113 protein-coding genes and 1 pseudogene (1 of these 114 running past the window's edge) are annotated in these 115,343 nt (G+C 33.5%); 64 read left to right on the forward strand and 50 right to left on the reverse strand.

Features of this window, described 5'->3' with window-relative positions:
* The 3 genes from ACN0QX_RS03610 to ACN0QX_RS03620 form a co-directional block, all read left to right on the forward strand.
* On the forward strand, window positions 1-232 hold a 232-nt coding region (locus tag ACN0QX_RS03610; RefSeq protein WP_417195581.1), incomplete at its 5' end, for a hypothetical protein.
* A gap of 369 nt (window positions 233-601) precedes the next feature.
* Complete coding sequence (locus tag ACN0QX_RS03615; RefSeq protein ID WP_417195582.1) at window positions 602-847, forward strand: type II toxin-antitoxin system HicA family toxin; 246 nt, start codon at window positions 602-604, stop codon at window positions 845-847.
* A gap of 2 nt (window positions 848-849) precedes the next feature.
* Window positions 850-1,230, forward strand: coding sequence for a type II toxin-antitoxin system HicB family antitoxin (locus tag ACN0QX_RS03620; protein WP_248399666.1), 381 nt, complete (start codon window positions 850-852; stop codon window positions 1,228-1,230).
* A 641-nt stretch (window positions 1,231-1,871) separates the two neighbouring features.
* On the opposite strand, the gene ACN0QX_RS03625 is transcribed toward ACN0QX_RS03620, so the two are convergent.
* The 3 genes from ACN0QX_RS03625 to ACN0QX_RS03635 all read right to left on the reverse strand — a co-directional run bounded on the left by ACN0QX_RS03625 (window position 1,872) and on the right by ACN0QX_RS03635 (window position 5,739).
* Window positions 1,872-2,921, reverse strand: coding sequence for an NAD(P)-dependent alcohol dehydrogenase (locus ACN0QX_RS03625; protein WP_417195583.1), 1,050 nt, complete (start codon window positions 2,919-2,921; stop codon window positions 1,872-1,874).
* A gap of 87 nt (window positions 2,922-3,008) precedes the next feature.
* Window positions 3,009-4,109 carry an alkene reductase gene (locus tag ACN0QX_RS03630; protein ID WP_417195584.1) on the reverse strand — a complete coding sequence of 367 codons (1,101 nt, stop codon included), beginning with the start codon at window positions 4,107-4,109 and terminating at the stop codon, window positions 3,009-3,011.
* 319 nt (window positions 4,110-4,428) lie between these two features.
* Window positions 4,429-5,739 (reverse strand): DEAD/DEAH box helicase, encoded by a 1,311-nt coding sequence (locus tag ACN0QX_RS03635; protein WP_417195585.1) that lies wholly within the window; start codon window positions 5,737-5,739, stop codon window positions 4,429-4,431.
* Window positions 5,740-6,032: 293 nt separating this feature from the next.
* Between ACN0QX_RS03635 and ACN0QX_RS03640 the strand changes: the two genes are divergently transcribed.
* On the forward strand, window positions 6,033-6,938 hold the full coding sequence (locus ACN0QX_RS03640) for a M23 family metallopeptidase (RefSeq protein WP_248399674.1): 906 nt from the start codon (window positions 6,033-6,035) through the stop codon (window positions 6,936-6,938).
* Window positions 6,939-7,007: 69 nt separating this feature from the next.
* Here the strand turns inward: ACN0QX_RS03640 and ACN0QX_RS03645 are convergent, their stop codons facing one another.
* From ACN0QX_RS03645 to ACN0QX_RS03670, 6 genes are all read right to left on the reverse strand, one after another.
* Entirely contained in the window at window positions 7,008-7,523 is a 516-nt protein-coding gene (locus ACN0QX_RS03645) for a hypothetical protein (RefSeq protein WP_417195586.1), read from the reverse strand.
* Between the two features lie 194 nt (window positions 7,524-7,717).
* Complete coding sequence (locus tag ACN0QX_RS03650; RefSeq protein WP_417195587.1) at window positions 7,718-9,352, reverse strand: transcriptional regulator; 1,635 nt, start codon at window positions 9,350-9,352, stop codon at window positions 7,718-7,720.
* A 200-nt stretch (window positions 9,353-9,552) separates the two neighbouring features.
* Window positions 9,553-10,581, reverse strand: a complete 1,029-nt coding sequence (gene arsB / locus ACN0QX_RS03655; protein ID WP_417195588.1) for an ACR3 family arsenite efflux transporter — start codon at window positions 10,579-10,581, stop codon at window positions 9,553-9,555.
* Window positions 10,574-11,191: a protein-tyrosine-phosphatase gene (locus tag ACN0QX_RS03660; RefSeq protein ID WP_417195589.1), complete on the reverse strand. Its 618-nt coding sequence runs from the start codon at window positions 11,189-11,191 to the stop codon at window positions 10,574-10,576. Before ACN0QX_RS03660 ends, arsB begins: the two co-directional genes overlap by 8 nt.
* A gap of 19 nt (window positions 11,192-11,210) precedes the next feature.
* Entirely contained in the window at window positions 11,211-11,678 is a 468-nt protein-coding gene (locus ACN0QX_RS03665) for a DUF6428 family protein (RefSeq protein WP_417195590.1), read from the reverse strand.
* Between the two features lie 114 nt (window positions 11,679-11,792).
* Window positions 11,793-12,125, reverse strand: coding sequence for an ArsR/SmtB family transcription factor (locus ACN0QX_RS03670; protein ID WP_376859628.1), 333 nt, complete (start codon window positions 12,123-12,125; stop codon window positions 11,793-11,795).
* Window positions 12,126-12,281: 156 nt separating this feature from the next.
* Between ACN0QX_RS03670 and ACN0QX_RS03675 the strand changes: the two genes are divergently transcribed.
* The 11 genes from ACN0QX_RS03675 (at window position 12,282) to ACN0QX_RS03725 (ending at window position 22,742) form a co-directional block, all read left to right on the forward strand.
* On the forward strand, window positions 12,282-14,585 hold the full coding sequence (locus ACN0QX_RS03675; protein WP_417195591.1) for a DNA topoisomerase 3: 2,304 nt from the start codon (window positions 12,282-12,284) through the stop codon (window positions 14,583-14,585).
* An 88-nt stretch (window positions 14,586-14,673) separates the two neighbouring features.
* A complete protein-coding gene (locus ACN0QX_RS03680; RefSeq protein WP_248399687.1) occupies window positions 14,674-14,841 on the forward strand; it encodes a hypothetical protein in 168 nt (55 codons plus the stop codon).
* A gap of 74 nt (window positions 14,842-14,915) precedes the next feature.
* Window positions 14,916-15,530, forward strand: a complete 615-nt coding sequence (locus ACN0QX_RS03685) for a TetR/AcrR family transcriptional regulator (RefSeq protein WP_376859624.1) — start codon at window positions 14,916-14,918, stop codon at window positions 15,528-15,530.
* Window positions 15,531-15,534: 4 nt separating this feature from the next.
* Window positions 15,535-16,788, forward strand: a complete 1,254-nt coding sequence (locus ACN0QX_RS03690; protein WP_417195592.1) for a TolC family protein — start codon at window positions 15,535-15,537, stop codon at window positions 16,786-16,788.
* Window positions 16,789-16,790: 2 nt separating this feature from the next.
* Window positions 16,791-17,699, forward strand: coding sequence for an HlyD family secretion protein (locus tag ACN0QX_RS03695; RefSeq protein WP_417195593.1), 909 nt, complete (start codon window positions 16,791-16,793; stop codon window positions 17,697-17,699).
* A 12-nt stretch (window positions 17,700-17,711) separates the two neighbouring features.
* Window positions 17,712-18,200: a hypothetical protein gene (locus ACN0QX_RS03700; RefSeq protein ID WP_417195594.1), complete on the forward strand. Its 489-nt coding sequence runs from the start codon at window positions 17,712-17,714 to the stop codon at window positions 18,198-18,200.
* Between the two features lie 21 nt (window positions 18,201-18,221).
* Window positions 18,222-18,680 carry an OsmC family protein gene (locus ACN0QX_RS03705; protein WP_248399697.1) on the forward strand — a complete coding sequence of 153 codons (459 nt, stop codon included), beginning with the start codon at window positions 18,222-18,224 and terminating at the stop codon, window positions 18,678-18,680.
* A 6-nt stretch (window positions 18,681-18,686) separates the two neighbouring features.
* Window positions 18,687-19,589: an ABC transporter ATP-binding protein gene (locus tag ACN0QX_RS03710; protein ID WP_417195595.1), complete on the forward strand. Its 903-nt coding sequence runs from the start codon at window positions 18,687-18,689 to the stop codon at window positions 19,587-19,589.
* A gap of 105 nt (window positions 19,590-19,694) precedes the next feature.
* Window positions 19,695-20,423, forward strand: a complete 729-nt coding sequence (locus ACN0QX_RS03715) for an ABC transporter ATP-binding protein (RefSeq protein WP_417195596.1) — start codon at window positions 19,695-19,697, stop codon at window positions 20,421-20,423.
* A complete protein-coding gene (locus ACN0QX_RS03720) occupies window positions 20,420-21,526 on the forward strand; it encodes an ABC transporter permease (protein WP_417195597.1) in 1,107 nt (368 codons plus the stop codon). Before ACN0QX_RS03715 ends, ACN0QX_RS03720 begins: the two co-directional genes overlap by 4 nt.
* Before the next feature lie 94 nt (window positions 21,527-21,620).
* A complete protein-coding gene (locus ACN0QX_RS03725; protein WP_417195598.1) occupies window positions 21,621-22,742 on the forward strand; it encodes an ABC transporter permease in 1,122 nt (373 codons plus the stop codon).
* On the opposite strand, the gene ACN0QX_RS03730 is transcribed toward ACN0QX_RS03725, so the two are convergent.
* The 4 genes from ACN0QX_RS03730 to ACN0QX_RS03745 all read right to left on the reverse strand — a co-directional run bounded on the left by ACN0QX_RS03730 (window position 22,739) and on the right by ACN0QX_RS03745 (window position 26,775).
* Complete coding sequence (locus ACN0QX_RS03730; protein ID WP_417195599.1) at window positions 22,739-23,740, reverse strand: metal-dependent hydrolase; 1,002 nt, start codon at window positions 23,738-23,740, stop codon at window positions 22,739-22,741. The genes ACN0QX_RS03725 and ACN0QX_RS03730 overlap by 4 nt on opposite strands.
* A 37-nt stretch (window positions 23,741-23,777) precedes the next feature.
* Window positions 23,778-24,983: a porin gene (locus tag ACN0QX_RS03735; RefSeq protein WP_417195600.1), complete on the reverse strand. Its 1,206-nt coding sequence runs from the start codon at window positions 24,981-24,983 to the stop codon at window positions 23,778-23,780.
* A 56-nt stretch (window positions 24,984-25,039) separates the two neighbouring features.
* A complete protein-coding gene (locus ACN0QX_RS03740) occupies window positions 25,040-25,498 on the reverse strand; it encodes a cold-shock protein (protein WP_248399719.1) in 459 nt (152 codons plus the stop codon).
* Window positions 25,499-25,656: 158 nt separating this feature from the next.
* Entirely contained in the window at window positions 25,657-26,775 is a 1,119-nt protein-coding gene (locus ACN0QX_RS03745; RefSeq protein ID WP_417195601.1) for a DEAD/DEAH box helicase, read from the reverse strand.
* Between the two features lie 121 nt (window positions 26,776-26,896).
* On the opposite strand from ACN0QX_RS03745, the gene rlmF reads away from it, so the two are divergent.
* Window positions 26,897-27,751, forward strand: a complete 855-nt coding sequence (rlmF, locus tag ACN0QX_RS03750; protein ID WP_248399723.1) for a 23S rRNA (adenine(1618)-N(6))-methyltransferase RlmF — start codon at window positions 26,897-26,899, stop codon at window positions 27,749-27,751.
* Here rlmF and ACN0QX_RS03755 read toward each other — a convergent pair.
* From ACN0QX_RS03755 to ACN0QX_RS03770, 4 genes and pseudogenes are all read right to left on the reverse strand, one after another.
* On the reverse strand, window positions 27,748-28,968 hold the full coding sequence (locus ACN0QX_RS03755) for a class I SAM-dependent rRNA methyltransferase (protein WP_417195602.1): 1,221 nt from the start codon (window positions 28,966-28,968) through the stop codon (window positions 27,748-27,750). The genes rlmF and ACN0QX_RS03755 overlap by 4 nt on opposite strands.
* A gap of 90 nt (window positions 28,969-29,058) precedes the next feature.
* Window positions 29,059-30,600 carry a M16 family metallopeptidase gene (locus ACN0QX_RS03760; protein WP_417195683.1) on the reverse strand — a complete coding sequence of 514 codons (1,542 nt, stop codon included), beginning with the start codon at window positions 30,598-30,600 and terminating at the stop codon, window positions 29,059-29,061.
* 198 nt (window positions 30,601-30,798) lie between these two features.
* A pseudogene (locus ACN0QX_RS03765) lies at window positions 30,799-31,887 on the reverse strand (M16 family metallopeptidase); the annotation flags it as partial.
* Between the two features lie 115 nt (window positions 31,888-32,002).
* A complete protein-coding gene (locus ACN0QX_RS03770) occupies window positions 32,003-33,349 on the reverse strand; it encodes a T9SS type A sorting domain-containing protein (protein ID WP_417195603.1) in 1,347 nt (448 codons plus the stop codon).
* Between the two features lie 208 nt (window positions 33,350-33,557).
* On the opposite strand from ACN0QX_RS03770, the gene ACN0QX_RS03775 reads away from it, so the two are divergent.
* The 4 genes from ACN0QX_RS03775 (at window position 33,558) to ACN0QX_RS03790 (ending at window position 36,915) form a co-directional block, all read left to right on the forward strand.
* Complete coding sequence (locus ACN0QX_RS03775; protein ID WP_248399740.1) at window positions 33,558-33,836, forward strand: DUF3817 domain-containing protein; 279 nt, start codon at window positions 33,558-33,560, stop codon at window positions 33,834-33,836.
* Window positions 33,837-33,841: 5 nt separating this feature from the next.
* A complete protein-coding gene (locus ACN0QX_RS03780) occupies window positions 33,842-35,089 on the forward strand; it encodes a mechanosensitive ion channel family protein (protein ID WP_248399742.1) in 1,248 nt (415 codons plus the stop codon).
* Window positions 35,090-35,185: 96 nt separating this feature from the next.
* On the forward strand, window positions 35,186-36,022 hold the full coding sequence (locus ACN0QX_RS03785; RefSeq protein WP_248400617.1) for an OmpA/MotB family protein: 837 nt from the start codon (window positions 35,186-35,188) through the stop codon (window positions 36,020-36,022).
* 80 nt (window positions 36,023-36,102) lie between these two features.
* Complete coding sequence (locus ACN0QX_RS03790) at window positions 36,103-36,915, forward strand: DUF1853 family protein (protein ID WP_417195604.1); 813 nt, start codon at window positions 36,103-36,105, stop codon at window positions 36,913-36,915.
* Between the two features lie 5 nt (window positions 36,916-36,920).
* On the opposite strand, the gene ACN0QX_RS03795 is transcribed toward ACN0QX_RS03790, so the two are convergent.
* Complete coding sequence (locus ACN0QX_RS03795) at window positions 36,921-38,480, reverse strand: DEAD/DEAH box helicase (RefSeq protein ID WP_248399746.1); 1,560 nt, start codon at window positions 38,478-38,480, stop codon at window positions 36,921-36,923.
* Window positions 38,481-38,620: 140 nt separating this feature from the next.
* On the opposite strand from ACN0QX_RS03795, the gene ACN0QX_RS03800 reads away from it, so the two are divergent.
* On the forward strand, window positions 38,621-39,202 hold the full coding sequence (locus tag ACN0QX_RS03800) for a pseudouridine synthase (RefSeq protein ID WP_417195605.1): 582 nt from the start codon (window positions 38,621-38,623) through the stop codon (window positions 39,200-39,202).
* 2 nt (window positions 39,203-39,204) lie between these two features.
* On the opposite strand, the gene ACN0QX_RS03805 is transcribed toward ACN0QX_RS03800, so the two are convergent.
* Entirely contained in the window at window positions 39,205-39,894 is a 690-nt protein-coding gene (locus ACN0QX_RS03805; RefSeq protein WP_417195606.1) for a hypothetical protein, read from the reverse strand.
* 838 nt (window positions 39,895-40,732) lie between these two features.
* Here ACN0QX_RS03805 and ACN0QX_RS03810 point away from each other — a divergent pair.
* On the forward strand, window positions 40,733-41,287 hold the full coding sequence (locus tag ACN0QX_RS03810; protein ID WP_248399752.1) for an ExbD/TolR family protein: 555 nt from the start codon (window positions 40,733-40,735) through the stop codon (window positions 41,285-41,287).
* A 2-nt stretch (window positions 41,288-41,289) separates the two neighbouring features.
* On the opposite strand, the gene ACN0QX_RS03815 is transcribed toward ACN0QX_RS03810, so the two are convergent.
* Window positions 41,290-41,715: a 3D domain-containing protein gene (locus ACN0QX_RS03815; RefSeq protein ID WP_248399754.1), complete on the reverse strand. Its 426-nt coding sequence runs from the start codon at window positions 41,713-41,715 to the stop codon at window positions 41,290-41,292.
* 95 nt (window positions 41,716-41,810) lie between these two features.
* Between ACN0QX_RS03815 and ACN0QX_RS03820 the strand changes: the two genes are divergently transcribed.
* Window positions 41,811-43,151 carry a dipeptidase gene (locus ACN0QX_RS03820; protein WP_417195607.1) on the forward strand — a complete coding sequence of 447 codons (1,341 nt, stop codon included), beginning with the start codon at window positions 41,811-41,813 and terminating at the stop codon, window positions 43,149-43,151.
* Between the two features lie 89 nt (window positions 43,152-43,240).
* On the opposite strand, the gene ACN0QX_RS03825 is transcribed toward ACN0QX_RS03820, so the two are convergent.
* Complete coding sequence (locus tag ACN0QX_RS03825; RefSeq protein WP_417195608.1) at window positions 43,241-45,247, reverse strand: alpha-ketoacid dehydrogenase subunit alpha/beta; 2,007 nt, start codon at window positions 45,245-45,247, stop codon at window positions 43,241-43,243.
* Window positions 45,248-45,373: 126 nt separating this feature from the next.
* On the opposite strand from ACN0QX_RS03825, the gene ACN0QX_RS03830 reads away from it, so the two are divergent.
* The 6 genes from ACN0QX_RS03830 to ACN0QX_RS03855 all read left to right on the forward strand — a co-directional run bounded on the left by ACN0QX_RS03830 (window position 45,374) and on the right by ACN0QX_RS03855 (window position 50,447).
* The gene (locus ACN0QX_RS03830) at window positions 45,374-46,324 is read left to right on the forward strand and encodes an isopenicillin N synthase family dioxygenase (protein WP_417195609.1); all 951 of its coding nucleotides are present in this window, start codon (window positions 45,374-45,376) and stop codon (window positions 46,322-46,324) included.
* Window positions 46,325-46,326: 2 nt separating this feature from the next.
* Window positions 46,327-46,656: a translation initiation factor gene (locus tag ACN0QX_RS03835; protein WP_248399777.1), complete on the forward strand. Its 330-nt coding sequence runs from the start codon at window positions 46,327-46,329 to the stop codon at window positions 46,654-46,656.
* Window positions 46,656-47,582 (forward strand): DUF1835 domain-containing protein, encoded by a 927-nt coding sequence (locus tag ACN0QX_RS03840; protein ID WP_417195610.1) that lies wholly within the window; start codon window positions 46,656-46,658, stop codon window positions 47,580-47,582. The genes ACN0QX_RS03835 and ACN0QX_RS03840 overlap by 1 nt, the downstream gene beginning before the upstream one ends.
* Window positions 47,583-47,585: 3 nt before the next feature.
* Window positions 47,586-48,458, forward strand: a complete 873-nt coding sequence (locus ACN0QX_RS03845) for a nucleoside phosphorylase (protein WP_248399781.1) — start codon at window positions 47,586-47,588, stop codon at window positions 48,456-48,458.
* A complete protein-coding gene (locus tag ACN0QX_RS03850) occupies window positions 48,455-49,312 on the forward strand; it encodes a substrate-binding domain-containing protein (RefSeq protein ID WP_417195611.1) in 858 nt (285 codons plus the stop codon). Before ACN0QX_RS03845 ends, ACN0QX_RS03850 begins: the two co-directional genes overlap by 4 nt.
* Window positions 49,313-49,847: 535 nt before the next feature.
* On the forward strand, window positions 49,848-50,447 hold the full coding sequence (locus ACN0QX_RS03855) for a hypothetical protein (protein WP_417195612.1): 600 nt from the start codon (window positions 49,848-49,850) through the stop codon (window positions 50,445-50,447).
* On the opposite strand, the gene ACN0QX_RS03860 is transcribed toward ACN0QX_RS03855, so the two are convergent.
* Window positions 50,448-51,113 (reverse strand): uracil-DNA glycosylase, encoded by a 666-nt coding sequence (locus ACN0QX_RS03860; protein ID WP_417195613.1) that lies wholly within the window; start codon window positions 51,111-51,113, stop codon window positions 50,448-50,450.
* Between the two features lie 65 nt (window positions 51,114-51,178).
* Between ACN0QX_RS03860 and ACN0QX_RS03865 the strand changes: the two genes are divergently transcribed.
* The gene (locus ACN0QX_RS03865) at window positions 51,179-52,672 is read left to right on the forward strand and encodes a YfcC family protein (RefSeq protein ID WP_376859569.1); all 1,494 of its coding nucleotides are present in this window, start codon (window positions 51,179-51,181) and stop codon (window positions 52,670-52,672) included.
* Between the two features lie 12 nt (window positions 52,673-52,684).
* On the opposite strand, the gene ACN0QX_RS03870 is transcribed toward ACN0QX_RS03865, so the two are convergent.
* Window positions 52,685-53,650 carry an alpha/beta fold hydrolase gene (locus tag ACN0QX_RS03870; protein ID WP_417195614.1) on the reverse strand — a complete coding sequence of 322 codons (966 nt, stop codon included), beginning with the start codon at window positions 53,648-53,650 and terminating at the stop codon, window positions 52,685-52,687.
* Between the two features lie 136 nt (window positions 53,651-53,786).
* On the opposite strand from ACN0QX_RS03870, the gene ACN0QX_RS03875 reads away from it, so the two are divergent.
* From ACN0QX_RS03875 to ACN0QX_RS03910, 8 genes are all read left to right on the forward strand, one after another.
* Entirely contained in the window at window positions 53,787-55,958 is a 2,172-nt protein-coding gene (locus tag ACN0QX_RS03875) for an endonuclease MutS2 (RefSeq protein WP_417195615.1), read from the forward strand.
* A 66-nt stretch (window positions 55,959-56,024) separates the two neighbouring features.
* A complete protein-coding gene (locus tag ACN0QX_RS03880; protein ID WP_417195616.1) occupies window positions 56,025-56,444 on the forward strand; it encodes a thiol-disulfide oxidoreductase DCC family protein in 420 nt (139 codons plus the stop codon).
* A 77-nt stretch (window positions 56,445-56,521) separates the two neighbouring features.
* The gene (locus ACN0QX_RS03885) at window positions 56,522-56,794 is read left to right on the forward strand and encodes a hypothetical protein (protein WP_417195617.1); all 273 of its coding nucleotides are present in this window, start codon (window positions 56,522-56,524) and stop codon (window positions 56,792-56,794) included.
* Window positions 56,795-56,840: 46 nt separating this feature from the next.
* Window positions 56,841-57,224: a hypothetical protein gene (locus ACN0QX_RS03890; protein ID WP_417195618.1), complete on the forward strand. Its 384-nt coding sequence runs from the start codon at window positions 56,841-56,843 to the stop codon at window positions 57,222-57,224.
* A 28-nt stretch (window positions 57,225-57,252) separates the two neighbouring features.
* Window positions 57,253-57,924, forward strand: a complete 672-nt coding sequence (locus tag ACN0QX_RS03895) for a hypothetical protein (protein WP_417195619.1) — start codon at window positions 57,253-57,255, stop codon at window positions 57,922-57,924.
* A 137-nt stretch (window positions 57,925-58,061) separates the two neighbouring features.
* Entirely contained in the window at window positions 58,062-58,973 is a 912-nt protein-coding gene (locus ACN0QX_RS03900) for an EamA family transporter (RefSeq protein ID WP_417195620.1), read from the forward strand.
* Between the two features lie 335 nt (window positions 58,974-59,308).
* On the forward strand, window positions 59,309-60,085 hold the full coding sequence (locus ACN0QX_RS03905; RefSeq protein WP_417195621.1) for a TIGR02757 family protein: 777 nt from the start codon (window positions 59,309-59,311) through the stop codon (window positions 60,083-60,085).
* Between the two features lie 46 nt (window positions 60,086-60,131).
* The gene (locus ACN0QX_RS03910; RefSeq protein WP_417195622.1) at window positions 60,132-61,616 is read left to right on the forward strand and encodes a S10 family peptidase; all 1,485 of its coding nucleotides are present in this window, start codon (window positions 60,132-60,134) and stop codon (window positions 61,614-61,616) included.
* An 87-nt stretch (window positions 61,617-61,703) separates the two neighbouring features.
* Here the strand turns inward: ACN0QX_RS03910 and ACN0QX_RS03915 are convergent, their stop codons facing one another.
* Window positions 61,704-63,596, reverse strand: coding sequence for a peptidase M61 (locus ACN0QX_RS03915; protein WP_417195623.1), 1,893 nt, complete (start codon window positions 63,594-63,596; stop codon window positions 61,704-61,706).
* A gap of 102 nt (window positions 63,597-63,698) precedes the next feature.
* Here ACN0QX_RS03915 and ACN0QX_RS03920 point away from each other — a divergent pair, with 102 nt between their 5' ends.
* From ACN0QX_RS03920 to ACN0QX_RS03940, 5 genes are all read left to right on the forward strand, one after another.
* Entirely contained in the window at window positions 63,699-64,706 is a 1,008-nt protein-coding gene (locus ACN0QX_RS03920) for a glycosyltransferase family 2 protein (protein ID WP_248399810.1), read from the forward strand.
* 71 nt (window positions 64,707-64,777) lie between these two features.
* The gene (locus ACN0QX_RS03925) at window positions 64,778-66,703 is read left to right on the forward strand and encodes a BatA domain-containing protein (protein ID WP_417195624.1); all 1,926 of its coding nucleotides are present in this window, start codon (window positions 64,778-64,780) and stop codon (window positions 66,701-66,703) included.
* Window positions 66,700-67,953, forward strand: coding sequence for a dihydroorotase (locus tag ACN0QX_RS03930; protein ID WP_417195625.1), 1,254 nt, complete (start codon window positions 66,700-66,702; stop codon window positions 67,951-67,953). Before ACN0QX_RS03925 ends, ACN0QX_RS03930 begins: the two co-directional genes overlap by 4 nt.
* Window positions 67,953-68,279 carry a DUF4870 domain-containing protein gene (locus ACN0QX_RS03935; RefSeq protein ID WP_066247726.1) on the forward strand — a complete coding sequence of 109 codons (327 nt, stop codon included), beginning with the start codon at window positions 67,953-67,955 and terminating at the stop codon, window positions 68,277-68,279. The genes ACN0QX_RS03930 and ACN0QX_RS03935 overlap by 1 nt, the downstream gene beginning before the upstream one ends.
* Before the next feature lie 12 nt (window positions 68,280-68,291).
* Window positions 68,292-68,933 carry an alpha/beta hydrolase gene (locus ACN0QX_RS03940; RefSeq protein ID WP_417195626.1) on the forward strand — a complete coding sequence of 214 codons (642 nt, stop codon included), beginning with the start codon at window positions 68,292-68,294 and terminating at the stop codon, window positions 68,931-68,933.
* Here ACN0QX_RS03940 and ACN0QX_RS03945 read toward each other — a convergent pair.
* Together ACN0QX_RS03945 and ACN0QX_RS03950 are read right to left on the reverse strand one after the other, a co-directional pair.
* Window positions 68,916-69,431 (reverse strand): hydrolase, encoded by a 516-nt coding sequence (locus tag ACN0QX_RS03945; RefSeq protein WP_248399826.1) that lies wholly within the window; start codon window positions 69,429-69,431, stop codon window positions 68,916-68,918. The two genes, ACN0QX_RS03940 and ACN0QX_RS03945, sit on opposite strands and share 18 nt — an antisense overlap.
* Entirely contained in the window at window positions 69,431-70,192 is a 762-nt protein-coding gene (locus ACN0QX_RS03950) for an MBL fold metallo-hydrolase (protein WP_248399828.1), read from the reverse strand. Before ACN0QX_RS03950 ends, ACN0QX_RS03945 begins: the two co-directional genes overlap by 1 nt.
* Window positions 70,193-70,283: 91 nt before the next feature.
* Between ACN0QX_RS03950 and ACN0QX_RS03955 the strand changes: the two genes are divergently transcribed.
* Together ACN0QX_RS03955 and ACN0QX_RS03960 are read left to right on the forward strand one after the other, a co-directional pair.
* Window positions 70,284-71,744 (forward strand): TonB-dependent receptor, encoded by a 1,461-nt coding sequence (locus ACN0QX_RS03955; RefSeq protein ID WP_248399830.1) that lies wholly within the window; start codon window positions 70,284-70,286, stop codon window positions 71,742-71,744.
* A gap of 12 nt (window positions 71,745-71,756) precedes the next feature.
* Complete coding sequence (locus ACN0QX_RS03960) at window positions 71,757-72,296, forward strand: thioredoxin family protein (protein WP_417195627.1); 540 nt, start codon at window positions 71,757-71,759, stop codon at window positions 72,294-72,296.
* An 82-nt stretch (window positions 72,297-72,378) separates the two neighbouring features.
* On the opposite strand, the gene bcp is transcribed toward ACN0QX_RS03960, so the two are convergent.
* Window positions 72,379-72,831 carry a thioredoxin-dependent thiol peroxidase gene (gene bcp / locus ACN0QX_RS03965; protein WP_248399834.1) on the reverse strand — a complete coding sequence of 151 codons (453 nt, stop codon included), beginning with the start codon at window positions 72,829-72,831 and terminating at the stop codon, window positions 72,379-72,381.
* A 41-nt stretch (window positions 72,832-72,872) separates the two neighbouring features.
* On the opposite strand from bcp, the gene ACN0QX_RS03970 reads away from it, so the two are divergent.
* On the forward strand, window positions 72,873-73,532 hold the full coding sequence (locus ACN0QX_RS03970; RefSeq protein WP_248399836.1) for an endonuclease III domain-containing protein: 660 nt from the start codon (window positions 72,873-72,875) through the stop codon (window positions 73,530-73,532).
* Window positions 73,533-73,618: 86 nt separating this feature from the next.
* Here the strand turns inward: ACN0QX_RS03970 and ACN0QX_RS03975 are convergent, their stop codons facing one another.
* Window positions 73,619-73,765 (reverse strand): hypothetical protein, encoded by a 147-nt coding sequence (locus tag ACN0QX_RS03975; RefSeq protein WP_248399839.1) that lies wholly within the window; start codon window positions 73,763-73,765, stop codon window positions 73,619-73,621.
* A 59-nt stretch (window positions 73,766-73,824) separates the two neighbouring features.
* Window positions 73,825-74,409 carry an RNA polymerase sigma factor gene (locus ACN0QX_RS03980; protein ID WP_248399841.1) on the reverse strand — a complete coding sequence of 195 codons (585 nt, stop codon included), beginning with the start codon at window positions 74,407-74,409 and terminating at the stop codon, window positions 73,825-73,827.
* A 237-nt stretch (window positions 74,410-74,646) separates the two neighbouring features.
* On the opposite strand from ACN0QX_RS03980, the gene uvrA reads away from it, so the two are divergent.
* Window positions 74,647-77,433 carry an excinuclease ABC subunit UvrA gene (gene uvrA / locus ACN0QX_RS03985; protein WP_417195628.1) on the forward strand — a complete coding sequence of 929 codons (2,787 nt, stop codon included), beginning with the start codon at window positions 74,647-74,649 and terminating at the stop codon, window positions 77,431-77,433.
* On the opposite strand, the gene ACN0QX_RS03990 is transcribed toward uvrA, so the two are convergent.
* The gene (locus ACN0QX_RS03990; RefSeq protein WP_417195629.1) at window positions 77,430-78,494 is read right to left on the reverse strand and encodes a DUF3667 domain-containing protein; all 1,065 of its coding nucleotides are present in this window, start codon (window positions 78,492-78,494) and stop codon (window positions 77,430-77,432) included. The two genes, uvrA and ACN0QX_RS03990, sit on opposite strands and share 4 nt — an antisense overlap.
* Before the next feature lie 168 nt (window positions 78,495-78,662).
* On the opposite strand from ACN0QX_RS03990, the gene ACN0QX_RS03995 reads away from it, so the two are divergent.
* Both ACN0QX_RS03995 and ACN0QX_RS04000 read left to right on the forward strand, forming a co-directional pair.
* Window positions 78,663-79,379 (forward strand): hypothetical protein, encoded by a 717-nt coding sequence (locus tag ACN0QX_RS03995; RefSeq protein WP_248399847.1) that lies wholly within the window; start codon window positions 78,663-78,665, stop codon window positions 79,377-79,379.
* Between the two features lie 246 nt (window positions 79,380-79,625).
* Window positions 79,626-80,738 (forward strand): hypothetical protein, encoded by a 1,113-nt coding sequence (locus ACN0QX_RS04000; RefSeq protein ID WP_417195630.1) that lies wholly within the window; start codon window positions 79,626-79,628, stop codon window positions 80,736-80,738.
* A 49-nt stretch (window positions 80,739-80,787) separates the two neighbouring features.
* Here ACN0QX_RS04000 and ACN0QX_RS04005 read toward each other — a convergent pair whose 3' ends face one another.
* The 4 genes from ACN0QX_RS04005 to ACN0QX_RS04020 are packed head-to-tail and all read right to left on the reverse strand — an operon-like array spanning window position 80,788 to window position 86,262.
* Entirely contained in the window at window positions 80,788-82,266 is a 1,479-nt protein-coding gene (locus ACN0QX_RS04005; RefSeq protein ID WP_417195631.1) for a lipopolysaccharide biosynthesis protein, read from the reverse strand.
* A complete protein-coding gene (locus ACN0QX_RS04010) occupies window positions 82,267-83,571 on the reverse strand; it encodes a glycosyltransferase family 4 protein (protein ID WP_417195632.1) in 1,305 nt (434 codons plus the stop codon). It abuts the gene before it with no gap.
* Window positions 83,546-85,957 carry a YfhO family protein gene (locus ACN0QX_RS04015; protein ID WP_417195633.1) on the reverse strand — a complete coding sequence of 804 codons (2,412 nt, stop codon included), beginning with the start codon at window positions 85,955-85,957 and terminating at the stop codon, window positions 83,546-83,548. The genes ACN0QX_RS04010 and ACN0QX_RS04015 overlap by 26 nt, the downstream gene beginning before the upstream one ends.
* Before the next feature lie 29 nt (window positions 85,958-85,986).
* Entirely contained in the window at window positions 85,987-86,262 is a 276-nt protein-coding gene (locus ACN0QX_RS04020) for a DUF4834 family protein (RefSeq protein ID WP_248399865.1), read from the reverse strand.
* A 102-nt stretch (window positions 86,263-86,364) separates the two neighbouring features.
* On the opposite strand from ACN0QX_RS04020, the gene ACN0QX_RS04025 reads away from it, so the two are divergent.
* Both ACN0QX_RS04025 and ACN0QX_RS04030 read left to right on the forward strand, forming a co-directional pair.
* A complete protein-coding gene (locus ACN0QX_RS04025; RefSeq protein WP_417195634.1) occupies window positions 86,365-87,354 on the forward strand; it encodes a transporter in 990 nt (329 codons plus the stop codon).
* 14 nt (window positions 87,355-87,368) lie between these two features.
* Window positions 87,369-88,487, forward strand: a complete 1,119-nt coding sequence (locus ACN0QX_RS04030) for a GTP cyclohydrolase (RefSeq protein WP_417195635.1) — start codon at window positions 87,369-87,371, stop codon at window positions 88,485-88,487.
* A gap of 56 nt (window positions 88,488-88,543) precedes the next feature.
* Here ACN0QX_RS04030 and ACN0QX_RS04035 read toward each other — a convergent pair whose 3' ends face one another.
* From ACN0QX_RS04035 to ACN0QX_RS04045, 3 genes are all read right to left on the reverse strand, one after another.
* Window positions 88,544-89,803 (reverse strand): aminotransferase class I/II-fold pyridoxal phosphate-dependent enzyme, encoded by a 1,260-nt coding sequence (locus tag ACN0QX_RS04035; RefSeq protein WP_248399879.1) that lies wholly within the window; start codon window positions 89,801-89,803, stop codon window positions 88,544-88,546.
* 145 nt (window positions 89,804-89,948) lie between these two features.
* A complete protein-coding gene (locus tag ACN0QX_RS04040) occupies window positions 89,949-90,986 on the reverse strand; it encodes a PLP-dependent cysteine synthase family protein (protein WP_417195636.1) in 1,038 nt (345 codons plus the stop codon).
* Window positions 90,987-91,061: 75 nt separating this feature from the next.
* Complete coding sequence (locus ACN0QX_RS04045) at window positions 91,062-93,119, reverse strand: S9 family peptidase (RefSeq protein ID WP_417195637.1); 2,058 nt, start codon at window positions 93,117-93,119, stop codon at window positions 91,062-91,064.
* A gap of 74 nt (window positions 93,120-93,193) precedes the next feature.
* On the opposite strand from ACN0QX_RS04045, the gene ACN0QX_RS04050 reads away from it, so the two are divergent.
* Window positions 93,194-93,517 (forward strand): YbaB/EbfC family nucleoid-associated protein, encoded by a 324-nt coding sequence (locus tag ACN0QX_RS04050; RefSeq protein ID WP_248399885.1) that lies wholly within the window; start codon window positions 93,194-93,196, stop codon window positions 93,515-93,517.
* A 56-nt stretch (window positions 93,518-93,573) separates the two neighbouring features.
* Here the strand turns inward: ACN0QX_RS04050 and ACN0QX_RS04055 are convergent, their stop codons facing one another.
* The gene (locus ACN0QX_RS04055) at window positions 93,574-94,599 is read right to left on the reverse strand and encodes a threonine aldolase family protein (protein WP_417195638.1); all 1,026 of its coding nucleotides are present in this window, start codon (window positions 94,597-94,599) and stop codon (window positions 93,574-93,576) included.
* Between the two features lie 90 nt (window positions 94,600-94,689).
* Here ACN0QX_RS04055 and prfB point away from each other — a divergent pair.
* The 3 genes from prfB to ACN0QX_RS04070 all read left to right on the forward strand — a co-directional run bounded on the left by prfB (window position 94,690) and on the right by ACN0QX_RS04070 (window position 98,731).
* Window positions 94,690-95,800 (forward strand): peptide chain release factor 2 gene (gene prfB, locus ACN0QX_RS04060; RefSeq protein WP_417195639.1). Its coding sequence is split into 2 segments (ribosomal slippage): window positions 94,690-94,752 and window positions 94,754-95,800, totalling 1,110 coding nucleotides; the frame shifts between segments, so codons are not numbered across the junction.
* 16 nt (window positions 95,801-95,816) lie between these two features.
* A complete protein-coding gene (gene arsC, locus ACN0QX_RS04065) occupies window positions 95,817-96,158 on the forward strand; it encodes an arsenate reductase (glutaredoxin) (RefSeq protein ID WP_248399891.1) in 342 nt (113 codons plus the stop codon).
* Window positions 96,159-96,268: 110 nt separating this feature from the next.
* Window positions 96,269-98,731 (forward strand): TonB-dependent receptor domain-containing protein, encoded by a 2,463-nt coding sequence (locus ACN0QX_RS04070; protein ID WP_417195640.1) that lies wholly within the window; start codon window positions 96,269-96,271, stop codon window positions 98,729-98,731.
* 176 nt (window positions 98,732-98,907) lie between these two features.
* Here ACN0QX_RS04070 and ACN0QX_RS04075 read toward each other — a convergent pair whose 3' ends face one another.
* From ACN0QX_RS04075 to ACN0QX_RS04090, 4 genes are all read right to left on the reverse strand, one after another.
* Window positions 98,908-99,087, reverse strand: a complete 180-nt coding sequence (locus ACN0QX_RS04075; RefSeq protein WP_066256759.1) for a hypothetical protein — start codon at window positions 99,085-99,087, stop codon at window positions 98,908-98,910.
* A gap of 129 nt (window positions 99,088-99,216) precedes the next feature.
* A complete protein-coding gene (locus tag ACN0QX_RS04080) occupies window positions 99,217-99,519 on the reverse strand; it encodes a T9SS type A sorting domain-containing protein (RefSeq protein WP_417195641.1) in 303 nt (100 codons plus the stop codon).
* Window positions 99,520-99,536: 17 nt separating this feature from the next.
* The gene (locus tag ACN0QX_RS04085; protein ID WP_417195642.1) at window positions 99,537-100,229 is read right to left on the reverse strand and encodes a hypothetical protein; all 693 of its coding nucleotides are present in this window, start codon (window positions 100,227-100,229) and stop codon (window positions 99,537-99,539) included.
* Window positions 100,230-100,291: 62 nt separating this feature from the next.
* Entirely contained in the window at window positions 100,292-101,599 is a 1,308-nt protein-coding gene (locus ACN0QX_RS04090) for an APC family permease (protein ID WP_417195643.1), read from the reverse strand.
* Window positions 101,600-101,757: 158 nt separating this feature from the next.
* Between ACN0QX_RS04090 and fumC the strand changes: the two genes are divergently transcribed.
* From fumC to ACN0QX_RS04110, 4 genes are all read left to right on the forward strand, one after another.
* A complete protein-coding gene (gene fumC, locus ACN0QX_RS04095) occupies window positions 101,758-103,158 on the forward strand; it encodes a class II fumarate hydratase (protein WP_248399899.1) in 1,401 nt (466 codons plus the stop codon).
* A gap of 40 nt (window positions 103,159-103,198) precedes the next feature.
* Window positions 103,199-104,632, forward strand: a complete 1,434-nt coding sequence (locus tag ACN0QX_RS04100) for a T9SS type A sorting domain-containing protein (RefSeq protein ID WP_417195644.1) — start codon at window positions 103,199-103,201, stop codon at window positions 104,630-104,632.
* Between the two features lie 97 nt (window positions 104,633-104,729).
* The gene (gene hutI / locus ACN0QX_RS04105; RefSeq protein WP_417195645.1) at window positions 104,730-105,965 is read left to right on the forward strand and encodes an imidazolonepropionase; all 1,236 of its coding nucleotides are present in this window, start codon (window positions 104,730-104,732) and stop codon (window positions 105,963-105,965) included.
* Window positions 105,949-106,518, forward strand: coding sequence for a hypothetical protein (locus tag ACN0QX_RS04110; protein ID WP_417195646.1), 570 nt, complete (start codon window positions 105,949-105,951; stop codon window positions 106,516-106,518). The genes hutI and ACN0QX_RS04110 overlap by 17 nt, the downstream gene beginning before the upstream one ends.
* A 77-nt stretch (window positions 106,519-106,595) precedes the next feature.
* On the opposite strand, the gene ACN0QX_RS04115 is transcribed toward ACN0QX_RS04110, so the two are convergent.
* On the reverse strand, window positions 106,596-107,480 hold the full coding sequence (locus ACN0QX_RS04115; RefSeq protein ID WP_248399915.1) for a chromosome partitioning protein ParA: 885 nt from the start codon (window positions 107,478-107,480) through the stop codon (window positions 106,596-106,598).
* Between the two features lie 119 nt (window positions 107,481-107,599).
* Between ACN0QX_RS04115 and ACN0QX_RS04120 the strand changes: the two genes are divergently transcribed.
* The 4 genes from ACN0QX_RS04120 (at window position 107,600) to ACN0QX_RS04135 (ending at window position 110,285) form a co-directional block, all read left to right on the forward strand.
* On the forward strand, window positions 107,600-108,622 hold the full coding sequence (locus tag ACN0QX_RS04120; RefSeq protein ID WP_417195647.1) for a formimidoylglutamase: 1,023 nt from the start codon (window positions 107,600-107,602) through the stop codon (window positions 108,620-108,622).
* Window positions 108,609-109,076, forward strand: a complete 468-nt coding sequence (locus ACN0QX_RS04125) for a GNAT family N-acetyltransferase (protein WP_417195648.1) — start codon at window positions 108,609-108,611, stop codon at window positions 109,074-109,076. Before ACN0QX_RS04120 ends, ACN0QX_RS04125 begins: the two co-directional genes overlap by 14 nt.
* 51 nt (window positions 109,077-109,127) lie before the next feature.
* Entirely contained in the window at window positions 109,128-109,961 is an 834-nt protein-coding gene (locus tag ACN0QX_RS04130) for an MBL fold metallo-hydrolase (RefSeq protein ID WP_417195649.1), read from the forward strand.
* Between the two features lie 126 nt (window positions 109,962-110,087).
* Entirely contained in the window at window positions 110,088-110,285 is a 198-nt protein-coding gene (locus ACN0QX_RS04135) for a hypothetical protein (RefSeq protein ID WP_248399923.1), read from the forward strand.
* 263 nt (window positions 110,286-110,548) lie between these two features.
* Here the strand turns inward: ACN0QX_RS04135 and ettA are convergent, their stop codons facing one another.
* From ettA to ACN0QX_RS04170, 7 genes are all read right to left on the reverse strand, one after another.
* Entirely contained in the window at window positions 110,549-112,240 is a 1,692-nt protein-coding gene (ettA, locus tag ACN0QX_RS04140) for an energy-dependent translational throttle protein EttA (protein WP_417195650.1), read from the reverse strand.
* Window positions 112,241-112,317: 77 nt separating this feature from the next.
* Window positions 112,318-112,500 carry a CAL67264 family membrane protein gene (locus tag ACN0QX_RS04145; RefSeq protein ID WP_066256404.1) on the reverse strand — a complete coding sequence of 61 codons (183 nt, stop codon included), beginning with the start codon at window positions 112,498-112,500 and terminating at the stop codon, window positions 112,318-112,320.
* A 104-nt stretch (window positions 112,501-112,604) separates the two neighbouring features.
* Complete coding sequence (locus ACN0QX_RS04150; RefSeq protein ID WP_417195651.1) at window positions 112,605-113,321, reverse strand: pirin family protein; 717 nt, start codon at window positions 113,319-113,321, stop codon at window positions 112,605-112,607.
* 84 nt (window positions 113,322-113,405) lie between these two features.
* Window positions 113,406-113,843, reverse strand: coding sequence for a MarR family winged helix-turn-helix transcriptional regulator (locus ACN0QX_RS04155; protein ID WP_417195652.1), 438 nt, complete (start codon window positions 113,841-113,843; stop codon window positions 113,406-113,408).
* 17 nt (window positions 113,844-113,860) lie between these two features.
* A complete protein-coding gene (locus tag ACN0QX_RS04160) occupies window positions 113,861-114,157 on the reverse strand; it encodes a GNAT family N-acetyltransferase (RefSeq protein WP_248399931.1) in 297 nt (98 codons plus the stop codon).
* Window positions 114,147-114,695 (reverse strand): NADPH-dependent FMN reductase, encoded by a 549-nt coding sequence (locus ACN0QX_RS04165; protein ID WP_248399933.1) that lies wholly within the window; start codon window positions 114,693-114,695, stop codon window positions 114,147-114,149. The genes ACN0QX_RS04160 and ACN0QX_RS04165 overlap by 11 nt, the downstream gene beginning before the upstream one ends.
* 1 nt (window position 114,696) lies before the next feature.
* Entirely contained in the window at window positions 114,697-115,053 is a 357-nt protein-coding gene (locus tag ACN0QX_RS04170) for a DoxX family protein (RefSeq protein ID WP_376859477.1), read from the reverse strand.
* Between the two features lie 145 nt (window positions 115,054-115,198).
* Here ACN0QX_RS04170 and ACN0QX_RS04175 point away from each other — a divergent pair, with 145 nt between their 5' ends.
* Window positions 115,199-115,343, forward strand: partial view of an acyl-CoA carboxylase subunit beta gene (locus ACN0QX_RS04175; RefSeq protein ID WP_248399937.1) — the 5' end (the start) only. The gene runs 1,484 nt beyond the window's last position; only the first 145 of its 1,629 coding nucleotides appear in the window; it begins with the start codon at window positions 115,199-115,201; its stop codon lies off the right edge, out of view.

Consider the following 115,343-nt stretch of genomic DNA (forward strand, 5'->3'; position numbering starts at 1 on the left):
ACATAAAAGTATTGTTGAGGAAATGATACCTTTAATTAAAATTCCTATAATAAAATATTCATTTTTATTAAAATTAAATTATTATTTAAGTTTCAAAAATAATTTAAGTAATAATGATAAGCGGGATTTAAAAAATAATATACAAAGTCAATACCTTAATTTTAATAATAAAACCGATGTTGGAGATATTCAAAAGGGTATTGCATACAAATCAAAAAACAACAAAGATTAGAATTAGTTAAAAACGAATAAATCATTCCATATTGACTATTCAATTTTCGAATACTATTGCAATGTAAAATAGAACATATAAAAAACCATAAAAAACCCACTCCAGAACATCCCGAGCAGGTTTTCATAACCATCCCATCAAAAGGCAGGAACAAAACACCTCAAAAAAGAGGCTTTAACCAGTAACCGCAACCATCATGGTATTGCTTTGCGCAAGCCAATAAGTTCCGTGTTAATTTCCTGTAAAAATACCATGGAAAACCACTATTAGTATTTATAAATGCATAAAAATGATAGGAGTAAGGTGATTTTAAAAAAAATACATATATTTGTAACTAAATATTAGTTGCAACGTCTAATATAATATCAAGTGGCAAAAATTGATAAACTCATATTAAAAATTCAATCAAACCCGAAAGACTTTACTTGGGATGAATTAAAAAAGGTTTTATCACATTTTGGTTATGAAGAAATGCCACAAAAGGGAAAAACTGGAGGTTCAAGAAGAAAGTTCGTAAATAATAAAAAAGAGGTGATTAGTTTACATGAGCCACATCCAAAGAAAATAGTAAAATCTTATGTTATTAAACAAATTATAGAACATTTAAACTTGTAATTATGAGTGATTATTTAACATACAAAGGATATTTTGGAACTGTCAATTTTAATTCAGACGATGAAGTATTTTATGGAAAGATTTTTGGAATTAGTGATTTAATTAACTTTGAAGGATCGTCTGTTAAAGAATTAAAGGAGTCTTTTGAGGAGTCTTTAGATGATTATTTAGAAACATGTAAAGCGCTAAATAAAACACCAGATAAGACATTTAAGGGAAGTTTTAATGTCAGGGTAAGCATGGAATTGCATAAAAAAGCAGCTATGATTGCCAATCAGAAAAGCATTTCTTTAAATGATTTTGTAAAGAAAGCTATTGATTATGCGGTTTCTCATGATAAAGATTTGGATGAAATTACCACAATGAAAACACAAAAAATGTAATTATTACTTTAAAGATAACAACGTGCATAAGAATTTTATATTTCTTCAATTTTATGTTCATATTGGTAATCCACGAGAATCGCGTATTCCAAAATTTATGTAATGTTGTCCAGAATATAAGAATTTATAAAACATAAACTTAAACGATCAATTCTAACTTGTAATTACTTAACCACAATTAGCTTGTACATAATCATGTCCGATATAAGTCTGGCAGCCATTAATCTATGATTATCCCAGATATTGCAAAAAGCGTTATTAATTCACAAAACCACAATTAACTTGTACATAATCATTTCCGATATAAGTCTAAAGCCGTTATATCTATGATTATGTCAAATACCGCGAAAAGCGTTATTAATTCACAAAACCACAATTAACTTGTACATAATCATTTCCGATATAAGTCTAAAGACGTTATATCTATGATTATGTCAAATACCGCGAAAAGCGCTATTCCGTTAATTGTTGTATTCTGCCCTATAATTTATATTATGTAAAATAGAATATTCTAGAATTAAGGGATGCGTTTAAAACATCCCTCTATTCTTAATCTGAACTTGCCTTTATTCTTGTTACGCATTTAGTCTTTTAAGTCTAGTTTCTAAAAGTGCAACGGTCTAGATTCTCTTTTCTTATTTTTATTTCAAACTCGCCATGTCAATTACAAAACGGTATTTCACATCGTTTTTTGTCACACGCTCATAAGCTTCATTGATATTCTGCATATCAATCATTTCAATATCCGAAACAATATTATGCTCACCACAGAAATCTAACATCTCTTGGGTTTCTTTAATCCCACCAATTAAGGATCCAGCAACACGTTTCCGGCCCATAACCAGACTACCACCATTAAATTCCTTCATCGGTTCAATAGCACCAACTAAAACCATAGTCGCATCTATTTTCAATAAACTCAAATACGGATCCATAGCATGGCCAACTGGAATGGTATTCAATATAAAATCGAAACTATTGGCATGTTGCTTCATGGCGTCTTGATCTTTTGAAATCAGCACCTCATGAGCACCTAATCGCTCAGCATCATCCGCTTTATCTGGCGATGTGGTAATCATCACGACATGCGCTCCCAAAGCATTTGCGAATTTCACGCCCATATGTCCAAGGCCGCCTAAACCAATAACACCTACTTTATCACCTTTCTTTACCTTCCAATGGCGCAATGGCGACCAGGTGGTAATTCCAGCACAAAGCAATGGTGCTGCACCTTTAGGGTCAATATTTTCTGGCACACGCAGTACAAATTCTTGATTGCAAACCACAGATGTTGAATAACCTCCATAAGTTTGACCACCTAAATGTTTGTCAGGACTGTTGTAGGTGAAAGTTGCGCCTTTTTCGCAAAACTGCTCCAAATCATGCTCACAGCTGTTGCACGTTTGGCAGGAATCTACCATACAACCAACTCCAACTAATTCACCAACTTTAAAATTTTTCACATCACTCCCAACGGCTGTAACGCGACCTACAATTTCATGGCCAGGAACAACCGGATATGTGGAGCCTTTCCAATCGTTTCTAACGGTATGAATATCCGAATGGCAAACACCACTATATAATATTTCAATCTTGACATCGGTAGCTTGTAAGTCGCGACGTTCAATAGTCATTGGTTCTAAATTGGCTGTGGCACTTTTAGCTCCATAAGCTTTTACAGTTTCTTTCATAGCGTTTATATTTCTTTTAATATTATTTCTTTGTGAATGGATAAGGTACTATTCAACAGGCGAACTTTTAAAAATCGTGTATTAAACTTATGTTATTTTTTCATAATCGGTATAGCCCTTTTTATCAGTGGTATAAAATGTATCGGCATCCCATTCTGCTAATTCCAAGTTTTGCTCAAAACGCTCCACCAAATCCGGATTAGAAATAAAAGGTTTTCCAATGGCGACTAAATCCGCATCGCCTCGTTCTAAAACCGCGTTACCACTCGCCTGCTTAAAATTCGTGTTTATCATGAGTGTACCTTTGTAAATCGGTCTGTATCTTTTGGCAATTTCTGTTTCCGCACAAGGCACGTCTGAAACATCATTAAACGGTTCGGATAAATGCACATATGCTAAATCGTAGTCATTTAATTTAGTAATAATATAATCAAATGTCGGTATGGTATCTTCATTAACCGTTACGCCAAACAGATTATGAGCTGAAGGATTAAACCGGACTCCTACTCTATTTTCAGGCATAACCGATTTGATAGCGTCCAGAACTTCAAAGAAAAAACGTGCTCGATTTTCAATACTGCCACCATAATTATCGGTTCTAATATTGGATGTTGTACTAAAAAACTGATGGAATAAATACCCGTTTGATGAATGTATTTCCACGCCATCAAACCCAGCATCCATGGCATTTTTTGCTGCATTCTTGAAATCTAATATGGTTTGATCAATATCGGCTTGTGTCATTGCTTTTGGCGTTACCGTATCTTTAAAACCTGTTGGTGTAAAAGATTGCGACTTCGGGTTAATAGCCGAAGGTGCTACTGGTAAATTGCCATTATGAAAATCAGGATGCGACATCCTACCCACATGCCATAATTGTATAAATATCTTACCACCTTCATCATGAACTGCTTTGGTAACCAGCTTCCACCCTGCTACTTGCTTTTGCGTATGGATTCCAGGCGTATGTATATAACCCACCGCTTGCTCTGAAACTTGTGAGCCTTCGGAAATAATTAATCCAGCCGAAGCACGTTGCGCATAGTAAAGCGCATGCAAATCTTCTGTCGGAACTTTATCAGGATTATCAGCACGACTTCGCGTCATGGGCGCCATAACTACGCGATTTTTCAAGGTAATATCGTTGTTGAGTTGATAAGGTTGGAGTAAAGCTTGTTTCTTGGTCATAAATGTCTTTTGAAGTTAAATATGTATTGTTTTACAAAAATACGAAGCAATTCACACAAATACCGATAACAAACAGGTGAAGCTTGTTAAACTTTCCTTAAGGTTTTTATAGACATATGACGTGTTTGCACATTCAAATAACCTAAAATCTCACGATAAAATTTTAATAGACCACAATAGGAGATTATAAATATGACTTCGAAATCATCCAATATATCACGAATAAATACAATTAATTCATAGCATTAGAAAATGTCTGCCTATTTAAGTCTTAACCGTTCCGAAAGTATTCGGGACGATTTTAATTCCATTTAAAAAACTACAAAATCGTAATCCGAACCTTTTTCTTTTTCAAACGTGAATTAGTAGTTTTTTCAACAACTGCATGGGCTTTCTTTTTTGGAACAGCCACAAAAGCACAGTCTTGCTTCAATTCTATAACACCTAATTCATGTTTTTCTAAATGGCCTTGTTTAAAGAGTAAACCTGCTATATCACCTTTTGAAATCTTATCTTTTCGTCCTCCAGAAACAAAGAGTGTTACCCAGTCGGATTCCAGCTTTTTAGGATTCCCCTTTAGTTTTACAATTTGGTTGGTGTCAATAAATTCTGGTAAATATTCATCTTCCCATTGCAACACATACGCGGTTCCTTCAGCATTCATTCTGGCGGTTCGTCCATTTCTATGGGTGAATTCTTCTGCTTTTAAAGGTAATTGGTAGTGAATGATATAATTCAATTCCGGAATATCCAATCCACGAGCAGCCAAATCCGTAGCAATAATTATTTGATGGGTTCCATTTCTAAATTTAATTAAAGCACGCTCCCTATCTATTTGTTCTAAACCACCATAAAAGCAACCATGTGCAATATTCTGACTGTTTAAAAAGTCGCTGACATATTGAATGGTATCCTTATAATTACAGAATATAATTCCGGGTTTAGTGCCTATATCATAGAGTAAATCTAATAAAGTATTGCGCTTGTCTTTTAGCGGCGAAATCACCTTTTTTATTTGAATATTGGATGCTTCCGAATCTGAATAATCAATCACCAATTCATTGGTAAGCCCAACGAAACTTGGTATTTTAACTCCTTGTGTAGCCGAAGTTAACACACGTTTTTCTATGTAAGGAAGGTGTTCAATAATCTCGCTCATTTCGGCTTCAAAACCAATTTCTAACGATTTATCAAACTCATCTAACACCAAGGTTTTAATATCCTTAACTGAAAAGGTTTCTCTCCGTAAATGGTCAGCCACACGTCCTGGTGTCCCAATCAGGATGGCTGGTGTATGAGTCAGTTCAATTTTATCTTTTGAAAAGTGTCTGCCACCATAAACGGCATTGGCTTTAAAACCGGTTCCCATTTCACGGATTACTTGTTCAATTTGAATAGCCAATTCCCGTGATGGTACCAAAATTAGCAATTGCACGTTGGGACAATCCGCATCCAATTCCGCCAAAGTAGGTAATAAAAAAGCCACTGTTTTACCAGTTCCTGTTGGCGACAAAAGCACAGTGTTTTCAGCATTGGCAATGGCTAACAAAGCCTCTTCCTGCATGTCATTAAGTTTAGTAATATGCAATTTTGCTAATATGTCTTGTTGTGCTTTTATGGAATTGGCCATGGTAATCTTCTATTTAGAGCGCCAAAGATAATGACTGTTAAATTGGTTATGGAATTTAATAGAAAAGAATTAATAACAGTTTAATTATCCATCTCTCTAGATTGTGCTTGTGTTCTATTAATTTCCCTTTGAATATCAGGTGGATAGGTGTTTGGGTGAAATTATAACACGACATCTAAACTCTAACAAAATTTTATGATTTTATATTGATTTATTTTTTATTTTCGGACGTCGCAAAAATAATATTTTGCAAATTTTAACGTTAACAGGTTTTTAATAGCACAAAGTAACCTATGAAATCATTTTTTGCCCTTATTTGTTTGTGCCTAGCTTCCAATAGCTTTGGCCAAATTATAAACTCTGGAGACCCATCTCCAAACCTTCTTAATTTTGTGGCCAGTAGTCACGATTTATTAGAAACCTATGAAGTTGAAGAAGCTGAAGACGCTGTTGATATTACAACAGATTATTGGGATACGAGTAAAATTCGAGTTGATTACGGCAAGGACATCAAATTTCCTATTCATTTACAATTTAATAATTCTAATTACGCCTCTCCTATTTCTAAAAATAAAGTAATTACCTCCCGCTATGGTTGGCGGAAAGGACGTGCTCATAAAGGTATTGATATTGATTTAGTAACGGGCGATAGCCTTTTTGCCATGTTTGATGGTGTGGTTCGTTTTGCCAATTATAGTTCAGGTCATGGTCGTTCGGTTGTGGTTCGTCATTTTAATGGTTTGGAAACGGCTTATGCACATTTATCGAGCTATGGTGTAAAAGAAAATGATTCCGTTGTTGCTGGTAGTTATTTAGGAAAAGGTGGTACTTCTGGAAATGCTCGTGGTAGTCATTTACATTTAGAAGTAAGCTATCAGGGAATTCAAATTAACCCAGAATATTTATTGCAATTTAACGACTCAAACGAAGTTCTTAATAATGAAATTTGGATTACACGTGATATGACACGTCCAGAATTACACAATAGCAAGCGTAAAGGTACGATAGATGTTCCAACTACAGAATCGGAAGCAATAGCGTTGGCCAACAAGCCAAAAACTGTTTATATTGTAAAGCGCGGGGATACTTTATCTCGCATTTCTTCTAGAAATAATATGAGTTTAGCAGCTTTGTGTAAATTAAATGGGATTAATAAAAATGCGACGTTAAAAATTGGTCAGAAATTGATTGTTATTTAAGGCGAAAAATAAGAGGTGTACTTTTTAAAAAGGGATTCCACCTCCAATTATTCACCGCTAAAATCTTGATTACAAATCCAAAATAACTGTTTTTGTTTTTCTACCATTCTTAAGTACCACACGATATTTTATTTCAGTATCTACATCTTTATTGTATTGAATATTACAATACACCTCATTTAATGAATAGCCTGGATTGGCTTTAATTATTTCAGAACTCAATACAAATGGTAATTTGATGTTTTGATACTGTCCATGACACTTTAAAAGGGTTCCATTTTTATCATAGACAGCCAACAAGTTGTTTTTTCCTTCCTTAAAATTCACTGTGTATGTGGTTGCGCTTTTCGAATTATAAACGTTATGTGCCTTGATATCATAGTTAGCTACAAGATCTTGAAGCTTTAATACTTTTTTAGATATATCAAAGTCATTCATAGTGGTTAAATAATCCATATTCTTAACCATTTTAATGGTTTCAGAATGGTTTGTTGGGTTGGGTGTTGCTAAAAGCGCTAAATCATTTTGAGCAATCATTAGGTTGGTAAAGCCTAGAAATAGTAAACCAATTACATACGTTTTCATAATACTAAAGTTTTATTAGGTTATACAAATGTTGCTATTAATCAGAAACCTTTTTTTAACTGGAACTAAAGTATAAGATAAAAACGTACAGAACCAAATATGCATATAGACAGGTAATGTACAGGCAATAGACATTTGATAGACAAGCGCGTTATTCGAGTCTAAATAATTTTAATTTGTTGTTTTTGATGTGGTTACATGTTTTGAATAAAACTGTCTAAATCTTCATTTACTGAAAGATCTAATTTTTTTCGTAACCGATACCGACTGGTATTTAAAGAAGCTAGTGTAATATTTTGAAGTGTTGCTATACTTCTACTGTCCATTTTTAGACGAATTAGTGAACACAACCGTATTTCATTTTTACTCAAATTAGTAAATAGTCCGTTAAGTTTACTATAAAAGGCATCACTTAATTTATCTAGTTTTTCATAGAACTCGTGAGTGTTAGTATCAAAGGTAATCTTGTTTTGTATATCCTGTTCTAAATGCGCTAATAAGGCTTTTTTACCTTCGGAAGGCGCTTCCATTATTATTTCTAATTTATTTGCCAAATCTTGAGCCCATTCTTGGTTTTGGGTCAGATTGATAGCAAAATCAGATAGGTCACGTTGTTTAGACTCAATTTCAGATTGTAAGTTTTCATTGTTTACACGTGAAATTTCTAATTTCTGTTCGGCTAAAAGTTGTTTGTTTTTCGCATTAATTATGTGTTGGCGTCTGCGTAAGAATAAAGACAGTAATAAAATTAAAATTATGGATGATGATAAAGTTACAATCCATAGTTTAGATCTTTGACTTTGAATTTTATTCTCTTTCTCTATTCTGTCAATTTTAAAATTTAGTGCAACTCGATCTAGAGATATGGTGTTCAGCTCATCTTGCCATCTTTGATCAGCAAGTTTGGAGAGTGTAGATAAACTATCTGAAAGTTTTCGAAATCTGTTTGCAACTTCCAAAGCTTCTTTAAATTTTTCTTGTTTGGTATACAATGCTTGTTCTGCACCTAGGATTTGTAATTGCGATTGACTTTGAATATGGTTGTTAAATGATGGACCTGATAGGGTTTTAAGAAGTTTATTAAATGTTTCTTCTGCTTCATTTAGCTTTTTTAGTTTTATTTCTGTTTCCACTTGTTGAACTCCAGCGCTTATAAGACGTGAAACATCAAATTGGTTTGATCTTTCATTTTTAATATTACTATACAAATTGAAATTTTCCCGATATAAAGGCAATGCCATTTCAGGTTGTTTCCTGTCTATATAAATATCCGCAATATTATCACGAATACTACCAAGTAAGGTGTGCTTTGGGAATTTTTCTTTAGTTAGTAAATACGCTTTATTGAAATAAACTAATGCGGAATCTAAATCCTTTTTGTGCCAATAAAAAAACAGCCCATAATTATTAAATGCCGACGGCTTAGTTATAATATTATAATCTTTAATAAAGGCTATGTTTTTTTTATGTTGTAATGCAGCGCTATCTAATTGACCAATTCGCGCATAATTATCGGCTTGTATACCATAAGAATACGTAATTATTTCAACTAAATTATACTTTTCTTCAGGAGATAACTTTTTGAAATTCGCATCGTAATACTCGAAAAACGCCTTATACCATTTTATGGATTCTTCAGGAAATCCAATTTCACGAAACCAGTTCCCGGAATGCAAATAGCTCTGCATTTTAAAAAGATAATGGTCTTCAATAAATGGTAATAAGTCCAACCGTTTATAATGTTGCAACAAATACGTTTGAAGTTGTTGTTCCGTAAAAGATTCACGTCTGTATGTTTTGAATTCATTTTCAGGAAATGATTCAGACATAGTAGCTGTTATGCTCTGGTATTTTTTTAAAGCTTCATCACTAGTCAAGTTAATTTGAGCACTGCATTTTAAAGATAAAGCTATGCTTACTATAAAAAACAATTGTCTTAAGCGTATCACTAGATAAAAGGTAATTGGTTAGTTTACTCAAATATACAGATTTATAAGAACTAATGTTTTAAAGTATTGAAAATGTGATGTTAATAGTATTTTTTGCGTAACCAAAACGCGACACGAACCAGTAAAATCAATGCAGGAACTTCTATCAGTGGTCCAACCACACCTGTAAACGCCTGGCCAGAATTAATTCCAAAAACAGCAATAGCTACAGCTATGGCTAACTCAAAATTATTACCAGCTGCAGTAAAGGATATAGCTGTATTGGTGGTATACGATGCACCAACTGCTTTGCTCACAAAAAAGCTGATAACAAACATAATAACGAAGTAAATTATTAGTGGAATACCAATGATTAGAATATCAAATGGTATGGTCATTATCATTTCACCTTTTAATGAAAACATGACCACAATAGTAAATAATAAGGCTATTAAGGTGATGGGTGAGATTCTAGGAATAAAAGATTCATTATACCATGTTTCACCTTTCAGGGGTACTAAAATAAAGCGACTTAAAATGCCTAAAGCAAAAGGAATTCCTAAATATATTAGTACACTTTCTGCTATAGTTGCAATAGAAATATCAACAATAGCACCTTCAAAACCAAAATAAGGTGGTAAAACAGTAATAAATAACCAAGCATAGAAGCTATAAGCAAATACTTGAAATATACTGTTTAAAGCTACCAAACCAGCACCATATTCGCTGCTTCCTTCCGCAAGGTCATTCCAAACTAGTACCATGGCAATGCAACGCGCAAGTCCAATAAGAATAAGGCCTACCATATATTCAGGATAATCCTGCAGAAAGGTAATAGCTAGCACGAACATTAAAATGGGGCCAATAATCCAATTAAGAAAGAGAGAAATAGATAATACTTTGACGTCTTTAAAAACAGCCGGTAAAAGCTTATAATTAACTTTAGCCAACGGTGGATACATCATTAAAATTAACCCAATAGCAATTGGATAATTGGTAACGCCATGGCTTAATTGATTTATAGAGTTTGGGATAGCTGGAATCAGGTTACCAATAGCCACACCGAACAGCATGGCTAAAAAGATCCAAAGTGTTAAATAGCTATCTAAAAAGGATAATTTTTTAGTCATTTGTTTTTATTTGAGAAAACACATAAAATAATTCAGAGGCAATTTGAAGACTTCGTTCCAAATATTTTTCCTTTTGCATCGGCGTGTTATCAAAAGCCTTTGGGTCTTCATATGTAATGGGAATACGTTGTTCTGCGCCTGCAATAAATGGACAACCTACGTCCGCTTGCGAACATGTTAAAATAGCGGCAAATTCAGATTCTGGATTAAAGGTATTGTCATAGGTTTTAGAAAATGCAATTATAGCGGGTTCATTTTTCGCATATTTCATACTGTAAATAGGATTGTCGTGTTCAGTTAGGTGTTGAATCTCAAATCCTTGATCAATCAATGTATCAATTACAACAGGAAAAACGGCGGTTGCTTCGGTCCCACCTGAATAACAAGTTATATTTGTTATTCCAAAATAATGCGCTAAAGCTTGAGCCCATATTTGGGATAAATGACTCCTTCGGGAATTATGGGTGCATATAAAATTTAATCTAATTGCTTGTTTTGCAATGTGTTTATGTTGTATGAAATTAATCAAAGGTTTAATTATTTCCTGTCGTTCACGACTAATAGAATTCTCTTGTAAACTCGTAATTGTGGCTTTTAACTTTGTATTCATCAGTACTATTTATAGAGGTTTAACAACATCCAGAACCTGGAGCACAGCTATCTATTTTTTCTATTTCAGACAATTTAAGTTTTGATTTTCCAGCGGGAATACCGCATTTATCTTTAGCCAAACAATCCGTTTGTTTATTGGTTAATAAAAAGTTCGTGCCATCAAAATCTAGATCGTATTTTCCTATGGTGTTTCCTTGATATTCCACCTCTATTTCTAAATCTTCTAGGTTTAATATCTTTTCAGATAATTCGATTATGGAAACTAGTTTTTCAGGATGTAACCTATGGTCATAATCATTGGCTTCCCATAATTGAAAGTTGATGACGTTTTCCGTTCTTACAGTTCCACCGCAATCAATAAAATGTTTATTAATTTTTCCGACTTCCGTTACGTGAAAATGATTTGGCACTAATTGTCCATTGGGTAATTGAAACGCAATAGTTTCTAATTGACTTAAATGTTGTTTGATTTCTGATAGTTTCATATGTGTATTTTAATTTTTTTTAATTGTCACATGCTATTCGCAATTTATAATTCTCATGAAGACTAGATACATTTAGCGTGCTCGGTTCATATCTGTATTTTTTACGTTTATAGTTTAGCAGCAGTCGCCTACGCCTTCAATTTTCTGACTTAAAAATTGGCTTAATAATGCGGTTATTTGTTGCCATTCATCTTGATCAATACAATAGCAAACACTTGTTCCCGATATATTTCCTTTAATAATGCCCAAGTTTTTTAGCTCTTTCAAGTGTTGTGAAATGGTGGGTTGAGCCAATCCAATTTCGGTAACCAAATCGCCACAAATACAGCTGTCTATTTTAAATAAATGCTGTAGTATAGCTATACGAGCTGGATGACCTAGTGCTTTAGCTATTGTTGCTAATTTGTTTTGCTCATCTGTAAACTTGTCTGTTTTAGTAATTCCCATAATTGTGTATTTGTATATTGCAATATTACGATTAAATAATTAAACTGTTTTATTTTTTTAAATTTTTTTTCAAAAAACGAAATTCTATCATTAGTAAAGGCTGTCATGTTTTCATAAATTTCTGTACTTTGCGCCTTCCTAAAAAATCCATGAATAGTGAAAGTTTGTATTGCCGAAAAACCAAGTGTTGCCAGAGAAATAGCATCTGTATTAGGTGCTAATACGCGGCATGATGGTTATTTTGAGGGTAATGGTTACCAAGTAACTTTTACTTTTGGGCATTTGTGTACTTTAATGGAGCCTAATGATTATAAACCCTATTGGAAAAGCTGGGATTTAAACAATTTACCTATGCTTCCGGAAAAGTTTAAAACGAAAGTGGTTTCCAATTCGGGAATTCAGAAGCAATTTAAAATTGTAAAACGCTTATTTGATAAGGCCGATTTAGTTATAAACTGTGGTGATGCTGGTCAAGAAGGTGAACTTATTCAGCGTTGGGTCATGGATCAAGCAAACTACAAAGGACCTATTCAGCGCTTGTGGATATCATCTTTAACAACCGAAGCTATTAAAGAAGGTTTTGAAAACCTAAAACCATCAGAAGATTATGATAACCTGTATTATGCTGGATTTTCTAGAGCTATTGGCGATTGGCTTTTAGGAATGAATGCCACCCGTTTATATACGTTAAAGCACGGTGGATACAAGCAAGTGTTATCGGTGGGACGTGTGCAAACACCCACTTTAGCTATGGTTGTTAATCGGTTTAAGGAAATTGAAGATTTTAAGCCTCAACCCTATTGGGAGCTGCAAACCTTATATCGTGATACACTTTTCAGTTATGAAGAAGGGCGTTTTTTAAAAATGGAAGATGGTGAAGTTTTAGCGAATAAAGTCAAAGAATCTGAATTCGAAATTATTTCAACCTCCAAAAAGAAAGGAAAAGAATATGCACCAAAGTTATTCGATTTAACAGGATTGCAAGTACATTGTAATAAGCGTTTTGGCTTTACAGCCGATGAAACCTTAAAACTCGTTCAAAGCTTATACGAACAGAAAGTGGTAACCTACCCTAGAGTTGACACCACGTTTCTACCCAATGATGTTTATCCAAAAGTGGCTGGTATTTTAAAGAATTTAACCAATTATGCCGCGTTAACACAACCGCTTTTAGGAAAAAAAATTAAGAACTCAGCCAAAGTTTTTAATGACAAAAAAGTAACTGATCACCATGCTATTATTCCAACAGGTGTGGAAATAAGGTTGCAATACAACCAACAACAGGTTTACAATAGTATTGTAAAACGGTTTATTGCTGTTTTTTATGAGGATTGTGAAGTGTCCAATACAACCGTAATTGGTCAAGCTGCAGACGTAAATTTTAAAACAACCGGTAAGGAAATTTTGAAGAAAGGTTGGCGAATTGTATTTGAAAATCCTGAAAAGGAAATTAAAACAGCAGATACATTACCGTCCTTTGTAGAAGGCGAAAAAGGACCGCATGAACCTTCTTTTTTAGAGAAACAAACGAAACCACCCAACCAATTTACAGAAGCCTCCCTCCTACGTGCCATGGAAACAGCAGGCAAACAGGTAGATGATGATGAATTACGGGAGTTAATGAAGGAAAATGGTATTGGTAGACCATCTACACGTGCTAATATTATTGAAACACTTTTTAAACGCAAATATATTATTCGAAATAAAAAGCAAGTTTTACCAACTACAACAGGCATTCAGTTGATTGATACCATTCAGAATGATATTTTAAAATCGGCAGAATTGACCGGAACCTGGGAAAAGCAATTGAAGGATATTGAAAAAGGAACCTTTAAAGCAAGTACGTTTATTAATAATATGAAACGTATGGTGGATGAATTGGTTTATGAAGTCCGGAGTGAAACTAGACGAGCTAATATATCGCATGTTGTTACATCACAACAAAAAGCAGCAAAGCCAAAGGCTAATAAACCGAAAACAAGTAAAGGAATTATAACGGAAACCTGCCCTAAATGTAAAAAGGGTACACTAATTAAAGGAAAATCTGCTTTTGGTTGTTCGGAGTATAAATCTGGATGCAAATTGGTTTTACCCTTTAAAATACACGATAAGAAAATTTCTGAAAAACAATATATACGATTACTTCAAAAGGGATCAACCGTAAATTTGAAAGGCTTCAAGACAGATTCAGGTACTGTAGAAGGTTTGTTGCGTTTTGACGAAAACTATAAATTAGTCTTAGAACCTAAAAAGGAAAAACAAAAGCCCGTTCCGGAAACTATAGTCTGTCCTAAATGTCAACAAGGTACTATTGCTAAAGGTCAAACAGCCTATGGCTGCACCAAGTATAATAAGGGTTGCGATTTCTTATTAACTTTTAATGACTTAAGAGAAAAGGCTCAAGGAAAAAAAATGACCAAAGAATTGGTATTTGAAATTATTCAAAATCATGCTAAATAGCATATAATTTCATAAATTGTGATAAATATCATGTTTAGAAAGGGTTCTAACCTATATTTTTACCAATTGAAAACCAAAACTTACAATTATGATTTCTCAATCCCTTGCACTGTATAACTGGAACAACGGCGTAATAATGATTGGCATTTTTGCCCTCGTTTGTGTCGTCCTAGTTGGAATTTTAATAAACTTCATGATGAGTGGTAAACCTAAAGAAGATGTAGAAGAAACGGACGATACGGCCACTAATTTATAATTTTTAAACAATTCATTCTTGCAATGAATTGTTTTTTGTACATTTGTTAACCAAACGGTTAAACTATAAAGTTAATGACAGCTAAAAAGAAAGACGAAAACACGGAGGAGCAAATTTTAGATGCTGCTAAAAAAATATTTCAAACTAAAGGAATGGACGGCGCCCGAATGCAAGAAATTGCAGATGCTGCCAATATAAACAAAGCAATGCTTCATTATTACTATCGTAGTAAACAACTACTTTTTGAAGCGGTTTTTAAGAATGCATTTTCCATGCTTGCACCACAGTTAAATACAATTTTAAATGATGACTCGTCTATTGAGGAAAAAGTAAAAAACTTCACCTCTAACTATATATCATTTATAATAAAACATCCTTATTTACCGAATTTCATTATTCAAGAGTTAAATAGAAATCCAGATTTCCTTCAGAAAATTCAAGAGAATTCAACACTCTTAAATATCGAGAAGTTCAAAAAACGAGTGGATTTTGAAATCAAGGAAGGGATTTTAAACCCCATTTCTGGTGAGCAACTATTCATTAATATTCTGGCTTTAAACATCTTTCCCTTTGTAGCAAAACCATTGGTTAAGGCTTTTACAAAAGAAGATGATAAAGGTTTTAGGCAGCTTATGGAAAACCGAAAGACAGAAGTTGCGGATTTTATAATCAATGCCATAAAAATATAGTACCATGAAAACACGTTTTAGTATATTGATTCTTCTTTTTGTTGGCTTACAAAGTTGGTCCCAAGACATTGTAACCTTGGACAAGTGCTACCAATTGGTGTCGGAAAATTATCCTCTAGTTAAGCAACTAGCTTTATTAGAAAATCAAAATGCTTTAGAATTAGATCTTATAGATACCCAAAAACTGCCGCAATTGGACTTTGATGCGCAAGCTGCCTATTTATCAGATGTGACTCAAATACCACTTCCAGACACTGGCATTAAGCCACCAAATAATGATCAATATCGGGCAACACTTTCTGTGAATCAATTAATTTATAATGGTGGTGCCATTCATGCATCATCTAAAGCAAAATTGGCTCAACTAAAAACCCAGCAAAAGCAATTGGAAGTGTCGTTGTATCAGTTAAAACAACGTGTTAATCAACTATACTTTTCTATTTTGTTACACAATGAATCTTTGGATTTATTAGTAGCCAAAAAAGAGCAATTAGAAAGTAAGTTACGTGAAGTCACAGCAGGAATTGAATACGGAACCATGTTGCCAGCTTCTGATAAAGTGCTGGTAGCCGAACTATTAAAAATAAAACAACAGGTCACCGAAATCACTAATAATAAAAAGGTGCTAACTGAAACCTTATCGGCCTTAATAGGTGTGTCATTAAACGAATTTACCACATTTCAGAAACCTTCACTTGTAACAAGCCTCTCGCCTGCACTTCAACGACCAGAATTAGAATTGTTTCAGTTAAAAAAAGATGAAATTGAGAGTCAACAGGAATTAATTCAAAAAAACAATATGCCTAAACTATTCGGATTTGCATCGGGAGGTGTGGGAAATCCGGGTTTAAATATGTTAGACAATTCCTTTCAACCATTTTATACAATTGGTGTCAAGTTAAACTGGACTGTTTTTGATTGGAATGCCAATAAAAAGAAACGTGAATCCTTAATGATCAATAAAAATATTATTGAAAATGAAACGGAGATTTTTGAATTAAACACCAATATTGAACTTAATAAGTACGAATTAGAAATAGCTAAAATTGTAGAAACGATATTGATAGATACAGAAATCATCAACCTTCGAAAAGCCGTGTTATTAGCAACCGAATCGCAGCTACGAAATGGTGTTATTACGGCCTCCACTTATGTTACGGAATTAACAAATTTATATGAAGCCGAAAACAGTTTCGCAAACCATAACATTCAATTGCAATTAGCTAAAGCAAATTATAACATAACTCAAGGACAGTAAAAATGAAACGACAATATATATATTATTTAGGAATTAGTTTCGGACTATTAACGTTGAATTCTTGTAGCAATTCTAATGATAAAGCCGATGGATATGGAAATTTTGAAGCAACAGAAATCACCGTTTCTGCTGAAAATAACGGAAAGATTATGGCATTTAATGTACAAGAAGGCAATGCGCTTAAAAAAGATGCCTTTGTTGGTTATATAGACACAATCCCTTTAGCGTTAAAGCGCGAGCAATTACTAGTTTCTAAAGATGTTATTAGTAGTAAATCACAAGGTGTTTTATCCCAAATAGCCGTTTTAAAGGCGAAATTAAAAACAGCTAATATCAACAAAACTAGGACAGAAAATTTAATAAGAGATAAAGCTGGTACACAAAAACAATTGGACGATGTTCAAGGTGAAATAGATGTTATTAAGCAGCAAATACGCAGTGTAGAAATCCAAAATGCACCTGTAGTAAACGAATTGAAAAATTTAGACGTTCAACTTAAACAAATTGAAGATCAAATTAATAAATGCAAGATTATAAATCCAATAAACGGCACAGTATTAACCAAATATGCAGAACCTAGTGAAATAACAGCATTTGGAAAACCACTTTACAAAATTGCTGATTTAGAAAACATGGAATTGCGTGTTTTTATTAGTGAAACCCAATTAGCCAATATAAAAATTGGGGAATCCGTAACCGTTAAAATTGATTCAAATGATACCATGAAGGATTATGAAGGAACCGTCATATGGATTGCATCTGAGGCCGAATTTACACCAAAAATTATTCAAACGAAAGAAGAGCGTATTGCGCTTGTTTATGCCGTAAAAATAATCGTTAAAAATGATGGTAGCCTAAAAATAGGGATGCCAGCAGAAATGTGGTTAAATAACTCCAATAATAATCAATAAAAACTAAAAACAATGAAACACGTAATTTTCACATTAAGCCTATTGGCTTTAGTAAGCTGTAAAGACAGCAAAAATCAAGACCTAAAAACGGAAACTGCTGAACAACCTGCGGAGACCGATAACCATCATGATACCCACGAAGCCTCTGGGGTTTATTCCAATGCATGGGTAAGCGAAATACAAATTGATAATGGCGAAAAGTGGCAAGCCGATGCAACAACCAATGAAGGTATTCAAAAACTTCAAAACACAATCAATACACAAACAGCTAGCACATTAGATGACTATCATAAACTAGCAGAACAACTGAATGACGAGAAAAATTTTGTTGTAAAAAACTGTACAATGAAAGGCCCTTCGCATGACAATTTACACATTTGGCTTCACCCATTAATTGAAAAAATTGATGCGCTTTTAAAAACAGAGGATGTTGATGATGCTGAAAAAATTACGGTTAGCATCAAAGAAAACATTAATGCTTACAACACCTATTTTCAATAATAACTTAAAAAATTTTTTACCATGGAAAAGCATACATATAACGTGAATATTAATTGGACACAAGACCGAAAAGGTATGATGTGTTCACCAGAGTTACACAATAATGAAACCAATGAAACCAACTGTTTGGAAGTTGCAACACCACCAGAATTCCCAGGAGGAATGCCAAATATTTGGTCGCCAGAACATTTATTTACTGCCGCTGTTAGCAGTTGTTTAATGACTACTTTTTTGGCGATTGCAGAATTTTCCAAATTAGAATACGTGAGTTTTACATGTGATTCAAAAGGTATATTAGAAAAAGTAGATGGCAAATTTGTAATGAGCGAGGTGTTATTATTTCCTGAAGTTGTTATTACAGACGAGTCCAAACGTGATCGTACAGAACGTATTGTTGAAAAAGCAGAAAAAGCCTGTCTAATTTCAAATTCTATTACATCAAAAGTTACTATGGAAACTAAAATTATCGTTCAAAACTAAAGTGTCATGGGCATTTCAATTAGCCATATCAGCAAATCTTATAATCATGTAAAAGCCTTACAGGATATTTCTTTTGAAGTAAAACCAAATGAGCTTTTTGGTTTAATTGGTCCTGATGGCGCAGGAAAAACAACCCTTTTTAGAATTTTAACCACCTTGTTAATTGCCAATGAAGGTAATGCAACTGTTGCAGGTTATGATGTGCTGAAAGACTTTAAAGAAATAAGAAAGCACGTAGGTTATATGCCCGGGAAATTCTCATTATATCAAGATTTAACGGTTGAAGAAAATTTGAGATTTTTTGCAACTATTTTCGGAACCACTATTGCCGAAAACTACGATTTAATAAAAGATATTTATGTTCAAATTGAGCCATTTAAAGATCGTCGTGCTGGTAAATTATCTGGAGGTATGAAGCAAAAACTGGCTTTGTGTTGTGCGTTGATTCACAAACCCAAAGTATTGTTTCTTGACGAACCTACAACAGGAGTCGATCCCGTTTCCAGGAAAGAATTTTGGGACATGCTAAAACGCTTACAACAAAAAAATATAACCATTTTAGTTTCTACGCCTTATATGGACGAAGCTGCCTTGTGTGATAGAATAGCGTTAATTCAAGATGGCGAAATTTTACAGATTGATACACCGGAAGCCATCGTAAAGCAGTATCCTAAAACTATTTATGACGTTAGTGCAAACAATATGTATCAATTAATAATGAGCTTAAAAGCTTACCCACATCAGCATAGTGTATATCCGTTTGGTGAGTTTATACATTATACGGATACACGCGACGGATTTAATCCAAACGAATTAAAACAGTATTTACAAGCCCAAAACCTATCAAATATTACCATTGAAAAAACCCAAGTAACTATAGAAGATAGTTTTATGGAGTTAGCAAAATAAAAATAAACCCACAAACCTAACAGGTTTCAAAAAACGTGATAGGTCTCAATTCTGAAATTTCTGGAATTGATAATAATGAGACTCCCACTTCCGTGGGAGATAAATATGAATAATAACAAAGTCATACAAGCTGAAGGTTTAACTAAAATGTTTGGCGATTTCACCGCTGTAAATGCCATTACATTCGCCGTTGAAAAAGGTGAGATTTTCGGATTTCTTGGGGCTAATGGCGCCGGGAAAACAACCGCCATGAAAATGCTGATTGGAATTTCAAATCCAACATCAGGTTCAGCGCAGGTAGCCGGTTTTGATGTCTTTACTCAAGCGGAAGACATCAAAAAAAATATCGGCTATATGAGTCAAAAATTTGCATTATATGATGACTTAACCGTTAAAGAAAATATTACATTTTTTGGAGGTATCTATGGTTTGACCAAGCAAAAAATCAAAGAGAAAACAAATGAAATGATAGATGATTTAGGTCTAGAGGATGTAGCCAAACAATTAGTTGGTTCGTTACCCTTGGGCTGGAAACAAAAAATTTCATTTTCGGTAGCCCTATTGCACGAGCCAAAAATTGTTTTTTTAGATGAGCCTACTGGTGGTGTAGATCCTATAACTAGGCGTCAGTTTTGGGAAATGATTTATAGAGCAGCACATCAAGGCACAACTATTTTTGTTACCACACATTATATGGATGAAGCCGAGTATTGTGATCGCGTTTCTATTATGGTAAATGGAAAGATAGAAGCTTTGGATACGCCAAAAAAATTAAAGGAACAGTTTCAAGTTACTAGTATGAATGATGTGTTTTTAAAACTAGCCAGAGGATGAAACGATTTATAGGTTTTGTTACCAAAGAATTTTATCACATTTTTAGAGATAGGCGTTCCTTGTTTATTCTCTTTGGAATGCCTATTGTCCAAATTTTACTATTTGGTTTTGCCATTACCAATGAAATTAACAATGTGGATATTGCTATTTTAGATCACTCAAATGATGCCACCACAAATGAAATCATTAATAAAATATCAGCATCAAAATACTTTAGTGTCAAGCAACTTATTGAACGTGAAGATGATATAGAAGCTGTTTTTAAAAAGGGAAAAGTGAAAGCTGTTTTAAACTTTGAAAAAGATTTTAGTAAAAATCTTATAAAAGATCGCCAAGCTACCGTTCAAATAATTACAGATGCAACAGACCCAAACACGGCTAACACCATTAGTAATTATGTAAATTCTATTTTAAAAAAATACCAGCAAGAGCAAAACAAAGCTATAACTATTAATTATGTTATAGTTTCAGAACCAAGAATGGTCTATAATCCAGAACTAAAAAGTGTGTATATGTTTGTTCCTGGTGTAATGACTATTATATTAATGCTGGTTTCGGCTATGATGACGTCCATTTCCATTACACGAGAAAAGGAATTAGGAACGATGGAGATTTTATTAGTGTCACCTATAAAACCTTTTCAAGTAATTTTTGGTAAGGTGTTTCCGTATATTTTCTTGTCGGTAATTAATGCTATCGTAATTGTTTTGTTGAGTATTTTCATCTTTAAAATGCCTGTTCAAGGGAGTTTAATTTTATTGGCTTTTGAGAGTATTTTATTTATTGTATCAGCTTTAGCTTTAGGAATTTTAATCTCAACCATTTCAGCAACACAACAAACCGCGATGATGATTTCATTAATGGGTTTAATGCTTCCAGTAATTCTATTATCAGGCTTTATTTTTCCCATTTCAAGTATGCCAATCCCTTTACAATTTATCAGTCATGCCATTCCTGCAAAATGGTTTATTATCATATTAAAAGGAATTATGCTTAAAGGTGTTGGGCTGGAATTTATATGGAAAGAAACACTGATTTTAATAGGCATGACCGTTCTCTTTATGGGAATAAGTGTAAAGAAATATAAAATTAGATTAGAGTAAAAAACGGTGACCAGTTTAAGAATGATAAAGATTCTGGGCTGAATAAAAAAAGAATTAATTTAATAAATAGATTCCCGCTTTGCTGGGAAATGATATGAAAACAATACGATATATCATCCAAAAAGAATTCAAGCAAATCTTTAGAAATAAAGGGATGCTACCAATCATTTTTGTGTTACCACTACTCCAATTAATTATTTTATCTAATGCAGCTACTTTTGAGGTCAAGAATATCAAATTCGCATATATAGATAATGACCATAGTAAATCATCAAGAGCACTAATAGAGAAATTTGAGGCTTCTACATATTTTAATGTTTTAACAGCCTTTCCAACTCAAAAATTGGCAAGTTCAGCTATGCTAAAAGGAGAAGTAGATGTTGTTTTAGAGATTCCCTCTCATTTTGAACGTGATTTGCTAAAGGAAAAAAAAGGTGCTTTGGGAGTTACTATTAATGCTATTGATGGTGCTGCTGCCGGTGTTGAAAACGTATATGTTTCTCAAATAATTCAGAATTATAATAGGCACATTAAAACGGATTTGATGCAATTTTCAGAATCTCAATTTCAACCTGTTGACATTGCTACCATCCCACTTTTTTGGTATAATGAAACGTTAAACTACAAAACGTTTATGGTACCTGGTATATTAGTACTATTAGTTACCATGATCACGTTATTTCTTTCAGGAATGAATATTGTTCGCGAAAAAGAAATTGGAACTTTAGAGCAAATCAATGTAACGCCTATAAAGAAAAGTCAATTTATTATTGGTAAGCTTTTTCCGTTTTGGGTTATTGGAATGGGCTTGTTAACTATTGGATTAATTCTTGCAAGGCTCATTTTTAATGTGCCTATGGTAGGAAGTTTATTACTTATGTACCTCTATACTTCCATTTTTATTTTGGTGATACTCGGTATGGGATTATTTATTTCCAATTTTACCGATACCCAGCAACAAGCCATGTTTATCGCTTGGTTTTTTGTAGTGATTTTTATTTTAATGAGCGGACTGTTTACACCCATTGAGAGTATGCCAGAATGGGCCCAAATACTTACCGAATTTAATCCTATCAAATACTTTGTTGAAGTCATGCGTATGGTGATGCTTAAAGGTTCCGGTTTTATCGATATCCTGCCACAACTAGTAAAAACACTTATTTACGCATTACTAATGAATGGATTAGCGGTTTGGAGTTATAAGAAAACGACTTAATTCCCTTTAACACGTGTCCAAAGTTCAGACATTAATTTCTTGGCATCGCGACTACCTTTGGGCTGTTCAATAAAACTAATGTTTCCAGTTTCATCATCTTTATCAATCAAAAATTGAAAAACAAAACTTTCGGAGGCAGGTTCTAAACTCAATAACCCAAAACGTAAATCATTATAGTATAATTTTCCGTCTTGTTGTGTTATGGTGTACCATCCTTTTGAAATGTGAATCATGCGTTGCATTTTGTCATTGGAAAGCAAATCGGCTATCAATTCATGGTTTTTAGGATATGACACGAATGAAATAGGCTGCGTATCGAAAAAAGAATAGTTTCCAAGCAAGTAGGCGTCCTGTGTTTCTACATTAGCACTCCATAATATGGTATTTAGAGGTGACGGTCTTGTGTCAATCTGCAAATAGCTTAGATGTTGTTTTTCCAAAGCATTTTCAAATTTTGTGAAAGCGGTCCACTTTAAAATAAATGTAAGTACTAGATACGCGGTACTTACTAATAATCCTGTACGATTGTAAAATTGACGTTTTTCTGATGTTCGTTTTTGAAACATGGTCAAAATCAAGAATACTAAAAATGGCAAGGTATATAAGGGATCAACAACAAATATGGTTTTAAAAGCCAAGCGTAAATCAAATGGCCAAAATAGCTGCGTTCCCCAAGTGGTATGTGCATCCAGAATAGGGTGCGTTACAAAAGCCCAAAAGAAAAGCCAAGACCAACCTTTAACACTTTTATATTTTTCATATCGTGATACCAACCATCCAAGAATTGGTGCAAAAATGATAGAGAATAAAATGGAATGTGTAAAACCTCTGTGAATTTCTAAAGCTGTAACGGTATCTGTAAAATAGGAAGACAGGATATCTAAATCAGGAATTGTTCCCGCAATAGCCCCATAAAGCATGGCTCTATTACCAACTTTTCTACCTAAAACGGCCTCACCAACAGCAGCGCCTAAAACTATTTGCGTTAAAGAATCCATGGGCTTATAAGAAAGTTAGAATTAGGTAAAGTACTATTTAGAATGATATATCCCATTGAATTCGAAAACGCCATTCTTTCTGCTCCATCCTTTCTGGGCTTTCATAATCAAAATGCGTAACTTCCATGGTGAGTTTATTCCTATGTTCTTTAAAAAACCAGTTAAAAGCCATACCCATTTCTTGCTCCTTGCTGTAACCAAAATCCGTATTTGGCGTGTAATGCGCGTATATTCCAGCAACCTCTAAGGGTTTAGGAACAAAGTCTAAAATATTTGAGAAAAAATAACCTGCTTGCAGATAATAACCTGTTAATGTTCTGTCTGTGTTGGTTTTATAATCTGTAATTTTTTTGATGTGATTTTCATTTTGCCAAGAAAACCCCCGATATTTAAAAGCCGTTTCAAATAAGGCTTGATTTATACGATATTGACCCGGTTCATTACTATCGTAACCTACCAAATTACCACCACCTGCTGAAGAAAACCGGGTGTACTGGCTTCTATTAGTTGCTGCGGCAATAGCCAATAAAGCACTAGGTTTTTCATGAAATTTGATATCAGATCCGGTCATTTCTAATTCACGACCAAATAAATTGTATTGTAATCTACCAACATATAATAAATGATTATCGTCATTAATTGTGGAACCTCTACCCGTTCCTGTTAATACTGATATATGATATGTAAAGTCATAAAACGTTTCTGGAAAAATACGGCCGTAAAACTCAATTCCTTGTTGCCTATCTATTGTAAAAGGCCTGTTAATGATGGAGCGATCTAACATTTGTTGTTTACCAGATGATATAATTCTTTCTCGACTATAATAGGTTTTCCATTGCCCAATTTTAATTTTAAAAAAGTCCCAACGCTCAATCATAACGCGAAAATCCAAAAGATTCCCTTGGGCAAGTTCATACTCAAAATAATATTTAAGCCATGGTTTATAGGCATTTCCACCTATTTTTAAACGGGCTCTATTTATCTTGAATGATGTTTTATTATCTTGAAAAAAATCATCAAAATTAACGGGGCTTTGGTCGTTAGGTGTGGCAAAACGAAACTGTAATCGTGCTTCTAAATGAAGTGAGTAATTTTTATCAGGCGTACTAAATTGAAACCCTTTTTTTGTGTATTCAACATTAATTTTTTGTGAAGAAATAGAATCAGTTTGTGCTATAAGTGTATTAATAGCAACAAACTGAAGTAAAATAATTGATAAAAAAGTAGTCGATTTAATGGACATAGCTATTAGAACTCAAAGTCTTTTTAAGATTTTAAGTGATTTTATGGTATCAAAAATTAAATACGGGTTACTTTAACAGCGTTCATACCCTTCATACCTTTTTCTAATTCAAAAGATACGGCGTCATTTTCTGCTATTTCGTCAATTAAGCCACTAACGTGACAGAAGTATTTTTCTTGATTTTCAGAATCAATAATAAACCCAAAACCTTTGGAGTTATCATAAAAAGAAACTTTCCCTTTTCTTACGGGATCAAATTCTTCAATATCACTGTCATCACGTTTTGGAATGCTTACTTCAATACTTTCTGCATCAACTTTAACACGCATATTTGGATCTGGTGGTGTATCCGTTAAATTTCCATTGAAATCAACATAAGCAATAGGAATACCGTCACTTCCGCTTTCTTCTTTATCAAGTTTTCTAGCTTCCATTTTTTTACGTTTGTCCTCACGTTTCTTTAAACGCTTCTTTTCCTTTTCACTTTTGTTAAATGTCTGTTGCGATTTTGCCATTGTTATTTTATAGTAATTTTTTTAGGGTTAAATTGAAGAAATAAAATAATAATAACATGGTTTAAAAAGAACTATGGTCGTATTATAAGCCTAAATTCAGATTTTAGGTTACTCCTGCAATGCGTACAAATATAAGATATTAATTTCCTATTTGAAAGTTACACATGGAATTCTGCAAATTCGATACCTAAAGTGTTTTCAATATTCTGGATTAACTTGCGCTCATCGTCTAAAATTAAAGCTATAGAACGCCCTTTTTTACCAGCTCTTGCAGTTCTTCCACTTCGGTGTGTATAATATTCTAGTTGCTCTGGCAACTGATGGTGAATAACAAATGCCAAATCGTTTACATCAATACCACGAGCAGAGACATCGGTAGATACCAATATTTGAACAGATTCATTTTTAAACGCACGCATTACTTTATCCCGTTCTTTCTGTTGCATATCGCCTTCCAAAGCACCAACTGAAAATCCTTCATTCAATAACGCTTCTGTTAAGTTTTGGGTTCCAGCTTTTGTTTTGCAGAAAATTATTCCACGTTGTTTTTTAAAGCCTTCTAATAAATTAATTAAAACTGAAACTTTACCTTTTATGGAAGTTCTTATAAATTGATGTGTAATATTGGCGTTTACCAAACTATTTCTATTTACTTCTATTTTAATCGCTTTTGGCGACATATAGGTTTTTATCATTTTCTGAATTTCTACAGGCATGGTAGCCGAAAACAACCACGTAAAACGCTTTCCAGATGTAAATGTTAATATGCGATTTAAATCCTGTTTAAAACCCATGCTTAACATTTCATCAGCTTCATCTAAAACCAATGTCTTAATGTTTTCAATATCAATATCACCACGATCAATTAAATCTAATAAACGTCCTGGTGTTGCAACAATAATATGAGTAGTTCGTTTTAAAGCTTTAATTTGTTTGTCAATTTTTTCACCACCATACACACCTTCTGCAAAAATCTTATAATCGCAATATTTGGTAAATCTGAAAAGTTGCTTTTGAATTTGTTGTACCAACTCACGTGTTGGAGCTAAAATAAGCGCTTGAATTTCCGATTTATTAGGATCTATTTGATGTAGAATAGGCAGCCCATAAGCAGCCGTTTTTCCGGTTCCTGTTTGCGCTAAACCAATTAAATCAGTTTGTTTTTGTAACAAAACAGGAATTACTTGGGCCTGAATTTCAGTTGGCTTTTCAATGTGGAGTTCTTTTAAGGCTTTTATATATTCTTTACGAATGCCTAAATCGGAAAATGATGTCATAATAATTTTATTGAGCTGCAAAGGTAGATTTATTTCAGCACTATTGTATAATTAAAAAAGGGAAACTGTTAAGCCATACATTAAGCTTATATTTGTTGTATAATTCCTGAAGTTATTAGCCATGCATCCAAATAATAAACATCTTAAACCTTATGATTTTGTAAGATTAATTCATGCAAATCCAGATTTAAAACCATTTGTTTTTACGAATAAGTTTCAAACAAAAACTATTGATTTTTCTTTATCAGATGCTGTTTATCAATTAAATAAAGCCATTCTTATTTCGGATTATGGATTAACGGATTATCAATTACCTAAAGGTTATTTGTGCCCTCCTATTCCTGGTCGTGCGGATTATTTACATTACCTAAACGATTTAATTACTTCTGAAACTTTACCTGTTAAAGGCTTGGATATTGGCGTTGGCGCAAATGCTATTTATCCAATTTTAGGAGCAAAACTGTATCAATGGCGCATGGTTGGTGCAGATATTAATAAGCAATCTGTTGAAATTGCTCAAAACAACATCAATTTAAACTCGAGTTTGGAGGGTTTGGTTGAAATTCGTTTTCAGGAAAATCCTGCATATATTTTTTCTAATATTATAAAACCGGAAGAATATTATCATTTTACCATGTGTAATCCACCGTTTCATGCGTCCGAACAAGAAGCTCTAAAAGGAACACAACGTAAACTGAAAAATCTGAACTTGGATAAAAAAGCAGCTCTTAATTTTGGAGGTCAATCGTATGAATTATGGTGTAATGGTGGGGAAGCTTTATTTATAAAACGCATGATTAAGGAAAGTAAAACATTTAGTAACCAAGTAGGTTGGTTTACAACATTAGTTTCTAAAGCGGCCAATTTACCCAAGCTAATCAAGCAATTGGACAAATTAGGTGCAACACATCAAGTTATTGATATGGCCCAAGGTCAGAAAGTATCCCGAATTTTGGCTTGGCAATTCTCCAATTAATCCAATTGGTAGTAACCACATTTTAAGTAAGCACCTTCTGGAAAACTGATAGGATGATCGGAGTCATGTTGTGTTTTTAAAACCAATGTATAACGCCTTTTGGCCTGGGACAATGTTGCTTTATTCACATCAAAAAAGGCATCGGCAATAATTCGAGACGAACAGGACGCTAAAACCAACATACCACCTTTTGCAGTAAGCTTTTCTCCTAGTTGTGCTAATTGGGCATATTTCTTTTTGGCTAACTGTATTTCGGACTGTTGCTTGGCAAAACTAGGAGGATCAATAACCACCACATCAAAGGTTTTACCAGATTGGATGAGTTGTTCCATTTCAGCAAACGCATCACCTGCAATAATATGATGTTTCCCAGTATAGTCGTTCAACCTGCCATTTTCTAAAGCTATTTCAAGCGCTTGCTTACTTATATCTAAACTTGTGACTTCTTTTGCGTGATTGGCTAAAGCATGAACTGAAAATCCTCCAGCATATGAAAACACATCCAACACCGTTTTACCTGTACTTAATTTGCCCACACGACGTCTGTTTTCTCTGTGATCTAAAAAGTAACCCGTTTTATGACCTTTAATGACATTGGCGGAAAAATTAACACCATGTTCTATAAATTTTACGACTTCATTTTCCAAAGTACCATAAATTACGGAACCATCAACCAAACCGAAATCTGCTTGTTGCAAATTTCTGCTTAAGCGCATAACAACCGTCTCTACATTGGAAATAGTTATAAGCATTTCGGTTATATCCTTAATGTATCCTAACCAAATTTCAGAATATACTTTAATTACCAAAACATTGGCATATACATCAGCAATTAATCCTGGAAAGCCATCGTTTTCACCAAATAACAAGCGATAACCTGTAGTATTTGTTTTTAAGAGTGAAGCTCGTTTTTTAAAAGCAGCATCTATTTTACTTTGGAAGAATGCTGAATTAATCGTTTTGGGTTCACCATGATGTAACATTTTAATTCTAATTGGCGAAGACGCATCATACAAACCTACACCAATAAACGCATTATCGCGTTTTCTAAAAATTACGGCAACATCACCAGATTTTCCGTCTTTATTAATTTTTTCAATACTATTTTCAAAAACCCAAGGATGACCTTGAAGCACAGAGCGTTCACCATTTGCGTTTAACTTGACCGCCAATCGTGTGGTTGATTTTTCAAATTTAGGAATAGTAATAGAAGACATGTTGATTATGGTTTGTGCAAAAATAGAAAATGCATAGCAGCTAACAGCTTACTATGCATTTAAAATTATTAGTTGGAGGGTTTTATAAAATTACTTGGGATTTCCAAAAATATCCAACTCCACAACTGGTTTCCCTAACTTTTTAATTTCAGACCATTGTGTGGCTTTATCACCAACTATAACATAAATCATTTCAGGTTCCTGTAAATATTTATTGATGATGTTTTTATAATCCTCCAAAGTCATGGCAATTAATGCTGCTTGATTCTTTTCAATATAATCATTGGAGTATCCATACTTACTAATATTACGAAGGATAGCCAATTTAGCACCTAAACTTTCATAAGCACGTGTATTGGCTTTTAAAAGCTTGTTTTTGGTTAATTCAACGTCAGCTTCTGTAAAATTTTCAGCATAATTAGCAACCATATCTTGTATGATTTCCAATGATTTTAAAGTGGCATTTGCACGAACGCTAGATCGCACCGTAAAAGGAGCCACTTCCAAACTAGTTCCAGTTCCAGAATAGGCGCCATAGGTATAGCCTTTTTCTATCCGTAATGTTTGGAATAAACGACCGCTAGAACCACCACCTAAAATTTCATTTGCAAAGTCTAAACTTTGAGCATCGTCATTGGTTGCAGATAAAGCTAATTTCCCAATATTTAAAACGGATTGTTTAGAATCTGGAACATCAATAAAATAAATGGTGTTTTTATTATTTTCCGAAGGTAATTGAAACGTTGGAATTTGTGGCGCTTGACCTTTCCAAGTATTTAAGGTTTCTAATACGCCTAATGTTTCAGATTTTGACATAGCACCTGCAATATGAAAATTCGCATTTTCAGGAACTAAATTGCTGTAATATGCTTTCAAATCGTCTAAACTAATATTTTTAAACGATTCTAACGTACCGCTTCCAGGAATAGCGGATGGATGGTTTTTACCATATAACAATTGGTTATAAGCCAAACTGGCTATAGCATTTGGATTGGATTCTCTGTCTTTCAAACCAGTTTCCAAACCTTGCATAAGGCGCTTGTATTCGGCCTCGTCCCAACGTGGCTCTAGGATAATTTCCTTGACAAGTGCTATGGTTTCTTCAAAGTTTTTTTCTAAACAAGTACCTGTAATATGAAAATCCTCATTAGTACTGTACATATTAATAGTGGCACCTAATAAACCAATAGCTTCTTCTAATTCTGCTGGCGTTTTATTGGCTGTACCTTCAAGCATTAAATTACTTAACATACTGGCAACACCTGCTTTATTTTTAGGATCTAATAGTTGTCCACCAGGAATAGTAATGTCAAACTGTACTAATGGTGTTTCGTTGTTTTCTATACCAAAAACGCGCATGCCATTTTCTAAATTTCCAGTCCAAATGGCTGGCATTTTAAATTTTGGTAATTCGCCAAAAGCAGGTTCGCTTCTATCATATTTGCTAACTGTTTTTTCGTATTCAGCTTCTTCACCTTGACCAACTTCCTCGCTAGCTACGTCTTGTTTCACCTCTTCAATCCAAACCGTTGCTTCTTTAGCATCTAAAACCACTAAATCAAGTTGCCCTTTTGGCACAACACTGGTCATTACGTAATTTTTGTTTTTGATATATTGCTTGTAAACGCGCATAACATCATCTGCAGAAACTGCATTTGTAAGTTTAGCTGTTTTGGTAATATAGCTAGGGTCGCCTGCAAATTCATTATCCTGACCTAATTGGAATGCTTTATTTAAAACCGTACTTACGCCTTGGTATAAATTGGTTTCCAATTCCGCTTTTATACGTTTTAAATCACGTTCATTGACACCGTTTTTCTCAAAACGTATTAAACCTGAATCGATTGCTTTTTTAACAGCATCTAAATTAGTTTGCTCATTTGCTCTGACGCGAAACACAAATTCCCCAGCCAATTCGCTACTGTATTGGTATGTGCTGATGTTTGGTGCTAATTTTTGCTCTTCAACAACGACTTGATATAAAGGTGCGTTCTTACTCCCACTTAACAATTGTCCTAGAATTTGGAGTGCATACGAATCTTTGTGATATTCCTCCACGGATGGAAATACCATACGCAATTCAGGAAGTTAAGCGAAATTATCTTCAAAATATAAAGACTTTGTTTCAGCTAAAGTTACAGGTTGTGGTTGTAAGGATTCTACTTCAGGACCACTTGGAATTTCGCCAAACCATTTTTCGACTAACGTCTTGGTTTCTTCAAAATCAATATCACCTGCAATTACTAAAGTAGCATTGCTGGCTCCGTAATATTGATTGTGAAATTCTTTAACATCTTCTATGGTAGCCGCTTGTAAATCGGGTAAAGATCCTATAACCGTCCAGTTATATGGATGGCCTTCTGGATAGAGATTGGAGCGGATAATTTCATCTGTATATCCATAAGCAGCATTATCCACACGTTGGCGTTTTTCGTTTTTAACAACTTGTTTTTCACGTTCCAAGGCCGCTTTAGTAACCGTATTAATCATATAACCAAACCGATCAGAATCTATCCATAAGATTTTTTCAAAAGCGTCTTTTGGAACAACTTCGTAATAAACCGTATAATCGTTGGAAGTTCCGCCATTACGACTTCCACCCCATTCCGGAATCATTTTTCTGTTAGCACCAACTGGTACATTTTCTGAATCATTAAAACTCATGTGTTCAAAGAAATGAGCAAAACCTGTTTTACCTGGTTTTTCTCGGTTGGAACCTACATGCATTATCGTTGCTACAGCAACAATTGGATCACTGTTATCTTGATGAAGTATCACCTCTAGACCATTGTCTAAAGTAAATTTTTCGTAATCAATAGCGAAATCTTTTTCAATTTCTTGAATGGGTTCTTTGGGTTTTTCTTCGCATGACATACAAAAGATGAGTAAAGCTATTAAGCTGTAAATTTTTGGTTGCATAGTGTTTAGTTTAGAGTTTAAAGATACTTAAACTCTATAAATGCAATCCGTAAGAAAGCGTTAGAATTATCTATAGCTTTGTAGTGACCTAAATAGAATAGAGCTAACCTTGATTCTAATTTATGAGGATTTTTTTGGTAATTGATTGATTTAAGTAGGAAACCTTAACAACATATAAGCCAGAGCTTAAAGATGAAATGTTTATGCTATTTACTTGAGGCGTTGTAGTTTGCTGTTTTACCAATTTACCGTTTACTGAATAGATATCAATATGGGCATTAGAATTTAAATTTTTGATATGCAAATAATCCGTTGCTGGATTTGGATACAATAAAACATCTAAATTTTGGGCAACCTCTTCCCTACTTAATGAGTTACAATCTGTTTCATTAGCAACGAAATGTGAAGCACTATCAATTATCCAATTGGCTAAATAACTCGCTTGAACATCATCTACAAAAATACAAGTCAAATTAGCATTTCCTTCGGCATTGAAGCTTGAGATTCTATGATTTCTAGTGTTCCGGATATCTAACGTATTTAAGTTGTTATTACCCAAACGTACAAATCGTAAATCATTGTTTGCAGATATATCAATGTTTTCTAATAAGTTGTTGCTAGCATGTAACAATAATAATTGAGGTGCATTAAAAAGCTCTAATTCCGCAATGTTATTGTTTTCACACATCAATCGTTTCAAACCGCTATTAGCGCTTAAGTCCAATTCGGTAAACTGATTATTACTAATATCGACATAGGTAATATCAGAACATTGACTGAAAGAAATGGTATTTAAATTATTACCTGAACATAATAAGCTGCGCAAATCATGATTGCTTGAAATGTTTAAAACATTTAAATTATTAGTACCACAATTTAAAGATTCCAATTCCTGATTATTTGTAACATTTAAAGTGTTTAAATTATTAGAATAACACGAAAGCACCTCAAGTTCTAAATTATTTGAAACATTAAGTGTTGATAAATTATTTAAACTACAAGCTAATAACTCTAAATTAGGAAGGTGGGAAACCGTTAATGTTTGTAATAAATTATTACTAACATATATTTCTTTAAGAAGGAGATTTTGAGAAATATTTAGTGTTTCAATACTGTTATTATCAATATCCAAAACTTCTAAAAAGGCATTATTAGATAAATCTAAAGTCGACAAATTATTAAAATAAGCATTTAAATATTTCAGGTGAATGAAAGCTTCAATACCAGTTAAATCCGTAATGTTTTTATCATTAATATTTAAATTGTTTACTAATTCGGCATCACTATTTAGTATATTTCCAGTAAGGCCATTAGTATCAATACCTTGATTAATGAGCGCTTGTTCAAAATTTGAATCTGGAATAGCGGTTGTAGTTTGCGCATTGGAGAAACTAGCAAATAGAAACATCATGCAAAAATACATGATAAACGTAAATTGAGATGTAGGTTTAATTAATGACAAAATTTAAATAATTAATAGCGGTTGGTGCGTTAAATGTATTATTTAATTGTAGCTGAGTCTATTATATTCGTTATGTTAAACATAAAAATCGGTAATCGGCTAATTGGTTGTTATTTAACACAAAAATTGATCGATAATTAATTGTTAAATCCACGAACAGATTGTTTAAGGAATTGTATTTTTGCAGCTAATTTTACAAACTATTTATATGTTACCATTATTTCGCATTATTGCTTTTTTAGAAGGTGTTTCTTATATTTTATTACTTTTTATTGCTACACCAATAAAGTATCTATCAGACGATCCTCAATATGTTAAAATGTTAGGTATGCCACATGGTATATTATTTATTGCATACATTATATTAGCTATAGTAATTAGCAAAAAAATGGAATGGAGCAATAGTACTCTTGCTAAAGTTTTACTAGCCTCAATTATCCCATTTGGTACATTTTACGTGGAATACCATTACCTTAAGAAAGCTTAAAAAGTATGCAAGATTTACAATGTTTAATTTATGATTATAGTGTAGCTGCAGGTTTATCTGAATCCTATGCGAAAGCTATTAATATGCTAGCTCTGTTAGTAGGTTTGCTTATTATAATTGTAATTGCGGATTTTGTTGCTCGTAAACTTTTAATAAATGTATTTAATAGTTTGGCGGCAAAGTCGAAAACTAATTTTGATGATTTATTAGTTAATCACAAAGCACCAAGAAACATTGCGCATATTGTTCCCTTAATTATTACATTAAAACTCTTCCCTTTTGTTTTTTATGATTACCCCGAATTTGAAAGTCATATTATAGTATTAATTAAGGTTTATGGAATAGTTTTAACCGTATGGATTATTAGAAGTGTTTTACAAACCTTTGAATCTTATTTTAAAACCTTACCACGACTACGAGACAAACCTATAGATAGTTACATTCAAGTAGGCATGTTGTTTATTTGGATTATAGGTTTCGCATCCATTTTAGCGGTTGTAATTAATTTGTCCTTTCTTAAATTTTTCACCACATTAGGTGCTGCATCAGCCATTCTTTTGTTGATTTTCAAGGACACCATTATGGGATTTGTTGCCAGTATTCAAGTGGCAATTAATGATTCTGTTCGTATTGGCGATTGGATTACTATGGAAAAATATGGAGCTGATGGGGATGTTATCGAGATTAACCTTTCCACGGTTCAAGTTCAAAATTTCGATTTAACAATTACCCATATTCCAACATTTGCACTAATAACGGATTCGTTTACAAATTGGCGTGGTATGCAATCCTCGGGAGGAAGACGTATAAAACGATCTATCCTTTTAAAGGCGAAGAGCATTCATTATTTAACAGATGAAAAAATTGAAAAACTGAAGGATATTCAGTTAATAACTGCGTATTTGAATCAAAGACAAAATGATATTGTTAATTTCAATACATCTAACGCCATTGATAAATCCACTTTAATAAATGGAAGGAATTTAACAAATTTAGGCGTATTTCGTAAATACATGCAAAGTTATATTGAAAACCATTCAGGAATCAATAAAGACATGATGATTATGGTACGTCAATTAGCACCTACCTCTCAAGGATTGCCTTTAGAGATTTATGCCTTTAGTGCCGATAAACGTTGGGCTAATTATGAATATATTATGTCAGATATTTTCGATCATGCTTTGGCTGCCGTTCCTTATTTTGATTTGGAAGTTTTTGAATTATCCACGGTAATTGGTACTTCAAACCAATAGAAATTATGTTAAATAAATCAAAAAACAGAGATTGAAACATCTATAACCTGCATCTAGTCGTAATTATATTGAACTAAAAACTTAACTATAATTATGATTAAAAAAATTTCAATTCTTGTATTTACAAGTGTCGTAGTCATGTCCTGTGTTTCAAAAAAGAAATATGTTGCTTTACAACAGGAAAATGGCGAATTAACAAGTGAACTTCAAAAAACACGAGTTGCTAAAGAAGATTTAGAAAATAAATTCGCCGAAATTCAAGCGCGAATAGACACCTACAATTCCAAATTAAATCAATTAACCGAAGAAAATGATGCCAAATTTGTTTCCGTTGGAGATGATATGATTATCTCTAATGATACACGTAAGCAAATGAATGAGACCTTGAAACATGTGGATCCTGTGGCATTACAAAATGCGGAAACATTAAAAGACTCCATGAATTTAGCTGTTGGTTACAATTTGCGTAAATCCATGGACACAAGCAGCTTAAATGAAGATGATGATATTGCCATTAATATAGATGAGACGGTAGTTATGATTTCCATTTCGGATAAATTATTATTTAATACCGCTAGTTATAAAGTGAGCAATAAGGCCAATAATATTTTACAAAAATTAGCCGATGTTATCAATTCAGAACCAAGTATTGAGGTTATGGTTGAAGGACACACAGATGCTAGAAGTATTAATACAGGGGCTGTTAAAGACAATTGGGACTTGAGTGTATTACGTGCAACATCAGTTGTACGAAAATTACAAAAGGATTATAATGTTGCTCCTGAAAAACTAATTGCTTCTGGTAGAAGTTTTTACTTACCTGTTGCCGAAAATGATTCGGCAGATGGTCGTTCTAAAAACAGACGTACACGTATCATTATTTTACCAAATATCAATAAGTTTTTTGCCTTAATGGCATCAAACGACGAATAATTAGCTAATATTTTTTTATTAGTCCATATTAAAGGCTGCCTACTTTGGCAGTCTTTTTTATTTTGTTTATTTGTATTACTATGCATTCAGAATTAGACTCAATAGAACAGCAATATCAAGGCTATAAACAGACACCCGCTTTGTGGCTGGAATCGGCTATTATGGGAATTTCACAATTAACCTTACCCAACAATTCAATAGATTCTTATATTAAAACCTTACCCAAGAATTTACGTCTAGGAAAACGTGTGGAACAGTTTGTTTTTAATGAACTGGAACAAAATGACGCGGTTTCCATATTAGTTGAAAATATTCAAATACAAGAACTAAAGCAAACTATTGGCGAACTAGATGCTATAATTACTTTAAATAACGAACCAATTCATTTAGAAATTGTCTATAAATTTTATGTGTATGATGACTCTGTAGGAATTTCAGAAACAGATCATTTTATTGGACCTAACAGAAAAGATAGTCTCGTTGAAAAACTTACCAAGCTAAAAAACAAGCAGCTTCCACTACTCTATAAGCCGCAAACGAAAACATTACTGGCAAATTTAAAATTAGATGTGAGTAAGATTCAGCAAAAAGTTTGTTTTAAAGCACAATTATTTTTGCCCTATAAAAAAGAAATTATGCTAAAGGAATTAAATCCAGATTGTATTGTGGGCATTTACTTAAGAAAAGAACAAGTAGCGACATTTGAAACCTGTAGTTTCTATTTTCCGAGTAAACCGGATTGGTTAATTCAGCCGCACCACGCTGTAAATTGGATAGATTATGAGGCTTCGCAGGAAGACCTGAATAGAATTTATATTGAAAAAAATTCAGCCTGTTGTTGGATAAAACAGGCTGATGATTCTATTATAAAAAGTTTTATTGTATGGTGGTAAACACGCTAATCTTCAGGCGGTTTTCCATGAACTTTTAGATATACTTCATCAAAATTACTACGCAAATAAGCCCGTAATTTTTTACGATAATCATCCTTTAACCATTCCACAAAATTAAAGGTACTCTTGCTAATACACTTCGTGTAGCGGTGAATGCGATAATCAATATCATCACCTAGTTGTTTTGCTAAATCTAATGCATCCCATAAATCCTCACTGTTTTCCACACAAATTTTTGCATGATGTTCTATGGAGCGTTCAAGAACTACTTTGGAGGATTCACCAGCTCTTACCGCTGCTATATATGTTTTTTTTATATCGAAATAAACGTCTTCTGACTTGGCAAATGCTTCACGCAAATCATCCGGCATTTCATATCTGAAATTTTCCTCAATTTCTTCATCCGCTAAAATACCATCTAAATAGAAATTTGGCGATCTAAAAATACGATGCCAATCTAAATCTGCTCCCCAAGGACCAAAACGATGTAAATTGTTGCCTAAATCTAATACCGTAAACTTGCTCTTATTTTTTAATATTCGCGAACCTCTACCAATCATCTGGTAATATAAAGTAAGGGATTTTGTGGCACGATTTAAAATAATGGCATCAACGGTTGGCTCATCAAACCCTGTGGTTAAGATACTAACAGACGTTAAAATAGCATCTGGTGTTTCCTTAAACCATTTTAATATTTTTTTGCGTTCTTTTTTGGTGTTTGTATTATCCAAGTGTGCTACGGGATACCCTGCTATTCTAAAGGTGTCATATACATGCAAGGATGTATTAATACCATTATTAAAAATTAAGGTTTTCTTTCCCTTTGCACGCTCTTCATAAGCTTGAAGTAACTTGGAAAGCATATCATTATTGGTGTATAAATCTTCAGAAGATTTTACCGTATAGTCACCATTAGCACCAACAACTAAAGATGTTAATCCTACATTATAACTGTAGACTTCCGCTTTTGCTAAAAATTCATTTTCAATAAGGGATTCAATGCTCTCACCTACAATTAATTCATCGTAATTGTCCTTCATTGGTAATTTAATGTTGGAACTTAAAGGTGTAGCAGTAACGCCCAAAATAAAGGATTTTTCAAAAAACTTAAATAGTTTTGTAAACGAGTTATAGTGAGCTTCATCAATAATAACCAAACCAATATCTGAAATATCCAGTTTATCTTCGTTTAAACGGTTATTTAATGTTTCAACCATAGCAACAAAACAACTGTATTGCGCTTGGTCGTCCAGGTTGGCTTTACTGTTTACTACTTTATTCTCCACACCAAACTCGGTAAGCATACCAGAGGTTTGACGGCACAACTCAATTCGGTGAGTCATTACCAATACCTTCTTTTTGTGGTGTTTTAAATACTGTCTTACTATTTCCGAGAAAATAACGGTTTTACCACCTCCCGTTGGTAGTTGATATAGTAAATGGTAGTCTTCAGGTGCTTCTTCAAAACTTTTAAAAATCTTGTTGATAGCCCCTTTTTGATAACTATATAGGTTTTTACCTTCTTTTCTGTCTGCTAATTCTGATAATGAAATACTCGTGCTCATAAATTTTTCCAATGCGCAAAAATACGTTCTTTTCAAGGTTATTCAAGAATTTTTTAGAAATAATTACAGAAACTTTTTCAACAACCATAGTTTAAAACTTATTTTTGCGACCTCATAGCGTTTTCCTATTTTATATGCACATGTCAAATTCGCCAATTCAACATTTTAAACTTTTTAAACCCTATGGTTTTATTAGTCAGTTTATTATTAATGGTAAACAAAAACGTAACAAACGTTTATTGGGTGAATTATATAACTTCCCAGAAGGCACTATGGCAATTGGTCGTTTAGATGAAAACTCGGAAGGCTTGTTATTACTTACTACTGAAGGCCAAACTAGTACATTTATTACTAGTAGTAAAATAGAAAAAGAATATTATGTACAAGTGGATGGCATCATAACGCCTGAAGCCATGCATATTTTAGAAACTGGAGTTTCAATTACAGTGAACGGTAAACCGTATGTTACCAAACCTGGAAAGGCTTTTATTTTAAAAACAGCTCCAGATTTTCCAGAACGGGGAAAAAAAATTAGGGATGCACGTCATGGTCCAACCACGTGGATTTCTATAACGATTACCGAAGGTAAATTTAGACAAGTCCGAAAAATGACATCTGCTGTTGGTTTTCCAACCTTACGATTGGTTCGCGTTCGCATTGGAACAATAATGTTAGGAGATTTAAAAATGGGAAGCGTTGAATGGTTAGAAACTATCCAATAAAACTATTCTTTAACAACGATGAGTGTTGCTTTAACACCATTGGCCAGTCCCCAACCAGAGGAAGCAATAATCTCATCATTTTCATCCATTATAACCACTTGTGCGGTATTTGGAGCAACATCACCTTGAGATAAAGCTAAAAAATCAATAACATTGAAGCCTGTTTTTAACTGCAAGTCAAAACCTTTGAAGTCACCAGTTAAAACAGCATATGGCATCATAATATCTTTATCAACAAAAACACGAATTACGTCACCATCAATAGAACCATAATCACGATAAAGGACGCGAACCTGTGATGATTTAGTTTTAAAATCACCTAAATATTGATCCGTTTTAGAACCTACAACTTTTTCCTCAAATATGTTATCGAAATTTTTTTCTTGCTTTTTAAAGCGCTCTTCATAAAGTTCTCCAGGATTACCAAACTTTTCACCAAACATAGAAAATTGTTTTTTGTCCGTATTTAATGGTTTGTTGTTGGGAACCGTTAACCCATTTACCTTTCCAGGATTAGGATTTGAAAAGCCGTTATTTTCTATAGGAGAAATACTAATACCACTAGTACCTGAATCATTTTTTATGGCAGGTATGGAAGTGGAAGTATTGGGATTGCTATCAATTTGCGCATGTATAGGCGAACTAATTAACAGAATAATCCCAATAAGCATGATGTAACGGACTATATTCATTTTATAGGTTCATGAAAATTTATTAGAGCTTATAATTCAAAAACTATACCTAAATATTATAAACGTGATAAATATATAGCAAATATGATAAATTTATAAATTATAAGTTACAATTTAGGATAACATTAATAATGGCAGCTGTTTTCAGATTATTCAAATGACTTTTTATCCTATTATAAAATGTTAAAATATGTTAAATAACTACTTTGTAATGCATAGTACTGTAACAAAATATTTTATGTGTCGTCTATTAAGTATACAAATCCAATAAATATTAATATCATGAGAACTTTAGACAGCAATCCCGCCTACCAGCAGGCATGGCAATTATCGAAAAGAACGAACACTACAAATGGCTTTACCTGGAACAGTAAGAGACGCTTTAGATAGTAATTAGGTAAACAATTCATCAATCAATTAAAAATCAAATATATTATGAGAACTTTAGACAGTAATCAATTATCAAAAAGAACGAGCAGTACAAAAGGTTTTACTTGGAATAGTAAAAGACGTTATAGATAGTACTATCATTTAAAGAATTAACCAACAAGCAATGCTGCCAACAGGCAGAGAAGCAAAAACCACCATATCATGCACGCATTAATAAAGATTTCCCGAGATTCCAACGCCTTAATAACGTTTGCTCAAAAAAGAATTACCATACGGAAAAAATGCATTCAGCATGGCACATTATGGACCGGAATTAAACGTTATAAACATTAGTTTGAATTAGTTAAAGTTGAAAAAAAACCAGCACAAGTTGCTGGTTTTTTTTGTAATTATTTTCGTGGTATTGTTTTTGTGTTTGTAAAAATCTAATTCTTAAATTGTTAGCACTATGAGACATCACAGAAACTCCGAAAACGTAAATGCAGGTTCCATGGCAGATATTGCTTTTTTATTACTTATCTTCTTCTTAGTAACAACCACGATTTCAACCGATGCTGGCATTAATAGAAATTTACCTGCCTTCTGCCCTACCAATGATTGTGCAACGCTAACGGCTGATAACAACGTATTACGTATTGTTTTAAATAATTCGAATGACATATTAATGAATAATAAATTAGTCCCTTTGAATGCTATTAGTCAACAAGTTTCAAATTTTGTAAATAATAATGGGGATAACTCTTGTAGTTACTGTTCAGGTGAGCAACTTTTAACCGCTTCCGATAATCCCCAAAAAGCTATTATTTCGTTGGAACACAATAGGCAAACATCTTATGAATTGTTTATTCAGGTTCAAAATAGTATTTCAAAAGCTATCACTGATTTGCGTGAAGTCTATTCCCAAAATAATTTTAGAAAATCTTTATCAGATTTATCCTCAACCGAAATAGAAGAAGTTAGAAAGGCTTATCCGCTTATAATTTCGGAAGTAGAAACAAATTAAGATTATTTATCAGGGAGTTGTTTTAATTCTGATTCTTTCTTAATTCCATAAACAATATCAACTTTTTTTCGTCCCCAATTTTTAGCCGCTTCAATATTTAACCCCATATAAATATCTATTTGATTGCGTTTTCGTGCGTGCATTTTGTCCTTCACTAAATATATACCTTCCAAACCTTGAATGGAAACAGGTGTATTATGCTTTAATCCTAGTTTAAGTAAATCTCGGGAAACAGCAATATATTTAAGACCTGGTTTTAAACTATCACCAAACGCTGTAATATGCGGATTAGAATTAGTTTGATAAGAAACAGAATTATAGGCCGTTGCCGTAACTCGAAGACTCTTCCATGTGTATTCTGAAGGTTTATCCGTTTTACAATTAAAAACCAACAGGAGTAAAATTCCGATTATCGTTTTTGTATTCATAGAAATTGGTTGATTAAAGATACAATTTTTTGAAGATTATTGAACACGTCTAACTTTTTTGTAACTTGACCAATAGATACTAAAACAAACTACAAATGAAATCTATTCAACTATTGTGCCTATCCTTTTTACTTGTTATGAGTTGTAAAGATGAGCCAAAACAAGAACAAATTATTGCAGAGGTTAATGAAGACGTAATTGTAACGCCCGAAATGATGGAACGTGCTAAAGACATTCATAAACGGGTTATTACTTTAGATACACACGATGATTTTAATGTGAATAACTTTACTGACTCCATAAATTATACTCAAGATTTAAAGTCGCAAGTTACACTTCCTAAAATGAAAGCTGGCGGATTGGATGTTGCTTGGTTTATTGTTTATACGGGTCAAGACACTTTATCTGCAGAAGGGTATGCCAAGGCATACAAAACCGCTATGGGTAAATTTGATGCTATTCATAAACTAGTAACAGATATTGCCCCAGATCAAATTGAATTGGCACTAACATCGGATGATGTTAGACGTATTGATGCTTCTGGAAAGAAGATAGCTATGATTGGTATTGAGAACGGTTATCCTGTTGGAACAGACATCAAAAACGTGGAAAAATTTTATGATTTAGGTGGTCGTTATATGTCGCTTGCTCATAATGGTCATAGTCAATTAAGCGATAGTAATACGGGTGAAAAAGATGATGTATGGCTTCATAACGGTTTAAGTCCACTAGGAAAAGAAGTGATTGTTGAAATGAATCGTTTAGGAATGATGATTGATGTCTCTCATCCTTCAAAAGAAGCGATGCGTCAAATGATTGAATTGACTAAAGCACCAATAATAGCCTCGCATTCATCGGCAAGAGCACTATGTGATCATAGTCGAAATTTAGATGACGAACAATTACAATGGATGAAAGATAATAACGGCGTAGTTCATGCCGTAGCGCTTGATGCTTATGTTAACGCTGAAAAAGTAGCGGCTCGTGATGAGGCTTTAAAAAGCATTCAAAAAGAAGCAGCCGATTCGTTAGGTGTCAAATGGTACACATCACGCGACGAGGTTATGGCTTTAAGCAATGAAGACCAAGGTGAATTTTTTGAATATTATGGCGAAGTTGTACGTCTAGCAAATGAAAAGGCTAAAACTATTGAAGGCTTTCCTCCTGCTGTAAATGTTGCTGATTTTGTAGATCATATAGATTATATGGTTGATAAAATAGGCATAAACCATGTAGGAATCAGTAGCGATTTTGATGGTGGTGGCGGAATTGAAGGCTGGCGCGATGCATCAGAAACGTTCAATGTAACATTAGAGTTGGTAAAACGTGGCTATACCGAAGCAGAAATCAGCAAACTTTGGAGTGAGAATCTTTTACGCGTTTTAGACGATGTCCAAGCTGTTGCTAAAAATATGCAAGCACAGAGTAACCCGTAAAAAAAAAGGGAGTCATTAAATAATAAAAAACAGCATTGAATTATGAAATTTCAATGCTGTTTTTCTTTATATAAAGTTTATTTACACTTTTAGTAAGCCAACAGTTCTTTCAAGGCTGTTTCAAATTTTCCTTTTCCTAAATACTGTACTTCCAATTGATTTATAAATGGAATTGGTGTTTCCATGCTAGCCACACGCTTAACAGGCGCATCTAGGTATTCAAAACATGTTTCCATAATTAGGGATGAAATATCTGAAGCAATACCGCCAAACAAGGAATCTTCTTGTAATATAATGGCACGACCTGTTTTTCTAACCGATTCAAAAATAGCTTCGGTGTCCAAGGGTTGTAAGCTTCGTAAGTCAATTAAGTCGGCTTGAATGTCTGGATTGTTGTTTAAAGTTTCTAAAGCCCAATGAACAGCTGCGCCATAGGAAATGATGGTAACATCAGCACCTTCCCGTAAACGTGCTGCTTTTCCAAAAGGAATGGTGAAATAATCTGTAGGCACATCCTGACGAATACTTCTGTATAGAGCTTTGTGTTCAAAGAAAAGAACTGGGTTTGGATCGTTTATAGCAGTTGCTAATAATCCTTTGGCATCATACGGAAAAGCCGGATACACCACTTTTAATCCAGGTGTCTTGGTGAACCAAGCTTCATTGGTTTGCGAGTGAAAAGGTCCTGCCGCAACGCCAGCACCACATGGCATTCTCACAACTACATCGGCGTTTTGATTCCAGCGATAATGGGATTTAGCCAAATAATTTACAATCGGGTTAAAACCAGAAGTTGCAAAATCAGCAAACTGCATTTCCATAACGGCTTTCATTCCAGATATAGAAAGTCCCATGGCAGTTTCCACAATAGCAGATTCGCAAATAGGTGTATTTCGAACACGTTCTTTTCCAAACGCGTCCACAAACCCATCGGTTATTTTAAAAACGCCACCATATTCAGCGACATCCTGACCCATGATAATCAAATCATCATGACGCTCCATGGACTGTTTTAAACCTTCAGAAATAGCATCAATTAAGCGTATTTCTTCTGTGTTTGAATTTGGTTTAATTTCCTGATAATCAAAATCTTTATAAACGTCATGTAATTCCGTACTTTCATTTGGAATTATTGCCTCTTCATCAAAAGCCATTTGTAAATGTTCATTGATTTCAGACACAATAGCCTCTTTCATTTCCACATCATTTGCTTCGGTGAGAATATTTTCATCTTTCAAAAATGTCTGAAAATTTTCTAACGGATCTTTCTTCGCCCACATATCCATTAAATCTTGTGGCACATATTTGGTGCCACTCGCCTCTTCATGGCCACGCATTCTAAAGGTTTTAAATTCAATTAAAATTGGACGAGGATTTTGACGAACACTTTCCGCTAAATCGCGCATCTTGGTATAAACTTCTATAATATTATTTCCGTCCATTATGTGTGACTCCATGCCATAACCAATGCCACGATCCGCAATGTTTTCACAATTATATTGTTCGCTAGTTGGTGTAGATAAACCGTATCCATTATTTTCTACACAAAATAAAACCGGCAATTGCCAGACTGAAGCCACGTTTAATGCTTCGTGAAAATCACCTTCACTAGTACCTCCTTCACCTGTAAAAACAGCTGTAACTTCCTTCGTGTTTCTTAATTTACTTGCTAATGCAATCCCATCGGCAACACCTAATTGCGGCCCTAAATGCGAAATCATACCAACAATTTTAAATTCCTGTGTTCCAAAATGAAAAGACCGATCACGACCTTTGGTAAAACCATTGGCTTTTCCTTGCCATTGGCTAAATAAGCGATATAAAGGAATATCACGCGTGGTGAAAACACCTAAATTTCTGTGCATAGGCAATATGTATTCATCAGAATGCAAAGCCATAGTGACACCTACAGAAATAGCTTCTTGGCCTATTCCTGAAAACCATTTAGAAACCCTGCCTTGGCGTAATAGAATTAACATTTTTTCTTCTATTAAACGTGGTTTTAGCATACGCTTATAGAGTTCTAATAACTCACTACTATCAAGACCTGTTTTATTATAGGTTATATTACTCATAGATGAGGCTGTATTGATCATAAAATTCGTTTGTCAAATATACTATAAATTGATTATTACAAATAACAATCTAACAATAAATAGTATTCCAAACTTTATAATGTTTTCGTACATTTGTAATACATACGCATTAAAAACTATATCCTTATGAATACGATACCAAGTGTTAATTTAAAAGATTTTTTATCCGAAGACCCAAAACGCAAACAACAATTTGTAGATGCTATAGGAAAGGCCTACGAAGAAATTGGTTTTGTTGCTTTAAAAGGGCACTTTTTAGATGATAAACTAGTCGATAATTTATATGGAGAAGTAAAAAACTTCTTTGAACTCCCTTTAGAAACCAAGCAAAAATATGAAATTGAAGGCATTGGTGGCCAACGTGGTTATATTTCATTCGGAAAAGAAAGCGCTAAAGGTAAGAAAGAAGGCGATTTAAAAGAGTTCTGGCACTTTGGACAATTTGTAGAAAACAATCCGAAATTAGAAGCAGAATATCCTGAAAATGTAGAAGTTAAAGAACTACCGGAGTTTAATAAAGCTGGAAAAGAAACCTACCGCATGTTGGAAAAAACAGCTAAATATGTGTTGCGTGCTTTAGCATTGCATTTAAAATTAGAAGAAACCTATTTTGATGATTACATACATAATGGAAATAGTATTTTACGTCCAATCCACTATCCACCAATTGTAGATGAACCTAAAAACGCAGTTCGTGCTGCTGCCCACGGTGATATTAATTTAATTACACTATTAATGGGTGCTCAAGGTCGTGGTTTACAAGTTCAAAACCATAAAGGTGAATGGTTAGATGCCATTGCAGAACCTGATGAATTAATGATAAATGTGGGTGATATGTTATCAAGACATACCAATAATAAATTAAAATCCACCATCCATCGCGTTATCAATCCACCAAGAGAACTTTGGGGAACTTCACGCTACTCCATTCCGTTTTTCATGCATCCAATAAGCGATATGAAATTGGACGTTTTAGAAAGTTGTATTGACGAGGATAACCCAAAACAATTTGATGACATTACGGCGGGCGAATTTTTAAATGAGCGTCTTATTGAATTAGGGTTAATTAAAAAGTAAATATGGATTTACAAGATCAATTAAAGAATCTTTTTCCAGAACATATTGAAGAAGAATCTGAAGCTACAGCAGACACAAGCAAAGGTTTGTGGATTCAAGATGATCCCATTTTATGCAAATATGAAAAACGTAAAGGTAAGCCAATAACCATTCTTGATGGTTATACTGGTGCTACCGAAGATTTTAAGGCCTTGGCAAAAGAACTAAAAACAACCTTAAGTGTTGGAGGCAGTTTTAAAGATGATAAAATTATTATTCAAGGCGATTATCGCGATAAAATAATGACCATTTTAAAAGAGAAAGGGTTTCAAGTTAAACGTGTTGGAGGCTGATGAAAAGAGGTTCCCTTCATATAACTAATGGCACGCATTTAACAAACTATTTACAAGAATTGGATGTTAAGGGCGCTTTTTTAACGTGGCAAGAAATGTTGTGTGATGGTCCTACGCCTGTTCAAATTGATTCACAACGTTTTATAGATACCCGAAAAGGGTTTCTAAAAAATGTGTATGGCATTGAGATTAACGAAGAAGAAATAAAAAATGAATTAGCGGTTTTAGACCAAGCAGACATGTTTTCGGAAATAGTTCTTTGGTTTGAATATGATTTGTTTTGCCATATTAATTTATTGGGTGTTATAAAATTACTTCAAGAAAGGAAAGTAAATTTACCCCTCTATTTAGTCTGTAGCGGACGTATAGAAGGTGAAAAAAACTTAAAAGGATTATCAGAATTAACGGCAAACCAGCTTTTAGATCATTATGATAAAAAAGTGTTGCTACAAGATTCAGATATTGAAATAGCAAGATCCGTTTGGCATATATACTGTGGCAAAGATCATAATTTGCTAAAACCATATATTGTTAAAAAATCGTCATTTCTTTATTTGAATAGTTGCCTTAAAGCCCATTTAAAACGCTTCCCGAATTTAAAAAGTGGTTTGGGCGTATTAGAGAAAAACATTTTAACTATCGTTCGTGATAAAGTTGTTAAATCTAGAGGTCATTTAGTTGGTTATGCCTTAAATTTTCAAGGATATTATGGCTATAGTGATATTCAAATTCATGAATTAATTAAAACATTGTCCCTGTTTTTTGAGGAAACAGAAAACAGTATCACATTAAACCGAAAAGGTCATGAAGCCCTTATTGGTTTACGAAACTTTGCTACAGAAATTAACAACAATACGGTGTTTGGTGGTGTTAACCGATTAGATTTTTATTACAGCACCAAACATAACGAACTTATAAAAAAATAAAACATGCCAATAAAAGAATCTGAACTAATATTAAATCCAGATGGAAGTGTTTATCATCTAAATTTAAAACCAGAGAATATTTCAAACACCATAATTTTTGTTGGTGATCAGGATCGTGTAGAGAAAATTACTAAACATTTTGATTCTATTGAATTCACCACTCAAAAACGTGAATTTAAAACGCAAACTGGTATTTATAGAGGAAAACGATTAACCGTTTTATCTACCGGAATAGGTCCAGATAATATTGATATTGTTATGAATGAACTGGATGCCTTGGTAAATATTGATTTACAAACACGTCAGCCAAAAAAGGACTTAACATCGTTAAACATTGTTAGGGTTGGAACATCAGGCTCTTTACAACATGACATACCAGTTGATAGTTTCGTTATTGGCTCCCATGGGCTAGATTTAACTGGTTTACTTCATTTTTATCAAATAGATGAGTTTACGAATCCTGAAATTGAAACGGCGTTTATTAATCATACAAATTGGCATAGTAATAAATCCAGACCTCTTTTTATTGCCAATAGTGCCAAATTACAAAACCATTTTTCTTCAGAAAAAACGTTCACAGGTATTACAGCAACAGCTGTTGGTTTCTATGGACCACAAGGTCGCGTGTTGCGATTGCCTGTTCAGGATGCCGATTTAAATTCTAAAATGGATTCATTTGATTTTGAAAACAATCGAATTTCAAATTTAGAAATGGAAACATCTGCCATATACGGATTGTCAAAATTATTAGGCCATCAGGCGTTATCACTAAATGCCATAATTGCAAATCGTGCCAATGGAACTTTTAGCAAAGACCCAAAAAAGGTTGTTGAGAATTTGATTATTTACACCTTGGATAAAATGATAACATTATGAAAACGGTAAAAATAGGTGGTGTTCCAGAACATTTTAATCTGGCTTGGTATTTAACTTTGAAAAATGGCGATTATAAACAAGAGAACATCAATTTACGTTGGCATGATTATCCTGGTGGGACTGGAGCAATGAGTAAAGCCTTACGCAAAGGGGATATTGATATTGCTGTTATTCTAACGGAAGGAATTATTAAAGATATTATAGAGGGAAATCCTTCTAAAATTGTTCAAACCTTTGTAGAAACCCCTTTAATATGGGGAATTCATGTCGGAGCAAATTCACCATACCAGTCACTTAATGATATAAAAGGAACTAAAGCTGCTATTAGTCGGTATGGTTCTGGATCGCATTTAATGGCTTATATCAATGCTCAAAATAATAATTGGGATACGACTAAAGACTTACACTTTGAAGTCGTAAAAAATTTAGAAGGTGCTGTTGAAGCACTTTCAAATAATTCGGCAGATTATTTTATGTGGGAAAAATTTATGACTAAACCCATAGTAGACAAAGGCGTTTTTAGACGATTAGGTAACTGCCCTACGCCTTGGCCTTGTTTTGTAATTGCCGTTAGTGATCATTTTATTGAAAATCATTCCGCGGAATTACAAACCATTTTAAATATTATAAATAAGTGTACAAAAAACTTCAAAACACTTCCGAATATCGATCAAGTCATTGCATCACGCTATGATCAGAAATTAGAAGATGTTAAGGAGTGGCTATCATTAACGGAATGGTCGCAAAGTGCCATAGATGAAGCTACTATCAACAAAATCCAAAAGCAGTTATTAGCCTTGGATATTATTTCGAAAACGGTTCCTTTTGATAGGTTAGTTCATAAATTACACTAAAAACTAAACGTTTATTACAATTCGGTTTTTTAAGCACAATAATTTGCAATTATAACAATTGTAACTTTTTACGGATTTAAGAATCTCATGTAAATTTTGTTAATTTAACTTTACATTTGTGTTTAATTTTTTCCAATTTTTAACATATTCGCAATAAAACAAGACTAAAGCGCCTAGTAATCACGTCTTTAAAAAGTAACCTTACATCGATAAATGTTAAAATTATTATAATTCTTAAGTTAAATGCATTATATTTGACCCCTTGAGATCAATTAAATTCATCGCTTATGCTATTAACGATTACTTTTTTACTCTCTTTTTTGGTTGCAGTTAATTTTTTATTATTAATTTTTAGCTGTAACAAAACCACGAAACGTGTTAACCAAAAAATTGAAAACCGACCAACATTTGTTGTTACTAAAAACCGAGTTGTTTCTACTGAATCAACCCAACTAGCACCTACAGGGAGTTAATTATTATTTTTCTTTTTTACGCAACCTTTTCCTGACATTTGCATCTACTCATAAATGACATTATGAAAATTGCATCCATTATAATTCTCACGGGAATTTCTTTATGTGCCTCTATTTGTTGTCCTGGTGAGGACGATTATCTGTATTCCAATACAAATGTTAGAAATGATACAGTTATTCAAATAGAAAACAACACCATTGATTTTCAGGTTAATGATACCATTTATATTTCAACAATGCTTAATAATGAGCAAGTTTCAGTAAATAATAATACGGTTTTACTAACCGATTATATTCTTCTAAATTCACAAGAGAATTTCTATTTTTACAATTTAAATTTATATAAAGAAACGGCCTATGGCACGTATGCTTTAATTGAATTAAACGAAAACGCATTAAATGTTCTTGAAGGTATAACAACAGTAGATTATCAAAGTTTATTTGTTCGTTGCAATCTGGACAACACTATTTTTAGGAATAAATTTGGGATTAAGCTTTTGGAACCTGGTAAGTATTACCTGTCTGGTTCGCATAATTATTATAATGAGGGTGAAGAATTAGTCCATATTTCAACTAATTCCTATAATAATGATCATATTTCTATAAGCTCAAAAATTATGGCTTCGGACACAGCGGGTCGCTATTATTTTACCGTTAATTAATTACCAACTTATTGGTGAATAGCCTTTGCCTTCTAAAATAGCATTCGTTTTACTAAAATGTTTATTTCCAAACCAAAAACCTCTATTTGCGCTTAATGGAGAAGGATGACCGCTAGTTAGAATAGTATGCTTATTGGTATCAATTAATTTTGATTTCTTTTTTGCAAACCCGCCCCAAAGTAAAAACACAACATCTTTCTGATTATCACTAATAGTTTTAATTACCCTATCTGTAAAGGTTTCCCAACCCATCTTTTGATGACTACCAGCTTCATGAGCTCTAACGGATAATGTAGCATTTAATAACAAGACACCTTGTTTTGCCCAATGTAATAAATTGCCGCTTTCTGGATACGGTTTATTAATATCGGATTCCAATTCTTTGAACATATTTCTTAACGATGGAGGATGTGCCGTGTTTTCATTGACACTAAAACATAAACCATTTGCTTGCCCTTCGCCGTGATAAGGGTCTTGACCAATTATAACAACTTTAGTTTCTTCAAATGGACAAGTACTAAACGCCTGAAAAATTTCAGATACTGGCGGATAGCAGGTGTTTTTTTGATATTCGGATGTTACAAAAGCCATTAATGCCTTAAAATAATCTTTTTCAAATTCCGCCTGTAAAAGCGGTTTCCAACTATCATGAATTTTCACTTCCATTTTTAGAACATTTTTTATGTCACCACTAAATTAATATTATCTTTAGCACCATAAAACAATATGTCTTGAAAAATTTAAAATTTCCAACAGCACAAACAATTTTACTTATTATTGCTGGACTCGTTGCCTTGCTAACATGGATTATTCCTGCGGGAAAATATGATACGCTAACCTATAATAAAGCAGGTAATAGTTTTACTAAAACACATTTAGAAACAACAGAAACACTACCAGCAACACAAGAAACATTAAAAACTTTAAATATAAATATCCCTTTAGAAAAGTTTACAGAAGGTGATATTTGGAAACCAATTTCTATTCCAAACACATATCAAGTTGTAGAGGCCAAACCCCAAAGTATGGTGGAATTTTTTCAATCACCAATCAAAGGAATCATTGAAGCTTCTGATATTATTTTTCTTGTATTAATAATAGGTGGATTAATTGGGATTATGAACTATACTGGTGCTTTCGATGCTGGAATATCCTGGCTAGCCATAGCGCTTAAAGGCCATGAGTATATATTAATTATATTGGTTACTACACTTATTGCTTTAGGAGGAACCACTTTTGGTTTAGCCGAGGAAACCATAGCCTTCTACCCTATTTTAATTCCCATGTTTTTAGCTGCAAAATATGATGCCATGGTGCCATTAGCCACTATTTATTTGGGTTCATCCATTGGAACTATGTTTTCTACTGTTAACCCATTTAGTACAATTATAGCTTCGGATGCTGCCGGAATTAATTGGACAACTGGATTAACAGGTCGTGTTATCACATTAATAATAGGTGTTATAATTTGTATTGTATATATTTTAAAATATGCTAATAAAGTGAAAAAGGATCCTACTAAATCCATAATTTATAGTCAAAAAGAAGAAATTGAAGCACATTTTGGAACTAAAAGCGAAAACATTGTAAAATTAACCACTAGATTACGCTTAACCCTCATTGTATTTACACTTTGTTTTGTTGTAATGATTTACGGTGTTTCTCAATTAGAATGGTGGTTCGTGGAAATGACAACGGTATTTTTTGTTGGAGCTATTTTAATTGGATTTATTGGAAAAATTAAAGAAACAATTTTTGTGGAAACCTTTGTTAAAGGCGCGTCAGATTTATTAGGTGTGGCTTTAATTATTGGGATTGCTCGTGGCGTTTCCGTGTTAATGAATGATGGATTAATTAGCGATACCATGCTCTATCATGCAAGTACGGCAACCGAAGGTATGAATAAAGGCGTTTTTGCAAACGCCATGTTATTTATTTATAGTGGACTATCCTTTTTTATTCCTAGTTCTTCTGGAATGGCTGTTTTAACCATGCCAATCATGTCGCCTTTGGCTGATACCGTTGGGTTTGGTCGGGAAATTATTGTTAACTGCTACCAATATGGCATGGGATTATTTGCTTTTATTAATCCAACGGGGTTAATTCTAGCATCTCTAGCCATTGTTAAGGTGGGTTATAACAAGTGGCTAAAATTTGTTTTACCGCTACTACTTATACTAACTATTTTTACAATGATTATTATAACCCTTCAAGTGTATTTATAATCTTGAAATACTTTATTTCCTGTTGTCAGCTTTTAAAAAATCGAGAATTTTTGTGTTTACAACATCCGCCTGGTCAACGGTTAAAAAGTGTCCTGCATTACCAATTATTTCACCTTCACCTTTAGGGATTAAGGTTTTAGCCATTTGAACGGTTTTGGAGTTGTTAATAACATCATCATCACCAATTAAAACTAATACAGGCATTTTCAACGACTGAAAATCTCGCTTGGAAAACGGGCGCATATCCAAGACAAATTTATTTATAGAATCATTGCGTTCCGATTTATAATATTGCTTTAAATACGTTTTATTAATATTAGCCACATTACTAGACATAGACTTTAAGCCCTGTTCTATTTGTTTCTCTTCCGAAGAAAAAAGGGTTATTAAATTTTTCAATAAATCAGCACTTGGTCTAATCCAGATAAAAGTTTGTGCAGGACTTAATAACACCATTTTCTTGATCCGATCTTGGTTAAACAAGGCTATTTTCATAGAAATCCACCCACCTCTTGAAGCACCAACAAGCGTAAACTCGTTCAACTTTAGCTTATCAAAAATTTCATTATACCAAGTTACAATCTGTTCAACATCATCAAAAGTTCCGGTTTTAAGAGATTTTCCGGGTTCCAAAATAAAATCGATTGCAAAAAGTCTATAATCTTTTGAAAGTGCTTTAGCATTTGGATACCAACTCGTTGAAGTTGCGTTCATACCATGCAATAAAACCAAGGGTTCGCCATTACTAGGACCGCTTACAACCACATGGGCCGTTCCAAAACTAGTCGGAATATACAATTCTTCAACTGGAATATCCCACAGTTTTAAAGAGGCATCATACGCATCAAAGTATGGCTTTAAATTAGCATTTGGTTCTGCTATATAATCCGGTTTTTCCGTATATTTTAAATAGTCTTTTTTACAAGATGTTAAGTTAGCAACTATAATAAGTAGAATTAGGGCTTTTAATATTTTCATAAATTTATTTCTAAAAAGCCAAAGCTACATAAATATAAAATGAACTTATACTTTTTAACTTTAGATTAGTTTTAAAACATAATCCGTATTTTTGTTATCCTAAAAAAAAAATTATGCCTTTCCATAAGGACCATTTATGATACATATTCACGAAAAAACACTCCAAGATCTTGAATTTTCTACAGTTTTACAACAAGTAAGTGAGTTGTGTATTACTCCTTTAGGTCATGAAGCTACATTACAAATTGCACCTTTAAACAATAAAGAGTCTGCTATAAAAGCTTTGGTATTAACCAATGAATATTTAGCATCTTTAATAAATGATAACCGGATTCCCAATCATGGTTTTGAAACCATTGCCAAGGAATTAAAGCTTTTAAAAATTGAAAACACCTATTTAGAAGCGCATAGCTTAAAAAAAATAGTATCTATTTCTATTTCGGCTAATGATATTATTCTTTTTCTAAAGAAATTTCAAGAGTATTACACCAATTTATATGAATTTGCCTCAGAAATTGAAGTGACCAAAGTGTTAATTGAAGAAATTGATACAATTATCGATCGCTTTGGTGATGTAAAGGACAATGCATCGTCTTTATTATTTGAGTTACGACAAGATATTAATAAAATTAAAGGGAAAATTAATCAGAGTTTTTCTTCGGCACTTCACACATATCATCAATTAGAATATCTGGATGATATACGAGAATCTGTAGTAGATAATAAGCGTGTATTAGCAGTTAAAGCTATGTACAGGCGTAAAGTGCGCGGTTCCATAATGGGAGGCAGTAAAACAGGAAGCATTGTTTATATAGAGCCCGAAACCACATTGCAATACACACGTGAGCTAAATAATTTGGAATATGAAGAAAATGAAGAGGTTGTTCGTATTTTAAAATCCCTAACCGATTTTATCAGACCGTTTTTACCTCTATTAAAGCAGTATCAAGAGTTTTTAACGCAAGTTGATGTTATTTCTGCCAAAGCCAAATATGCCAAATCCATGGATGCTATTTTGCCAGAAATTAGTGATAACCGCGAGCTATATTTACGAGACGCTTTTCATCCATTACTATATTTAAGTAATAAAAAGAAAAACGAAAAAACATATTCCCAGTCTGTTAAATTAACTCAAGAAAATCGGATTATTGTTATTTCTGGTCCAAATGCAGGTGGAAAAAGTATCACGTTGAAAACTGTTGGTTTATTACAAATTATGCTCCAGTCTGGATTTTTAATTCCGGTTCATGAACGTAGTAATGTATTTTTATTTGATAGGATTATTACAGATATTGGTGATAATCAGTCTATTGAAAACCATTTAAGCACCTACAGTTATCGCTTAAAGCAGATGAATTACTTCTTGAAGAAATGTAATAAAAACACCCTATTTCTTATTGATGAGTTTGGAACAGGATCAGACCCAGAATTGGGAGGTGCGTTAGCCGAAACATTTTTAGAAGAATTTTATCATCGTGAGGCATTTGGAATTATTACTACCCACTACTCCAATCTTAAAATTCTAGCCAACGAATTACCGTATATGCAAAATGCTAATATGATGTTCGACGAGAAAACTTTGGAACCCATCTATAAACTAGCATTGGGACAGGCTGGAAGTTCGTTTACTTTTGAAGTGGCTCAGAAAAACGGAATTCCTTACAGTTTAATAAATCGTGCCAAAAAGAAAATTGAACGCGGGAAAGTTCGTTTTGATAGAACGATAGCCAAACTGCAAAAGGAACGCTCAAAATTAGAGAAAACCGAACAATCCTTAAAAGAAAACGAACGCAAGAAGCAAACTGAAGCTGAAAAGCTAGAGGAAATAAATATAAAAATCCAGAAAAAATTAGAGAGTTATCAAGAATTGTATGATAGCAATCAGCGACTCATATATTTGGGTCAGAAAATTGATGATTTATCCGAGAAGTACTTCAATAATAAGCAAAAACGCGAATTGATGAATGAACTATTTAAACTGGTTCAAATTGAAAATTCTAAACGTAAAAAAACAACGGTAAAAAAACAAAAGGCTGAAAAGGCCAAAGTTGAAAAAGTTAAACAAGAAGCCGAGAAAACAGTTGCTGTTATTAGGAAAAAGAAAAAAGTAGCCAAGGAAAAAGAAAAAAACAAACCCGCTGCTCCAAAGCCTATTTTAAAAATTGGGGATCGCGTTCGCATGCAAGATGGTCGTGCCGTTGGAAGCATTGATAGTATTGAAAAAAATAAAGCTATTGTAAATTATGGTATGTTTACTACCAACGTTAGCATGGACCAATTGGAACTGGTAGAGGCCATTAAGAAATAAGGGGTTGGAATTAGTATAAGTGATTTTTTTGGTCACTCATAATTAATTCTTGCGTATTTTTGTAATATGATAGACGGATTACCAGATAATAAGCAATTAATTCTCTTTGATGGTGTTTGCAATTTATGCAATAATGCCATTAATTATGTTATAAAACATGATACACAAAATGTATTTATGTTTGCGCCGTTACAAGGTGAAACTGGTAAACAAATAATTGAAAAATTTAAAATTGACACAAGCAAAATAGATTCTATTTTGCTTTATTCTTCAGAAGATAAACTGTCCTACAAATCTACTGCTGCACTCAAAATAGCTTGGAAACTTGGATTTCCACGTAATTTATTAGCCTTTTTTTTTATAATTCCAACTTTTTTAAGGAACTGGGTTTATGAATTTATAGCTAAAAACAGATATAAATGGTTTGGTAAAAAAGATGCCTGTATGCTGCCTACAAAAGAATTACAAGCAAAGTTTCTAAATTAACTGATTTATTATTTTTTTATTATACTTTTGATTATTATATAAACCTAACCAAACATATCGTAATCTTGGCCGCATTCATGGCTTTTATTCAGGCTTTTTCACAGGAACTAAAGGATACTAATAGCTTTAAAACTCATAAAAATGAAGTATCTCTTGAGCTATTACAATTACTTAATGGTGTATATCAGATATCTTATGAATGTAGTTTTTTCGATAATTTTTCGGCATCACTGGCAGCAGGTTATAAAGGAAAATCAGGGTTAATAGGCTTTTCTGGAATTGATAAACCAAAATTGAAAACTGGTGATATTTTTTATACAGGGTTTCAAATTATACCAGAAGTCAGATAATATTTACCTAAAACTTCAAAAACAGCTTTAACCGGCTTCTACATTGGTGCCTATTATAAATACTCTAATTATAAATCAAGAATTAGACGGCTCTTATACAGGCACAGATGGGTTTATTTACGATTTGGAATTCGATATGAAACTTGATATTAGTTCCGTAGGATTAATGATTGGTTATAAGCTACCAATTACCAAACATTTAAATATCGATTTTATAATTGCAGGTCCAGGTGCTGGGAATTATAATTTTAAATTTATAAATAAAAAGGATTTACCAGAAGAGTTTTATGAAGATTTAAATCAAGCTTTAGAAGATTATAGTATTTTAGATTTTATAAATGGAGATTTTAGATTCTCCCAAGTCAATAATAGGTCGCAGTTTAATGCCTTTTCATTCAGATATGGTATTTCATTGGGCTATACATTTTAATATCCGATAATTAATTAAATCAAAAACAATGAAAAACACGCTTAAATTAACAGCCATCTTATTAATGGTAATTACCTCTAGTTGTTCTGGAATAAAAGTTTTAGATGCTTGGAAATCAGATTCATCTGCAAACATTAAGGATAACAACATTCTTGTTATTTCAAGAACAGAAAATAAACAAGCACGTATAGCTTTTGAGCAAGAAATAGCAAAACAACTACGAGCAAAAGGTATGAAAGCTACTGAAAGCTTTAAGGAAATGCCAAACTTTAATCATGATACAGAACTAACGGAAGCACAACAAAAAAACTTCAAGGCATTTTTAGAAAACGAGGGTTATGATGCGGTTATCGTTACTGTTGTAAAAGATTACCAAGAGCGCACAGAAACAACGCAAGATGGCGGGTATTACGCTGGTGCTAGTTATTATCCATCCTACTTCCCTGGCTATTATGGTGGTTTCTATGGTTATTACGGAAACAGAATGTCCTACTCAACTTATGGAAGTTATGTGCCTATGAGCTCTACAACCCAGGTTGTAAAAACATACATCGTGGAAACTGTGGCTTATGATTTAACTCAAGAAGATGGTAAGCAACTTGCTGCTGTGGTAACGACTAAAATAGACGACCCACAAAATGTAACTAAAAACGCGGTGGAATACACGGAGAAAATTACAAAAGCATTAACCTCTAAATAAAAAAGTAGTTTATTAGTATTTTTTAAAGCCTTGAAACTTTCAAGGCTTTTTTCTGTTATAAAGCGAAAATTATAACACTAATTAACAACTATTCTAGACTAATTAAAACTACTTTTGCCGATTAATTATTTCTGCCAATGAACACAACAAAGTATTATATTGCTGCCACTCTTGCCTTTACCATTTGGGGGTTCTTTAGTCTAGTTTTAAAACCGTTATCTAACTTTTCTGCATTTGATATTTTGAGCTATCGCTCGATTGTTTCTGTTGCAATAATGTTAATAGTTACCTTATTTTTTAGACCAAAGGTTTTAAAGAAGAATGTAGGTTTATTTAAATCATTGCAAAAAAAGGAACGAATTAGGATTCTTGTAATTAATATGCTTAGTGGTTTCTTTTTAGCCTTTAATTGGTATATTTTTATTTATGTTATGAACAATGTTAGCGTGAAAGCCACATCTTTAGCCTATTTAATTTGTCCAATTCTAACCATGGTTTTGGCCTTTATTATTTTAAAGGAAAAACTCTTCAAACTTCAATGGTTTTCAGTAGTATTGAGCTTTGCAGCCTGTATTCTACTATCGTTGGGCAACTTTACGGATTTACTTTACAGTATGATTATTGCATTAACCTATGCTATTTATTTAGTCTTGCAACGAAGAAATCAGGAGTTAGATCGGTTTTTAATTCTTACAGTTCAAATTGTTTTTGCAGTCATTATTTTAAGTCCATTTTTCCTAACCTACGAGTATCAAACGCCTAAAACAAGCTTTTTTTATAGCATGATTGCTTTAATAGCAATAGGATTTACCATTATACCCATGTTTTTAAACATCTACGCGCTGCGAGGTTTAAATTCCTCCGTGGTTGGTATATTTATTTATTTGAATCCTTTGATTAATTTTTTCCTAGCAGTCTTTTATTTTAAAGAAACAATTACTGTCATGCAAGGTGTTAGTTATGGACTAATTATTATTTCCATTATTATTTTTAATATACCAGCTTTAAAACATCGTATAAATAGAAGGCGTGCAGCACATATTCAATAAAAAAAGGTCCTGAAGTATATCAAGACCTTTTTTTAAACTAACCTAAAATTAAACTTAAAATAAAAAAACTAAACTAAACTATCGTTAAAGTGTTTAGCACCACTGTTTTAATTATTCAAATGTACTTATCTTAAAGCAAAGAAACTTTATATAATCGTTAAACTGAATTTATATTTGTTAAGACAAACTTTTTTGTAAAAAATATCTATGAAATACCAATTACCGTTTCATTTTATTTGTTTTATGGAGATACTCGAAGTCTTTTAATTTTATCAAACAAACTAATAATGGTAATTTTGACTTTCATTATTTATTAAAAATTTTAAACTTCAAGCGTGGCAAAAAAGCTCAATAAAACAGAACTGAAAACCTTTTTAGATGAAAAAGTTGCACAATATAATACACGTGATTTTCTTGAAACGGATCCTATTAAAATCCCGCATACCTTCTCTAAAAAAGAAGATATAGAAATTGCAGCCTTTTTAACCGCAACCATTGCTTGGGGAAATAGAAAAAGTATTATTAATAATGCGCAACGCATGATGCAGCTATTAGATCAAGAACCCTATCAATTTATCATAAATCATAAGGAATCGGATTTAAAAGCACTGGAACCGTTTGTTCATAGAACCTTTAACGGTTTAGATTTTATTACTTTTATAAGTGGTTTACAGCATATTTATACCAATCACAACGGGTTGGAAGCTGTTTTTGAGAAACATGCCGAGGCTTCAAGTCTACAATCTGCTATTCATCATTTTAAAAAGGTGTTTTTTGAAATTGAACATTTGCCTAGAACCCAAAAACATATTTCAGATCCTTTAAAGAATTCAGCAGCCAAACGCATTAATATGTTTTTACGTTGGATGGTAAGACCTGAAAATACAGGTGTGGACTTCGGAATTTGGAAATCCCTTTATACCAAACAACTATCTTGTCCGTTGGATGTTCACTCTGGGAATGTAGCTAGAAAACTAGGTTTATTAACCAGAAAACAAAATGATGGTAAAGCATTATTAGAATTAGATACCAGTCTCCGAAAGTTAGATGCTAATGACCCTGTAAAATATGATTTTGCCCTTTTTGGGCTTGGCGTTTTTGAAAGCTTCTAACTAAATTCAGTATCTTTAAATTTTATATTAATTCACAATACTTTTTATGAAAAAACTATTTCTTATTTTCAGTGTTTTATCGTTTATCCAAATTCATTCTCAAAATAGAAAAATCCCGGTAGACACCATGGTTGTTACTAACCACAGTACAACTATTAATGGTATTGGTATGAATTATTCAGCAACAACAGGAACACAACCTGTTTGGAATTTGGATGGAGAACCTATGGCCACATTATTTTACACCTACTATCAACGCAGTAATGTGAAAGACAAGGCAAACCGACCTTTGGTAATTTCATTTAATGGTGGGCCAGGCTCGGCTTCTGTTTGGATGCATGTTGCTTATACAGGACCACAAATATTAAAAATTGATGATGAAGGTTATCCTGTTCAGCCTTATGGCGTAAAAACGAACCCATACTCTATTCTAGATGTCGCTGATATTGTTTTTGTAAATCCCGTAAATACGGGCTATTCACGAATGGTAGAAGATAAAGATGGTAAACTACCAGACCGGAAAAACTTTTTCGGAATTAATGCCGACATTAGTTATTTGGCTGAATGGATAAATACGTTTGTAACACGACATAATCGTTGGGAATCGCCCAAATATTTAATAGGTGAAAGTTATGGTGGTCCAAGAGTTATGGGTTTAGCTGAAGAGTTACAAAACAACCAATGGATGTATTTAAATGGTGTTATTTTGGTGTCTCCTGCCGATTATAAAATTTACTCTACCGATCAACCTATTTATTCCGCTTTAAATTTACCATACTTTACAGCTGCGGCTTGGCATCAAAAAGCATTGGCTCCTGCCCTTCAACAAAAGGATTTATCTGAAATATTACCAGAAGTTGAAGCCTATGCTATAGATAAACTTATGCCAGCCATTGCAAAAGGTGGATTTATTTCTGAAGCAGAACGGAATGCCGTAGCTGAAAAAATGAGCTTATATTCCGGTTTAAGTCAATCATCAATTTTAGATCATAATTTAAATATCCCGACTAGTTTTTTCTGGAAAGAATTATTACGTGATCGTGGTTATACTATTGGAAGATTAGATTCTCGCTATTTAGGCATTGATAAAATGGCTGCTGGAAATTCACCAGACTACAACGCGGAATTATCATCTTGGTTACATTCCTTTACGCCTGCAATTAATTTTTATTTGCGAGAACATTTAGATTTTAGGACAGACATAAAATATAATATGTTTGGTGATGTGCATCCTTGGGACAGACAACATGATAACACTAGAGATCGGTTACGCCAAGCAATGGCTCAAAATCCGTATTTAAAGGTCTTGGTGCAATCTGGTTATTATGATGGTGCTACCACCTATTTTGCTGCTAAATATACGGTTGGACAATTAGATCCTTCTGGCACTATGAAAGATCGTTTTACATTTAAGGCTTACAGAAGTGGACACATGATGTATTTACGTAAAGAAGATTTAAAATCGTCCAACGATGATATTCGTGACTTTATTAAAAACTCATTATCAAATGGTAAATCGGCTAAATATTAGGTTCTAGATTTTACCAAGTTTCTTAAAACAAAAAAACACCTGATGATTCGCTTCATCAGGTGTTTTTTTTATTTTTAAATAATTAAATTAGCCTTTCAACCACGCATTACGCAATTCTTTTTGCGCTGCTGTAGCATCTGCTTTATTGTGTAAACTACTTCCTTTAGTATAGGCTGGCGTTAAAGCTGTTTTAATAACAACTTCCTTTCCATCACGACTTAAAACCACATTTACGTCTTGTCCTTCTTCCCAAGAAAATACTTCTTGGAATACCTTATTTGCATTTTGTAACGAAACTGGAGTTCCATCAATAGATTTAATCACATCGTTAGGCATAGCACCTTGATCTTTCCAGAAACTATTTCCTAAAACATTGTCTGTAAAAAAGATAGTTCCTTCACCTTGATTTGCAGTAACAATTAAAGCGCCATTTCCTTGAATATAATTTGTTTTAACTTGACCCTCGCCAATTTCAATACCTACTTTTTCAAAAAACACATTATAATCAATTGGCACATCACCAATTACGTGGTCGTCAAAAAAGGTGCGCAATGACGGATATGTCATTGCTACAATTTCATCAATAATTTTATCATCATCAAATGGCTTATTTTTACCATATTTCATAGATAACTCTTTCATAAGTGATAAAATTCCACGATTACCATCGCTTCCTTCGCGAATTAGAATATCCAAACACATCCCAATTAACGCACCTTTTTGATATACGTTATAATACTGACTTGCATAAGGCTCATCTAATACGTTTTCACTCATAACCGTAAAACTCATAGCATCATTCATACCTTTTGCAGCACCAATTTTATCCATGATTTTCTTGTAAAACTCATCTTCCAGAACTAAACCTTGATTTAATTGAAAAAGGGTAGCAAAATATTCTGTTACACCTTCATACATCCATAAATGTTTTGAAAACGTAGGGTTATTATAATCGAAATAATGAACATCGTCAGAATGTACACTTAAAGGAGTTACAATATGAAAAAACTCGTGAGATACTATGTCAATCATACTTTTATCCAATGCACTTTGTGGCATAGATTCTGGCATAACCACAACCGTAGATGTGTGATGTTCTAAAGCACCAAAACCTTTAGGCGAACCTTCTTGCCCATCTGATAAATACACATAAATATCATAACGAGGTGTGCTATCCACATCACCTAAATAAGTTTTCTGCCCTTCCATCATAGTCTGCATGGCATCTTTCATGGATTTCGCGCTATGCTTTTTATTTGGGGAATATACACTCAATACAATTTTAATTCCACCTACTTCAAATTCTTCAACATCTAACTTTCCATACATCATTGGGTTATCAGTAATATCAAAATAACGAGGCGCAAAATAAGATGATGTCATAACTTTACCATCAGCACTTGTAGTGGAATCTGACATTTGTAAAGCTGAAGTTCTAACAAAATCGGCTGGAGCAATGACGTCCAATTTATATTGACTGTTTTTAAGCGAATCAAAATACCCAATAAATCCATGTAAATTCAACACATAGTTATTAGGCTCAATATTTGTTCCTGCAGGAGAAAATGGCACATCACCACCAATACCGCCAACCACTTCTTGGTCAAATGTATCATTAACATAATAAGTAATATAATCTAATTGTGATGCATTAGCAATAGTCCAAGAATTGGTGTCTATCTTATTTGCTGGCATAGGATTTCCGTGATAATCAAAGGCTAGGAAGGTATCAATATATTTTCCAAAATCACTAACAGAATAGGTGCCTTGAACAACTTTTGGAAGTCTATAGGTAACGGTTTCAACAGTAAAACGTCCTGGGTTAATAGTTACAGGCACTTTATCATCAGATACTTTGGTGATATCTATTACGGTTTCAATGGGATTGCTAGTGGCTAAATCGTCACTACTTGTTTTGGTTGAAGATCCACAAGCTACAAGCAATGCAGAAAAACCAATAATGGCTAGAGTTTTTTTCATTATTAAAAAATTAAGTTTTTTTACTTGACGCTCAAATGTACAATGTGTTACACATTTTTGCTATAACTTTTTGTTAAAATGAAGTTTAACTATATTCGCAATATGTCCAAATCCTTAATTAGCATTGTTACACCTTTTAAAAACACGGAGAAGTTTCTTCCTGACTGTTTGCTGTCCATTTTAAATCAAACTTATACCAATTGGGAATTAGTGATTGTTGATGATGGATCAACCGATAGTAGTTATAATATTGTTGCGCAATTTGCTAATCGCGATCAACGGATAAAAGTTTATAAAAATCCAGGTTCTGGTATTATTCAAGCCTTGCAATTTGCTTTTTCTAAAACTTCAGGTGATTTTATGACGCGTATGGATAGTGATGATATCATGACTCCTAATAAACTTGAAGTTTTGCACGCCAATTTAATAGAGTATGGCCAAGGACATGTAGCTGTTGGACAGGTAAAATATTTTCGAGAAGATGGTATAAGTGATGGTTTTGCCAAGTACGAAAACTGGCTAAACCATTTAACAGAATTTGGTTTCAATTTTAAAGAAATTTATAAGGAATGCGTCATCCCATCGCCTTGTTGGATGGTGTATCGCGCCGATTTTATAGCTTGTGATGCATTTAATCCCAACACATATCCCGAAGATTATGATTTAGCATTTCGCTTTTACAAATATAACCTAAAATGTATTCCATGTTCTGAAACCATTCACTTGTGGCGAGATTACAACAGCAGAACATCGAGAACGCATGAAAACTATGCGCAAAATAATTTTCTAGAATTGAAAGTAAATTACTTTATAGAATTAGATTACCAAACGTCTAGACCCTTGGTAATTTGGGGTGCCGGAAAAAAAGGTAAAACGGTTGCACGATTGTTACAAGAGCAAAACATTCCATATTATTGGATTTGTGATAATCCTAAAAAAATAGGAAAAGAGATTTATGATGTGAAATTACACCACACTAACCATCTTAAAACATTGATAAATCCACACTGTTTAATTACGGTTGCCAATAAAGTAGAGCAAAAAAATATTAAAAAACAATTGGCGGAATTAAGGTTAATACCGGCTTCAGATTATTTCTTTTATTGCTAATCCTTTAATTTGTTGTTAAAAGGTTTTCTATTTCGCTGTAAACACTATTTTTGTAGGAAACAAATCAAGGAATGCAGTTTAAACATCCAGAAATACTTTACGCTTTATTTTTGCTACTTATTCCTATTATTGTTCATTTATTTCAATTGCGTAAATTTCAAAAGGAATCCTTTACCAACGTAGCTTTTCTAAAAAAAGTAACACTTCAAACGCGTAAAAGCTCTCAAATAAAAAAGTGGATAACCTTACTAACACGTATGCTACTTTTAGCCTGTGTTATTGTTGCATTCGCACAACCTTTCACCTCTAAAAAAAACACCTTCAATACGACACCAGAAACGGTTATTTATTTAGATAATAGTTTTAGTATGCAAGCCAAAGGTGAAAATGGTGAGCTTTTAAAACGTGCCGTTCAGGAATTAATTGAGAATTTAGATCCAAACGAACCCATATCTTTAGTCACAAATACGGAAGTATTTAAAAACACGACGCTTAAAAGTATTCAGAATGATTTATTGCAAATGGAATATGCACCAAATCAATTACCATATGATGCGGCTGTATTAAAAAGTTCCAAATTATTCAGCAATACAGCTAATTTGAATCGAAACTTGGTGTTTATTTCAGATTTTCAAGAACAAGACAAGGCATTTAGTGTCCATTTGGATTCACTTTACAACATGCATCTTGTTCAATTAAAACCTGTAAACACCCAAAATATTGCTATAGATAGTTTAAGTGTTAATAACGCAACTGCCACGAATACAACACTTCATGTGTTTTTAAAATCTAGTGAAGGTGTGTCAAGAAATGTGCCCATTTCCTTATTTGATGGTGAAAAATTATTAGCTAAAACTACAGTCAATTTAACAGATCAGGCGATTGGCGAGTTTACACTGACAGAAAAAAGTATCTCCAATGGTCAAATTGTTATTGACGATACCAGCTTGCAGTTTGATAATACACTGTATTTTAATATTGATGAACCTTCTGCTATTAACGTGTTAACGATTCAAGAAGATACATCAAGTTCATATTTAGAACGTTTATTTGCTTCCAATGAATTTCAGTTAACCACAACAAGCCTGAATCAATTAAATTATAGTGCTATTGAGAAGCAACAACTCATTGTTTTAAACGAATTAGGATCAATTCCTGGATCTTTAGCAAATTCCTTAACTACTTTTATGAAACAAGGTGGATATGTGGTTATTATTCCAAACTTAACCTCTGAAACAGCTAATTATAATGCCATTTTAGGTTTATACGGCATACAATTACAAAATGCTGTAACCACCGAAAAACGTGTTACACGGATTAATTATTCGCATCCTATTTATAAAAACGTATTTGAAAAGCAGGAATCTAATTTTCAGTATCCAAAAGTAAATACCTTTTTTCCAATACAATCGGCATCAGGCTCCAATGTATTAGCGTTTGAAGATGGCAAACCATTTTTGGTTACCAACAATCAAATAGCCCTTTTTACAGCCGCTTTAAATACAGACAATTCTAACTTTAGTGAATATGATTTAATTGTGCCTACATTTTACAATTTAGCGCGACAGAGTTTACAGAAAGCCCAACTCTACTATACCATTGGTGTTGAAAACAGTTTTGATGTTCCGGTTAATTTGGAACAGGATGGTGTACTATCATTAGAAAATGAAAACGGAAATATGATTCCTATGCAGCAGTATTTTAATGATAAAGTGACAATTACCACCACTGATTTACCAGAAATTGCAGGTGTTTACAGCATAAAAAATAAAACAACCACGATTACCAATGTCAGTTTTAATTATAACAGACAGGAAAGTGATTTAAACTACCAAGATTTAAGTCTATTAAAGAACATTAATATCAGTAATTCTGTTAGTGATATTTTTGAAACTATAAAAAGTGATACGAAAATCAATGCCTTATGGAAATGGTTTATTATTTTTGCATTAGCTTTTATAATTATTGAAATGCTCATCTTAAAATATTTTAAATGAACGTACTCATAAAATCTGCCACAATAATTGATTCTAAAAGCGTTTTTCATAATCAAACGGTCGATATTTTAATTGAAAAAGGAACTATTTCTCAAATAGCTTCAACTATTAAAAACACAAATAACTACAAAGAAATTAAGTTAGATAACCTCCATATTTCCCAAGGATGGTTTGATAGTAGCGTGAGCTTTGGAGAACCGGGTTATGAAGAGCGTGAAACCATTGCTAATGGCCTTAAAACAGCTGCATTTTCTGGATTTACAGCAGTGGCATTAAATGCTAATAGCAACCCTGTAATTGATAGTTTTGCTGATATTTCATTGGTTAAAGCCAAAGCGCAAAACCATGCCGTTTCCCTCTACCCTATTGGTTCTTTAACCAAGGGAGCTTTAGGAGAAAACATGGCTGAATTGTTTGACATGAGTCAAGCTGGAGCTGTTGCCTTCTATGATTACCAGAAACCGATTGAGAATCCCAATCTGATGAAAATTGCGCTACAATATGCCAGTAATTTTGATGGTTTAATTATGTCCTTTCCACAGGAATCTCGTATTTCTCGTTCCGGTGTTATGAATGAACATGTTTCAAGCACACGTTTAGGATTAAATGGAAATCCAGCTTTAGCTGAAGAATTACAAATAGCAAGAGACTTATTTTTGTTAGAATATACAGGAGGCAAATTACATGTTCCAACCATTTCAACGGCCAAATCGGTTGAATTAATTCGCGACGCTAAAAAGAAGAAATTAGATGTCACTTGTAGTGTTGCCATTCATAACTTATACTTTACAGATGATGCACTTGAAACATTTAACACGAACTTTAAGGTGTTACCTCCAATTAGAACACAATCAGATGTTAACGCATTAATAGAAGGTATAAAAGATGGTACTATTGATATGGTAACTTCCGACCATAATCCGATAGATATCGAGCATAAAAAAATAGAATTTGATCATGCAAAATATGGCACAATTGGATTAGAGTCTGCTTTTGGCGCACTACAAACACTATTCACTAACAAGAAAACAATTGCACTTTTAACCAATGGAAAAGAACGATTTGGAATAGAGCCAAGTTCCATTTCAATTGGAGAAAAAGCAAATATAAGCTTGTTTAATCCTGATGAAACCTACACATTTAAGAAAACAAATATCACGTCTACTTCTAAAAACACCATTTTTGAAAATGCCGAATTAAAAGGACAGGTTTATGGCGTAATTTCTAATAATAAAATAATTTTAAAATAATGACAGATCAAACCATACAAGAAGGCAGAACCATGGCTATTGTAGCTTATTTTACGTTCGTTGGTTTAATAATAGCCATCGTTCTTAATATTGATAAAAAGAACCCATTCACATCATTTCATATTAGGCAAATGTTGGGACTGGTAATTATGTTATTGGTTTCTAATATTACCGAAGAATATTTAAGTTCTTGGTTAGGAACCATTTTTTGGGCCATAACTTTTGTTAGTTGGCTGTTTGGGTTGGTTTACGCCATTAAGTCTGAAATGAAACCGATTCCTGTTATTGGTGAAAAATTTCAGGAATGGTTTAGAAATATTAATTAAAAAAAAGACACATTGAATTTACACTATATCACAAGACCCTCATCATTAAAAGAAAATGCACCTTTATTAATTCTATGTCATGGTTATGGCAGTGATGAAAACGATTTGTTTTCCTTTGCATCCGAACTCCCTGAAGAACTGTTTATTATTTCACTTCGTGCACCGCAGGCCATGCAGCCCTATGGGAATGCTTGGTATGCTATAAATTTTGATGCCGAAAAAGGAAAATGGAGCGACGATGATCAAGCCAAGGAATCGCGTGATAAAATCTCCGAATTTATCGATTATGCTTGTAACACCTATCCTGTTAATAAAGATAGCGTGAATTTATTGGGTTTTAGTCAAGGAACCATTTTAAGTTATGCCGTGGCATTAACTTACCCTGAAAAGGTGAAAAATATAATTGCATTAAGTGGTTATATTAACCCAAATATTATTCCAGAAAACCCATTAGGCAAAGATTATTCTAACCTAGATTTTTACTGCTCTCATGGTAGTGCTGACCAAGTAATTCCAGTAGATTGGGCGAGACAAGCACCTAAATTTTTAAATAGTCTGAACATTAAAAATCAGTATGCCGAATTCCCAGTTGGTCATGGTGTAGCACCTCAAAATTTTTACGACTTTAAAAAGTGGTTAATTGAAAGGATATAAGAAGGCTTCCGCTACTTTAAATGTTAGTTGTTCATCTTCAGATAAATCATAGGTAATTAATATTTCACCCCAATATTTTCCATCGGTAAAATTGGCTATAATCCATTTATGGTTTAGTACGCGTATTTGGTCAATCATCATTTTACCACCATTTAGTGCGGGATAAGGAATTAAAGGATGCTCCTCACCTTTTACTAAATTAAGTTCGTATAACTCATCTTTAATAAACGGAATCAGCTCACTTACACGATAACCTCTATCTTCAAAGTAACTTAAAGCAGACTCTGTATTCATTACCGAAAATTCAGATAAGTTTAAAACCTGATCGCGTAACCCCGAAATGGTATCATTATATTTTTGAGCATCGCGTTCAAAATGTGCAACTTTTTTGTCTATGATGCCCTCATAAGAGTCTAAAATACGCTTGGAGTTTACATATTGAAACACCACTAAAAGAAGTGCGAATATAAACAGGTACATAAAAATTTTATTCTTCATTATATGGTAATTTGTAAATTATCGTAAGCTAAAAAAACGTTTTCCGGTAAGGTTTGTTGTACGGCGTCATGAAAACCTAATAAATGACTAATATGTGTTAAATAAGCCCGTTTGGGATTTAAATATGCTATTATTTCCAATGCTTGCTCCAAATTTAAATGGGATGGATGTTCGGTTTCACGCAACGCATTAATCACTAAAACATCTAAGCCTTTTAATTTCTGTAATTCAGAATCTTCAATTGTTTTAATATCCGTTAAATATGCAAAATTTTGAAAACGATATCCAAACACTTGAATATTATAATGCTTGGCATTAATAGGAACAACCTCAATATTGCCTAAAGGAAATGCTTCGTTTTTCACTTCATGTTGTACCACACTTGGTGCACCTGGATATTTATTTTCGGTTGTAAATATATAATCAAAACGCCGTGTTAATTCGCCTAAAACACGTTTATGTGCATAAATTGGAATAGCACCTTGATTAAAAAAATATGGTCTAATATCATCTAATCCGGCCGTATGATCTGCATGTTCATGAGTAAAAATAACCGCATCAATTTTTGTGCATTTGGCGCGTAACATTTGCTGTCTAAAATCCGGCCCACAATCAATGACATAGGTATAACTATCCCATTCTACTAGAACAGAAACACGTAAGCGTTTATCTTTTGGGTTTGTACTTAAACATACTGGATTTGTACTTCCTATAACAGGAATTCCTTGAGATGTCCCAGTACCTAAAAATGTAATTTTCAATCGTATTTATTTTGAAACAAAAATAGGGTTAATTTTTTGTTTGACCACCCGTTTTAATACCTTTGTCACTTATAATTAACTGAAATTCCCAATGGAAATTAGCTTAAAAGGTGATAAAGAGTTTGATGAAATACCGTCATTAAACACCAAAGCACTCCGTATAAATTTAAATGAAAATATTTACGGAACATTTGCTGAAATTGGCGCTGGTCAAGAAACCGTGCGTCAGTTTTTTAGAGCTGGTGGAGCTTCTGGCACAATTGCTAAAGCCATGTCTGCTTATGATAAGGATTTTAGTGATGCCATTTATGGCATAGAAACCGATGGTCGTTATGTTACTGAAGCGCGTTTATTAAAAATGTTATATCATGAAATTGATTTAATGGAAAAACGCTTACCTCGTGATAAGCACCCTAATAAACTATTCTTTTCCTATGCCAATACGGTTGCTACAATAGATTTTGCTAAAAAATACAAAGGTCATGGTTGGGTAGGTATTCGTTATCAAATTGATCCCGATGAGCATGAGTATAACGAAATTTCATTGCATTTACGGTTTAAAGAAAACGACGCGCGTTTACAACAAGAAACACTGGGTATTTTAGGCACCAATTTAATTTATGGTGCTTTTTATAAGCATAATGAACCTAAAAAATTGCTCCGTTATTTATACGATCATTTAGATAAGGATCAATTAGAAATTGATACCATTAACTTTTCTGGTCCTGCATTTAAGGATGTGGATAACCGATTAATGAGTTTGCAATTAGTAAAAAATGGCATGACGGATGCCGTTATGTTTGCACCAGATGGTAATAATGTATTGCCAGCACGTGTACTTTATAAGAAGAATATTTTAGCATTGCGTGGTAGTTTCAGACCTGTTACAAAAGTAAATATAGACATGTTTGAGAAATCTCACGCCATGTTTTTAAAAGAAAATAAAGTAGACCCTAATAAAACACAGGTTGTTTTTGAAATTACCCTATCTAATTTACGTGCAGAAGGTGAAATTGATGAGCAAGATTTTATGGATCGGGCCAAATTACTATGTTCATTAGGACACACGGTTTTAATTTCTAATTTCCAAGAGTATTATAAATTAGTAGAATATTTTTCACAATATACCAAGAGCCGTATGGGTTTAGCGATGGGTGTCAATAATTTGGTTGATATTTTTGACGAGAAATATTACCGCCATTTAAGTGGTGGTATTTTGGAAGCTTTTGGAAAATTGTTTTTCAAAGATTTACGTGTTTACCTCTACCCTATGCAAGATGAAAATGGCGAACTTACCAATAGTGAAAACTTAAAAGTACATCCACGTATGAAAGAACTTTATAAGTTTTTCAAGTATAATGGTAAAGTTGTGGATATTACAGATTATGACAGTTCTGTTTTAAACGTGTTTTCAAGAAATGTTCTTAAAAAAATATCAGATGGTGAAGAAGGTTGGGAAACCATGTTGCCAGAAGGTGTTTCCAGATTAATTAAAGAAAAAAGTCTGTTTGGTTGTGAAACAGAAGAAATGATTCACCCAGATGATATATAAAAATTCATTTATATGAGCCATAAATTAATAGTAATTCTGTTTTTCTGTTTTGGTATTTTCTTTACGTGTAAAGCACAAGATGTGTCATCTGAAGCTGAAACAACTCCAAAAGATTTAGTTGGTGAAATTTCTAGATCTGAATTGGTTAGTAATTCCGTGTTTAATCTATGGTTTTCTGATAATTTCGAAAATTATCAATTAGATAGCCAGACTATAGAAATGCTAAAGCGTATTCCAACTAAAAATTTAAGTTTTAAAATAATTATGGGCACTTGGTGTAGCGATAGTCAGCGTGATGTTCCGCGATTTGCTAGAATATTGGATGAATTACATATATCTGAAAACACCATTGATTACTACGCGTTAGATGCTAATAAACTATCACCTTCCAAAATTGAAGAAACGTATCAAGTAAGTCACGTTCCTACTTTTATTATTTATAAAAATGGTGTGGAATTAAATCGGATTGTTGAAATGTCTATTCGGACTTTAGAAGAAGACTTACTTATTATTCTTACAACTAATGACTATCAGCATATTTATGCGGATTAGTCCGTTTTAGCTTATGATTTTGAATAAAAATCATTCTTATATAATTTTAATAAAAGCGACCTAACAGGTCGCTTTTTAATTTTTAACCCAAAATCTGATCCGTATGCGCTTTGGTTTTTACCTTGGTAATAACATCTTCAATTAGTCCTTTTTCATCAATAATAAATGTGGTTCTATGAATGCCATCATATTCCTTGCCCATAAATTTCTTGGGTCCCCAAACGCCATAGGCTTCAATAACGGCTTTATCTTCATCGGCTAATAAGGGATAGGGAAAATCGTATTTATTTTTAAAATTTGATTGTCTTTTTGCGCTATCTGCACTAACGCCTAAAATATCATAACCTGCCTTTTGAAAACGGCTATAATTATCACTTAAATTACAAGCCTCCGCTGTACAACCTGGCGTGCTGGCTTTTGGATAGAAAAATAACACAAGTTTTTTACCTTTATAATCACTTAAAGAAATGCTATTTCCATCTTGGTCTTTTGCTGTAAAATCTGGTGCTTTATCTCCGGGTTTTAAATTTGTCATAGTATCTTTGTTTAAAATCAATTTCTGTAAAAATACAACTTATGACCAAGCAAGAAAAGGTAGATTTCGTTATAAAAACGTTAAAGGAACTGTATCCAACTATTCCAGTGCCTTTAGACCATAAAGATCCATATACCTTGCTGATTGCCGTTTTAATGTCGGCTCAAAGTACCGATGTTCGAGTTAACAAAATTACACCACTCCTTTTTGCAAAAGCCGATAATCCGTATGATATGATAAAACTTTCGGTTGAGGAAATCAGAGAAATTATCAAGCCTGTCGGCTTATCGCCCATGAAAAGTAAAGGAATCTATGGCTTATCTCATATATTAATTGATAAACATAATGGTGAAGTTCCGAGAACCTATGAAGAGCTTGAGGAGCTGCCTGCTGTTGGTCATAAAACAGCTGCTGTGGTATTATCGCAAGCGTTTGGTATTCCAGCGTTTCCAGTGGATACACATATTCATAGACTTATGTATCGTTGGGGATTTACCAATGGTAAAAATGTGGTACAAACCGAAAAAGATGCCAAACGTTTATTTCCCGAGGAACTTTGGAACGATTTGCATTTACAGATAATTTGGTATGGCAGGGACTATTCACCTGCTCGTGGTTGGGATTTAGACAAAGATATTATTACTAAAACAATAGGCAGAAAAACGGTGTTGAATGATTACTACTCTAAAAACAAAAAATAGAATATAGATCATTGAAAAAAAAAGATTGCTGCCTCTGCAGAAATGTAAAAAAAAAGTCCTGAGACTAATCAGGACTTTTTCAAAGTTTAGTTGAGAAGCGCTTCAAACTTCATCTTATTACAATTTATAACACTTAAAGCCTTCGAATAATCAAGAAGAAATTTTACAGTTTCCTCTTTTGGGTTTAAATTAACTTGATTTTGAGGTTTCTTTTGAGAGTAAAGTTTTGCCATTAAAATTCATTTTTTTTGGTTTATACTCTACTTAACGCAACAAGTTAAAATATATTGTATCAATTAGTTAAAACTATATTATGTTTATCTATTATCTTTCTCATATTGATTAGTGCGTAACGCATTCTTCCTAAAGCTGTATTGATGCTAACACCTGTTTTTTCTGATATTTCTTTAAAACTCATGTCGTTATACATACGCATCATTAATACTTCTTTTTGATCTTCAGGTAATTCTTCAATCACACGACGCACATCATGTTCCACTTGGTCTTTAATTAAACTTCTTTCTGCATCTAAAGTACTATCACTTAAAACGGAAAAAATATTAAAATCACCCGTATTACTAAATTTAGGCATACGGTTGTTTTTTCGGAAATGGTCTATCACCAAATTATGAGAAATACGCATAACCCAAGGTAAAAACTTCCCTTCCTCATTGTATTTACCCATTTTTAAAGTTTTAATAACTTTTATAAAGGTATCCTGAAAAATATCATCGGCAATATCCCGATCATAAACTTTTGAATAAATAAAACTGAAAATACGTTGTTTATGCCTATTGATTAAGACCTCAATAGCTTGCTCATTTCCCTGTATATAACTGGTAACCAAGGTAGCATCCGTGATAAGATTGTTTTGCATAATCATTACTTTTATACCAGAAAAAATCTGGTTTGGGGTTAAAAAGATATTATAAAGTAATGTTAAACGTATAGGCTACTCTTGTGATTTTTAGGTTTATAGAACCCAAATATAACAACATATCTTTTAAAAAAACAAACTTATTTTCATTTTTCACTAAAATAATTTGCAATACATTCTATTTTTTAATGGTATTTTGTTGTAGTATCTTTGCACAATTAATTCTGCCAATAGCTTATGAATACTAATATTTCCGAAGTCAACCCTAAAGAAAACATCATCATTAAGGGTGCTAAACTGCACAATTTAAAAAATATTGATGTCGTTATTCCTCGGAATAAATTGGTGGTAATTACAGGATTATCAGGATCCGGTAAATCAAGTTTAGCTTTTGATACACTTTATGCCGAAGGGCAAAGACGTTATGTAGAAAGCTTATCTAGTTATGCCAGACAGTTTTTGGGTCGTTTAAATAAGCCTAAAGTAGACTATATTAAAGGTATTGCGCCAGCTATTGCCATAGAGCAGAAAGTAAATTCTACCAATCCTCGCTCTACTGTTGGAACAACAACGGAAATTTATGATTATTTAAAATTACTGTTTGCTAGAATTGGTAAAACCTATTCGCCTAAATCTGGTAAAGAGGTTAAAAAAGATACCGTTGCTGATGTTTTAAACCATATTAAAGCCTTTCCTGAAGGTGAAAAACTCCTCCTTCTCGCTCCTATTTTTTTGGAAAAAGACAGAACATTAACCGATAAATTAAAAGTACTTAATCAACAAGGTTACGCCAGAATTAAAGTGAATGACTCTGTGGTGAGAATTGATGAGGCTTTTGATATAAATGAAAAACCGGAAAATATCTATTTGGTTGTAGATCGTGTCATTACCAAAAACGAAGAAGATTTTTACAACCGATTAGCAGATGCTATTGAAACGGCCTTTTTTGAAGGAAAAGGGAATTGTTATATTGAATCACTTTCCACAAATACACAAGAACATTTTAGTAATAAATTTGAATTAGATGGTATTGATTTTTTAGAACCAAATGTTCATTTATTTAGTTTCAATAATCCGTATGGTGCTTGTCCAACCTGTGAGGGTTATGGCGATGTCATTGGAATTGATGAAGATTTGGTTATTCCAAATACGGGTTTATCCATTTATGAAAGCGCTGTATTTGCATGGCGCGGAGATAGTATGAGTTGGTATAAAGATCAGCTGGTTAATAATTCGCACAAATTCGATTTCCCTATACATAAACCTTATTATGATTTAACGCCTGACCAAAAACAATTAGTTTGGGATGGTAATGAATATTTTGAAGGCTTAAATAGCTTTTTTGCCGAATTAGAATCCAAAGCCTACAAAATTCAAAATCGGGTAATGCTTTCTAGATATCGTGGAAAAACAAAGTGTAAAACCTGTAAAGGAAAACGTTTACGTCCTGAAGCCGATTTTGTAAAAATTAGCAATGCCACCATTACCGATTTGGTAGACATGCCTTTGGATTCGTTAGCCGATTTCTTTAAAAACCTCGAATTAAATGTGCACGATACTCAAATAGCAAAGCGTTTATTAAAAGAAATAAACAACCGATTAAGTTTTTTGGATAATGTGGGCTTAAGTTATTTAACCCTCAACCGAAAATCCAATACACTTTCAGGTGGTGAAAGTCAGCGAATTAATTTAGCTACCAGTTTAGGAAGTAGTTTGGTTGGTTCCATGTACATTTTAGATGAGCCTAGTATTGGTTTACACCCAAAAGATACCGAACGTTTAATTGATGTTTTAAAAGCTTTGCGCGATTTAGGTAATACCGTAATTGTAGTAGAACATGATGAAGATATCATGCAAGCTGCAGATGAAATTATAGATATTGGCCCTGAAGCAGGCACATTTGGTGGTAACGTGGTTGCCACTGGAACGTTTCAGGATATTTTAAAATCGTCGTCTTTAACGGCACAATATTTAAATGGTGATTTGGAAATTAAAGTTCCTGAAAAAAGACGCACGTCTAAATATGCGGTTGAAATTATTGGCGCCAAAGAAAACAATTTAAAAAACATTGATGTCACACTCCCGCTTGGTATGCTAACCGTTGTAACAGGCGTTTCTGGAAGTGGAAAAAGTACACTGATTAAAAAAATTGTGTATCCTGCTTTACAAAAGAAAATAACGGACTTTGGTGATAAACCAGGGCAATTTTCGGAATTAAAAGGAAATTTCAATAATGTAAAGCATATTGAATTTGTAGATCAAAACCCTATAGGAAGATCGTCACGTTCAAATCCGGTGACTTACATCAAGGCTTATGATGATATTCGCGCGCTTTTTGCGAGTCAGAAATTAAGTAACATTCGGAATTACCAACCCAAGCATTTTAGTTTTAATGTAGATGGTGGTCGTTGTGAAACCTGCAAAGGTGAAGGTGAAGTGACTATTGAAATGCAATTTATGGCAGATGTGCATTTAACCTGTGAAACTTGTAATGGAAAACGCTTTAAGAAAGAAGTATTAGAAGTTCTATTTGAAGGCAAATCTATTGATGATATATTAAACCTAACTATTGATGATGCCATTGATTTTTTCACGAAGACCGAACAGAAAAAAATTCAAACAAAACTACAACCCTTACAAGATGTTGGTTTGGGTTATGTAACACTAGGACAAAGCTCCTCTACCCTTTCTGGTGGTGAGGCTCAACGCATAAAATTAGCTACATTTTTAGGAAAAGGTAGTAAAAGTGATCAAGCCTTATTCATTTTTGATGAACCCACAACAGGTCTGCACTTTCATGATATTCAAAAATTACTAAAATCTTTTTATGCCTTAATTGAAAAAGGCCATTCCATAATTGTAATTGAACATAATCTAGAATTGATTAAATGTGCCGATTATATTATTGATTTAGGACCAGAAGGTGGTGAACGTGGTGGTTATCTTATTGCTGAAGGTACGCCAGAAGAATTAGTTAAAAATAAAAAATCTATTACGGGTAAATACCTTAAAGAAAAGCTTTAATAATACAAAAAAGCAAAAAACCCTAAGAAAAAAGTTATTGGAAATAATAAAGTGAAAAATATAAAAACAATTACGTTACACTTTATAAAACTCAAAAACCACCCTTGCTTATAAAACCGCTTTAATGCAATAAAAAGGTATATAAATGTGGATAACATAACCAAAAAGGTCAACCAACCAGGGAATCCTTCCCAAATAAAATTACAAAGTAAAAGAATACTAAACACCGTGAACAAATACGCAAAGAAGTAAAAACTAAAAACCAAGTGAATAGCGTACGTGCCTTTTTTAAAATAGAAAAGTTTAAGTAAGAGTGCAAAAATTGGCAGTAGGAAAAACATAGCAAACGGAAGCGTATCATAAAAGCGTTTTAATATAGAACCACCACTTTTAGTTTTAAAAAACTTGAGCGCTTGCTCATAAGAACGTTTTTTTAAATATCCAGCATCTTCCTCTAGTCCCATGTGCTTATAAATGGTTTCATTGGATGCGCCTACTCTAATTAATGAATCAATTTCTGTTTGATTAAAACCAAAATTAAACACTGGCTTTGTGCTCTCTCCTTTGTTTATAATAGAATCTAAATTTTTAAGTTCTTTATTTGAAATGCCCATTTTTTCATGTTTTTCTAAATAGGGTTTCATATAATTTTCAAGTTGTAAAGAATCTACAGGTTTTAATGTTAAAGAATCCACTACCACTTTAGCTTGATCAAAACTTTTCTCCATAGATGTATCAATGGTTTCTGCTTGTTCATTAGCAACAAATGAGAACAAGAAGAAAAATACAACCGACATAAACAAATACAATTGTGCCGGATGTAAATACAGCAGTCGTTTGCCTTCCAAAAAACGTTGGGCTAAATAGCCCGGATTAAACATTAAGGGGATAAAACTTTTAAAGAATCTAGCATCTACTGAAAAGTAGTTACTTATAGTATTACTAAATAATACACCTAACGTAATGTTATCTTTAGATTTTTGCCCACAATTAGGACAGAACTTATAGTCCTCATTAAAAGATTCTTCACAGTTTTTACAGGTGTATTTTGTAGTTGGCATATATGAAAAAGTTGGTACAGATAAAAGTAAATAAATTATTCGTCTTTAACACCTATATATATTTCTGAATGTCAGCAAGTTATTATTTTGGCACGACAATTGAGTACTATTTATAACATAGCGAAAGCCGAAAAGCTTATGAGTAGGCATAATCAAAATCCTAATACGATGAAAAAACAAGTACTTTTAATTACAGCTTTGTTAATAGGATTAACAACTGTAACAGCAAACACAAATCGGTCTGTTTCTACAGCTGATGATTTAGTAATTTTGAACCCTAGCTATGCGCAGCCAATTATTTTTATAGAACGTGGCATTGAATTCATGATTTTTCCAAATGGTAGTTTTGACTTCAATACAAATGCGAATTCACAGGCAAGTCACTTTGAAAGTAATTATTACTACCGGAGTTCAACACATACAAAACGTGGTTCTGTAAATATTACCTATGGTGCACCTGCAACCAATAACCGCGTACGATATGCAGCTCCAAGAAATCAAGGTGTCATTGTAACGCATGATGCCAACGGACAAGTAAGACGAATTGGGAATGTATTTATTAATTACGACCGCAACGGAAAAATTAAACGTGCTGGCTCAATCTATATGAGTTATAACCGAAATGGCTTGTTAAAACAAGTAGGCGGATTACATATTAATTATAACCATTGGGGCGAAATTATTAGTCAACATGGTTTTGTAAGTCCATTTAGTAATATGTGTCACCTATGTGGTATATATGGTTGTACTATAAATCATGGCTCTACAAATACACATTCTGATTATAATTATAATGACCATAATTCAGAAGATTTCTATTACTACAGAAAAGACAAAACAAATAATTCTAAAATAAAAACGCAGCCATTAAAGCGGAAAAGATAAGTTTTAGTTAGTTAGTTAGTTAGTTAGTTAGTTAGTGAAAAATCCCAAGTAATCCGAAAACGATTATTTGGGATTTTTGTTTTTTCTTGAGTTGTTCAATTAGTAGAAATTACAAACACCAACCTTTCAATTTTAAAGCTCTAATTAAATTTTAATTTATTGAATATCAACAACATACTAATTGTGCAAGTATTTTGGCACGTTGTTTGTTTTATTACATATGAGTTTAATTAATACACAACAATTATGAAACAGTTAGCATTTTTACTTTCGATACTATTTGTGTCAAGTACAGCAGTCATGGCCAATACAAACGATATACCAGACCAAAAACCTTATGAAATAAACAATAGCGGATTTGGTAATGGGAATAATTTCATTTTTGTTGAAGGCGGAATCGAGTTTTCGTTATTTCCGGATGGGCAATTTGATTTTCATATGCCGAATTACACGAATAATGTGAATGTAACCGTTAATACACCCAATGTAAGCATTAGTTTTAATACAGGTTATGATTATAATGGCTTTGTACAATACGATGAGTTTGGTGCCATAATTCAAATTGAACATGTTCCTGTTTATTATGATTATTACGGTCGTGTAACTCGTGTTGGAGATGTAAACATGCGCTACAATAGTTTTGGTTATTTGGTGAGTGTTGGCGGTATGTATGTTCATTATAATAGATATAACCAATTCACGTACTGTACAGGTTTTATCAACCCTTATAACCGCATTTATGTGTATAGACCTTGGCACAGGTATTACCGCGTTCCGGCTTATGATTATTGCGTAGTTTATAAAAGGCCATACAGACAGCATTACACACCTGTTCGTTATAGTTATTCTACACCCTTCACCAATAATTACAGACGTACGAGTGCCGTTGCTAGTCGAAGAGGCAATACCATAACTAGGCGTTCCGAATTAGCAACAAGAACACCAAATAGACGTGGAAACTCGGTTTCACAACAAGCTCCTAGAAGTAGAAATAATGCGGTGCAGCAATCGCCTAGAAGTCGAGCTAATGAGACTTCCGCTAGAGGAAATACAAACGCAAGGCGTTCTAATACCTTGAAAACAAATGGTAATGCACGAAGTAAAACCGAAGCAAGCTCAAAACCTAGAACTCGTAGCAATAGTAAGGCAAGTACAAGAACTAACAATAGAAAAGTTTCTGCGTACGGCTCAAGGGAAAACAGTTCAAGGAAAAGTACTAGCTCTAGAACCCAATCTAAACGGGTAAATAAAAAAAATCAGACATATAAAAAACCAACGGCTCCTAAATCTCGTACATATAGTAAAGAAAGAAAAACTACTAGTAATTCCAGACAATCGGACACTAGTCGAAGAAGATAAAAATTTTGGTTGGTTAGTAAGAAAGTCCTGCGATTTGTATGCCTCAAAGCTACATCGTGGGATTTTCTCTTTTAATACGTTTGATGATGTTATTGATGAGCTGGGTAATATCTTCAGAAAAATGCATAGTATAAACAACCGTTCCATAAAAGGCAGTTATTAAAAAAGATTTTAATCCTATATTAATTATGGGGTGCCATGGAAAATCCCAGAAATAAAATATACCTAGACTCACAAGTAAGAGAACTAAAACTTTAACGGTATTCCAGGTAAATGGTTGCATTTTCAATTTAACATTTACAAACCATAGTTTTGCAATATTGTACAATAATATAGCTAAAAAAGTTGCAAAAGCAGCGCCATTTATGCCATATATAGGAATAAACACCATGTTTAAAAGAACGGTTAGTACAGCTAAAAATACACCCAAAACAAGAACCATTCGGTAATAATCACTATTAAATAAAATAGCATTGTTATTCCCTAATAAACTATCGGTTAGTTTAGAGAGACTTATTATAAAAACAACCAGAATTCCATCCGCATAGTTTTCATTAATGAAATTATATAATTCATTAATATTTAAGATAATAAGCAGGAAAATAAACCCACTAATTATAAATAAACTCAACGAGCTTTTTTTGTATAATTTATCTAACTCTGTTCTGTTTCTTTCATTCAAAAATTTAGCCGTTAGCGGACTAATTATCTGATGCATAGAGCGGCTAGGTACACCAATTACGGACGCAATATAAATAGCTACACCATAGTAAGCCACATATTCAATAGCTACATATCTATTCAACATAAACTTATCCACTTCCAAAATAACATTAGCAACGGAACCTGCTATAATTATAAGTGAAGTATATTTTAAAACAGATGAAAGATTTGGGATTTTAACCATGTTAAAGGACGGAAACCGCAAACTAAACGCGTATAACTTCATGATAACCACACGAATAATATAAATACCTGTTATACTATAAATAAGTTGCTCAACATCTATAAAACCAAGATACAAGCAGAACAATAAAATCATGGTTCCAGCTCTATGAAAAACTTCCTTCATAAAATTTCCAAAAACACTTTGCATTTGCACTCGAGACCAAGCATAAAACACTTCAAAATAAGAAAAGGCAACGGCCGAAATAAAAATGAGCCAAACATAATCTACAACTATGACATTTGTTCCAGCTAACCATGTGCTAATACCATTAAAAGCAAAAAAACCAATAATGGCTGTGGGAATAATAATTGCTAATGGTAAAAACAACATGAGTATTAAAAATCCATTCTGTCTTTGTCGCGTTTTATAAGTTGAATAGAATTTTATAAGCGTATTGTGGACGCCAAATGCTAAAATAGGCATCATAACATTGGCTGTAGAAAAGATATAAGTAATTAAACCGAAATATTCGTCACTTATAAATTCAGTAAATAAAAACAACACATTTATGGCACCCAATCCAAAACCTAGATAGGTGATAATTGTATTTTTTATAGACTGACTGGTTACGATTCCCATTTAAAATAATTCGGATAATGATTTGGTTAATGCTTTTCTACTATATTTTTGTAATCCAATTCCATGCGCTTGTAAACTTCCTCTTTTAAACGAATCATAATGCAATTCTATTTGCATCTTTAAAGCGTTATAATCATCATATTTAAAATAGCTACCTGTATTCGTTTCTTTTAAAATAGATGCTACGTCTGATCCTTCAGGACCTATTGCAATTGTAGGTCTTTCGGAAACCATATATTCAAATAGTTTCCCAGGAATTATACAACGTGTATCCGGCGAATCTATTTCAATTAACAACAATACTTGTGAGTTTTTTTGAAATCTAACTGCTTCTTCGTGTGATACATAACCAACTTCATTTATATAATGACTTAAGCCATACGAATCTATAGATTGCAACACATCTTCACTCACAAAACCGACTAAATTCAATTTGAAGTCTGTTGCGAAATTTGGTTTTTCAGCAATCAAATCGCTTAAGGCCTGCCATAATATTTCCGGATTTCGTTTGGATAATAAGGAACCAATATGCGCCAATGTAAATTGCGCATCCAATTCAGATTTGGCTACATGATTAACATCATAGCCATTTGTAATTACCGAAATTGGCTGGTTTGTTTTTTCTTCAAATTCTGCTTTGGTAACATAACTTGTTACTATAATGCGATTGGCAGTTCTTAAAACATCTTGCTCTAATTTCTTATGCTTGTTTTCAGCACCTTTAGTAAGCTTTAATTGTTTATGGTAGCCAATGGTTGTCCAAGGATCTCGGAAGTCCGCTAGCCAAGTTAAGTGTAGTTTCCTTTTTAGTTCCAAACCAATTAAATGTAAACTATGTGGTGGACCTGTTGTTATAATGGTGTCTATCCCTTCTGCTTTAATATAACTAGATAAATAGGCTACAGAAGGTTTCACCCAACGCTTCCGCGCATCTGGAATAAAGAAATTACCACGAATAAAAAGTAAAGCTTGCTCTAAAGCTGTTTGTTTATTATCATTGGTAATAATGCCTTTGCTGATTGTTGTTGTTTTCTTTTTTGAAAACAAACCAGCTAATTTATAAGGTTCTGAAATAGGTTGTTTAATGATGGTTACCGAATCAGGAATTTCGGATAGTAAGCTATCATCAACAATGGGATAATTAGGATTTTCTGGAATATATACTACAGGCTCTATATTAAAATCTGGTAAGTATTTTACAAATTTTAACCAACGCTGCACACCTGGACCTCCTGCTGGTGGCCAATAGTATGTAACGATAAGAACCTTTTTGCGCACACTAGTCTGTTTTTCGTTTAAATCCATATAACAAACCACCTAAACATAATAATACAAAAACAACAGAACTTGCTAAAGCAATAGTGCTACCTGTTTGTATTACTTCTGGTTCAAACTTAAATTCAATTGTATGTTTTCCGGCCGGAATATTCATGGCGCGTAGTACATAATTAACACGTGTATATGGCATTAATTCGCCATCTATATAGGCATTCCAACCATGATTATAATATATTTCAGAAAACACAGCAAAACCATCTACAGCGGATTCCGATTGGTATTTAATATAGTTTGGTTTATATATTTCTACTTGAATCTTTGCCGATGAATCTATAGGAAATGTTTTGCTTTCTAATCCTTTCATCGAGGTAATTGCAATTTGCTTCGTATTTAAACTATCAAGCTTTAATATTTCAAAATTCGGATCATTAACCTGTTCTAAACTGCGAATAAACCAAGCGTTTCCATTGGCATCCGTATTTGTGTATGGGAATATATTATCATCATCATCTTGTGCTATAATATACTTGGCATTTAGCATATTCAACACATTAATGTTGTTTTGCGAAATATGAAAATCATACAATTCATTAAAACGCTTCAACTTAGCAGCGTGGTAGCCTGAAATTGAATTATGGAAATACGACGCTCTTGCGCCACCTGATGTTAAATCTAAAACTCTAAAATGTTCAGGGTCTTTCAAAATCGCTAAATCCGCAGCATTAGCTTGATACGGCTTGTTTACTTGAACGGATGAAACAAAATTATCATTATTTACATAGCGTCTATCTACTCCAACCAAATCGAAAACTATTAAACCTGCAAAAATGAATATGACTATTTTTTCAGATAGTTTCTCCTTAATAAACATAAAAATCGTTCCTGCTGAAAGTAACACTAAAATTAAGGTTCGTAAGGTGTCTTGTGTGAAAAATGCTTTTCTGTCTTTTATAACAGCATCAATAAATTGAGGGCCATAATTCTGACGGTACAACCCATCATTAGCACCAACAAAATTAAATAAAGACGATTTAAAGAGTAAAAATACCACAGCTAATCCCGCAGTAATCATAGCCGTATATTTTAAAGCATTTAGCTTTTCTTCTTGTTTTTCAAGTGGATTAAATAACCGTACCAACCCGAAAATAGCTAATATTGGAATACACAATTCTAAAATAACTTGAATAGAACTTACTGCTCTAAACTTATTATACATAGGTACAAAATCAATAAAGAAATCGGTTAAAAATCCGAGATTCTTCCCATAGGATAATAATAGTGATAATACGGTTCCGCCAACTAACCACCATTTCAAGCGGCCTTTCACTAAAAACAAGGCCAGAACAAACAAAAATATAACCACTGCTCCAACATATGCTGGTGCTTCAACTATGGTTTGATCTCCCCAATATGTTGGCGTTTGTTTAACTTCTTGCATAGCCTGAAGTGGCGTGGCACCAAGAGTAAGGTAAAAATCATAAGTAGCGGAATCTTTCCCGACGTCTTCATAACTTCCACCACCTAAAAATCGAGGAATATATAAATTAAAAGTTTCTAAAAGTCCGTAGCTGTATTCTGTTATGTAAGCTTTATCTAAACCAGTTGTAACTTCTTTAGGCGAACCATCAGGATTAATGGTTAAATCACTTTGACTACGCGTACTTTCTGCCGCATATTCTTGGGTAGCAAGGATATTGGTAGCATTTAATCCAATAGCCAAAATCACAGCAGCTAACAAGATGCCCACAGATTTAAAATAATGAGGTAACATTTTTTTCTTATACGCATCTACCAAATATGCAATACCAATTACCAGCACTAAAAACATCAAATAATAGGTCATTTGAAAGTGATTGGCTACCAACTCTAAAGCCATAGCAACAGCAGTTAATAAAAACCCTGCAATGTATTGTTTCCGAAATGTGAGAATGATGCCGCTTAAAACTAAAGGCATGTAGGCAATAGCGTGTGCTTTACTATTATGGCCCACTCCTAATATAATAATTAAATAGGTGGAAAAACCAAAAGCCAAGGCACCTAAAGCTGCTAATTTGAAGTCGACCTTTAATGTCAATAACAATATGTAAAACCCTATAAAATAGAGAAATAAGTAATCGGCTGGTCTGGGTAAAAAGCGTAAGGTTAAATCGAGCTGTTTAATGTAATTATGAGGATATTTTGCACCTAATTGATACGTTGGCATACCACCAAAAGCACTATTAGTCCAATATGTTTCGTCTCCAGTGTCTGCTTTAAAGTCCTTTTGCTGTTTGGACATACCAATATACTGCTTTATATCGCTTTGGTAAATTTCTTTACCTTTTAAAACAGGACTAAAATAAGCTAATGAAATACAAATAAAGCCTACTAAAACAAGAATATGAGGCAGGCATTTTTTTATTGAAAATTGCATGAAATTGGATTAATCAATGAAGGCGAAAATTAATCAATTTCTTCGTAATCTACATATTCGCCAACGTTTTTATTTGAAGTATTTGATTGAGGAACTTTATCAATAACCGTTTCACCTTCCTTTTTAGTAGGTTCTTGCGGTTGTCTCTGATTAAATTGTTGTCCGAATTTTGCTTCCGCTTTTTTAGCTACATAGCGCATTAATGCAGGTGCAAACAAACGCGATAAAATTTTCATCCCGTACCAAACTAATAATATGATTAAAATTGTTTTAATTAAGCCCATAAATGATGCGTGTTGAAGCATATCACTAAATTTTTACAAAAATACAATTCTTACTATTTAAATTACCTCTTAAATACTTAAAAAAAATATAAAATATCTATATTTGAAATCAAACAAAAACTTATGAAATCAATTAAAGCCTATTTATTTCTACTTGTTTCGTTTACAACAGGTTATTCGTACGCGCAATATACCGAAGTTATAAATTCCAACAGACCTGGTGTTTCAAGAAGTGCATTTTCCGTAGGAACTAATGTGGTTCAGTTTGAAGTTGGCCCTTATATTTTAAATGAAAACCACAACCTTTTAAACCGAGAAGACAAAAGCTTTGGTGCTGATTTTGCCGTTCGCTATGGCTTTTTATTCCCACAGTTAGAAGTTAATGTGGAAGGGACCTTTCAATCTACTAACAGAAGTTATTCAGGTATTGTTACTAACGACGAAACCCTTAGCAATTTTAAAACACTAACGGTTGGTGCTAAATATTTGGTATACGATCCATATAAAAATGCCGGTGAAGAGAAACCAAATTTAAGAAGTTGGAAGGCTAATAATAAATTCAAATGGAAGCAATTAATTCCAGCGGTTGCCGTTTATGCAGGTGCCAATTTTGATGCTAAAGACAATCCGTTTACTGCTGCAGGTGTAGAAGGCTTTAGTCCAAAAGTTATGGTGGGAACGCAAAACAACTTTTCAAGCGGATGGGTATTTGTTACCAATTTTATTTTAGATAGAATAGGAACAGATCAGTCTGATTTCTCATTTATTTTAACCCTAACCAAATCTATAACAGACCAATGGGTTCTATTTGGTGAAACGCAAGGTATAAGCAGTGATTTTTATGCAGATAATTTAATTCGTTTTGGTGGAGCTTATTTATGGAGTAAAAATTTCCAACTTGATACCGCTTTAACTTTTAATACAAAAGACACGCCTACTGTATTTGGCGTTACTATTGGCGCATCCTACCGATTAGATTTTCATAAAGACAAAGAAGGAAAAGACGGTACATCAGCCGATGAAGAGTTGGAGCGTCGAGAGAATAAAGCGCGAGGTAAAAATAAAAACAAACGCGAAAAAGAAGATACTGATTTTGATGAAGGTTTAAATTAGATGCTGAAAGCCATATGATACAATTACACGAGGTAAAAAACAAAAAAGAGTTAAAACGTTTCGTAACATTTCCATTTTCATTATACAAAGATTCAAAATATTGGGTGCCTCCCATTATATCTGATGAAGTTGGTACATTAAGTGCCGATAAAAACCCAGCCTTTCTTCATGCAGATGCGCGCTTTTTTTTAGCTTATAAAAATAATGAAATTGTTGGTCGTATAGCCACTATTGTGAATTGGACAGAAGTCAACGAACAGAAAGTTAAAAAAATGCGTTTCGGTTGGTTTGATATTATTGATGATATTGAAGTATCCAAGGTCTTATTAGATAAAGTGGCCGAAATAGGCAAACAGCATAATCTTGATTATATGGAAGGACCTGTTGGTTTTTCTAATTTAGATAAAAATGGTGCCTTAACCGAAGGTTTTGATCATATTGGAACTATGGCAACTTGGTATAACCATCCCTATTATATTGATCATTTTAATCAATTGGGTTTTGAAAGGGAAAAAGAATACATAGAAAGTAAATTCGCTTTTAAAAATTTACCAATAGAACGTTTTGTTAGAGCAAACGACATCATTTTAAAGCGTTTTAAATTAAAAGCTGGCAGTTACACGAAAACCAATGAAATAATACCACACCTAGATAGTATGTTTGATTTGTTTAATCAATCCTATTCTAAACTATCATCATTTGTTCCAATTTCTAATCCACAGCGCGATTATTTTAAAAAGAAATTTATCAACTTTATCAATCCCGAATATATAAAATTTGTATTTGATGAACATGATAAAATGGTAGCCTTCGCCATCGTTTTACCATCATTTTCGGAAGCTTTACAAGAAGCAAAAGGTAAATTATTTCCATTTGGATTTTTGAAACTATTAAAAGCGAAAAAATCCAGTAAAACAGCTTTGTTCTATTTAATTGGTGTGGATGAGCAGTATCAAAATAAAGGTGTAACGGCTATTATTTTTAATGAATTTCATAAATCGTTTACAAAATTTGGCGTTGAAACTTGTATCCGACTACCGGAATTAGCGGATAATCATGCATCACATCAAATATGGAAAGATTTTGACACCAAGATTATTAAACGACGTAAGACTTTTAGGAAAGCATTATAAAAAAAGGCCGGTTTTAAATTAAAATCGGCCTTTTTGGTTATGTTATATTTATTGAATTACTTTTCCATAGCAGCAGTAACTGCAGCAGATAAACGCTTATAGGTTCCGTTTTCTAAACGGGTTCTAATCGCATCAAAAGCATCCAACGTAACTCTTACATCTTCCAACGTATGTGTTGCAGTTGGAATCATTCGTAGTAAAATTAATCCTTTAGGAATCACTGGATATACAACGATAGAACAGAAAATACCATAGTTTTCACGCAAGTCTTTTACTAATGCCATAGCTTCAGGAATACTTCCTTTTAGGTAAACTGGTGTTACACAACTTTGGGTTGTTCCAATATCAAAACCACGTTCTTTTAATCCAGATTGTAGCGCATCAACAATTTTCCAAAGGTTTTGCTTTAATTCTGGCATGGTACGTAACATGTCCAAACGTTTTAAAGCACCAACTACTAACTGCATTTGCAATGATTTCGCAAACATTTGCGAACGTAAGTTGTATTTTAAGTAATCTATAATTTCTTTATCAGCCGCAATAAAAGCACCAGTACTTGCCATAGATTTTGCAAAGGTTGCAAAATAAACATCTATACCATCCTGAACGCCCTGCTCCTCACCTGCTCCAGCTCCAGTAGCACCAAGTGTACCGAATCCGTGTGCATCATCCACAAAGAATCTGAAATTATATTTTTTCTTTAATTCTACGATTTCCTTCAAACGACCTTGCTCACCACGCATACCAAAAACACCTTCTGAAATCACTAAAATTCCACCGCCAGTTTGTTCTGCCATTTTAGTAGCACGCTCCAAGTTTTTCTCTAAACTTTCAACGTCATTGTGCTTGTATGTAAAACGTTTACCCATATGCAAGCGCACACCGTCAATAATACAGGCGTGAGCATCCACATCATAAACAATTATATCATCTTTAGATACCAAAGCATCAATAGTTGATACCATTCCTTGGTACCCAAAATTTAATAAGTAAGCCGCTTCTTTATCAACAAAAGCTGCTAATTCATTTTGTAGTGTTTCATGAAGTTCCGTGTGACCGGACATCATACGTGCACCCATTGGATATGCAGAACCATAAGCTGCACCAGCTTCAGCATCTACTTTACGAACTTCCGGGTGGTTAGCTAAACCTAAATAATCGTTTATACTCCATGTTACCACTTCTTTTCCTCGGAATTTCATACGATTAGAAATTTCACCTTCTAATTTTGGGAATACGAAATAACCTTCGGCATGGGAAGCCCATTTTCCTAGAGGCCCTTTATCTCTGTATATTTTATCAAATAAATCTCTCATAAAGCTATTAATCTAGTTAGATGATGCAAAATTAGATATTTAAAATTTCACAACATAATAATTTTACGTTCTATTATTAACAACACATGATAGTTAACTAAAAATGTTTAGAGCTAACTATCATGTGTTATATATGCGGACATCCTTAAATAAATTCGATGCCTTCTTTATCTTTTACTTTGGCAGTATCTAAAAAGCCTTGTTCCTTCATCCATGTATCGCTATATATTTTACTCATATAACGTGAACCGTGATCTGGAAAAACAACAACAATGACATCATTTTCACCAAATGTATTTTCTTCATTTAATTGTTTGATGGCTTGCATAGCTGCGCCAGAAGTATACCCTACGAATAAACCTTCGGTTTTAGCAATTTCACGAGCTGTAAGTGCACTTTCTTCATCGGTTACTTTTACAAATTCATCAATTGCATCAAATTCAGTAGCTGTTGGAATTAAGTTTTTTCCTAAACCTTCTATACGGTATGGATAGATTTCTTTCTCGTCAAATTCCCGTGTTTCATGATATTTCTTCAACACAGAACCATAGGCATCTACGCCTAAAATTTTAATATCCGGATTTTGCTCTTTTAAGTATTTAGCAATTCCAGAAATAGTTCCTCCGGTACCACTACACGCCACTAAATGCGTGATTTTACCTTCGGTTTGACTCCAAATTTCTGGGCCCGTAGAATGGTAATGGGCGTCTATATTTAATTCGTTAAAATATTGGTTGATATAAATAGAACCTGCTGTTTCTTCATGTAAACGTTTGGCAACTTCGTAATAGGATCTCGGATCGTCTGCAGCTACATGTGCTGGACAAACGTATACTTTGGCTCCCATGGTTTTTAGCATATCAATCTTATCTGGAGACGACTTTGAACTCACCGCCAAAATACATTTATATCCCTTTATGATACTCACCATAGCTAAACTAAAACCAGTGTTTCCAGAGGTTGTTTCTATTATAGTGTCGCCAGGTTTTAAAATACCTTGCTTTTCCGCTTGTTCAATGATGTATAGTGCAATTCTATCTTTGGAAGAGTGTCCTGGATTAAAGGCTTCTACCTTTGCAAAATAGTTACCATTAAAAGGTGCTGTAATTGTATTCAATTTTATTAAAGGCGTGCTACCAATAAGATCTAACACGCTATTGTAAACTTGATTTTTGTGTCCCATATTTGCTATTTGAGTAACTCCATTTTTTGGTAAAATGCAGCTTAAAACCTCGCAAAAATACAACTTTTTTTTTAACTATTGGTTAATTCCCTCTAAATCCAGTAAAAACGCGTACTCCAATGCCACTTCTTTTAAACTCTCAAATCGTCCAGAAGCACCGCCATGACCCGTATGCATATCAACTTGTAACAATAATATGTTTGAATCGGTTTTTAAATCGCGTAATTTGGCAACCCATTTGGCGGGTTCCCAATATTGAACTTGAGAATCGTGAATTCCTGTTGTAACCAAAAGATTTGGATAGTTCTGTGCTTTTACGTTGTCATAAGGTGAATAAGATTTCATATAATGATAATAGGTTTCTTCATTAGGATTTCCCCATTCATCATACTCACCTGTTGTTAGTGGAATAGAATCATCCAACATCGTTGTTACCACATCTACAAAAGGAACAGCTGCAACCACGCCATTGTATAATTCAGGATTCATATTGATGATAGCTCCCATGAGTAAACCACCTGCTGAACCGCCATTAGCATACAACTGTTTTGTTGTCGTATAATTTTGATCAATGAGATACTTGGAACAATCTATAAAATCGGAAAACGTATTTTCTTTCCTTAATAATTTACCGTTTTCATACCAATCACGACCTAAATATTCACCGCCTCGAATATGAGCAATGACATAAATAAAACCACGATCTAGTAAACTTAAACGAATAGTAGAAAAATACGGATCTATTGTAGCACCATACGAACCATAGGCATATAATAATAGCGGATTTTTCCCATCCTTTTTCACCCCTTTTTTATGAACGACAGACATCGGAATTTTTTCTCCATCTCTGGCTGTTGCCCAAATGCGTTCAGAGGTATAATCATCTTTATTAAAATCGCCTAAAACGTCTTGCTCTTTTAAAACGGTGTTTGTTTTCGTTTTAAAATCAAATTCCATTACAGAACTTGGAGTCGTCATGGCATTATAACCATACCTTAAAACATCAGAATTAAACTCCGGATTATTACCTAAATAGGCTGTGTATGTTTCACTGTTAAAGGGTAAATAATAATCTTCGGTACCATTCCAACCAATAACACGTAATTTATTAAGACCTTGAATGCGTTCATTTAACACATAATAGTCGCGAAATATTTCTATATCTTCTAAAAGAACATCTGGCCTGTGCGGAATAACATCTACCCAATGCGTTTTATCTGTATGTGTTTCTGGAGTTCTTTGAAGTTTGAAATTAATGGCTTTATCATTATTCGTAATAATATAAAAGGCATCATTATAATGCGCTATAGCATATTCCAATCCGCGTTCACGTTCCTGAAACATCTTAAATTCACCATCCGGATTATCAGCTGGTAATATGCGATATTCAGACGTTAAGGTACTCGATGAACCAACAACAATATATTTTCTTGACTTCGTTTTATAAACAAAGGCATTAAAAGTTTCATCTTTTTCATGATAAACCTCTATATCTTCTGATGCTTTCTCATGTATATTATGCTTAAATATTTTATAAGCACGCAAAGTCACGGGGTCTTTTACCGAATAAAAAACTGTTTTATTATCACTTGCCCAGGTACAACCACCTGTGGTGTTTTTAATTTTATTTGGGTGCAATTTCCCAGTTTCTAAATTTTTTATTTGAATGGTGTATTGACGTCTGCTTACCGTATCTACCGAAAAAGCAGCCATGGTATTATCTGGACTAATAGAAATACCACCTAATTTAAAGTATTTATGCTTTTTAGCCAGTACATTACAATCAAACATAATGTACTCTTCAGCTTCTAACGACTCTTTTTTCCGCGTATAAATAGGGTAATCCTTTCCTGTTTCAAAACGTGTTATATACCAATACCCGTTATAGAAGTATGGCACAGACTCATCATCTTCCTTGATACGCGCTTTCATTTCCTCAAAAAGTGATTTTTGAAAATTTTCCGTAGGCTTCATTACGGCTTCGGTGTAAGCATTTTCGGCGTTCAAATAGTCTATAACTTCTGAATTCTCCCGATCGTTAAGCCAGAAATAGTTATCTATACGTTCATCTCCATGTATAATTAGAGATTTTGCTATTTTTTTAGCTATTGGAGGGTTGGATATTTTTTTCAAAAAAAGAGGGTTTAATCAGCTGGCAAAAATAGAAAAATTAAATAGCTTTGTATCTAATAAAAATTGATATTATTATGTTTGGAGATCTTATGGGAATGATGGGTAAAATTAAAGAAACCCAAAAGAAAGTTGAAGAAACAAAAATGCGTTTAAATTCCGTGCTTATTGATGAAACGAGCGCAGATAATAAATTGAAAATCACGATTACGGCCAATAGAACCATTAAAGATATTAGTATTGACGAAGCGCTTTTAGAAGACAAGGAAGCGCTTGAAGATTATTTGGTTCTAACCTTAAATAAAGCCATTGAGCGCGCTAGTCAAGTTCATGAAACTGAAATCGCTGCGGTTGCTAAAGATGGCATGCCAAACATTCCTGGAATGGATATGTTTAAATAAAGGGTGGATTAGCGCTTCCTTTAATCTTGCCTATTTCTAAATGACAATAAAATACTTTATACCGTTGCACCGCTTAAAACCGTCATAAAGTAGTCATGCATGGAATCGGTGTAATCTAAATGGGTAACTATACGTAACTTTCCACTTCCCATACCACTTAATCGAATTCCTTTTTCTGAAAAATAGTTTAGAAACTTGGCTTCTTTTTCACGTTCCGCTAATTCAAAAATAACAATATTAGTTTCAACAGGAACGACTTTCTTTATAAATGGTAAGGACTGTAAAACAACGCCCATTTCTTTAGCTTTTTGATGATCGTCAGCTAAACGCTCCACATGATTATCTAAAGCAAATAAGCCGGCAGCGGCCAAATAACCAACTTGTCGCATACCACCTCCAAGAATTTTTCGGATTCTAATGGCGTTTTGCATGATTGCTTCATCGCCAATTAAAACGGAACCAATTGGGCAACCCAATCCTTTACTTAAACAAACTGAAATGGTATCGAATACCTGACCATAATCTTGAGCGGTTTCATTTTTAGCTACCAATGCATTCCACAAACGAGCGCCATCTAAATGAAAACCTAAATCATTGGTGTGACAAACAGTTCGAATTTTTTTCAATTCTTCAAAATCCCAACAAGAACCTCCACCTCTATTTGCTGTGTTTTCAACTTCAACGAGTTTGGTTAAAGGACTGTGATAAAAATCGGGCGGATTAATGGCATCTAAAACTTGCGCTGCGGTAAACATACCATGATTGCCTTCTAATAATTTACAAGAAACACCACTATTAAAGGACACCCCTCCACCTTCATAATGATAAATATGGGCATCTTTATCGCAAATCACCTGGTCGCCAGGATTGGTATGCAGTTTTATGGCGGTTTGGTTCGCCATAGTTCCTGTAGGAAAAAATAAGGCTTTAGGCTTTCCAAATAGTTTGGCTAACCGCTCCTCTAGTGCATTTACCGTTTCATCTTCTTTATAGACATCATCTCCAACTTGAGCGGATAACATAGCGTCCAACATCCCTTTTGTTGGTTTGGTAACTGTATCGCTTCGTAAATCAATTTTCATAAAAACAACTATTAAATTCGGCTTAAAATTAATCCATTTTAAGTTTTCTGTTGGCGCTTTTAATTATATTTTTGTTAAAATTTAAAAGCTATGATTACTTCAGATCAAATTAAAGATCTAAAAAACCGCCTTGAGAAATTAAGGCACTATCTTTGACGTAGATGCCAAACTAATTGAAATTCAAAACGAAGAGGAACAAACCTTCGATCCTAATTTTTGGAATGACTCCAAGGCTGCCGAAGCCATTATGCAATCCTTAAGAAATAAAAAGAAATGGGTTTCTGGATATGAAGAAGGTGTCTCACTTCACGAAGATTTAGAAGTTATTTATGAGTTCTATAAAGAAGGCGAAGCCACGGCCGAAGATTTAGAAAGTCGTTTTGAAAAAACCGAAACCCTTATTGAAGATTTAGAGTTTAAAAACATGCTTTCGGAAGAAGGTGATAGTTTAAGCGCTGTATTACAAATTACGGCTGGAGCCGGTGGTACGGAGAGTTGTGATTGGGCAAGCATGCTGATGCGTATGTATTTAATGTATGCCGAAAAAAGTGGCTTTAAAGTTAAGGAGTTAAACCTCCAAGAAGGTGATGTGGCCGGAATTAAAACCGTAACCTTGGAACTAGAAGGCGATTTTGCCTTTGGATGGCTGAAAGGTGAAAATGGGGTGCATCGTTTGGTACGGATTTCTCCTTTTGATAGTAATGCCAAGCGCCATACTAGTTTTGCTTCGGTTTATGTGTACCCTTTAGTTGATGATACGATTGAAATAGATATTAACCCAGCAGATATTGAAATTACTACAGCACGCTCTAGTGGTGCTGGAGGTCAAAATGTAAATAAAGTTGAAACGAAAGTTCAGCTAACCCACAAACCGTCAGGTATTCAGATTTCTTGTAGTGAAACACGATCGCAACATGATAACCGTTCACGCGCTATGCAAATGTTGAAATCGCAATTATATGAAATTGAATTGCAAAAACAGCTCGCGCAACGTGATGATATTGAGGCCGATAAAATGAAAATTGAATGGGGAAGTCAAATTCGTAATTATGTGATGCATCCTTATAAATTAGTTAAAGATGTAAGAACCGCTCATGAAACTGGAAATGTAGATGCCGTTATGGATGGTGATATTGAACCATTTTTAAAAGCCTATTTAATGATGATGGGGCAAAAAACAGAAGAAACGGATCAACTATAAACTATAAAAATAAATTATGATAACAATTTATCACAATAATCGCTGTAGCAAAAGCAGAAGTGGATTGGAAATTTTAGAAAATTCAGGGAAACCGTTTGAGGTGAAAAAATATTTAGATGATGTGCCTTCGGAAGCTGAACTCAAAAATGTTATATCCTTATTAGGTATAAAACCTATAGATTTGGTTAGAAAAAACGAGGCCATTTGGAAAGAACAGTATAAAGGTAACGATTTGTCGGATGCCGAAATTGTTTCAGCCATGGTTAAAAACCCGAAACTAATTGAGCGCCCGATTGTTGTAAATGGAAAGCAAGCTGTAATTGGCAGACCACCAGAAAATATCTTCGAAATCATTTAAAAATAAAGGCTTTGATTGTTAAAATTGAAGCTTTTTTATTTAACAAATTTTTAACCAAAACCCTTTAAACCAAAGGCTATTTTTGCAGTCTTATACGCAAAAATAGATTCATGAATAAACTAATTTTATCATTCTCCCTAATCGTTTTAGCAGCGTTCAACCTGACTGCTCAAAACAACAAAGAAGTTACCATAACAGGTAAAGTATTTGAAAAAGCTACTAATTTTCCACTTGAATACGCAACTGTTGCCTTTATTAATAAGGCTGAAAATCGAATTGTAACAGGTGGTATTACAACAGAATCAGGCGCTTTTAGTATTCCTGTTCCTAGTGGAACCTATGATGTTACCATAGAATTTATTGGCTTTGACAAATTAACAATTCCAAACCAAGTTCTTACTTCAGATAAAAATTTAGGCACAATTGGATTAGCTGAAAATGCGCAAGCACTAGACGAAGTAGAGATTATAGCCGAAACAACAACGGTTGAAATTAAGCTAGATAAAAAAATATACAATGTAGGTAAAGATTTAACGGTAAGAGGTGGTACTGTTAGTGACGTTTTAGACAATGTTCCTTCGGTATCTGTGGATGTGGAAGGAAATGTAGCTTTACGTGGTAATGAAAATGTAAGGATTTTAATTAACGGAAAACCATCTGGTTTGGTAGGTTTAAATAGTACAGACGCTTTGCGTCAATTACCAGCCGAATCTATTGAACGCGTAGAAGTTATTACCTCGCCTTCTGCTAGATATGACGCTGAAGGAACTGCTGGTATTTTAAATATTATTTTACGTCGTAGTAAACTTCAAGGTTTCAATGGTGCGGTTACAGCAAACGTTGGTCACCCAGAATCAGCAGGAATTTCAGGAAATATTAACTATAGAACTGGAGATGTTAACATTTTTAACACGACTAGTTATGACTACCGTAAAGTTCCAGGTAACTCATCTACCTACACACAGTTTTATAATAAAAAATATGATAGTATGGGTAATTTAATAAGCGATTTACCAGATACTTTTGTAGATGAAACCAATGATTATGACCGTATTCGTAAAGGCATAAGCACCAATTTTGGTGTGGAATGGTATATTACAGATTCGGCATCTTTAACAGGATCTATTTCTTACAGAAATGGTGATAATGAAAGTAATACAACAAATAGATTAACACAGTATGACGTGAATGGTGCTTTTGTTTCCGAATCTAATCGTTTTGATCCAGAAGAAGAGGAAGATAAAGTTATGCAGTACGCATTAAACTTTATGAAAGATTTTGACAACAGTGGACACAAATTAACATTAGATTTTCAATATGAAGATAATTCAGAAGATGAGTTTTCTGAAGTATTTGTTGAAGGTATAAATTCTGAACGTGTTTCTACTATTGAAGATCAACGTCGTATTTTATTACAAGCTGATTATGTATTACCAATCGGTGAAAAAAGTCAATTTGAAGCAGGATATCGCGGAAACTTTAATGACCAAGACACAGATTATAATGTAGCGCTTTTAAATACGAGCACCAATGAATTTGAAAATGCAACAGGCCTAACCAACTTTTTAAACTATCGTGAATATGTGAATGCGGCTTATACCCAGTTTGGTAGTAAAATTGGTAGTAAATTTTCATTCTTATTGGGATTACGTTTAGAAAATACACGTATTACTATTGACCAACCTACAAGTGGTGATTTTAGTAAAAAAGACTATAATGGTCTATTTCCAACGGTAAATTTAAGCTATGAGTTAAGTGATAATGAAAATGTAACTATGGGATATAGCAGACGTATTCAACGTCCAAGATCATGGTTTATAAATCCGTTTCCTTCTCGTTCTAGTGTTACCAGTATTTTTAGAGGAAACCCGGAGTTGGCACCTAGTTATTCTGGTTTATTTGATGTGGGCTATTACAAGAAGTTTGGTAAAGTATCTTTAAATACCTCCGCTTACTACCAACACGCTACAGATGCATTTAGCTTTGTAAGTTTTGATACAGGAAGAACAGAAACTGTTGATGGTCAAGAATTAGCCGTAATAGAACGTACGCCAATTAACCTAGCAGAAGAGAATAGATATGGTTTTGAGTTTACCGTAACGTATAACCCAATGAAAAAGTGGAATGTAAATGCCAACTTTAATATTTTCCAACAATCAGTTATTGGAACCACCCCTAACGGTTTATCTCTAGATAATGATAATACAAGTTGGTTTGCACGTTTAAACAATAAATACACATTACCAGGTCAGATAGAATGGCAAACAAGTTTAAATTATAGAGGACCTTCTTCTGATGCACAAAACGAGCGTGAAGGTGTTTTCTCTGCAAATATGGCATTTAGCAAAGATTTATTTAATGAAAAAGCATCTATTGCTTTCAATGTAAGTGATTTACTTAATAGTAGAAAACGTACTATGAATACATCAACAGATACGTATTATAGTACATCAGAATTTCAATGGCGTGAGCGTAGTTTCAACGTATCATTCACTTACCGCTTTAACCAACAGAAGAAACGTCAAGACCGTGGCGGATCCAATGGTGGCGGTGATTTTGATTACGAAGGCTAATTTTAAAACCCACTATAAATTAAAAGACTGTCTGAAGAGGCAGTCTTTTTTTTTGTCTTTAATTTGATTTGTGTACCAACCATACCCCGTTTAGATGAAAAACCATAAAAACTGGTCATAAAAAAAACGTCCAAAATTTCTTTTAGACGCTTGTATAAATGTGTTCTAATTTAAGATTAGCTCAACGCTTCTCTTTTGGCTTTCTTCTCTTCGCGAATTTCTTTCATACGTTCAATTAAAGCACCTCCAATCCAATAAGGAATGACAAATGTTATTAAAAAAATCATTAACCAAAAACCGATTGTTAAAATGGTTAAAAATGCTAAAAACCCTAAATATTGGTCAAAATCGAACATAATAAAAATTTCTTTTGTTGATAACTATGGCAAATATACGTGAAATGCTTTTTTTACACAACAGTAAATTCAAGATTTATTAACATCTTTTATTTCCTATTGTTTAATAACTTTTAAGAATGTCTCATTTTATAAATGTCCCTTTAATTTTAAATAATAAAGCCCTGCACTTAAACTACTCATATTTATTTGGCTGTTAGGCTTTACAGTTCCATTAAGCACTTTAGCACCACTAATAGTGTGTAGTTCGAATTGCTTTTCTTCCTGCAAACCTGATAACCGGATAAACTGTGTGGTAGGATTTGGATATATTCTTGGAAGAATAACAGACTTATTACCTTTAATACTCAACAAAGTTCCTAGATTTTCCACTTTAAAAATTCTATCTCCCTGACCACCAGCAATAAAAAGTTCGTTGTTATGGACTAACAAGTTTAAAGGCTGGCCACTCAGTTTGATAAGAATTCTTCAGCTAATAAAACAGGTTCATTCATATCTACAGTCATCAATTTATAACTTAATCCCAAGCCTACAATTAATGTGTCTTCAAAAAAGGCTAATGAGTAAATATTAGAATCGAAATCGGAAATAACATCTTCAATTACCGGATTAGCGTCTGTAATATTAATTTTTGAAACTTTATTGGCATAGCCAAAATATAACTCATCTCCTTTTAAGGCGAAAGCCAAAATTCGCGCTTCAATATTCTGAACAACTATTACAGCATATGGATTGGTAGCATTTAAATCTATTTTAGAAATTCTATCTTCACCTGAAATAAATAGTTCATTTTCTGTAGCTATTAATGCGCGCGGTATATTGGAGTAAATTACACGGGTTTCTGTAGGATTAGGATCATTGATATTTATTTTCCATACATGTTGGGTTGCAAAATACAGTTCATCACCAACCAAGCAAACAGCCCGTGGATATGTTAAATTAGTAACTATATCTTTCTTTACAGGATTACTAATAGATATATCAGCTTTAGATATTACGCCTGAATGTTCCGCAATAAATATCTCTTCCCCACTTATGGCAATTCCAATGGGATGATCTAATCCGGTTACAACATCCACTGTTTGAGAGAATAAATTGTTAGTAATTAGGAATACAACTACTACGAGTAAATTTTTAATCATCAATTGTTTTATTTTAATTACTAAACAAAGAAGCACCTTTTAAATTAAAATTTAAAAATTCCCTAAGCATTATTTTTGTTTGATTCCTGTTTCTTGTAGAAATATTCGAGGATAAAACAACTAAATATAATTGCTAAAATGACTACGACTCCAACCAAATTTGATTGATATTGCTGAATGACTAAAGTAACAAAAGCTATGGCGCACATTAGAAACCCTATTAAGGGAATTAATTTTTTCCCTTGTATTTCACGAGATAATTTAAATGCCACATAATTTACAATGGCAAAAATCAATAAAAATCCTGCGCTTCCAGCAGTAGAAATACTTTCAAGCTTTAAAGTATTTGCTATCAATAAGGTTAACACAGCCGTAATAAGTAATCCAATAGGCTGATTCCAGAGTTTACTAGTTAAGTGATGTGGTAATTCATCATCTTCCGCAACTTCAAAACTCACACGACTTCCACCATAAAGAGATGCATTTATTGCCGAAAAAGTTGAAATTAAAGCAGCTACCGTAATAATGGTAAATCCTACTTTACCAAGCATGGGTTTGGCTGCTTCCGCTAACACATAATCTTCTGCTTTTGCTATAGTTTCAAATGGCAAAGAACCTACTGTTACTATTGCAATAATAACATACAGGAAAACCACAAACCAAACGGAATAATTATAAGCTTTAGGGATATTAATTTCTGGATTAATAATATCTGGTGCCGCATTGGCAATAAGTTCAAAACCTTCATAAGCTACAAAAATAACCATCCCTCCCGTTAATAATAAAAGTGGACTTTCCCAATTAGAAACAGCAAGTTGCTCAACATTAGGATTGCCAAACAACCCATACAGACCAACAACTATAAAACCTAGTAATATAAGTAGCTTTATTATTACAGCATAAGATTCTATTTTACTTACCACCGCAATACTGTAATAATTTATTACGGTCGCTATAATTATAATGCCACTTAAGTATACATGCGAATCCCATGAAGGATTTCCGGTAATATTAAATAAATTAGGCGCATAAAATCCAAAAGCAGAAGCATAAAGCGAAAGCATAATAATATAACTCACCCACAACAAATTATTAATGGCGCCACTGAAAACAGTTTTTCCAAAACCCTGATTTATAAATTTAACAGTGCCACCTCTATCGGGAAAAGCTAATGATAATTTTGAATAACTATAAGCTGTCAAACTCGCTATAATTCCAGCAAAAAGGAATGCAATGGGAGTGCCACCTTGTGCTAATGAAACGGCTAATCCTAACACCGCAAAAATACCACCTCCAACCATACCTCCTATTCCAATGGATATGGCTTCACGTAAACTTATTTTAGCATTGGAATTTGTGTTATTTTTCATAAAATCATGGAATCGTTATAATTAAAAGTAACATTTTTTATTTATTGGTAACCTTTAAGGGAAGATTTTCTAACAAATAACACCTTAACAGCTACAGGATTTAGTCATAAAATCGTAATTTTGCAGAACAACTAAATTTATTTCAACTTATATATATCATGAATTTTAGAATAGAAAAAGATACCATGGGCGAAGTTAAAGTGCCTGCGGAAAAACTTTGGGGCGCACAAACAGAACGCTCCAGAAACAACTTTAAAATTGGTGCACCTGCATCTATGCCATTAGAAATTGTTTACGGTTTTGCTTACTTAAAAAAAGCAGCAGCCTATACAAATTGTGAATTGGGTGTGCTTGCTGAAGAAAAACGCGATCTGATTGCGCAAGTTTGTGAAGAAATTTTAGAAGGCAAACACGACGACCAATTTCCCTTAGTCATCTGGCAAACCGGTTCTGGTACACAAAGTAATATGAATGTTAATGAGGTTATTGCCAATAGAGCACATCAAATTGCTGGTAAAACCATAGGTGAAGGTGAAAAAACCATTCAACCAAATGATGATGTCAATAAATCGCAATCGTCAAATGATACCTTTCCTACAGGCATGCATATTGCAGCTTATAAGAAAATTGTGGAACATACGATTCATGGTGTTATTCAATTACGAAATACACTTCATAAAAAATCATTAGCTTTTCATGATGTAGTAAAAATTGGACGTACCCATTTAATGGATGCAACACCTTTAACTTTAGGTCAAGAATTTTCGGGTTACGTATCCCAATTAGATCATGGTTTAAAGGCTTTGGAGCATACATTACCTCACTTATCGGAATTAGCCCTTGGTGGAACTGCCGTAGGAACAGGCTTAAACACACCTGAAGGTTATTCAGAATTAGTAGCGAAATACATTGCTGATTTTACTGATTTACCGTTTGTAACAGCACCTAATAAGTTTGAAGCTTTAGCGGCTCACGATGCTTTGGTTGAAACACATGGCGCTTTAAAACAATTAGCCGTTTCTTTAAATAAAATTGCTAATGATATCCGAATGATGGCTTCAGGACCACGTTCAGGGATTGGTGAAATCACGATTCCAGCAAACGAACCTGGAAGTTCCATTATGCCAGGAAAAGTAAATCCAACACAGTGTGAAGCATTAACTATGGTGTGCGCTCAAGTTATGGGTAACGACGTGGCTGTTACTATTGGCGGCATGCAAGGTCATTATGAATTAAATGTTTACAAACCAATGATGGCTGCCAATGTTTTACAATCGGCACAATTACTTGGTGATGCTTGTATGAGTTTTGATGAGCATTGCGCACAAGGCATTGAACCTAACCACGATGTTATTAAAAAATTATTAAATAACTCATTAATGCTTGTAACCGCTTTAAACACCAAAATAGGCTATTACAAAGCTGCAGAAATTGCAAATACAGCTCATAACAATGGTACAACCTTAAAAGAAGAAGCTATTAATTTAGGCTATGTAACTGCGGAAGATTATGATGCTTGGGTAAAACCAGAAGATATGGTAGGCAGTATAAGTAAATAAAAATCAATATATTACGCTATTAATAACAAATTTTAAAAACATGAAACAAAATTTACTCCTATTTACAGGATTGCTTTTTATGAGCTTTTCTGTAAATGCACAAATATCATTTGTAAAAAGCACAATTGATGTGAGTACAAGTGCAGAACCATATACCATAGCCTCTGGATATTTAGATGGAGATGCCTATTTAGATTTGGCTGTAGGATCCGATGTTACGGGTGAAGTAACCTGGTATAAAAATAATGGTGATGGAACATTTGCAACCGGTATCATTTTAACAGCTGTAGGTCCTAACGCTTTATCTTATGTTGAAGGATTAACAATTGCCGACATAAATGGTGATGGTGATAACGATATTATAGCAGCAAGTTATGTTGGTGGTAATTTAGTATGGTTTGAAAATAATGGTGACGATACCTTTCAACCTGCTGTGACAATTTCATCCAGTATTGCTGGTGCAGGAACGGTTATAGCAGCTAACATTGATAATGATGTAAATGGCTATTTAGATCTTATAGTCACTTCTTATGATGGCCATAGTGTCGTATACTTCTTAGGAAATGGCGATGGTACCTTTGGAACACTTCGTTATGTAGTTCCAGTAACGCCTGGTAGTGGTCCTGGAACAATGGATATTGCTGATTTTGATGACGATGGCGATTTGGATGTTGTTGTTGGATTCACAGGAAATGGCGATGTTAAATTATATGACAATCGTTTAATTCCAGATGGTCTAGATGGTTCGGGCAACGTACCTTTTACAGCTTATACAAATAATGTGGATACCGGAAATGGATTTTTGTTTTCAGTTATATTTGCAGACATCAATGATGATTCTAATCTTGACATTGTGAGATCAGACAATAATCCAGGTGCAAACCCGGCCATTGCTTGGTATTCAAATGATATAAGCGGAACTGGCACCACATTTACAGAAACTACCATTGCAACCACTATAAATAGATCCGCTGCCATAGGTGTTGCCGATTTTAATAACGACTCTTACAATGATTTAGTTGTTGCTAATGGTCGTGCAACAGATAACGATTTTATATGGTTTACCAGTAATGCCACTGGTGGCTTGGGAAGTGAAATTCTTATTGATGATAATAGTTCTGCAGCTTTTGATTTAGAAATTCAGGATTTTGATAATGATGGTGATCTAGATATAGCAAGTATTAGCTATTTACAAGATGACGTTTTTATTTTTAATAATGATTTATTTACCTTAAGTACTCCAGAATTTCAAGTTAGTACATTTGGTATCTATCCAAATCCAACTTCTAATACCTTAAATTTTAAAACAACAAATCAAGAGCCTTTCAAAATTCTAGCATACAATATTTTAGGTAAAGAGGTTTTAAATACAACGGTTTTGAATAATTCTTTAGACGTTTCCATACTTGCAAATGGCGTATACCTATTGAAGGTTGAAAACTTAGACAAAACATTCAAATTTGTAAAGCAATAACAAAACGTCCATTTATAATATCTAAAACGCTAGTAATAATTTTTACTAGCGTTTTTTTATTACCCAAAATTTAAGCAACTTTGAAAAAACTACTATCGTGACGACATTAATAACAAACATTCAAGAATTACTTCAAGTTAGAGACACAAACATTTTAAAGGTTTCTGGAAAAGACATGAAGCAGCTACCAACCATTAAAAACGCCTATCTTTTAATAGATGATGATACCATTGTAGGCTATGGCCATATGGAAGATTGTAAAAATATTCAAGCAGATACAGTAATTGATGCCACAGGAAAAGTGGTTTTACCTACGTGGTGTGACTCTCATACACATATTGTTTATGCTGGAAATAGAGAACAGGAATTTGTTGATAGAATTAACGGTTTAAGTTATGAAGACATTGCCAATCGTGGAGGTGGTATTTTAAATTCTGCTGAAAAATTACAACAAACCAGTGAAGACGATTTATTTGAACAATCTGTTAAACGATTAAAAGCCGTTATTAAATTAGGAACTGGCGCCATAGAAATTAAATCTGGCTATGGACTAACAGTAGAAGCCGAATTAAAAATGCTTCGGGTTATCAAGCGATTAAAACAAGATTTTCCTCTAAAAGTCAAAGCAACACTTTTAGCAGCACACGCAGTGCCAAAAGACTATAAAGACAATAAAGATGGTTTTGTTGATTTAGTTATAAATGAAATGATTCCAAAAGTTGCCAAAGAGCAATTGGCAACCTATATTGATGTGTTTTGCGAAAAAGGTTATTTCGATTTAAACGATACAGAACGTATATTAAAAGCTGGTAAATCACATGGATTAATTCCTAAAATTCATGTAAATCAATTCAATGCCTTTGGTGGTATTGAAGTAGCTGTAAAAAACCAAGCCCTTTCTGTAGATCATTTGGAAGAATTAAACGAAAGCGATATTGCCATGCTGAAAACAGGTAATACCATGCCAGTCGCACTTCCATCTTGCTCCTATTTCTTAAGCATCCCTTACACTCCAGGACGCCAGTTAATTGATGCTGGATTACCACTAGCATTAGCTTCAGATTATAACCCAGGCTCCACCCCTAGTGGAAATATGAATTTTGTGGTTAGTACGGCATGTATAAAAATGAAGTTAACACCAGAGGAAGCCATAAACGCAGCCACAATAAATGGTGCTTATGCTATGGGAATAAGCGCTATGTACGGCAGTATAACACGTGGAAAAAAAGCAAATATCATTATTACAAAAGCCATTCCTAGCTATGCTTTTTTACCCTATGCTTTTGGTGATAATCATATTGACGCGGTCATGATAAATGGACAAATTGTTTAATTTCAATTTAACACAACAATCTAAATTATCTCAAGAACTCCTACATATAGGTGTTTCTAATTTTAATGACGCGCTTACCTATGTACAAAATTTACCCTATGGAAGGAACAGCAATAGAAGTGAATATACGCTAATACTAAAAGAACACAAAGGAACCTGCTCTACAAAACATGCCTTTTTAGCAGCACTAGCAAATCAAGAAAATATACCTCAAGTAAAACTCTTTATGGGTATTTATAAAATGTGTGAAGAAAACACAGAGGGTGTTTCAGCAGTATTAGAAAACTACCAATTACCTTATATTCCAGAAGCTCATTGCTATTTGAAAATAAATAATAACATAGTAGATGTTACAAGAAATAGTAACAATCACATTTCTTTTGAAGCCTCATTACTTTATGAAGAAGAAATTGTATCACATCAAATTGTTGATTATAAAGTGAAACGTCATCAAGATTATATAAAGGACTGGATTGTTTCAGAATCAATCACTTATAATTTTAAAACCATTTGGAATATCCGAGAAGCTTGTATTCAAAGTATTTCAAAATAATTATATAAAAAACCCGAAAGCCTAAACTTTCGGGTTTTACTAGTATTAGCTCTATGGAAAACTATTACTAGTTTATTTTAATCTAATATAAATTCTGAAGTAGCAACTAAATCTTTTTGATTAAAAACATTAACCATATAGCGACCTTTTTCAAACTTGTTATCACCATTTGGTGAAACAAATTCACAAATATTTAAACTAGAATTTTCATAATTAAATTTACTAACAAGACTGTAATTTAATACCTTTTCACCAAACTCAATTTGCTCATTAGCTCCCATGGTATTGTTTTTTGGGTCAATAACCTGAATATATAATTCTTGATCACCGCCTTGTACTAATGTGTTTTTTGGAACGGTAAAACATACACGAATTTTATCAGCACGTCTTGCACTTTCAGTAGGAATTAATTTTCCTGAATTTCGTTCAATAACACCATAACCTTTTAAGCTAACGGCTCCTAAAACGGCTGCATTACTAACTACTTCAGCTAATGCTGTATTTTGAACCATTAAGGAATCCGTAAACATAGTACGTTCTTCCAAACGGATTTTAGTACTATCTAAAGAGGTGGCTAGTAACTCATTTTCAATTTTCAATCGGTCATTTTCAGTTAATAACACATTCATTTCTTTCTGTAATGCTGTGTATTTAGACTTGTAGCGGTATAAACTCTGTACGTTCGTTTCAGAAACCTTAAGCGAGTCAATTAAACCTTGAATACGTCCTTTGGCTTCAACTAACTTTTCATTGGCTATAGTATTATCGCCAATAACAATATCATATTGCTTGGCCATATTGCTCAAATCGTTCATCACCATTTCCTTCTCTTGCAATAATTGCGTTTCGGTTTCCTTTTTTTCATTGTAAAGCTTGGAAGTATAAATTCCTGTAGCTACAAATAAAACTAAAGCAATTCCTAATGCCACTTTTAATCCTGTACTGTTTTTATTAGATTCCATAAATAATTTCGTTTTTTAAAAAATTAAAGTTACTACTAATTTTGTGCTTTTTTAAGCAATTGTTTTTAAAGTTTCAAATATAAAGTACATTTATACTTTATATCTAATTTACATCATTTATGGATAAACTGGTACTGTTTAATGAGTCAAACCTCAATTCGCTAATTAATAAGCGTCCAGATGAATCCAAATTTGGAGAGCATATTACTATAATTCCCAAACCTACAGATATATACGAGCAACTTAAAAATTTGGACGTTCAGTATATAATTTTTGGTATTCCAGAAGATGTTGGCGTATTTGCTAACCTAGGAAAATCGGGCACTTCCAAGGCTTGGGATGCCTGCCTTAAAGTTTTGTTAAATATTCAAAGTAACGCGTTTACACATGCACATAAGGTTTTAATTCTAGGCCATTTGGATTTCTCTGAAGAACTGAAAATGCTATCACAGCTGGACCAGGCCAATCCAAAAGATCTTCAAAAATCTCGTAAATTGGTAAAGCAAATAGATATCCATGTCGCCCAATTAATTTCCACAATTGTTAAATCTGGAAAAACACCCATTGTTGTTGGTGGTGGCCATAACAACGCTTACGGAAATATAAAAGGAACATCACTCGCTTTGAAAAAGCCTATAAATGTTATTAATTTTGATGCACATTCAGATTTCAGAGCTGAAGAAGGCAGACATAGCGGAAATGGTTTTAGTTATGCTTATTCTGAAGGTTTTTTGAAAAAATATTTTATTTTCGGATTACATGAGAACTATACGTCTGCTGCTATTTTTAAGCAATTAGAAAATAATTCACACATAGATTTCAACACATTTGAAGCACTGGAAATACGAAAAGAAGTAAAGTTTAAAACCGAAATAAATCGCGCCTTACAATTCATTAACTCAAAACCGTATGGAATTGAATTAGATTGTGATGCTATTCAGAATACGCCAAGTAGCGCCATGTCACCTAGCGGATTCAGCGTTAGTAAAACACGAATGTTTTTAAATGCTGTAGCACAAAGTAAACACGCCATGTATCTTCATCTGTGTGAAGCTGCTCCAACGCCAGAAACTGAAGCCCAAGTAGGTAAACTCCTAACGTATTTAATAACCGATTTTATTAGAGCACATGCCAATACTTGAAATCATCCCATTTGAAAAACAATACGCTAAAAATTTTTATGCGTTGAATATGGAGTGGCTTAAAACCTATTTTTATGTAGAACCGTTTGATGAAGAAGTTTTAAGCAATCCGGAAACCTATATTATTAACAAAGGAGGTCATATATTTTTTATTCGAATAAAGCATAAAATAGTTGGAACGGTTGCTCTTATGCCAACGCCTAATAAAAAGGTTTTAGAACTTACTAAAATGGCTGTTTCACCAGAATTGCGCGGTCAAAATATGGGACAGAAATTAATGCAATATTGTATTGAGTTTGCCAGAAAAGAAAACATCAAACAACTACTGCTCTACTCAAACACAAAATTGGTAAATGCTATTTATATTTATAGAAAATTTGGGTTTGTAGAAATTCCTGTTGAAACCAATTCGCCCTATAAACGCGCTAACATAAAGATGATTTTAGATTTGTAGTTTCGGCTTCTTTTATAATAATCGTATCTTTATTTTCTAATACGGTCTAATATGAAAACTAAATATCTTTCAATCTTTTTCCTTACCATTTTATTTTATGCTTGTAAATCGGATAAAGAACAAACAGCGCCTATCTTGAAAGAAACTGAAATAAAAACCGAAACAAAGGTTAAGGTACCATCAAAAACGGATACACCTAATTATTACGTTGAATCTGATATCAAAATAACACCCATTGAACATGCCAGCATGGTTATTACTTTCCATGACACCTCAATTTATGTGGATCCTGTTGGTGAAGTAGTTCGATATGCAGATTTTAAGAGTCCATCTTTTATTTTAATCACAGATATTCATGGGGATCATTTGGATATTAAAACTTTAGAAGCAATCAATACCACAAACACCATTATAATAGGTCCTCAAGCTGTTAAAGATAAATTACCGGAATCTTTACTGGCCAATTTTAATGTTCTGGAAAATGGTCAGAAAAAAGATGATTTCTTGAACAAAACGGCAATGTATATTGAAGCAATTCCCATGTATAACTTAAGAGAAGAGGCTTTAAAATTTCACCCTAAAGGACGTGGAAATGGCTATATTTTAGCTATAAACAAGACGCGCATATATATTTCTGGTGATACAGAAGATATTCCTGAAATGCGTAATCTGAAAAATATTGATATTGCTTTGGTTTGTATGAATTTACCCTACACCATGCCAATTGAAGCTGCGGCTGATGCTGTTTTAGCTTTTCAACCAAAAACCATTTTGCCATATCACTATCGTGGCACTGACGGATTTAGCAATGTAGAAAGTTTTAAAAAACGTATTAACGACCAAAACAAGTCCATTGAAGTGATTCAATTAGATTGGTATAAATAATCACAATATTTTCATTTTTAGTTGATTAGTCAAAAAAATATTTTATATTTGACTAGCTATTAACCCAATCTATTACCTACTATGTTTCTTAAATGTACTACCTATCTGTACCACAGTTTTGTTTTAATGGAACAAATTAGCATTGTAAAAATACTTGCTATTACTGTTGTATTCTTTTTAATCCTACTCATATTAGGTGTTAGAAAATCAATAATTTTAAAAAAAGAAAATGAGCGTTTAAGCAAATCTTCACCATCTATAGATGAAGATATTAATAAACCTTATAAGGATTTTACCGAAGGACACATGTATAATAACCATTAAGTTACAGTAATGGAAATACTTATTTACATGGTCATTTTTAATTTTTTTGTTTTAATGATTGCTTTTAAAACGAAAATTGGGTTATATACTATTTCTCCAGAAAAGCGATGGAAAAAAGCCAATGATAAATTTGAAAAAAATTTAAGCGCCTTAAAAGAAAATAGAAGTTGATAATTTCAAAATGGATTCCGGGCATATGTATGAATCCGAATAACAAATACTAAAAAAAAAGCCTCGTAATTACGAGGCTTTTTTTTAAACAATTAGCGAACTAATTTTTTATACTTAATACGTTTTGGCATCATATCGCCACCCAAACGTTCTTTCTTATTTTCTTCGTAATCGCTAAAACTACCTTCAAAAAAGTAGACTTCACTATTGCCTTCAAACGCTAAAATGTGCGTACAAATTCTATCTAAAAACCAACGGTCGTGACTAATTACGACGGCACAACCTGCAAAGTTTTCTAAACCTTCTTCTAATGCACGTAATGTATTTACGTCCAAGTCGTTTGTAGGCTCATCCAATAATAAAACGTTACCTTCTTCTTTTAATGTCATGGCTAAGTGCAAACGGTTACGTTCACCACCAGATAATAATTTCACTTTTTTATTTTGTTCACCACCTGAAAAATTAAAACGACTCAAATAGGCTCTAGAGTTAACTTCTTTTCCTCCCATCATTATTAAATCCTGTTCATCACTAAAATTCTGCCAAATGGTTTTTTCTGGGTCTATATTAGAATGACTTTGATCCACGTAAGCAATTTTTGCTGTTTCACCCACTACAAATTCGCCTTTATCAGGTTCAATTTCACCCATAATCATTTTAAAAATCGTGGTTTTACCTGCACCATTTGGACCAATAATTCCAACGATTCCTGCTTGTGGTAAATTGAAATTTAAATCTTCGTATAATAATTTATCATCATAACCCTTACTCACGCCTTTGGCTTCAATAACATTGGTTCCTAAACGTGGACCATTAGGAATGTAAATTTCTAATTTCTCATCCAATTGTTTTTGGTCCTGACTCATTAATTTATCGTAGTTATTTAAACGCGCTTTTTGTTTGGTTTGACGACCTTTAGCGCCTTGACGTACCCATTCTAGCTCACGTTCCAACGTTTTCTGACGTTTAGAAGCTACTTTACTTTCTTGAGCCATTCGTTTTGATTTCTGGTCTAACCACGATGAATAATTTCCTTTCCATGGAATACCTTCCCCTCTATCTAATTCCAAAATCCATCCAGCTACATTATCCAAAAAGTATCTATCGTGCGTAACGGCAATTACAGTTCCTTTATACTGCGCTAAATGATGCTCTAACCAATGTACAGACTCCGCATCTAAGTGGTTGGTTGGCTCATCTAATAATAATACGTCAGGTTCTTGCAATAATAAGCGACATAAGGCTACACGACGGCGCTCACCTCCTGAAAGAATGCCAATCTTTTTATCGCCATCTGGCGTTCGCAACGCATCCATGGCTATTTCTAATTTAGTGTCTAATTCCCAAGCATCTGATGCATCAATTTGATCTTGAAGAATAGCCTGACGATTCATTAGCTTTTCCATTTTATCGGCATCTGAATATACTTCCTCCAGACCAAACATATCATTAATTTTATTATACTCGTCCAAAATAGCTACAATTTCGGCTGCGCCTTCACGAACAACTTCCATAACCGTTTTCTCATCATCCAATTGAGGTTCTTGCTCTAAATAGCCCACTGAATAATCTTGAAGAAAGGTAACATCACCTTGGTAGTTTTTATCTTGACCTGCAATAATTTTTAATAAGGTGGATTTTCCAGACCCATTAAGACCTAGAATTCCAATTTTTGCGCCATAGAAAAAACTTAAATAAATGTTTTTTAACACAGGTGTGTTGGCACCTGGAAATGTCTTGGTTAAACCAGACATGGAAAAGATTACTTTTTTATCGTCACTCATAATATTGTTCTGTTATTGAGTTATGTTTTTATAATGTTATAATTTAAATAGGACTCTATAAGGAGCTTGAATACAGACTAAACGCGCCCTTTCAAAGCATTGAAAACCCAAGCGATTGCGAAAAAACCGATTCCAACAGCTGCAAATCCCCAACCTGCTACATCATCATATCTAAATGCACCAAGTGCTATTAATGCCAATCCTACGAAAATCATAATGGCAGTCGCCCAAGCTAAAACCGTATTTTTATTCATTGCCATAATTTGTTATTTTATTTAAAAGTTAGCAAATACAAATATCGTGATTTTTAACAGAAAAAGCAGCCTTTAAGCTGCTTTTTAATTCTATTATTTCATGAAAATTATCATATTGGAACCTCGATAAATAGTAATCCCGAATCTTTATTTGCTTGAATTAAAAACGTATCCGTTTCTGAAATACCCATAGCATCTCTAGTTTCCAATGTTTCTTTTTCAATGGTTACATTTCCAAAAATATTCATAATATACACCCCATGATTTTCACTTTTTAGTTGATATTCAAATGTTTTGTCTCCATCTAAATCCATTCTTGAAATAATGGCATCTTGATGAATTTTTAAACTACCTTCATGATTAGCATCAACCGATGTTACTAATGTTTGTAGCGCATTTTTCCTATCTAATTCATTAAACGCCTTTTGTCCATAACGTGGTTCTACATTTTGCTTGTTGGGAATTACCCATATTTGAAACAAACTTAAATGTTCATCATTGGACCCATTTATTTCAGAATGATGCACGCCAGTTCCAGCACTCATTACTTGAACTTCGCCAGGCAAAACCGATTGCCAGTCTTCCTTCATGTTGTCCCGATGTTTTAAAACACCACTTAAAGGAATGGTAATAATTTCCATGTTTTCATGTGGATGTGTTCCAAATCCCATTTTAGGCGCAATAACGTCATCATTTAAAACGCGTAAAGCGCCATATTGCATGTTATCTTTATTATAATAGTTAGCAAAACTAAATGAGTGATTTGCTTGCAACCAACCATGATTGGCAAACCCTCTGTTTTCGGCTTTATGTAGAAGTGTTTTCATTTTAGTGCCCACGAAAGTGAGTGGTTTTAATTTTTTAATCCAACCAAAGGAAGGACATTATTAAATATTAAATTGAAAAATATGCTATCGTAATTTATCTAGTAAATCACTTAAATGTCCCGCTTCATCCTCTGTAAGATTTTCTAAAAAATCCAGATTCAAATCGGCAGAAATTTCTTGAATGAGTGCCAATCCTTCTTTTGTAATATGAATATAAACTACTCGTCTATCATAATCACATGGCATACGCTCTATCAGGAGTTTTGCCGATAGTTTATCCATAAGTCGTGTAGCATTTGGTGCGCGTTCAATCATCCGATCCTTAACAGTTTGCGCCTTTAAAGGTTCTCCTGCACCTTTTAAAATTCGTAATATATTATACTGCTGTGGTGAAATACCAAAAGGCTTAAAAAAAGCATTCTGTTTATTGGTAATCCAACCGGCTGTAAACAGGATATTTATTAAAGCTTTGACTTTATTATTTTCAAAACGTGAATTGACATCATCAGTTATATTTCCCATTATCTCAAATTTAAAATCTATGAATTTTTATCATAAATAATATCTCTATAATCTTCTTGTTTCTTTTTAAAAACGTGTTGCGCATAGGAACAACTAGCTACCGCTTTTAAATTATTTTCACGCATGAATGCAACAGCGGCATCAATAAGTTTATAACCAACACCTTGACCGCTTAACGAGGCATCTACTTCGGTATGATTGATATCAATAACATCATCAGACTGAAATCTATATGTCATTTCGGCTTTTTGCTCGCCATCTATTTCAATATAAAATTTGCCGCTTTTATCTTGTTTTTTATGTTTAACTTCCATGATTAATCTCGTTTTTAAATAATTCAACTTTATTTTTTAATTCCAAGTTTAGGGCTTCTTCAATTAGTTTTCCGCCTTGAAAATTGGTTCCAAACATGGGTAAAGAAAATTCTGCTATAATGTGCGCTTCATGTCTTGGAAAACGATCTTTAGCAATGGCTAAAACAGATGCACCTCCTCTACCGCCTGGTGATGCTGCCATTAAAAACATAGGCTTATTAGCAAATGTTTTTGGATTAATTCGTGACATCCAATCGAAAGCATTTTTAAATACCGTACTGTAAGCCCCATTATGTTCTGCTAATGATATTAATAAACCATCGGAATTTTGGATGTGATTGAATAAATTTTTAGCTGAATCCGGATGACCATCTCGAGCTTCCAAATCAACACCAAAAAGCGGCATTTCAAAATCGTTTAAATCTAAAACAGTTACTTCAAAATTGGCGTCTTCTATTAAACCCGCTGTGTATTCCACTAACTGTTTGTTAATGGATTTCTTACTGTTACTTCCGGCAAATGCAATAATTTTTTTCATGTTAATTTTGTAGTCTTTTGTTAAATATATACGACACCACCAATAGAATAATTGCTAGTACGGCCGCTACTTGTTCGCCGTCACCTATCATGTAATGCGCAAAAAACGCCAAAATAAATGCATAAAAGTAACCTGCATACGCCCATTCTTTTATGGTTGTTAAACTTGGTGTCCATAATGCAATTAATCCCAGCAACTTAATTACCGCATACGGATAAATTAAATAGGTTGGATATCCAAAATTGGTAAACATAGTAGCTACATCATCATACATAAAAAAATACATGCCTGCAGAATACAATAATAAAATAGACAGTAGTCCAGTAGCAACGTAATAAATAATTTTATCCTTTTTCATTTTAATGGTTTTAATATTAGACAGCAAATATACGAAACTATAAATTAGTTTCCAAGGAAACTATTTCCATGTAATGTTATTTAACAAAATAATCACTTTCAAACCTAAATCTACTTTCGTAAATTCGTAGCAAAGAAAAAATTCTATGGATATCAACTTCAATAAAAACGAAGATCATAATAAATTGCTTGTTTCCGAACTAAAAAAACGTCTCACCTATGTAAAACTTGGTGGTGGAAAAAAAAGCATAGAAAAGCAACATGCTAAAGGCAAATTAACAGCAAGAGAGC

The organism is Bizionia sp., from assembly GCF_048259285.1.
Classification (GTDB): Bacteria; Bacteroidota; Bacteroidia; order Flavobacteriales; family Flavobacteriaceae; genus Algorimicrobium; species Algorimicrobium hallyeonense.

What these genes read in the sequence shown, in the direction of transcription:
- ACN0QX_RS03620 (WP_248399666.1), top strand. Translation starts at nt 850, where the DNA reads ATGAGTGATTATTTAACATACAAAGGATATTTTGGAACTGTCAATTTT.
- ACN0QX_RS03625 (WP_417195583.1), bottom strand. Translation starts at nt 2,921, where the DNA reads ATGAAAGAAACTGTAAAAGCTTATGGAGCTAAAAGTGCCACAGCCAAT.
- ACN0QX_RS03630 (WP_417195584.1), bottom strand. Translation starts at nt 4,109, where the DNA reads ATGACCAAGAAACAAGCTTTACTCCAACCTTATCAACTCAACAACGAT.
- ACN0QX_RS03635 (WP_417195585.1), bottom strand. Translation starts at nt 5,739, where the DNA reads ATGGCCAATTCCATAAAAGCACAACAAGACATATTAGCAAAATTGCAT.
- ACN0QX_RS03640 (WP_248399674.1), top strand. Translation starts at nt 6,033, where the DNA reads ATGAAATCATTTTTTGCCCTTATTTGTTTGTGCCTAGCTTCCAATAGC.
- ACN0QX_RS03645 (WP_417195586.1), bottom strand. Translation starts at nt 7,523, where the DNA reads ATGAAAACGTATGTAATTGGTTTACTATTTCTAGGCTTTACCAACCTA.
- ACN0QX_RS03650 (WP_417195587.1), bottom strand. Translation starts at nt 9,352, where the DNA reads ATGTCTGAATCATTTCCTGAAAATGAATTCAAAACATACAGACGTGAA.
- arsB (WP_417195588.1), bottom strand. Translation starts at nt 10,581, where the DNA reads ATGACTAAAAAATTATCCTTTTTAGATAGCTATTTAACACTTTGGATC.
- ACN0QX_RS03660 (WP_417195589.1), bottom strand. Translation starts at nt 11,191, where the DNA reads ATGAATACAAAGTTAAAAGCCACAATTACGAGTTTACAAGAGAATTCT.
- ACN0QX_RS03665 (WP_417195590.1), bottom strand. Translation starts at nt 11,678, where the DNA reads ATGAAACTATCAGAAATCAAACAACATTTAAGTCAATTAGAAACTATT.
- ACN0QX_RS03670 (WP_376859628.1), bottom strand. Translation starts at nt 12,125, where the DNA reads ATGGGAATTACTAAAACAGACAAGTTTACAGATGAGCAAAACAAATTA.
- ACN0QX_RS03680 (WP_248399687.1), top strand. Translation starts at nt 14,674, where the DNA reads ATGATTTCTCAATCCCTTGCACTGTATAACTGGAACAACGGCGTAATA.
- ACN0QX_RS03685 (WP_376859624.1), top strand. Translation starts at nt 14,916, where the DNA reads ATGACAGCTAAAAAGAAAGACGAAAACACGGAGGAGCAAATTTTAGAT.
- ACN0QX_RS03690 (WP_417195592.1), top strand. Translation starts at nt 15,535, where the DNA reads ATGAAAACACGTTTTAGTATATTGATTCTTCTTTTTGTTGGCTTACAA.
- ACN0QX_RS03695 (WP_417195593.1), top strand. Translation starts at nt 16,791, where the DNA reads ATGAAACGACAATATATATATTATTTAGGAATTAGTTTCGGACTATTA.
- ACN0QX_RS03700 (WP_417195594.1), top strand. Translation starts at nt 17,712, where the DNA reads ATGAAACACGTAATTTTCACATTAAGCCTATTGGCTTTAGTAAGCTGT.
- ACN0QX_RS03705 (WP_248399697.1), top strand. Translation starts at nt 18,222, where the DNA reads ATGGAAAAGCATACATATAACGTGAATATTAATTGGACACAAGACCGA.
- ACN0QX_RS03710 (WP_417195595.1), top strand. Translation starts at nt 18,687, where the DNA reads ATGGGCATTTCAATTAGCCATATCAGCAAATCTTATAATCATGTAAAA.
- ACN0QX_RS03715 (WP_417195596.1), top strand. Translation starts at nt 19,695, where the DNA reads ATGAATAATAACAAAGTCATACAAGCTGAAGGTTTAACTAAAATGTTT.
- ACN0QX_RS03720 (WP_417195597.1), top strand. Translation starts at nt 20,420, where the DNA reads ATGAAACGATTTATAGGTTTTGTTACCAAAGAATTTTATCACATTTTT.
- ACN0QX_RS03725 (WP_417195598.1), top strand. Translation starts at nt 21,621, where the DNA reads ATGAAAACAATACGATATATCATCCAAAAAGAATTCAAGCAAATCTTT.
- ACN0QX_RS03730 (WP_417195599.1), bottom strand. Translation starts at nt 23,740, where the DNA reads ATGGATTCTTTAACGCAAATAGTTTTAGGCGCTGCTGTTGGTGAGGCC.
- ACN0QX_RS03735 (WP_417195600.1), bottom strand. Translation starts at nt 24,983, where the DNA reads ATGTCCATTAAATCGACTACTTTTTTATCAATTATTTTACTTCAGTTT.
- ACN0QX_RS03740 (WP_248399719.1), bottom strand. Translation starts at nt 25,498, where the DNA reads ATGGCAAAATCGCAACAGACATTTAACAAAAGTGAAAAGGAAAAGAAG.
- ACN0QX_RS03745 (WP_417195601.1), bottom strand. Translation starts at nt 26,775, where the DNA reads ATGACATCATTTTCCGATTTAGGCATTCGTAAAGAATATATAAAAGCC.
- rlmF (WP_248399723.1), top strand. Translation starts at nt 26,897, where the DNA reads ATGCATCCAAATAATAAACATCTTAAACCTTATGATTTTGTAAGATTA.
- ACN0QX_RS03755 (WP_417195602.1), bottom strand. Translation starts at nt 28,968, where the DNA reads ATGTCTTCTATTACTATTCCTAAATTTGAAAAATCAACCACACGATTG.
- ACN0QX_RS03760 (WP_417195683.1), bottom strand. Translation starts at nt 30,600, where the DNA reads ATGCGCGTTTACAAGCAATATATCAAAAACAAAAATTACGTAATGACC.
- ACN0QX_RS03775 (WP_248399740.1), top strand. Translation starts at nt 33,558, where the DNA reads ATGTTACCATTATTTCGCATTATTGCTTTTTTAGAAGGTGTTTCTTAT.
- ACN0QX_RS03780 (WP_248399742.1), top strand. Translation starts at nt 33,842, where the DNA reads ATGCAAGATTTACAATGTTTAATTTATGATTATAGTGTAGCTGCAGGT.
- ACN0QX_RS03790 (WP_417195604.1), top strand. Translation starts at nt 36,103, where the DNA reads ATGCATTCAGAATTAGACTCAATAGAACAGCAATATCAAGGCTATAAA.
- ACN0QX_RS03795 (WP_248399746.1), bottom strand. Translation starts at nt 38,480, where the DNA reads ATGAGCACGAGTATTTCATTATCAGAATTAGCAGACAGAAAAGAAGGT.
- ACN0QX_RS03800 (WP_417195605.1), top strand. Translation starts at nt 38,621, where the DNA reads ATGTCAAATTCGCCAATTCAACATTTTAAACTTTTTAAACCCTATGGT.
- ACN0QX_RS03805 (WP_417195606.1), bottom strand. Translation starts at nt 39,894, where the DNA reads ATGAATATAGTCCGTTACATCATGCTTATTGGGATTATTCTGTTAATT.
- ACN0QX_RS03810 (WP_248399752.1), top strand. Translation starts at nt 40,733, where the DNA reads ATGAGACATCACAGAAACTCCGAAAACGTAAATGCAGGTTCCATGGCA.
- ACN0QX_RS03815 (WP_248399754.1), bottom strand. Translation starts at nt 41,715, where the DNA reads ATGAATACAAAAACGATAATCGGAATTTTACTCCTGTTGGTTTTTAAT.
- ACN0QX_RS03820 (WP_417195607.1), top strand. Translation starts at nt 41,811, where the DNA reads ATGAAATCTATTCAACTATTGTGCCTATCCTTTTTACTTGTTATGAGT.
- ACN0QX_RS03825 (WP_417195608.1), bottom strand. Translation starts at nt 45,247, where the DNA reads ATGATCAATACAGCCTCATCTATGAGTAATATAACCTATAATAAAACA.
- ACN0QX_RS03830 (WP_417195609.1), top strand. Translation starts at nt 45,374, where the DNA reads ATGAATACGATACCAAGTGTTAATTTAAAAGATTTTTTATCCGAAGAC.
- ACN0QX_RS03835 (WP_248399777.1), top strand. Translation starts at nt 46,327, where the DNA reads ATGGATTTACAAGATCAATTAAAGAATCTTTTTCCAGAACATATTGAA.
- ACN0QX_RS03840 (WP_417195610.1), top strand. Translation starts at nt 46,656, where the DNA reads ATGAAAAGAGGTTCCCTTCATATAACTAATGGCACGCATTTAACAAAC.
- ACN0QX_RS03845 (WP_248399781.1), top strand. Translation starts at nt 47,586, where the DNA reads ATGCCAATAAAAGAATCTGAACTAATATTAAATCCAGATGGAAGTGTT.
- ACN0QX_RS03850 (WP_417195611.1), top strand. Translation starts at nt 48,455, where the DNA reads ATGAAAACGGTAAAAATAGGTGGTGTTCCAGAACATTTTAATCTGGCT.
- ACN0QX_RS03855 (WP_417195612.1), top strand. Translation starts at nt 49,848, where the DNA reads ATGAAAATTGCATCCATTATAATTCTCACGGGAATTTCTTTATGTGCC.
- ACN0QX_RS03860 (WP_417195613.1), bottom strand. Translation starts at nt 51,113, where the DNA reads ATGGAAGTGAAAATTCATGATAGTTGGAAACCGCTTTTACAGGCGGAA.
- ACN0QX_RS03870 (WP_417195614.1), bottom strand. Translation starts at nt 53,650, where the DNA reads ATGAAAATATTAAAAGCCCTAATTCTACTTATTATAGTTGCTAACTTA.
- ACN0QX_RS03875 (WP_417195615.1), top strand. Translation starts at nt 53,787, where the DNA reads ATGATACATATTCACGAAAAAACACTCCAAGATCTTGAATTTTCTACA.
- ACN0QX_RS03880 (WP_417195616.1), top strand. Translation starts at nt 56,025, where the DNA reads ATGATAGACGGATTACCAGATAATAAGCAATTAATTCTCTTTGATGGT.
- ACN0QX_RS03885 (WP_417195617.1), top strand. Translation starts at nt 56,522, where the DNA reads ATGGCTTTTATTCAGGCTTTTTCACAGGAACTAAAGGATACTAATAGC.
- ACN0QX_RS03895 (WP_417195619.1), top strand. Translation starts at nt 57,253, where the DNA reads ATGAAAAACACGCTTAAATTAACAGCCATCTTATTAATGGTAATTACC.
- ACN0QX_RS03900 (WP_417195620.1), top strand. Translation starts at nt 58,062, where the DNA reads ATGAACACAACAAAGTATTATATTGCTGCCACTCTTGCCTTTACCATT.
- ACN0QX_RS03910 (WP_417195622.1), top strand. Translation starts at nt 60,132, where the DNA reads ATGAAAAAACTATTTCTTATTTTCAGTGTTTTATCGTTTATCCAAATT.
- ACN0QX_RS03915 (WP_417195623.1), bottom strand. Translation starts at nt 63,596, where the DNA reads ATGAAAAAAACTCTAGCCATTATTGGTTTTTCTGCATTGCTTGTAGCT.
- ACN0QX_RS03920 (WP_248399810.1), top strand. Translation starts at nt 63,699, where the DNA reads ATGTCCAAATCCTTAATTAGCATTGTTACACCTTTTAAAAACACGGAG.
- ACN0QX_RS03925 (WP_417195624.1), top strand. Translation starts at nt 64,778, where the DNA reads ATGCAGTTTAAACATCCAGAAATACTTTACGCTTTATTTTTGCTACTT.
- ACN0QX_RS03930 (WP_417195625.1), top strand. Translation starts at nt 66,700, where the DNA reads ATGAACGTACTCATAAAATCTGCCACAATAATTGATTCTAAAAGCGTT.
- ACN0QX_RS03935 (WP_066247726.1), top strand. Translation starts at nt 67,953, where the DNA reads ATGACAGATCAAACCATACAAGAAGGCAGAACCATGGCTATTGTAGCT.
- ACN0QX_RS03945 (WP_248399826.1), bottom strand. Translation starts at nt 69,431, where the DNA reads ATGAAGAATAAAATTTTTATGTACCTGTTTATATTCGCACTTCTTTTA.
- ACN0QX_RS03955 (WP_248399830.1), top strand. Translation starts at nt 70,284, where the DNA reads ATGGAAATTAGCTTAAAAGGTGATAAAGAGTTTGATGAAATACCGTCA.
- ACN0QX_RS03960 (WP_417195627.1), top strand. Translation starts at nt 71,757, where the DNA reads ATGAGCCATAAATTAATAGTAATTCTGTTTTTCTGTTTTGGTATTTTC.
- bcp (WP_248399834.1), bottom strand. Translation starts at nt 72,831, where the DNA reads ATGACAAATTTAAAACCCGGAGATAAAGCACCAGATTTTACAGCAAAA.
- ACN0QX_RS03970 (WP_248399836.1), top strand. Translation starts at nt 72,873, where the DNA reads ATGACCAAGCAAGAAAAGGTAGATTTCGTTATAAAAACGTTAAAGGAA.
- ACN0QX_RS03975 (WP_248399839.1), bottom strand. Translation starts at nt 73,765, where the DNA reads ATGGCAAAACTTTACTCTCAAAAGAAACCTCAAAATCAAGTTAATTTA.
- ACN0QX_RS03980 (WP_248399841.1), bottom strand. Translation starts at nt 74,409, where the DNA reads ATGCAAAACAATCTTATCACGGATGCTACCTTGGTTACCAGTTATATA.
- uvrA (WP_417195628.1), top strand. Translation starts at nt 74,647, where the DNA reads ATGAATACTAATATTTCCGAAGTCAACCCTAAAGAAAACATCATCATT.
- ACN0QX_RS03990 (WP_417195629.1), bottom strand. Translation starts at nt 78,494, where the DNA reads ATGCCAACTACAAAATACACCTGTAAAAACTGTGAAGAATCTTTTAAT.
- ACN0QX_RS03995 (WP_248399847.1), top strand. Translation starts at nt 78,663, where the DNA reads ATGAAAAAACAAGTACTTTTAATTACAGCTTTGTTAATAGGATTAACA.
- ACN0QX_RS04000 (WP_417195630.1), top strand. Translation starts at nt 79,626, where the DNA reads ATGAAACAGTTAGCATTTTTACTTTCGATACTATTTGTGTCAAGTACA.
- ACN0QX_RS04005 (WP_417195631.1), bottom strand. Translation starts at nt 82,266, where the DNA reads ATGGGAATCGTAACCAGTCAGTCTATAAAAAATACAATTATCACCTAT.
- ACN0QX_RS04010 (WP_417195632.1), bottom strand. Translation starts at nt 83,571, where the DNA reads ATGGATTTAAACGAAAAACAGACTAGTGTGCGCAAAAAGGTTCTTATC.
- ACN0QX_RS04015 (WP_417195633.1), bottom strand. Translation starts at nt 85,957, where the DNA reads ATGCAATTTTCAATAAAAAAATGCCTGCCTCATATTCTTGTTTTAGTA.
- ACN0QX_RS04020 (WP_248399865.1), bottom strand. Translation starts at nt 86,262, where the DNA reads ATGCTTCAACACGCATCATTTATGGGCTTAATTAAAACAATTTTAATC.
- ACN0QX_RS04025 (WP_417195634.1), top strand. Translation starts at nt 86,365, where the DNA reads ATGAAATCAATTAAAGCCTATTTATTTCTACTTGTTTCGTTTACAACA.
- ACN0QX_RS04030 (WP_417195635.1), top strand. Translation starts at nt 87,369, where the DNA reads ATGATACAATTACACGAGGTAAAAAACAAAAAAGAGTTAAAACGTTTC.
- ACN0QX_RS04035 (WP_248399879.1), bottom strand. Translation starts at nt 89,803, where the DNA reads ATGAGAGATTTATTTGATAAAATATACAGAGATAAAGGGCCTCTAGGA.
- ACN0QX_RS04040 (WP_417195636.1), bottom strand. Translation starts at nt 90,986, where the DNA reads ATGGGACACAAAAATCAAGTTTACAATAGCGTGTTAGATCTTATTGGT.
- ACN0QX_RS04050 (WP_248399885.1), top strand. Translation starts at nt 93,194, where the DNA reads ATGTTTGGAGATCTTATGGGAATGATGGGTAAAATTAAAGAAACCCAA.
- ACN0QX_RS04055 (WP_417195638.1), bottom strand. Translation starts at nt 94,599, where the DNA reads ATGAAAATTGATTTACGAAGCGATACAGTTACCAAACCAACAAAAGGG.
- arsC (WP_248399891.1), top strand. Translation starts at nt 95,817, where the DNA reads ATGATAACAATTTATCACAATAATCGCTGTAGCAAAAGCAGAAGTGGA.
- ACN0QX_RS04070 (WP_417195640.1), top strand. Translation starts at nt 96,269, where the DNA reads ATGAATAAACTAATTTTATCATTCTCCCTAATCGTTTTAGCAGCGTTC.
- ACN0QX_RS04075 (WP_066256759.1), bottom strand. Translation starts at nt 99,087, where the DNA reads ATGTTCGATTTTGACCAATATTTAGGGTTTTTAGCATTTTTAACCATT.
- ACN0QX_RS04085 (WP_417195642.1), bottom strand. Translation starts at nt 100,229, where the DNA reads ATGATTAAAAATTTACTCGTAGTAGTTGTATTCCTAATTACTAACAAT.
- ACN0QX_RS04090 (WP_417195643.1), bottom strand. Translation starts at nt 101,599, where the DNA reads ATGAAAAATAACACAAATTCCAATGCTAAAATAAGTTTACGTGAAGCC.
- fumC (WP_248399899.1), top strand. Translation starts at nt 101,758, where the DNA reads ATGAATTTTAGAATAGAAAAAGATACCATGGGCGAAGTTAAAGTGCCT.
- ACN0QX_RS04100 (WP_417195644.1), top strand. Translation starts at nt 103,199, where the DNA reads ATGAAACAAAATTTACTCCTATTTACAGGATTGCTTTTTATGAGCTTT.
- ACN0QX_RS04110 (WP_417195646.1), top strand. Translation starts at nt 105,949, where the DNA reads ATGGACAAATTGTTTAATTTCAATTTAACACAACAATCTAAATTATCT.
- ACN0QX_RS04115 (WP_248399915.1), bottom strand. Translation starts at nt 107,480, where the DNA reads ATGGAATCTAATAAAAACAGTACAGGATTAAAAGTGGCATTAGGAATT.
- ACN0QX_RS04120 (WP_417195647.1), top strand. Translation starts at nt 107,600, where the DNA reads ATGGATAAACTGGTACTGTTTAATGAGTCAAACCTCAATTCGCTAATT.
- ACN0QX_RS04125 (WP_417195648.1), top strand. Translation starts at nt 108,609, where the DNA reads ATGCCAATACTTGAAATCATCCCATTTGAAAAACAATACGCTAAAAAT.
- ACN0QX_RS04130 (WP_417195649.1), top strand. Translation starts at nt 109,128, where the DNA reads ATGAAAACTAAATATCTTTCAATCTTTTTCCTTACCATTTTATTTTAT.
- ACN0QX_RS04135 (WP_248399923.1), top strand. Translation starts at nt 110,088, where the DNA reads ATGGAACAAATTAGCATTGTAAAAATACTTGCTATTACTGTTGTATTC.
- ettA (WP_417195650.1), bottom strand. Translation starts at nt 112,240, where the DNA reads ATGAGTGACGATAAAAAAGTAATCTTTTCCATGTCTGGTTTAACCAAG.
- ACN0QX_RS04145 (WP_066256404.1), bottom strand. Translation starts at nt 112,500, where the DNA reads ATGGCAATGAATAAAAATACGGTTTTAGCTTGGGCGACTGCCATTATG.
- ACN0QX_RS04150 (WP_417195651.1), bottom strand. Translation starts at nt 113,321, where the DNA reads ATGAAAACACTTCTACATAAAGCCGAAAACAGAGGGTTTGCCAATCAT.
- ACN0QX_RS04155 (WP_417195652.1), bottom strand. Translation starts at nt 113,843, where the DNA reads ATGGGAAATATAACTGATGATGTCAATTCACGTTTTGAAAATAATAAA.
- ACN0QX_RS04160 (WP_248399931.1), bottom strand. Translation starts at nt 114,157, where the DNA reads ATGGAAGTTAAACATAAAAAACAAGATAAAAGCGGCAAATTTTATATT.
- ACN0QX_RS04165 (WP_248399933.1), bottom strand. Translation starts at nt 114,695, where the DNA reads ATGAAAAAAATTATTGCATTTGCCGGAAGTAACAGTAAGAAATCCATT.
- ACN0QX_RS04170 (WP_376859477.1), bottom strand. Translation starts at nt 115,053, where the DNA reads ATGAAAAAGGATAAAATTATTTATTACGTTGCTACTGGACTACTGTCT.